A 114,122-nucleotide genomic window follows, 5' to 3' on the forward strand; every position below is an offset into this window, starting at 1 on the left:
CCGATACTGAACCATTTCTACTGTTTCTCGATAAAAACCGTCTGTTGTCCATGTTTTAACTTCCCAATATGGTATATTCTTTTGGCTTAAAGCAGATTCAATCGCATTTATACCAGCCTTTGAAATCTCTACTTCTCGGGAGGGAGGAAGATAATGGTAAGATGTTCCCTCATCTCTCAATGCAGAAACAGGTATCAAAAATCTATTTTCCGGGATGTCTTCCAATACGCCGCAGGAGCCGACGGAAATAATCTTTGTTACACCCCCTGCAATTAAATATTCTAAAACTTGGACGGCAGCAGCACTTCCCACAGGAGCCGGACATAGACATATTTTCTCCTGATTATAAAGACATTCATAAATAGGATATCGTCTTGTTGCACTTTCAAATTCATCTATCTGTATTCCATCATGGGTATGTGCATAATTTTCAACCTCGTCTCCTAAAAAAGCAAACACTGCTTTTGCAGGAAAACATTTTTTCCCATTTCCCGGCTGAAAAACAGCTTTTGATGCGGTATCGTACTCTAAAACAGGGTAGTCATGCTTTACTAATGGCATATTATTATCTCGAATAACAGGCTATTATTCTATTCCTTTCATCATCTTTTTTGCCAACTGCTTGAACAGGTCGGCAGTTTCTTCATCCATCGGTGCAAGCTGTCCGATCTGTCCGGCAACCATCGCCGTTACATCGTCAATGGAAAGCGGGTTTTGCTTCTGTTCCGCCAATGCGTCCCGCATGGCTTGGAACATCGCGGCGGTCACAGCTTCTCCCGGCTGTTCCCCGTTGTCAATGTCTTTCTTAATATCCCGCAGGATAGCAAGGAACACATTTTTGATTTTCTCAATCTCCGCCTCATGTTCCCCCATCTTCTGGGCGTTCAAAAGCTGTAAATCCTGCTTTGCTTCCGCCCGGTGTTCCGGGTGTTCTTTCATCAGGTCGGACAGGGAAGCCGTTGCCATCTCGATAAGCTGGTTTCTTGCTGTTATGCCTTTTGCCGCTGTGTCCTGAAAATAAATCCGTATCAAATCTATCAGCTTAGGAAAATTCCTATGTTCCAACAGGCGGTTGAGGATTTGCACATCAACAGCACCCGTCACAAGCCCCCTCACGGCTCCCTCGGACAAGCCTAATTCAGAAATATCGTAGCTTTTACGAACGCTCACGGTAGACAAGCCCAGTATGTAGTCTGTCGATACCTTAAATTCCTTTGCTACACCTATGAGAATATCACTGCTGACCGTTCTTGTTTCGCCGCTGACAATGCGGCTCAACTGGGAAGCGGAAACGCCTATCTTCTCCGCAAGTTCCTTTTGTGTGATGTGGTTCCCGTTGCATAAATCGGAAATCCGCTGTCCGGGTGTTCCGGGTAAAGCCATAGATACGCACCTCCTCCGCATACTTCCATTATACAGAATGATTGCAAAAATGCAATTTCCAAAGTGTAAACTTCATCAAAATGCAATTCTCGCAATATTCCGGGAATTGCATTTTTTTCGTGTAGACTTAGGGTAGTTCATCGATGGACGGCACCTTGAAAACAGAATGACCGTCCGAAAAGGAATACCCAGGCTGGGGAAGCACCGCAAGGAGTCGGACTTCGGGACAAAATGTCCCGAAGTTGCGGGGAGCGTGCCAACGCCGGAACACGCCGCAGGAATGGGGCAGGAAACCTTTTCGGGGGAGAACGGCAACGGAAAGCAAAATGGAGGGAACGCATGAGAGATAACCCCTATAAAGACTTGCCGCCGCTGGAACGCAGGCCGGACGGTTCCCTTTACCGCATGACCCCGGCGCAGAGAAAACAGGCGGCCAGCCTGATACGCCGGGAGTGCTGTTGCTGTGAGGACGGCAACTGCATTGTCCTTGACGATGGGGACACCTGCACCTGTCCGCAGACGATTTCTTTCTCGGTCTGCTGTAAGTGGTTCCGCTGGGCGGTCTTGCCGCTGGACGGGACGCTGGAAGCGGAGATTTTCCGGGATAAGGACTTGAAACGCTGTGAGGTCTGCGGCGGTGTGTTCGTCCCCAAATCCAACCGGGCAAAATACTGTCCCGGCTGTGCCGCCAGAGTTCACAGGCGGCAGAAAACAGAAAGTGAACGGAAAAGGAGGTCTGCTGTGGACAGTTAGGAGCGAAAAAAGCCTTGATTTATCAGGCTTCGCAAGCCCCAAACCGGGGCAGGTGGTATAAAGTATCGCCCGCCCCGGAAAACGGGCTTCTAACCGTCCACAAAACGCACTATGACAAATACCATCTATATCCATCAGCCGGAAAGGGCGTTCAGCTTCACCCGGCTCCCGAATTTCCTCTTTGAAGCCCCCACGTTCAAGCTCCTGTCCAACGAGGCAAAGGTTCTGTATGCCTTTATTCTGCGCCGGACAGAGTTATCCCGCAAAAATGGGTGGGCGGATGACTGCGGACGGATTTTCCTGTATTTCCCTATCTGTGAAGTGGTCACATTGCTCCATTGTGGGCGGCAAAAAGCGGTGAACACCCTGCGGGAACTGCAATACGCCGGACTGGTGGAAATCCAGAAGCAGGGCTGTGGAAAACCCAACCGCATTTTCCCAAAATCCTATGAAGCGGTTCCAAACACCGACTTCAAGAAATCCCGTTCTGGTACGCCGGAGGACTGAAAACCGTACCCTTGAAGTACGGAAATCAATCTTGAGAAGTACGAAAACCAGACGGTATATAGAAATACAAAGATTAAAATGATTTATTTATATCCATTCCATTCCTATCGTATCAGAGATAATTCTGGCGGGATTTTCCCTGTGGAAAACCCTGGATAGGAAAGGAATGGGGAAAGGAGCAGAATGGCACAACACGCAATTTTGCGGTTTGAGAAGCACAAGGGCAACCCGGCAAGGCCGCTGGAAGCCCATCACGAAAGACAGAAAGAACAATATGCCAGCAATCCCGACATTGACACAAGCCGGAGTAAATACAACTTCCATATCGTCAAGCCGGAGGGACGCTATTACCACTTCATTCAGAGCCGTATCGAGCAGGCCGGATGCCGGACGAGGAAAGACAGCACACGGTTTGTCGATACACTGGTAACTGCCAGCCCGGAGTTTTTCAAGGGGAAATCCCCAAAGGAGATACAGGCGTTTTTCCAGAGGGCGGCGGCTTTCCTCATTGGCCGGGTAGGACGGGAAAATATCGTGTCGGCGGTGGTACACATGGACGAGAAAACGCCCCACCTGCATTTGACCTTTGTTCCGCTGACAAAGGACAACCGCCTGTGTGCAAAGGAGATTATCGGCAACCGGGCAAACCTGACGAAGTGGCAGGACGATTTTCACGCCTATATGGTGGAGAAATATCCTGACTTGGAGCGTGGGGAAAGCGCCAGCAAGACAGGCCGGAAGCATATCCCCACCCGGCTTTTCAAACAGGCGGTTTCCCTCTCCAAACAGGCCAGAGCCATTGAAGCCGCCCTTGACGGCATTAACCCGCTGAACGCCGGAAAGAAAAAAGAGGAAGCCCTTTCCATGCTGAAAAAGTGGTTCCCGCAGATGGAAAACTTCTCCGGGCAGTTGAAAAAGTACAAGGTCACAATCAATGACCTGTTGGCGGAGAATGAGAAGTTGGAAGCAAGAGCAAAGGCCAGTGAAAAAGGCAAGATGAAAGATACGATGGAACGGGCAAAGCTGAAAAGCGAACTGGACAATTTACAGAGGCTGGTTGACCGTATCCCGCCGGATATACTGGCGGAACTGAAACGGCAGCAGCGGCACACGGCAAAGGAAAGGTGATAGATATAAGCAGAAATTTTCGCCGCCCCTGTGCGGCATTGTACCTTGAAAACTGAATATGGAGGACACTGGATGGCAAAAAGCGAAAGCGATATTTTTACACCCCGGACAGGGCAGGTCATACGAACAGAGAACGGGACGCAGTATTTTGTATGTGGGAACAACCGTATAAAAATCTCCGAACACTTCGCCGCAGTCGGGAAGCCCCTCGGTGATCTGATTGTAGATGTGGTGCGGCATACCGCAGAAAAAGCCGCTTCAACCTGATAGCCCATCATTGATAACACGCCCACGCTTATGATATAATTGCCATAGAGCAAAAGTATTGTAAGCGTGGGTTGTTTCTTTAGAAGGAGGATTTTTAACGGTGAAACAACCTTACAATACTACGATTTACAACACGGCGCTTTATATGAGATTGAGCCGGGACGATGAAAACTATGGTGACAGCGTAAGCATTGAAACACAGCGGACAATCCTGCAACAGTACGCAAAGGAACAGGGGCTTCATGTAGTCGGTGAGTATGTGGACGATGGCTGGTCGGGGACGAACTTTGAACGCCCGGATTTTCAGCGCATGATGGACGATATGGAAGCCGGAAAAGTAAACTGCATTGTCACGAAAGACCTTTCCCGTTTCGGGCGGGAACATGTGATGATGGACTACTATCTGGAATTTCTGTTCCCGGAAAAACGGGTGCGCTACATCGCCGTTGCGGAGAATGAGGACACAGAAAAAGGGCTTTCCGATTTTGTCCCGTTCAAAAACCTGTTCAATGAGTGGTTTGCGAAAGATACGAGCCGCAAGGTAAAGGCCGCTTTCAAAGCGAAGTTTGCCACAGGACAGCGTATCGGCGCCTATGCTCCCATCGGGTACAGGAAACACCCGGAAATCAAAAACAAGCTGATAATCGACGAGGAAACCCGCTGGATAGTGGAGAAGATTTTTGACCTTGCCATTCATGGCAGAGGGGCGGCCAGTATCACAAGAATACTGATTGCGGAAAAGGTTCCCACGCCGGGATTTATCAACTTCCAGCGTGACGGGACTTTCGCAAACATCTATGCGGGTGCACCGGAGGAAAAAAGCTACGCATGGACGATAGCGCAGGTCAAGAGCATTATGAAAGATGAAACCTATATCGGCCATACCATCCACTACCGGGAAACAAATATTTCCTTTAAGAACAAGCGGAGGGTACGCAAGCCCCAAAGTGAATGGGTGCGGGTGGAGAACACGCAGGAGCCGATTATCAGCGAGCAGGTTTTCCGGCAGGTACAGGAGCAGATAGCAAACCGCCGCAGGAAGTGCAAGGATGGTACAACGCAGATTTTTTCCGGATTGGTAAAATGTGCGGATTGCGGCTGGTCGCTGTCCTATGGGGAGAACAGGCAGAACAGCAAGCCTTACGGCCATTATCATTGTAGCAAGTACGGGCAGGGCACACGCCAATGCTCCATGCACTATATCCGTTATGATGTGCTTTATGCCTATGTCCTCTCCCGTCTGCAATACTGGTCGGGACTGGTACAACATGATGAAGAACGGCTCTTGAAGCGGCTGTTAAATGCCACTGATAAGGGACAGGCCGCCGCAAGAAAGAAGCAGGCCGCAGAACTGAAAAAGGCAGAGAAGCGAAAAGCCGAAGTCGATACTTTGTTTGCCCGGATGTATGAGGACTGGGCGGCGGGGCGTATCACGGAATACAACTTCTCTATGCTGTCCGGGAAGTACCAAAGCGAACAGGCTGAACTGGACGAAAAGATTGAGCGGCTTCAATCCGCTATCACCACTGAAAGCCAGAACGCCGCAGACGCAGAAAAATGGATTGCCTTGATGAAAGAGTGCGTCAATCCAACGGAACTGACCGCCGAACTTTTGAATACGCTGATTGAAAAAATCGTTGTCCATGAAGCGGTCAAAGGTGAGGACGGAAGCAGGGAACAGGAGGTAGAAATCTTCTACCGCTTTATCGGCAAGATTGATTGAATGACACCAATATCTTTAACTATGTGATACCGGAGAAACAATTCCGAATACAGAAACCTTAAAACTGCTCTCCAAGTTTTTCGATGTTTCAATCAATACGCTTTTAGGCTCCCCAAGACAGCTTATTTGCCAATGCTGCGGTATGCCTCTTGATGATTCTTCTATCAGTAAAGAACCTGATGGGACATTCAATGAAGAATACTGCAAGTGGTGTTACGCTGAAGGAAAATTCACATACAATAAAATGGATGATTTGATTAACTTTTGTGCCGAGCATATGGCAAATGAAAACTGGACTTCGGAACAGGTACGAGAATATATGTCGTCTATGTTGCCAAAATTGAATTATTGGAAGTGTTCAGATCAATAAACCGACAGAGCTGATTTTATATTGTAGTCGTCTGAAAAGGATTTACCCTTTTTCAGACGACTTTTTATTTTAAGTAGATTCGCAAACTACGAAAAAAACCTCTTTCCAAATATAATGTAATCACAGAGGAAGGAGGGGATTCGATATGAGTAATCTTTTATCAGAGGTACACCCTGAGCTTGTTTCGGAATGGTCGAATAAAAATCTGCCGCTTACACCGGATAAGATTACATACGGCTCAAACAAAGTAGTTTGGTGGAAGGGCGCTTGCGGTCACGAATGGCAGACCAGCGTTAAGGCTCGTTCAAAAGGCGAGAATTGTCCTATCTGTTCAGGATCAAGAGTTATAGAGGGTATCAATGATTTGGCAACGCTGAAACCGGAACTGGCTGATGAATGGTCGAGTAAGAACGATCCGCTAAAACCGACAATGGTAACAATAGGATCTCATAAGAAAGTGATTTGGCAAGATAAATATGGTCACGAATGGACGGCAACAGTTAAGAGCAGAGCAATAAGCGGCACAGGCTGCCCATATTGCTCTCATAATAAAATCTTAGTGGGATTTAATGATCTTGCCTCACAGCGCCCTGAAATCGCTTCTGAGTGGTCTGAAAGGAATTATCCGCTAAAGCCTGATATGGTTACTGCTTTTGCGAATAGAAAGGTATGGTGGAAGTGCAGTAAAGGACACGAATGGAATACACTCATTTCAACTCGTTCAGGCGGAAGCCAATGTCCTTATTGTAGCGGTCAAACTCTGCTGAAAGGATTTAATGACTTTGCTACAACCCACCCTCAGCTTGCACAGGAATGGTCAGACCGGAATTTGCCGCTTACTCCTGATATGGTAAACGAGAAATCTCGTAGGAATGTTTGGTGGAAGTGCAGAGAGTGCGGATATGAGTGGCAGTCCGTTGTATATGCACGGATAAAAGGCACAGTATGTCCCGTCTGTGCGGATCGCACAGTTATGACAGGGTATAATGATTTAGCAACGACGGACGCACATCTTCTTTCGGAATGGGATTATGAAAAAAACAAAGGCATTTCCCCAAATAAAATATCCAGAAATTCAATGCGGAGTGTATGGTGGAAATGTTCACTCGGACATTCTTGGAAAGCAAAAGTTTCAGAAAGAACGATTGAAGAAAAAGGTTGTAAGGTGTGCGAAAAAGATTATCTGACGGTTTTTCCGAAGCTGGCAGTTATGTATTATGCAGCGATGAAGCATATAAAGGTACAGACAGATACAGATAAGATTATCGGCATACCGCTTGAAATGTATTTACCTGAAGAAAAAGCAGCGATTGAGACTGTCAGCCAGACGGAGAAAATAGAAATACTGAAATCGCACTTGTGTCGGAAGCGGGAGATCAAACTGATAAAAATCCCGTATATCTTAAATGGTAACGAAGCGGACTTTGCAGTAAAAGTAAAAAAGGCATTTCGTAGTTTACACATTTTCATAGCCTCGAATGAAGATGAGGATATAGTGTTTATCCGGCAGAGATTTTTTGAATGGAGAAATAAAGGAGGCATTTGAATGAAGAAGCAGCAATTTCATCTCTATCTTAATGATGATGAGTACCGAAAAGTTTTACAAGCCTTGATCGCCCTTAAAAATAACCTTATAGAACAAGGCAGATATACGGACGCAGTAGACGATGTCCTTATTAAATTTACAAGTGGTGTATACCTCAGAAGAATATACACGGGGCTGTATGTTTAAGCGAAATCGCCATTTGGTAGATAATAGCAGTATCTGCATAGCGTATTTAACAGAAAGTAAAGGTGGAACGGCTTACACCGTAAATTATGCCAAACAGAAAAAAATACAAGTAATAAATTTAGCTGAGCGTGAGCCGTATAATCTGTTGTAATTTAGAAGCCACTTGCTTTAGGGGCAAGTGGCTCATTTATATCAATGACCTTAATCTATGGAAAGTCTACTTGACATTATTGCTTTTATTTGTATAATAGAAGTATGGAAAGTTGGCTTTCCATAGAGAGGAGGCGCACCGTGAAAAACCGTTTAGAGGAAATCCGAAAAGAACGGGGAATCAAGCAGGAAGAACTGGCTGCCGCATTGGAGGTATCCAGACAGACAATCGGCTCATTGGAAAACGGACGATACAATCCTTCGATTACATTGGCATTTAAGCTTGCACGGTATTTTAATATGAGCATTGAAGATATTTTCATTTATGAGGAGGGAAAGCAATGAAAAAGAAAACCGGAATGTATCTTGCGATCGGTATTACTGGCATTGCTTTAGCTCTGATCGCAAAGTTTCTTTTACAAGATTATTTAAGTGATTCGCAAAGCGGAGCAATGATCGGGATAGGAGCCGGATTGTTCGGATATGGTATTGCAAAATGGGGTATCGGTCTATGGGGTACAAAAAATCCCGATCTGATGAAACTAAACGAGATTGAGGAAAAGGACGAGCGTAATCAGCTTATTCGCAATAAGGCACAGGCAATATCCGGCGAGATACTGCACTGGCTACTGATGGCGGGTGCTTGGGTATGTATTTTTTTCGACATACCAATATGGATAGTTCTTATCCTTGTAGGCGCTTTCCTGCTGAAAACAATCATAGACTTTATTTTGATGGCATATTACCAACCTAAAATGTGACGGAGGATATTATGAAATTTGTAATTGAGCACTTGTCAAAAAGTTTTGAGAAAAAGGAAGTTCTCAGAGATATTGATTTTACCTTTGATGAAGGAAAAATTTATGGATTGCTCGGCAGAAACGGTGCGGGCAAAACAACGCTGTTTAATTGTCTGAACCGAGATATTAAGACAGATAGCGGCAACTTCTATATTGACACAGACGGTGTTCGCCGTGAAGTTACGGCTGATGATATTGGGTATGTGCTCTCTACCCCTACCGTGCCGGAGTTCCTTACAGGCAGAGAGTTTTTAAAGTTCTTTATGGACATCAATGAGAAGTCTATCAAAAATCCGAAAAGTATTGATGAGTATTTTGATTATATGAGCATTGAGCCGGAGGACAGAGACAAATTGCTCAAGGACTATTCCCACGGTATGAAAAACAAAATGCAAATGCTTATTAACATCATTGCTCAGCCGAATATTCTGCTGCTTGATGAGCCTTTAACCTCCCTTGATGTCGTTGTGGCTGAGGAAATGAAGCAGTTGCTCCGTTCACTGAAACAAGACCGCATTACCATTTTCTCCACTCATATTATGGATTTGGCGCTTGACCTCTGCGATGAGATTGTGCTGCTTAATCACGGCGAACTGGAGGTCGTGGAGAAAACCGATCTGGACAGCAGGGAATTTAAGGATAAAATCATTGCGGCACTCAGGGAGGAAGGAAATGAATAAGACGCTTAAAATATCTTTTTCCCTGAAAAATACATACCGTGTCAACGGTGTCCTGTTTTCCTTAAAGCAGATACCGCTCGTAAAGCGGCTGCTTCCGGCAACGCTGTATCAGGTAAAGGGGCTGAAAATCTTTGCAAACATTTTGTCCGTGCTGTGGGAAATCGTTTCTGTATTCCTCGGCAAGCTCCTTTACTTTATCACGATGGTATGCGGTATCGGTATCCTTTATAAAGGACTGCCGGAGAATGAGGTGTTCCTGCATATCCTGCTGATTCTCACGGTAATCGGCAGCTTTGTAAACACACACCTTTTCAATCCGACAAAGGATAAATATTATGCGATGATCCTGATGAAAATGGACGCACGAGAATATACGCTTGTAAACTATTTCTACTCCATCCTGAAGGTCGTTGTGGGCTTTTTGCCCTTTACGATTCTGTTCGGTATGGACAGAGGCGTACCTTTGTGGTTTTGTCTGCTCCTGCCCCTTTGCATAGCGGGTATGAAGCTGTTTGCGGCGGCTGTTACCCTGTGGGATTATGAGAAAAGGGGCTTTGGCTACAACGAAAATAAGCTGTCCAAATATGTGTGGTGCTGTATCGCCCTGCTTTTAGCCGCAGCCTATGCTCCGCCCGCCTTTGGTTTTGCTTTGCCTGCGGTCGTACCAATGGTTATATTTTTAGCGTGTATTCCCCTTGGTATGGCAAGTATCACAAGGCTCACTACCTTCCGTGATTATTACGCAATCAACAAGGAATTATTAGCCGGATTGACCAATCAGATGGACAGCACGGCACAGACAAAGCTTATCAAACAGGCAAATGAAAAGAAAATATCCGCAGATACTTCCATTAGCAGCAACCGCAAGGGCTTCGAGTATCTGAATGAGCTGTTTATCAAAAGGCATAAAAAGATACTCTGGAACTCGACAAAGAAGATTTCCTATGTGTGCGCTTTCCTTGTCGCCGCCGTGCTGGCAGGCGTCTATCTGCTGCCCGAAGAAAAAACCGTCATTAACGAAATCGTGATGACTTGGCTTCCGTACTTTGTATTTATAATGTACGCTATCAACCGTGGCACGAACTTTACACAGGCGCTTTTTATGAACTGCGATCACAGCCTGCTGACCTATTCGTTTTATAAGCAGCCGAGCTTTATCCTGCGGCTGTTTCAGATTCGCCTGCGTGAGATTATGAAAATCAACGCTGTTCCGGCGCTCGTGATCGGTATCGGACTGGCGCTGATCCTGTTTGCCACCGGAGGGACGGACAATCCGCTGAACTATGTAGTGCTGGTTGTTTCCATCCTGTGTATGAGCCTGTTTTTCTCGATTCATTACCTGACGATTTACTATCTGCTCCAGCCTTATAACGCAGGGACGGAGCTGAAAAGCGGCACATACCGGATCGTTTTGTCAGTAACCTATGTCATCTGCTTTGCCCTTATGCGGCTGCGTATGCCGATTATGATATTTGGAATAATGACTATTGTATTCTGTGTGCTTTACAGCATTGTCGCCAGCATTTTGGTATACCGCCTTGCGCCGAAAACCTTTAGACTTAGAACATAACGGGGCGGCTTTACTGCCGGAAATCCATAAAAAGAAACGGAGGATTTATTTATGAGAAAGTGTCTCAGATGTGGAACGGAAATGAAAGAAAACTGTGCCATCAAGGTAGAAGGCGCAGGATACGGGATTGTAATGTCATCGGACGAAAATAAGCTGTTCGGCGGCAGGATCGGCAAGCCGAAGGTAGCAATCTGTCCCAAGTGCGGCGAAGTCTCCATCTATGTGGAAGATGTAGAGAAGCTGTGATATGTGAAAGGTACAGCTATGAAGATCGAGATTGAAAAGGATTTTCCCCAGTATTTTAAGCCAGCCTATCCGGAAGAATTTGAGCTGTTCTCTCACTTTGAAGTAACAGCAGGAATACCGACCGTTCTCTTTGCTATCACGACTTGGAAAGAGAACGGAAAACCGAATGTGTGCTTTCATTCGTGGAGTTGCTTTCACGGAGATAAGACCGCTTTCTTCGCCGTGATGGGCAACCTGTATCAGCACACCCACACCTATGCCAATATCCAAAGAGAAAAATGCTTTTGCATTAACTTTCTCCCGGTAAGCTGTTATGACAGGTTGGTAAATACCATTCATCAGAATGAATGGGACGATGACGAATTTGCCGCAGGAGGCTTTACTGTTTCCAACGCCAAAACCATTCACGCACCTGCGATCAGCGAAGCGTTTCTCACGATGGAATGTACCTTAAAAGAAATACAGGATTTAAGCGGTGCGGGTATTACGGCTATGGTAATCGGACAGGTACAGCACATCTCTGTGGAAGAAGCGTATGCACAAGGGTATGAATTAAGATATGGCAAGGACGGATTTATGCTGCTTGTGCCTGCGCCGCAAGACCTTGTTACCGGAGAGCCAAATCAGTCGGCGATTGCCACCGTGCATATTGAGAAATACGACTAATTCAAGGAGAGAGCAAAAATGGCGGTTTCAAATATAAAAGCGTTGATCACCGGCGAACTTCAAAAGGTGTGGGAGCTGGTGTTGGATATTGAAAATTACGGAGCTTGGAGAAGCGATTTGAGTAAAACAGAAGTTATCAGCGATAAGAAATTTATTGAATACACCAAAGAAGGCTACCCGACGACCTTTACCGTGACGCTTGTTGAGCCATACAGACGATCGGCAATTTCCTGACGGGAATTTTGCGGGGCTTTTTCAATGAGGTGATAAACCGCCAACTCGCTTTTGTTCAGATAAAGCAGAGCAGGATTTAATTCGCCATTTAACTCGCCATCGTCGTCATTTAACTCGCCATTGGCGATGATTCTCACGGTAATATCGTGAGAATAGATAACGGCATAGAACGCTTTGAGGAAGCACTTGCTGATACGAAAAACAGCCTTGAAAATACGGAGAAGCAGTTTGAAACAGCGAAGCAGGAAATCGAAAAGCCGTTTGCAAAGGAGGAAGAATTGAGGGCAAAAACTGCCCGACTTGATGAGCTGAATATCCTGCTCAATATGGATAAAAAGGAAAATGAGATTGTCGGCGGAGAGCCTGATGAGGGCGAAATGATTGAAAAGAAGTCAAGAAATTTTGAAAGATGAGTTTAGAATTGCGGTATGGAAAAATTCCATACCGCAGATAGTATGTTAGGTGAGATGGTACAAAGTTATACTGTCAGAAATAATATTTTCAAAAAAATTAGAAGATGTTAATCTGTCAGTTTGTTTTCTTCACCCCAAACACAAAGCTGATCTAACACTACCATTAGTGACTTGCCACGTTCCGAAAGACAGTATTCCACCTTGGGTGGAATTTGAGGATATTCAGTACGGATAATCAGTTTGTCAGACTCTAGTTCCTTGAGATTGGTACTTAATGTTTTATCGGAAATTGTTTTCAGATAACGCTTCAGCTCATTGAACCTTACAGTTTTAAATTCCATTAAACAATAAAGAATGACCATTTTATGTTTGCCGGAAATCAGGGACAAGGTGTAAGCAAAGCCTGTATCTTCAAAATTGGCATTTTCAATGTAGTTTTGTATCATTATACTTTCTCCTTAGATAGTACCTATCATTTTTACCAGTACTTGAAATTCTGAATTGATTGGATATAATTATAAGCAGGATAAATAATTCTGTCAATCTAATTTTAAGGAGAGATTATTATGAGAACAAAGTTGAAAATTACGGAAGGAATTTTTCCTATGCCAGTGTTGATGGTGGCAACTTATAATGAGGACAACAGTGTGAATGTAATGAATGCTGCTTGGGGGACAATGCAAGCAAGGGACATAGTTGCATTGAATCTTACCGAAACACATAAAACCGTGCAAAATATTAAGGCACGAGGTGCATTTACTGTTAGTATCGCAGATGTTGAACACTTGGTAGAAGCAGATTATTTTGGCGTAGAGTCTGGTAATCGTGTAACAGATAAATTTACACGTAGTGGATTGACTGCAAGTAAGGCTGAAGTCGTAGATGCTCCTATTATCAATGAATTTCCAATTTGTTTAGAATGTAAATTTATTGAGTATCAAGATAATGAATACGGTTGTGGCGTTATTGGAAAGGTAGTGAATGTAACTGCCGATGAGAGCGTTATGGTAGACGGTAAAATTGATATTTCCAAGGTAAATGCCATTGCATTTGACCCTTATACTCATGGTTACTACAAGGTTACAGAGCGTGTGGGTGAAGCTTTCAAAGATGGGTTAAAACTGAAAAAGTAAAGCTACAGGAAAGAAAATTGATTAAGAGAAGATTCTTGCATAAAACATAGACACAAAATTTAATATTATATAGCCACTTGGTTTTCAAAAAATCAGGTGGCTATTTTTATTTTAAGGAGGTGGTCGATATGCCTTTTATCGCACCTGAGTTAATCATTCAGGCGAAGCAGATGGACTTATTAACCTACCTGAGAAATTATGAACCGTATGAGCTGGTTAAGTTTTCAGGTAAGGAAAGCTTGGAGGAAGTACACCTCTTTGAGTGTGCCATTGACTTGTTATCCTATGCCACGCTTTGCATAAAATCTTGTCTTACCTGCACCGGAGCCACCGCACACAAGCGTATTCAGATTTCGTCTGTGCTTCTTGGCATTAAGTCCAATGCACACATTCTGAGTCATCAGCTTATTTTCTGACAGCGGCTTTTGTCGGTACTTTTTATCAATGGCTCTGACATTGCCCCATTTGAAGGATTTGAAGTTGCTGCAAGATTAAGCGGTTCGGCGGCGAAGAATATCGCATTGCTTTTGGTATCGGTTCTGAAGCAGGAACAAAAGACGAAGGGCAAAGCAAGGCTTACCAATATGATTAAGTCAGGTAAGCCTAATATTATGAACGCTGCAAGAAACAGCTATGTGATATTAGACCCGAAAGGGGAAATCCTGCGAGATACGGGACATCTTCTTGAGAAGAAAGGTTACGAAGTGCGTGTGCTTGATTTGATTTCAATGGAGAAAAGCCATTGTTACAATCCTTTTGTTTATTTGCAGAATGACAATGATGTGCAGAAGCTCGTAACCAATCTTTTTAAGAGTACCACTCCGAAAGGTTCACAGAGCAATGACCCATTTTGGGATACGGCAGCGTCAATGCTTCTGCTTGCACTTGTATTTTATCTGCATTATGAAGCACCGCCGGAAGAACAGAATTTTGCGATGGTAATGGAAATGCTCAGAGCCGGGGCGATTGAGGACGAGGACGACCCAAGTCCTTCTCCGCTTGATAATCTGTTTTCAGATTTGATGATAGATCGGACATTCAGATATTTCAACTACACTGAACATCTATGCTGATGTTACAAAAGAAATGAAAGCGGAAGAGTTCAAAGGATTGGATAGCTACTTCAAAGTATAATATTGGACTTAACATACAGAAAGAGAACATACAGAGTGTTGTGTGTTCTTTTTTCTTGTTCTGAAGCAGGAAAAGATAAGGCAGCGTTACTTTGATGTGGATTGACATTGTAAATAAGAGAAGTTATAATTTCTTGTATATGAATATGCTCTTGCATATACTACTATCGCCCTACATCATTTGCCCGCAAAGTGACTCAAAGTAGAGCAAAAATATGAAGTATGGGGGATAATTGGAATATGGAGAATTTAATAGTATTAACACCAGCTTGGTCGAGTATGAAAGAACCACAAAAAGGGTCCCCACCATGAAATCTCAGGGTGCGGCAAAGAATGAGGCGAACAACGCAGCTCAGGCTACAGCCCGGGCAGCGGAGACAGCAGAAACGCCGGCAGTGAAGATCGACCTGTCTAAAGTAAAGATCGAGCCATTGTTCGAGGAATTTGTAGATTTTGACACCTTCAGCAAGTCTGATTTCCGCGTGGTGAAGGTAAAAGAGTGTGAGGCAGTTCCGAAGTCCAAGAAGCTTCTGAAGTTTATCCTGGATGACGGATCCGGTGAAGACCGCGTGATCTTAAGCGGAATCCACGACTACTATGAGCCGGAAGAGCTGGTGGGAAAGACCTGCATCGCTATTACTAATCTGCCGCCCAGGAAGATGATGGGCATCGATTCCTGCGGTATGCTGATCAGCGCCGTGTACGAGTACGACGGACACGAGGGACTGAATCTGCTGATGGTGGATGACAGTATCCCGGCAGGGGCGAAGCTGTACTAAAAATATGGATGATTTGGGCACTTTTTGAAAGAGAACTTTCAGGAAGTGCCTTTTTATTTTGACTTTTCTTCTCCTGATTGCTATAATACATATACCCCTAATGGTATGGAGGATGTAATATGAAGCAATGTATGGACGCCCCGAATCTGCACCGCAGACTTGCGAAGATCATCGGACAGGTGCAGGCGATTGACCGGATGATTGATGAAGATGTTCCCTGCGAGGATGTTCTCTCCCAGATCAACGCTGCAAAATCCGCGCTTAATAAAGCCGGCCAGGTTGTCCTGGAAGGACATATCAAGCACTGCGTGCGGGATGGGATCGAGCACGGCAACGCAGACGAGACAATCGAAAAATTTACCAAAGCAGTGGAACGCTTTGCCAACATGCAGTAAAAACAGTTTTTTGAAAGCAGCCGGAATGGCTGCTTTTTTTCGTTGACGTACCATCAATTGGGGACGGGGGATTTTTGAAAATCCCCCGTCCCCAATTGATGTCTTGACTCCGGATACCCATATGGGTATAATAAAGACAAGCATAGGCATACCCCTATGGGTATAGAAAGAGGGTCTGTATGAAAAAAGATATTATATTTCTTGTTCTTGGCGGCATATCTCTCATTATCAGTCTGTTTGATCTGGTGCCGCTGCCTTTTGACGCCGCGTGGATCGCGATTATTTTCTGCGGTATCCCTATTATCATGGAGGCTGTGGCCGGACTGGTTACTGCTTTTGATATCAAGGCGGATGTGCTGGTATCGCTGGCGCTGATCGCTTCTGTCTGTATTGGGGAAGATTTTGCGGCAGGGGAAGTTGCTTTTATCATGCAGCTGGGAGCATTGCTGGAAGATCTGACAGTTGCAAAGGCCAGAGCCGGGATTGAAAGGCTTGTACATCTTACGCCCCGGACCGCCCGGGTGATCCGGGGCAGGACCGAAGAGATCCTTCCTGCCGAGGAGGTAAAGGTGGGAGACAGGATCCGTGTCCTGCCCGGTGAGACTGTTGCTGTTGACGGAGTCATCCTTTCTGGTCAGACGTCTGTAAATCAGGCGGTCATGACGGGAGAATCGCTTCCGGTGGATAAAGCGCCCGGAGACGAGGTTTCCTCGGGAACCGTGAACCAGTTTGGCGCATTTGAGATGAGAGCGTTAAAGGTGGGAGAGGACAGTTCGATCCAGCGGATGATCCGGCTGGTGCAGTCTGCAGACGCAGGGAAGGCCAGGATCGTGGGGCTTGCAGACAGGTGGGCCACCTGGATCGTTGTGATCGCGCTTTCTGCCGCAGGAATTACCTGGATCGTTACCGGGGAAATCATCCGGGCCGTTACCATTCTTGTGGTGTTCTGTCCCTGCGCGCTGGTACTTGCTACGCCGACAGCGATCATGGCGGCTATTGGAAACGCTACAAAGCACGGATTTCTGGTGCGGGAGGGGGATGCGCTGGAACGGCTTTCGTCTGTGACAAAGATCACTTTTGACAAAACAGGCACGCTTACCTACGGAACACCGGAAGTGACTGCAGTGAAGTCCGTATCGGATTACACCGAAGAGGAGATCTACTTCTTTGCCGCTGCGGCCGAGCAGATGAGCGAGCATCCGCTCGGGAAAGCGGTGGTCCGCTGTTATGGAAAGAAGCCGGCCGCCTGTGAAGACTTTCAGATGCGCCCCGGAGAGGGCGTAACTGCGACGGTCTGCGGAAAAGTTGTAAAAGCGGGCAATTTAAAGCTTCTAAAAGAGACGCTCCTTTCCAGAACGCTTGCCGCCGGGGCAGGCAGATATCTCAATGAGGGAAGCACCGTGATCTACGTCGCAGTTGACGACAGGCCGGCAGGTTATCTTGTCCTTTCCGATACAGTAAGAGAAGAAAGCAAGGATATGATCGCACAACTGGACCATATCGGCGTCCAGCCAGTCCTTCTGACCGGCGATCATCAAAATGCCGCTGACGCCATCGCCGCGCCTCTTGGGATCCGGGAGGTACACGCAGGCTGTCTGCCGGAAGATAAGCTGAAGTACATCGGTGCTTACCAGGAAAAGGGAAATGCGGTCTGCATGATCGGAGACGGGATCAATGACGCTCCCGCGCTGAAAAAGGCCGATGTGGGGATTGCGATGGGAGGCACAGGCAGCGACATCGCGGTGGATGCCGCGGATATCGCTCTTGTGGATGATGAGATCCGGGAACTGCCGCATCTATTGTCCCTTTCCAGGAGAATGATGACCACCATCAAGGTGAACCTGACATTTTCCATGACCCTTAATTTTCTTGCCATCGCGCTTGCCATCACAGGACTTTTAGGACCGGTGGTCGGGGCGCTGGTGCATAACGCGGGATCGGTGCTGGTGATCATTAACTCGGCCCGGCTTTTGAAGTGGAAACAGAGGTAACGCAGATCTTCTTTGCAGGAATTGTCTGATTAGCGGTAGTATGTGAGGACGCCAGGACCATCCGGGCGACCGTCTGCCGGTTCTGTGCCCTGGCACAGGAGGAACGGTTCTTTGGAAAAAGAAGAACAGATAAGGATAAACAATAAAAATGCACAGGCAGGGAGAGGAAATCTCCCTGCTTTTTCGTTGGTGTGGTATACTGCGTTTAGAAACGTATTTGATGGAAAAAGGAGCAGAAACATATGCCAAAGGGAACCAACCAGAAATTCAAATTATACCGTCTTGCACAGATCATGCACGAGAAGACGGATGAAGAACATTATATCACCATGCCAGAGATTATGGCGGCGCTGGAAGCTTATGGGATTACTGCTGACCGCAAGAGCATTTATCAGGATCTTAGGGATCTGGAAGTGCTGGGAATCGAAGTAGAGGGGGAGCCGGTGGGAAACCGCTATCATTACCATGTGGTAAGCCGTCTGTTCGAGCTGCCGGAACTAAAGCTTCTGGTGGACGCCATCCAGTCTTCCAAGTTCATTACGGAAAAGAAAACCAATGCGCTGATCAGAAAACTGGAAAAGCTGGTCAGCAGGTATGACGCGCAGAAACTTCAGCGTCAGGTCTATGTGTCCGGACGGATCAAGACGATGAATGAGAGTATTTACTATACGGTGGATACGATACATAATGCCATTTCCGGGAACCGGCAGATCCGCTTCCAATATTATCAGTGGAACGTAAAAAAAGAGACGGAGCTTCGCAGGGACGGGGCTTATTATCATGTCAGCCCTTGGGGGCTTACCTGGGACGACGAGAATTATTATCTGGTGGGATATGACGAGGATGCCGGAGAGATCCGTCACTACCGGGTGGATAAGATGCTTCATATCCGGATGGATAAGGAAGGACGCAGGGGCAGGGAGCTTTTTCAGAAGCTGGACATGGCGGAGTATACCAGGAAAAGCTTCGGCATGTTCGGAGGAGAAGAAAAGGTCGTAAAACTTCTGGTGGACAACAGGCTTGCGGGAGTGATCATCGATCGCTTCGGCAAATCGGTGACGATGATCCCGGAAGATGAAGAACACTTCACCGTAAACCTTACGGTTAAGACCAGCAGACAGTTTCTGGGCTGGGTGTTTTCCCTTGGAGAACAGGTGAAGATCCTGGGACCAGAAGAAGTGGTGCAGCAGATGAAGAAAGAAGGCGAACGGCTCCTGAGACAATATTAGACTTTTCAAAGGATGCGGGCAGATATCAGGTGACTCCGAAAAGCGGCAAGACTTCGGCTACGTCTAAGGCTGATAAGGATGGAACGATTACTGCCGGGACACTGACCAATTCGCTGAAGACGGAAGTTTCCCTGACAAAAGACTGGCTGAACAGTGATGGGACTGCTGTCACAAAGGATTACCTGGGCTGCGACCTTTCCGTGACCTTTGAGCTGCAGGCGGCAAAAGTACCGGAAGGCGGAACTGCGTCTTCATCAGAGGGGTGGGAATCTGCGGAAGATTTTCTGAAAAGGAATCTAAGCGCTGATGACTATGCTGCAGTGACAGGCGGGGATTACGCATTTGAACAGACCATTTCCGGACGGATCAACGAGAGCTGGAAAGCGGCAGCATTCAAGAATCTGCCTGCATGGATCAAAGGGGGCTCTTCCGGAGGCGGTCAGGACCTGGTAATACCGGTTCAGTACCGGATCGTGGAGAAGGAGATCGCTTATACGCTGCCAGGGGAACAGGAGCGTATCGTGGAGGTGCAGAATCAAACCTTCGACAACGGCTCCTGGACCTATCAATATAATGATGTACTGTTTACACCGGCCTGTCCGGCAAACAGGGACGCCTACGACACAAACGACCAGATTGTTTACAATGGCCTGCAGACGTCGGCTCTGACGGTGGTTAAGAACTGGGCGGGCGACAGCAGCAATGTTTATCATACCCGCCCGAAGAATAAGCAAAGCGGGAAAGACTGGGAGACCAGTTTCCTGATCCAGCGGTATACACAGGCCGGCGAAGACTGGGAAAATGTGCTGGATTACAACAAGGGAAATAAGGACGGTTTCCAATCTGCCAAAAGGTCAGTACCGGGCTGTGGAACTGCAGCCGGGATACAAGCTGACGGAGCTGGATGTATCTGTGATCGAGCCGGAGAATACCAGTCTTCCATCGGCAGAAGGGGAAGGGGACGCGCTTTATAACAAAGGGTACAAAGTAAACTATAAGCTTAATTCCGAGAACCCGGATCATCCTGCGATTACCGTCACCAACACTCTGGAAACGGCAGAGTATATGGAAGTGTTGTGCTGGACGGAAACGCGGATGCGGATATAGCGGGAAAGAACTGCTATGAAGACGAGGCATGGCATGCGGTATGGAAGGCTGTGGCGAAGTATCTGCCGGCAAGTAAGACGGATGAACACGGGAATACCATTTACCGTGTGGAAGAAAAATCCGGCGATGGCTACGAGGCTGCAGGCAGCAGTGTGGCAGAGGAATTGTCCTTCGGATGAAACGGAGTCGCAAAAAGAAAAACGATTATTAAAATTTTCACAGGTGGCATTTTTATTGGACACCTGATCCGTTAAGCTATCCACAACAAGAAAAAGAAAGGTTGGATAGCGATGAAAGGATATCATACAGCAGACGGATATATGGGATATATTGATGGAGAGTACCGGCTTTTTGCCAGTGAGACAGATTACATGGAGTGGCTGGAAGACTAGATGCACAGGTACTTGCCAGTCTGCGAAAGTCAGAAAAATCCGGCGGGGATTTCCCGCCGGATTTTTCTGGTATATAGAACAGCGTTATTAGGAAAAGAGTGCGCTGTGAGGATCGCGGTGCTGCGAATGGAAAGTGGCGGAAGTGTTTTTGCAATACTCGGAGACATCGGCGTTTGCCTCGATGTCGGTTACGCCTTTTCCTGCGTTGGGGTGGAACTGCGAGTAAATGGCATCGCCGGCGAAGAGAACCATTAGGATGGAGCACACGGTGATGACCCGCCGTTCGTTGATTTTGGCAAGAAGATCATCGATGATCGGCGCCAGCACATAAGTGATGGCCAGGCCGCCGATTCCGAATACCAGCAGTCCTTCCGCGCAGATTCTTCCGTCCAGATTCAGGTAATAGCCGCTGTAGTCCCACCATTTGGTGCCGCCGGTGGCAATTTCCATGACAAGAGAGGTAGTGTACTCCAGAAATCCGCACAGAACCACGGTAGCGGCAAATAACAGGGCCGGATTCTGACGGAGACGATTCAGGATCATCAGGATCAGCACGGCGCCGGTTCCGTAGATGGGAAGCCAGGGACCGTGGAGCGCGCCCCGGTTGACAAATTCGCCGTTGGTGACCAGGTGCATGCCAACCTCCCACAGCCATCCGAAGAAAGACATGCTAAGAAAAATAGCGATCAGCGACCAGGCGGAGTAATGCCGCATGTAGTTAAGAGACTGTACCAGCTTGCGGCGTTCTTCCTCCGGAATGGGATATAGGCGGACAGGATAAGCCGCTCCCTGTACATCGTCAATCATTTCATGGATACGGACATATTCGGCCCGGTGCCGCTCGTAGGCACGCTCCTGCTCGCGCCGGAAAAGCAGAAGACCGAAGTTGTCAGCCAGAACACCGCGCCAGCCAGTCAGCTTTTCCTGTGTCTGCTGCGGATCGTCCATAACCTGGATCACATCCCCGTATTTTGCCTGGATCAGCGCGTTGTCCGCTTTTTCGTACAGATAAGTATCCCTCAGTAGTTCCGAACCGGGAATCTGCTTTTGGAGCGCTTCTTTCCGCAGGTCTGCGTAGTAATTGGTAAAAGAGGCAATCTTGTAGGGATTGGTATAGAAGATGTTGGACAATCCCAGAGTGAAGATGCCAAGGATCTGCCATCCGACAAAAGTCAGTTCAAAGACAAAGCACTCCCACTTGTGTCCGTCCATCATGTTCCGGGAAAGGGTGATGGCCTGTTTTGCAGTCATATCCGGATTCTCCGCCACTATGTAGGGTACCAGATAGTAGGAATAACGTTTGATTGCGGCACCGATAACCGTCAGGCTCCACAGAGAATAAAAAATGTACTTTACAAACATGATCCGGGCGGCTTTCAGCCATTTTTTGATCCGCAGCAAAAAGATAAACCGCTGTGAAGTGACGCGGTCATAGATCAGGCCTTCCAGAAAGATCCTGCGGACGACTACCGGAAATACATTGGTGATCAGAAACCAGAAGGCAAATGCGCCCAGTGCGCCCAGAAGGATCAAAAGGATGAGTCCCAGGCTTTCAGAACCGGTGATGGAGGCGATGGCAGCAACCAGGGTCACCAGGATGGAGCCGGAGCTTAACTGATTGACAACACCGGATAAGACGCCGCGGGTTCTGCCAAACATGGGATTTCCTTCCGCTGCGTTCTGGATTTCATCTGCCTCAATCTGTTCAGTCATTTTGCGCCCTGCTTCCGTATTGTTTTCGGCAATCGTACGCAACACGTCCTCCCAGGTGGCGCCTCCGATATCTGTTTTAACAGAAGGAGAAAAATCCCCCTGGAGATTCCTTTCAAATTGCTGTACATCTTCTTCCCGCTTCTGTGCGGAAGAAAAGTCCAGAGAGCTGGTAAATTCTGCGCCGAAAAATGCTGCGATCAGGCAGGCTGCAACAAATATGGCGTAGTGCTTTTTCAGGGAGCGCCTGCCTCGTTCTTTGAGAGCTTTTCTGTTGTTCATAGTCGTTTCATCTGGCGGGGACGCCGCCACCTCCTTTATAAGTCTATAGCCAGTATATAATAACCGGGGATGAAGTCAAGATGAAAAACAGCGCCTGCGCCGGTTTTTCCGGCACAGGCGCTGCGGGTGATAAAAGGCATGTGTTTTTTACAGTCCGTATGCAGTGTAGAATCTGCTGATGATGGTGGCGCAGACAGCTCTGGCTGTTTCGCCCTGGGGATTCAGAGCGCCGTTGTCTCCGGTGATGATTCCGTTTGCCACGCACCAGCTCATGGCGTCTTTTGCAAAATCGCTGACATTTGCAGCGTCCGGGTAGGAACTGAAGTCTGCCCTCTGGCTGGTGTCTAATTCCAGATAATTGGCATAGCGGAACATCATCACTGCCATCTGCTCCCGGTTGATGTTATCGGAAGGACCAAAGTATCCGTTGTTGGTGTATCCGGTAACAATGCCGGCATCCGCCGCCCACAGTACGGATTCGGTATAGAACTGACCGGTGGTAACATCTGGGAACTTCTGCTCAAAAGTAACGTCCGGCTCCTCTTCCATCCGGTAGAGGATGGTTGCAAACTGTGCTCTGGCCAGGAAGTCACTGGGACCAAACGTTGTCTCATCCAGTCCGGTCATCAGGCCTTTTTCGTAGACGTCTGCGACGGTGTCAATGTACCAGGCGTCTGCAGGAACATCCGTATAAGGAAGCGCTTCTCTTATGTTCAGTGTTACTTCCATGGGATCAAGATCTCCGAACTGGTATCCGTGATCATAAGTGTAGGCAACCTGGGTCGGTCCGGCGACAGTAAGGAGGCCGGTGGCGGCGTCATAGCTTACGTTTTCTGCCTCTGCAACTGTCACTTTGGAAAGATCCGGTACAAGGGTGTTCATATCAAACACCAGTGTGTCGCTTTCCGGAGAGGCATAGACCGTCCGGCTCTGGGGAGAGACGGCCTTTTCCCACCAGAGTTCACAGATTCCGCTTAAATCCAGGGAAGTCAGGTGGTTGTTTTCGCATTTTACCAGACTTAAGACGTCGTTTTCCGGAAGGATCAGGGATTCCAGACCGGCGTCTGTCAGATACACATTTTCCAGTGCGGTATAGCTGCTAAGATCCAGATTTTTCAGGTTTTCGATACGGGTTCCGGAAATGTTCAGAGTACGCAGCTGGCTGTTCTGGGAGAGATCCAGGTTGCTTACGTCTGTGTTTGCAAGCTCCAGACGGTTAAGCTTCGGATTGTGGGTTACGTCCAGAGAGGCAATGTTTGTATCCGAACAGGTCAGTCCGGTCAGGTTTGGGTTCTTCGATACATCCAGCGCTTTCAGCGGGGTGTTGTAGCACTCAATGGAGTTTAAGTCTGCAAAACCTGTCAGATCCAGGGATTCAATCTGCGTATTGTAGCAGTAGATCTCGAACATTTGCGGATTGTTGCTAAGATCCAGCTCCCGGATGTCTGTGTCAGAGCAGTAGAGGGCTGCAAGTACAGGGTTCTGGCTAAGATCCAGCTCGGTAATGCCGGTGCCGGATACCCGGATGTGTACCAGATCCGGATTGTTTGTAACATCGATCTCGGTCATCGGTGTGTTGGTGACATAGACTTCATAGAGTTCGGAATTCTGGCTTAAGTCCAGAGCTGCCACCTGTGTATTCTCGCAGTTCAGAGCAAAGAGCGCCGGATTTTTCGTAACGTCCAGCTGACTTATGTTGGTGTTGTTGCAGTCCAGACGCACCAGAGCCGGATTGGCGGATACATCCAGAGCAGCGATATCCGTTTCATAACAGTGAAGTTCGGTAAGCTTTGGATTCTTACTTACGTCCAGAGCAGTCAGGCCCGTGTAGGTACATTCCAGATAACTAAGCTCCGGGTTGTTGCTTACGTCCAGGCTGGTAATGCCGGTGTCAGAGCAGTTGAGCCGGGTAAGCTTCGGGAACTGGCTTACGTCCAGGCTGGTGATGGCAGTGTAGCAGCACTCCAGAGTTTCCAGAGAAGTAAAATACTCGATCCCGGTAAGATCTGTTACATAGTATTCTCCCCAGAGAAAATCAATGGTATCAACGCTGTCGATCTCTGTCTGGGAGAGCGTTCCGCTTGCATCCAGGTCGATCTGTGAAGAAATGTATCCCCGGAATACTTCATCGGGGAAATGAGCTGCATCCACTGCAATCTCAGATGTGGACACGCCGGGATCCGTAGCGGGCGCTTCCTCGGCGTTTGCGGTTGCCGACAGTGAGAGCGCGGCCAAAGCCGGAAGCACCAATAATTTTTTCCAGTCTTTTCTTGTGTTCATACATGTCCTCCTTTTTACTGGTATCCTGTTTTGGTTGCCGGAATTTTATCCTATTTACAGAATATCAGAAAACAGGGAGACAGAATGATTCAAAATTATAATAAAAGCGCCTGTCTATAGAGAAACTCTATAGACAGGCGCTGTGGTTTACAGAAGATTGATCAGGATCCCCAGCCGGTGAAACGTTGTGGTGAGGGGAGCGCCGTTTCTGCGGATGCTGATCTGGAGCAGAGTCAGGGCAGCCACAAATCCGGCGCCGTTGAGGATCCCTGCGCCAAGAGAGATCAGATCTCCTTTCAGGACCAAAGTCTTATCCTGCAGCATCAGAAAACTGATCAGCGCCCCGGTAATATAATTCCAGATATTCAAGGCGTAGCGGTTGCCGTTGTGGTGTTTGGAATACCGCATCAGAAACGTCATACACAGATTGACTGCGATAGCGGTCAGCAAATAGGTCATGTCAAAGTCTCCTTAGAGTGAATGGTCTGGGAAAAGCCCCGGTAGAAGATTATAACCCTTTTTGCGCGGAATGCAAAGGGAAAGAAAAGGGGTATAGGAAATTTGCCCTAAAAAGAGTTTGTTTTTCTGGTACTCCTGCCTATTGACAAATTTATAACATTGGGGTAGATTTAAGACAAACAGATTAGACTAAAGTTCAAACTGAAGTTCAAACTACGGTTTGTACAAAAATTTCACAGGAGTGTGTGATGAAAAACATAACCAATATACAGAAATTTTCAATCCACGATGGAGATGGGATACGCACCACCGTTTTTTTTAAGGGATGTCCGTTAAAGTGCACCTGGTGTCATAATCCGGAGACACAGCGTTTTGAGAGAGAGATGCAGGTGGACAGGGAAAAATGTGTGGGCTGCGGCGCCTGTGCTGCGGTCTGTCCTGCCGGGGCGGTACGGATGGAGGACGCCCGCCCGGTACTGGATACGGAAAAATGTACGCTCTGCGGCAAGTGTGAGAACTTCTGCCCGGCAGGGGTGCGGGAGATCATCGGCAGAGAATACACGGTAAAAGAACTGGTAAAAGAGCTGATGAAAGATCAGATGTTTTACGAAGAGTCCGGCGGAGGCGTCACCCTTTCCGGCGGCGAAGTGATGACTATGGATATGGATTATATTCTGGCAGTGGCAAAGGAGCTGAAACGTCAGGATGTGACGCTTACCATCGACACCTGCGGATACGTTCCATATGAGAAGTTTGAAAAGATCCTCCCTTATGTGGACACTTTTCTATATGACGTAAAGGTGATGGATCCGAAGCTTCATAAAGAATATATGGGAACAGACAACAAACTGATTCTGGAGAATCTGGTCCGTCTGGCTCATGACGGGGCAAGGATCTACATCCGCATTCCCACGATCAAAGAGGTCAACGGGAACGAGCAGAACATGAAGGAGACCATCGCTTTCCTTCAGGAACATGATATTCATCCGGCACAGGTCAATCTGCTGCCTTACCACGATACCGGAAGCGGCAAGTACCGGAAGCTGGATATGGAATATAAAGGAACCAACCTGCATGCACCGGACAGAGAAGAAATGGAAGCATTTGTTTCCCTGTTCGTGGACGCAGGATTCAAAAACACCAAAATAGGAGGGTAAACATGGGAACATTACGCGGTATGAATGAAAGAATTCAGAAGTTGAGAGAGATCAGTGTCAACACACCGGTTCACATTGATCTGGAGCGGGCGAAGATTGAGACAGATTTCTACAGGGCAAATGACGGAAAGTATTCCATTCCGGTCATGAGAGCTATGACTCTGAAAGAGTATTTCTCCAAAAAGACACTGTATCTTGGAGACGGAGAACTGATTGTGGGAGAAAAAGGTAAAGATCCCCAGGCTTCTCCTACATTCCCGGAGCTTTGCTGCCACAGCGAAGAAGATATGATTGTTATGAGCGAAAGAGAACTGGTGTCCTTTAAGACTACAGAGGAAGACCGCAAGCTCCAGAGAGAGGAGATCATTCCTTACTGGACAGGAAGAAGTATGAGAGAAAAACTGCTCTCCAGAATGACTCCGGAGTGGCAGGAGTGCTACCATGCAGGTATGTTTACTGAGTTCATGGAGCAGAGAGGACCGGGACACACCTGTGGTGGAGAACAGGTATTTACTACCGGATACATGGATTATAAAGAGAAGATTAAAAAGACCATGGATGAGCTGGATTATATCAACGATCCGGAAGCTCTGAACAAATGCGAAGAGCTGAAGGCTATGGATATTGCCTGCGATGCGGTGATCATCCTTGGCGAGCGTTATCACAAGCTGGCTCTTGAAATGGCAGAAAAAGAGGAAGACGAGACCAGAAAGGCAGAGCTTCTTCAGATCGCGGCCAACCTGGAAGTTGTGCCGGCACACAAGCCGCAGACTTACTGGCAGGCTATCCAGCTGTACTGGTTCACCCATCTGGCAGTTACCACAGAGCTGAATCCGTGGGATGCGTTCAGCCCCGGAAGACTGGATCAGCATCTGTATCCGTACTATCAGAAAGATGTGGAGGACGGCATCCTTGACGATTACAGAGCAAAAGAGCTTCTGGAGTGTCTGTGGGTAAAATTCTACAACCAGCCGGCTCCGGTAAAAGTAGGAATCACCCTGAAAGAAAGCGCTACCTATACAGACTTTGCAAATATCAATACCGGCGGCGTAACTCCCGACGGACAGAATGGTGTCAATAACGTAAGCTACCTGATCTTGGACTGCATGGACGAGATGAAGCTGGTACAGCCCAACTCCAACGTAACCATCAGCAGAAAGACACCGGCCAAGTTCTTAAAGAGAGCCTGCGAGATTTCCAGAAAAGGATGGGGACAGCCTGCATTCTACAATACAGAAGCGCAGATCATGGAGCTTGTAAATGCCGGAAAGTCTCTGGCAGACGCAAGACGCGGCGGTTCCTCGGGCTGTGTGGAGACCGGAGCATGGGGAAGTGAAGCTTACATCCTGACCGGATATATGAACATTCCGAAGATCTTCCAGCTGACCCTGTTCAACGGATTTGACCAGTACAGCGGAAAACAGCTTGGACTGAAGCTTGGCTATGCAAAAGACTTTAAGACCTTTGACGAACTGTGGGCTGCATTTAAGAAGCAGCTGGAGTACTTCGTAGACGTGAAGATCCGCGGCAACAACGTGATCGAGAAGCTCTACGCACAGGATATGCCGGCTCCCTGCCTGTCTGTTGTGACCAACGACTGCATTTCCAATGGAAAAGATTACAATGCAGGCGGCGCAAGATACAACACCAGCTACATCCAGGGCGTAGGTATCGGAACCGTTACTGATTGTATCGCAGCCATCAAGTACAATGTATATGACAAGAAGAACTTTACCATGGAAGAGCTGATCGAGGCCATGGAGCATGACTTTGAAGGTTATGACGCAATCTACCGTATGGTTCATGATAAGACTCCGAAGTATGGCAATGACGACGATTATGCAGATGAGATCATGCAGGATGTATTCGAGCTTTACAGAAGCACCATTACCGGACGTCCGAACATGAGAGGCGGAAAGTACGGCGTAGATATGCTGCCGACCACCTGCCATGTATACTTTGGCGATGTAATTCTGGCAACCGCAAACGGAAGAAAAGCTCACAAGCCGGTATCCGAAGGTATCTCTCCGGAGAAATCCGCAGATACAAACGGACCGACCGCAGTCATCAAATCCTGTGCGAAGATGGATCATCTTGCAACAGCCGGAACTCTTCTGAACCAGAAGTTCACACCGGACGTAGTAGCAGGAGAAGAGGGGCTTGACAACATGGCCAGCCTGATCCGTTCCTATTTTGCAATGGACGGACATCACATCCAGTTCAATGTGGTTGACAGACAGACCCTGATCAACGCTCAGAAGCATCCGGAGGATTACAAGGATCTGATCGTCCGCGTAGCCGGATACAGCGACTTCTTCCGCAACCTGGATAAGCCGCTTCAGGATGAGATCATTAACCGTACCGAGCAGTCCTTTAGCTAAGAATGGATGTGGAAACATATTTTCCGGTGATCCGGAAACTGACAAAAGAACAGCGCGCGCTCCTTCTGGAATCTGTGACAGAAAAGCAGATTCCAAAAGGAACCGTGATTTATGACGGAACTACTGGGTGCACCGGCCTTCTGGCGGTGCGCTCAGGTCTTCTTCGGGCTTATATTCTGTCAGAGGAGGGCCGGGAGATTACGATTTACCGGCTGTTTGAACGGGATATCTGCCTGTTTTCGGCGTCCTGCATGCTGCAAAGCATCCAGTTTGACGTGAACATTGAGGCGGAACAGGATACGCGGCTTCTGGTGGTGCCGGCGGGAGTCTGGCAGAGTCTGTGCCAGGAATCAGCAGCTCTTGCGAACTTTACCAATGAGCTGATGGCAGACCGGTTTACCAATGTCATGTGGCTGATCGAACAGATTCTTTGGAAGAGTCTGGATAAGCGGGTGGCAGAGTTCCTTCTGGAAGAAATGACGGTAGAAGATTCGGAAGTCCTAAAACTCACTCACGAGATGGTTGCGGCGCATCTGGGTACGGCAAGAGAGGTTGTGACAAGAATGCTGCGGTATTTCCAGAACGAGGGGATCGTAAAACTGTCCAGAGGGACGATCGAGATCCTGGATGTGGCGAAGCTGGAGGCAGTTCTGGAAGAAAAGTAAGAAACTGATAAAAAGAAAAAGCGCACAGATCCTGGAGGGGAGACTGTGCGCTTTCTTTTTTTCGGGGGTTTTTGCTGGAGGGATGTATGGCCATTTAGATCATCTGTAGGATCTGCTCTTTTGGTTTTGCGCCGGTAGAGCGGTTTACCATCTCTCCGTTTTTGAAAACGGCCAGGGTGGGGATACTCATCACCCGGAACTGTCTGGCCAGTTCTTTTTGTTCATCGACGTTGATCTTGCAGACCTTGATGTCGGAACGCTCATCGGCGATCTCGTCCATGATGGGAAGGACCATCTGGCAGGGGCCGCACCAGGATGCCCAGAAATCTACGAGTACCGGTTTGTCGGAATGTAATACTTCCTGCTGAAAATTTTCTTTATTGATATGAATTGCTGACATATATGTGTCCTCCTTTGTTTTGGTTTGTTTTGTTTTTTGTTGTGTTAAGAATACCAGAGATAACATTGTCTTTCCGTGACAAAGTCACTATAATAGAAAGAAATAAATAGAAAAGCTGGGAAAAGGTATGAAAAAGTTAAGTTTCAAAGAAACCATTTTTGTAGCAAGTATGTTATTCGGGATGTTTTTCGGGGCAGGGAACCTGATCTTTCCGGTGTCTATGGGGCAGATGGCAGGAGAGCATATCTGGCTGGCTGCCCTGGGATTTCTGGTAACCGGCGTGGGACTGCCGCTTCTTGGCGTGGCGGCTCTGGGGATCAGCCGGGAGACCGGCCTTCTGGGTCTGGCAAGCAGGATCGGGAAAAATTATGGGGTCTTTTTTACCTGCGCCCTGTATCTGACCATCGGACCATTTTTTGCCATCCCAAGATGCGCGTCTGTTTCTTATACGGTAGGTATAGAACGGATCCTGGAGGGGAAGGATCAGACGCTGTGGCTGGCCGTCTTTTCCTTCCTGTTTTTTGCCATTGTGCTGTTTTTCTCCTTAAGACCCGGAGAGATCCTGACCTGGATCGGCAAGGTGCTGAATCCTTCTTTTCTGGTGATCCTGGGACTTCTGGTGGTGGTTGCGCTGATCTCGCCCATGGGAGATCCCATGACCATGGCTCCGGAAGAAGGGTATGAAAGCGGCGCTTTATTTACCGGTTTTCTGGAGGGGTATAATACCATGGACGCGCTGGCGGCCCTTGCATTCGGGATCGTGGTGATCGAAGTGATCCGTAACCTTGGAGTGACGGAACCGGGACAGATCGCCAGAGATACGGTAAAGGCAGGGATCTTCAGCTCCATCCTGATGGCGCTGATCTATGTGCTGGTTACGCTGGTAGGCGGACAGAGCCGGGGAGAGTTTGGCATCAGCAGCAATGGCGGAGAGGGTCTGGCGCTGATCGCAGATCATTATTTTGGCGGAGCCGGTATGTTTATCCTGGCCCTGATGGTGACACTGGCCTGCCTGAAAACGGCGATCGGTCTGATCACAAGCTGCAGCGAGACGTTTTCCGAGATGTTTCCGAAGTTTCCGGGATATCGGTTCTGGGCGGTATTGTTCAGCGTGGTCTCTTTCCTGATCGCCAATCTGGGACTCAATGCCATCGTGGCTTATTCTGTGCCGGTATTGATGTTTTTATACCCGCTGGCTATTGTTCTTGTGCTTCTGACCTTATTTGGAAGCTGGTTTGACAATAACCGCCATGTACTGCGCTGGACCATTGCATTTACTGCGGTGGCAGCCCTGGCGGATTTCCTGCGGGCGCTGCCGGAAGGTACGCAGGATGTGCTGCACACAGCGCCTGTGACAGATATGCTGGGCAATGTGATCCCGCTGTCAGAGCTGGGATTTGGATGGATCGTTCCTGCGGCCGCAGGATTCGTGATCGGACTGATCGCCAGCAGGCGGCACGGCGTGGAGAAATAGAAATATCCAAAAACGGATAAAACGGATAAGAACCCCCGAAAACGGTTGACGCATGGAGGCGTAGGAGGTATGATAATAAAAAGGGGGATTTGGATGCTGTACGAAAAACTAAGTGAGAGAAAAAAAGAATTAGGCATGACTACAGAGCAGCTTTCCCGGCTGTCAGGGGTGCCGGTGGGAACGATCAATAAGATCTTAAGCGGAGAGACAAGATCGCCCCGTTATGCGACCTGGCAGGCGCTTGAAAGGGTTCTGTATGGAGCAGTAGGATCAGAGACAGGAGGCGCAGAGGAGAGCCGGAATGTGCCGGGGGGATCCTGGGACATGGCTTATGGAAATCCTCCGGACGCAGTCAGGGAAGTGGTGGCTCCTTATCTTACGAAAAGACAGGGCGAGTATACGGTGGAGGATTACCGGAAACTGCCGGAGGATGTGCGGGCAGAGCTGATCGATGGAGAGCTGATATTTCTGGAGGTGCCCACTTTTACGCACCAGGAACTTGTCACGGAGCTTCTGTTTGAGATAAAACTGTACATTCATAAAAATAAGGGACCCTGCCGGGTGCTCCCATCGCCTCTGGACGTACAGCTTGACTGTGACAACCGGACCATGGTGCAGCCGGATATCGCACTGATCTGCCAGAACGAAAGAATCACAAGAAAAGGGATCTATGGAGCGCCGGATTTCTGTATTGAGATCGTGTCGGACTCCAGCAGGAAAAGGGATTACGGGGTCAAGATGCAGAAATATATGAATGCCGGAGTCCGGGAATACTGGATTGTGGACCGGAAGAGGGAAAAGGTCGTCTGCTACTGGTTTGAGGGCGATGACGCGCCGGAGATCACCATGTATTCCTTCCGGGACAGAGTGCCTGTCAGAATCTATGATGGCAGTCTGGAGGTGGATTTCCCGGGGATACTGGAGCGGCTGTGGAAGGAAGCGTAAAAAGAAAAAGGAGATACGAAGGAGAAAGAGGCGGAAGACCAGGTTGGTCCTCCGCCTTGTGAGTTCGGATGCTATATTTAATTGGCCGGGGTCCCGGCGGAAGGCATCTGGTAGTAATGTGCATAGATCCCTCCAAGTTTTAACAGCTCTTCGTGGGTGCCCCTCTCGGCAATGGCGTTGTCCGCTACTACCAGGATCTCGTCCGCATTCTGGATGGTGGACAGCCGGTGGGCGATCGTAATGGTGGTACGGTTGTGGGAGAGGGTGTCCAGGCTCTTCTGGATCCAGCGTTCGCTTTCGTTATCCAGGGCGCTGGTAGCCTCGTCCAGGATCAGAATCGGCGGATTCTTTAAAAAGACTCTGGCGATCGAGATCCGCTGTTTCTGTCCGCCGGAAAGCCGGGTACCCCGCTCGCCGACATAGGTGTCGTAGCCGTCGGGCAGACTTACGATAAAGTCATGGATATTTGCCCTTTTCGCTGCATCTACAATCTCTTCCATAGAAGCGCCGGGTTTGCCGTAGGCGATGTTATCCCGGATGGTTCCGCAGAAGAGATAGACGTCCTGCTGAACGATTCCGATCTGGTTTCTGAGGGAAGAAAGGGTCAGTCCCCGCACGTCTTTTCCGTCGATCAGAACCCGTCCGCCTGTGACGTCATAGAATCTTGGCAGCAGGTTGCAGATTGTGGTTTTGCCGGATCCGGAAGGCCCTACCAGAGCAATGGAGCGGCCGGCAGGGATGTCGAAGGATATGTTGGACAAAACCGGGGCGTCGTCGTCCGGATAGTGGAACGATACATTTTCATAGGTGACATTTCCCTTAACATCCGTAAGCGGTTTTGCGTCCGGGGCGTCTTTGATCTCGATCTCGGTGTCCATAACGTCCAGGTAACGGCGGAAACCGGAGAGCCCTTTTTGCATCATTTCCATCAGCTCTACCAGGATCTGGATGGGGCTGATAAAAATACCGATATAGAGAGCGTACATAGACAGATCCACCACATTCATCTGTCCCTGGGCGATCAGATAACCGCCGTATACCAGGGTCACCAGGTACATCATGCCCTGGAAGAACAGGTTGCCGCCGGTGAAATCGCCCATACATTTGTAGTTGGCGTTTTTGGACATCAGGAATCCGTGATTGCTTTTTGCGAATTTTTTCCGTTCAATGTCTTCGTTGGCAAAGGACTGAACGACCCGGATGCCGGCCAGGGTATCCTGGAGACTGGCGTTGACGTCGCCGATCTTTCGCCGGTTGTCGATAAAGGTTTCCTGCATCCGTTTGTTCTGGCTGATGGAAAAGATCAGCATGCAGATGACCAGAACGGACAGAGGGATGGCGAGGCGCCAGTTGATCAGGAACAGGAAGATAAAGGATCCGATGATCTTGATCAGGGAAATGAACAGGTTTTCCGGGCCGTGGTGGGCGAATTCGGCGATGTCGAAGAGGTCTGTGACCAGTTTGCTCATCATCTGGCCGGAATTGTTTTGGTTATAGTAGGAGAAGGATAACTTCTCGTAGTGGTCGAAAAGCCGGGCTCTCATATCCCGTTCCATGTAAGCGCCCATCATATGGCCCTGGTAGCTGACATAGTATTTACACAGGCTCTGGAGCACATACATAATGAAAAGTCCGATGCCAATGGGGGCAAGGGCCGCAAGGATCTCTTCTCTGCTTCTGGTGAACAGGCCGTTGATGGCGCCGCGCAGAAACTGAGGATACAGAAGATCCACAATGCTGATGAAGGTGGCGCACAGAAGATCCAGGAAAAAGACTGTTTTATACGGCCCGTAATATTGGATAAATCTCTTTAAAGTACGCATGATACCATAACTTCCTCTCTGAATAATATGTTTAGCACCTTATTATAACACCGGAGCATGGGGAAAGGTCAACCATTTGCACAGGAAAATCTGTGAAAAAACAGGGGTTGTTGTTGCGGAGAAGGCGTCTGCGTAGTAAAATAAATGCAGTTTGGAACAGAAAGACTGGTGAAGGAAAAAAATGAAAGTATTGATCATAGACGGCCAGGGCGGCGGCCTGGGCCGGCAGCTGGTAGGTGCAGTAAAAGAGAAGTGTCCGGAGGCGGAAGTGCTGGCGGTGGGGACCAACAGTACAGCCACAGGCGCTATGCTCCGGGCAGGAGCAGACCAGGCGGCAACCGGGGAAAATGCGGTGCTGGTGGCATGCCGGAAAGCGGATGTGATCATCGGGCCCGTCGGAATCGTGATCGCGGATTCCATGCTGGGCGAGATCACTCCGGCTATGGCTGTGGCAGTGGGACAGAGCCGGGCCAGGAGAATCTTGCTTCCGGTGAATCAGTGTGATAATATAGTAGTTGGCGCCGCGGATCTCAGTATGGCGGATAAGGTGCGGGAGGCTGTAGAGCTTCTTGGCCGATAGACAAGTGGTTATAAAAAATAAAATTGCGAAAACATACCAGGGAAGGGGCAGGATTTTACGATCCGGCCACTTCCTTTTGGATTGGAAAAGATGGAGGAAACGATGTGGGTTGTAGATAAATATATTGACTATGTGAAAGAACAGACCATTGCAGATCCCAGGAAGAGCTGGGGGAAGATGTTGCTGGGATTTCAGGCGAACAAGATCCGGACAAAGATCCTTCCAAAGAAAAATCTGGCGAAAGGCTATCAGAAGCTGGAGACCATGATGATGTCCTTTGTGGCAGATGCGCTGTGCCAGCCGGACAGATATGTGTGGGGGAATATTTTCTCGCCCTGTGAGCTGATCCGCTGTTTTGGATTAAAAACGCTGTCCATTGAATGTCTGTCCTGTTATTTGAGCGGTTATCATCTGGAAGATTATTTTATTGATTATGCACAGAATACAGGGATTGCGCCTACGCTTTGCTCTTATCACAAGACTTTTGTGGGAGCTATTGACAGCGACGCAGTACCGGTGCCGGACTACGCGGTTACCACGTCGCTTTCCTGTGACGGCAACCTGAATACCTTCCGGTATCTGGAGAAGAAAAAGGGCGTGCCTTTTACATTTCTGGACGTACCCTATGAAGACGACGGGGCATCTGTGGAATATCTGGCAGAGCAGCTGCGTGGCTTCGCCCATGAACTGGAGGAACGGTTTGCTGTCAGATTTGACGAAGAGAAGCTGAAGGAATCGCTGCGGATTGAAAATGAGACCCGCAAAGAGCTGGTAGAGTTTTTCCGTCTTCAGAGCGAGCATTATTATCCGGGGGAACTGATCAGCCACCTCTATATGATGATGGGCATGCATTTACTTATCGGTACACAGGAATTCCTGGATCTGATCCGGTTTATGAATGAGGATATCCAGATTTATCCGAAATTTGAAGGGAAGAAGATCCTGTGGGTACATTTGCTTCCGTTTTATCAGGAAAGTCTGCAGAAATGTTTTAATACCAATCAGAATTACCAGATCATTGCCAGCGATATCATTCTGGACTCGGCGGAGAAGCTGGACCCGGAGCGCCCCTTCCACTCGCTGGCCCGGAAGATCATCCACAACATTTACAATGGATCCTATTCCCACCGGGCATCCATGATCGGCAAGTTATGCGATACCCTGCATCCGGACGCAGTGATCCAGTTCTGTCACTGGGGCTGCAAGCAGTCCTCCGGCGGCAGTATCCTGTTAAAAGAGGAAATGCAGAAAAAGGGGATCCCCATGCTGATCCTGGACGGCGACGGCATTGACAAGCGCAACAGCCACGACGGACAGATCAAGACCAGGCTGGAGGCATTTCTGGAAATGTTAGATGTGGAGGAGGAGACGCGATGATCGGATATATCTGTAAATACGCTCCCATTGAGGTGCTGGAATCCATGGGGGCAAAGATGGAGCGGATCGAGCCGGATGTGACGAATTTTAGCCAGGCGGAGATCCGGATGCACCCGAATATCTGCAGCTTTGCCAAAGGTGTGCTGGAGACGGTGATGGAGAAGGATTATGAAGGGATCATTCTTACCACCTGTTGCGACAGTATCCGGCGGTTGTATGATGTGCTGAAAGAAGAATTTCCGGATAAATTTATCTATATGCTGGATACGCCAAGGCTGGTGAAAGAGGTTGGCGTTGACCTCTATGAGCAGAGGATCCGCGCCATGATCCGGGCTTATGAAGGATTTTCCGGGAAATCGTTTGATGAAAAGGTGTTCCTGGAATATTTGAAGGGGAAAGAAGAACCACAGCAGAACGGAGTGAAGGACCGTTCGTTAAATATCGGAATCCTGGGCGCCCGGGCCAATGAGAATATCGGGAAAATCCTGGAACAGCGGGGCGCCAACGTGGCCTTTGACCTGACCTGTACCGGGGTGGGCAGAAGGCTGTTCTGGGATGAGAAAGAGCCTTTGAAGGAATACGCCAGAGGACTCCTTAGCCAGTTCCCCTGTATGCGGATGGAGCAGGCGGCCAACCGGGACGAACTGATCCGGCGGTACGCAGACAGTGTGGACGGGATCATTTACCACACTGTCCAGTTCTGCGACAATTATGCTTATGAATATGCCTGGCTGAAAGACTGGCTGAAAAAGCCCCTGCTGCTTCTGGAGACGGATTATACAAAGCAGAGTTACGGGCAGATCCTGACAAGGATCGAGGCATTTCTGGAATCCTTACAGAAAGAAAATATGCAGAAAAAAGGAAGAAAACCAGCGAAAAAAATGGAGGGAAAGAACAGGATGTACGTACTTGGAATTGACAGCGGATCTACGTCCACCAATGCGGTGATCATGGATCAGGACCGGAAAATGAAGGCATTTTCTGTAGTCCGCACCGGAGCCAAATCCGGGGAAAGCGCAGAGAAGGTATTAGAGGATGTGCTGGAGAAGGCAGGACTTTCCAGAGAGGATATTTCCTGGATCGTATCCACAGGATACGGCCGGGTCAGCATTCCTTTTGCTGATGAAAATGTGACGGAGATCAGCTGCCACGGCAAGGGCGCGCATTATTTTAATCCGCAGATCCGGACCATTCTGGACATTGGCGGCCAGGACAGCAAGGCTATTAAGTTAAGTGAAAACGGAGAAGTCAAAGACTTTGTCATGAATGATAAATGCGCCGCCGGGACAGGGCGTTTCCTGGAGATGATCGCCCGGACTCTGGAGGTAAGCCTTGACGAGCTGGGGGCCATTGCTCTGACTTCTACGGAAGAGATCGAGATTACCAGCATGTGTTCTGTGTTCGCGGAGTCAGAGGTGATCTCTCTGATCGCCAATAACAAGGAGAAAAATGATATCTCCAATGGAGTCTGCAACGCCATTGCCGGCAAGGCTTACGGCCTGCTGCGCCGCGTAGGCCTGGAGCCGGGATTTATGATGACCGGCGGCGTGGCTAAGAATCCGGGCGTGGTGCGCGCGGTAGAAAAAAAACTGGGAGAGAAACTCTACATCTGTGAGGAGCCGGAAATCGTAGGAGCCACCGGGGCGGCGCTGTACGCACTGGAGCAATACGAAGGGTAGGTAAGAAAGTGTCAAATGGGGACGGGGGATTTTTAAAAATCCCCCGTCCCCATTTGTTGCAGAACTGCAAAGACTTTCAGAAGATTTACAACAGGTACTGGGCATGTTAAAATATAGGGGCAGAAGGAGGAGCGTGTGAATATGTGTCAGGCATTGGAAGAATGGTATCAGGATGCGTTGAAAGAAGGAGAAGTAAAAGGAAGGGAATCGGCCTGGAAGAGGTGCGCGGTATTCTTGAGTAATAAAACGGTTGCCGGCAGTTTTTCTATATGGTAGTATTAGAAAAGAGCTCCGGCAGGAAGCCGGAAGATGCGTCAGAAGACGTGAGGATTATGATACAGAAGTTTTATCAGATATAAATGGTTGCCTTATGGCAACGGAGATACAGGTTGACAGGAAAGATATCAGGAAGGTATCTGTTTTCAGGAGAAAGCAGACATCTTCCTGTTTCTATTTGTAAGGAGGAAAGAAGGTATGACATTACAGGAGTTTTTTAAAGAAGCCCCCAAAGCCGCGGTGGCCTTTTCCGGCGGTGCGGACTCTGCCTTTCTCCTGTGGGCGGCCAGGGAATACGGTGCGGATGTCCGGGCCTATTATGGGAAGACGGCCTTCCAGCCGGCCTTCGAACTGGAGGACGCCAGGCGGCTGGCGCGGGAATTGCAGGTGCCGATGACTGTGATCGAAGAGGATATCCTGGCGGTGCCGGAGGCGGCGCAGAACGGCCCGAAGCGCTGTTACTACTGCAAACGGGCGCTGTTTTCCAGCCTGCGGGAAGCCGCACGCCGGGATGGATACCCGGTGCTTCTGGACGGGACCAATGCTTCCGATGACGCGAAAGACCGGCCGGGCATGCAGGCGCTGCGGGAACTTCAGGTGCGGTCGCCTCTGCGGGAATGCGGGATCACCAAGGAACAGCTGCGGCAGATGTCTAAAGAAGCCGGTCTGTTTACCTGGGAGAAGCCGGCCTATGCCTGCCTGGCTACCCGGGTGCCCACGGGGACGAAGATCACGTTAGAGACCCTTAAAAATGTGGAGCAGGCGGAAGAGATCCTGTCAGAGATGGGATTTGCGGATTTCCGGGTGCGTATTTGCCAGGAGGGAGCAAGGATCCAGGTAAGAGAAGAAGAGATGGCGGATCTTCTGGATCAGCGGGCAGTTGTTAAGGAGCGGTTAAAACCGCTGTTTCCCGCGGTATTGATGGATCTGGAAGCCAGGAAGCCATCCAGATAGAAGGAAGGAGAAGCAATGGATAATAAACATGACATTTTAGAATTGCTGCGCCAGGTGGCGGATGGAAAGGTGTCACCGGAGAACGCCATGCTGGAGTTAAAGGAGGCGCCCTTTGAAGACCTTGCCTATGCCAAGATCGATTTTCACCGTAGCGTCCGCCAGGGAGCCGCGGAGGTGATCTACGGAGAGGGAAAGACGCCGGAGCAGATCAAAGGGATTGTAGAACGGATGGGCGAGAAGGGGTGCCGTAACATTCTGGTGACCCGGATCAGCCAGGAGACCGGAGACTATCTGTCCCGGTTTCTCCCCATAGATTACCACAAAATTCCCCGGCTTGGGATCGCATTTCCGGAAGACCGGCCGGGACGGGGAAATATTGTGGTGGCCACCGGAGGGACCAGCGACATGCCGGTGGCAGAAGAGGCGGCGCTGACTGCCGAGGCCATGGGAAATCATGTGACCCGGGTTTATGATGTGGGCGTGGCGGGACTTCACCGCCTGCTGTCTAATCTGGATATTCTCATGCAGGCCCGCTGCGTGATCGCAGTGGCAGGCATGGAAGGAGCCCTGGCTTCCGTGGTGGGCGGACTGGTGGACTGCCCGGTGATCGCGGTACCCACAAGCGTAGGCTATGGCGCCAGTTTTGGAGGCTTGTCGGCGCTTCTGTCCATGCTGAATTCCTGCGCTTCCGGGTGCAGTGTGGTGAATATTGACAATGGATTCGGGGCCGGGTATCTGGCCAGCCGGATTAATCAGATGGAAGGGATCAAGGAGGAATAACAGATGCGGACATTATATATCGAATGTAACATGGGGGCAGCCGGTGATATGCTGATGGGCGCCCTGTATGAACTGCTGGAAGATAAAGAGGGATTTCTGAAGACCATGAACAGCCTGGGACTGCCCGGCGTGCATGTGGAGGCGGAGGCGGGAAAGACATGTGGGATCGCCGGAACGCATATGCGGGTGACAGTACACGGGGAAGAAGAAACTACCTGTGGACACGACCATGGCCATGAGCATGACCACGTCCACAGCCATGAGGATTCCCATACGCATGAGCACATTCATAGCCACGATCATTCCCATCCACAGGAGCATAACCACGAGCATAGCCACGAGCATCACCGCCACCATCATCATGCCACGCCGGGGCATATCAGGGAACTGATCGACACCCTGTGCCTGCCGGAGGAGGTAAAGAAAGAGGCCAGAGCGGTGTATGACCGGATCGCCCGGGCAGAAGCCAGGGCTCACGGCTGCCCTGTGGGAGACGTGCATTTCCACGAGGTGGGAGCCCTGGACGCGGTGGCAGATGTGACTGGCGTATGTTATTGCCTGTATCTTTTAAAGCCTGAGCGGATCGTGGTTTCCCCGGTCCATGTGGGAAGCGGCACGGTGCGGTGCGCTCACGGGATCATGCCGGTTCCGGCGCCTGCCACAGCCAACTTGCTGGAGGGAGCGCCAAGCTACGGCGGAGAAATCCGGGGAGAACTGTGTACGCCTACCGGAGCTGCGCTTCTTACCCAGTTCGCGGATGCTTTTGGCTCGATGCCGGTGATGACAGGCGCTGGCGTGGGGATCGGGATTGGAACGAAAGAATTTCCTCAGGCCAACTGTGTGCGGGTATTCCTGGGAGAAAGCCGGGAGTCGGAAGCCGCTGGCATGGAAGCTGGGGAGACTGGCGTAAATGGCAGGATCACAGAACTGATCTGCAACCTGGACGACATGACGCCGGAGGCTCTTTCCTATGCCTGCGGCCGGCTTCTGGAAGCAGGAGCGCTGGACGTGTATACCCTTCCCGGCACCATGAAAAAAGGCCGCCCCGGCCATGTGCTGACGGTGCTGTGCGAAGAAGGGAACGAAGAGGAAATGGTCCGGAAGATATTCCGGGAGACAGCCACCAACGGAGTGCGGGCCCGCCGGTGTGAGAAATATTTTCTGAAGCCGGGGGTGGAAAAGGTTTCTATGCCCTGGGGAGAGGTGCGGATCAAGACCGCTTCCGGATACGGTGTCACTCATAAGAAACCGGAATACGAAGATGTGGCGAAGATCGCCAGAGAGCAGAACCTGCCCTGGGGGAAGGTGCGGGATGAGGTGATCCGCCGGACGGACATTGACGGACAGGAGGAGAAATAAGTGAGGCGGTTTACGGCAATCATCCTTACAGCAGGACTTGCGACAGGCCTCTTGGCAGGCTGCGGCGGGGAGCTGCAGCGGTTCTGCCTTGCCAGAGCGCTGCGCCCGGGCGTAAGATTCCTTCTCTGCGATGAGATCACCGCCATGCTGGATCTGGTGACCCGGGCCCGGATCTGGAACTGCCTCATGGAGGAGGCAAAGAAGCGGGGACTGGGGCTTCTGGTGGTGAGCCATGATGAAAAGCTGCTGGGGAAAGTGTGTACCAGAGTGGTGGAACTGTAAGAAAGATGTTTTAGAAGGGTGTCATGTTTTTTAGAAACAGGATAAAGAACGTATATAGATAAGCAGGTAAAAGCGCCATAGCGTCTTTACCTGCTTTTTACATAGATTTCACAGGAAACAGATAGAGCGGTTTTCTAAAATAAAAGAAAATAAAAGGGAGAATATCAGGCAGGATCAAGCCGGAAAACAGGAGGGAACCGGGATGTATATGAGTAAACAGATGAAAAGGATTTTCCTTGGTATATTAGCCGGGATGCTGCTTTTAACAGGATGTGGGGCAGATTCAGGGACTGGCCGGGAAGAGGAACCCCGGGAAAGTCAGAATACGGAAGGGAAAGCAGAAGAACAGGAAAAGCAGGAGATCACCAGGGTTCCGGGAGGCCAGATCCGTATATTGTCAGGGTCTGAAAACCAGGAACTGGAAACCATTATCCAGGAATGCAGTGAGGCTACAGGCGTGGAGATTCAGATGGAATATAAAGGCTCTGTGGATATTATGAGGGAACTGGAAAATGGAGCGCCGGATTACGATGCGGTGTGGCCGGCCAGCAGTATCTGGGTCTCCATGGGAGATACCGGGCATCTGATCAAGCACAGTCAGTCCATTTCCATGACGCCGGTGGTATTTGGCATCAGGGAAAGTCTGGCGGAAAAGCTCGGGTTTGTGGGAGAAAAGGTATCGGTCAATGATATCCTGACAGCAATCCGGGATGGGGAAATGAGCTTTTGCATGACCAGCGCCACCCAGTCCAATTCCGGGGCCAGTGCCTATATTGGATTCTTATATGCTCTTCTCGGGAAGCAGGAGGGACTTACAGAAGAAGACCTGCAGAAGCCGGATCTTCAGGCGGATATCAGGGAACTGTTAAGCGGCGTGGAGCGAAGCTCCGGCAGTTCGGACTGGCTCAAAGATATGTTCCTGGAAGGAGACTATGACGCCATGGTCAACTATGAATGCCTGATCATTGACGCCAATCAGCAGCTGGAAGAGGAAGGGAAAGAACCTCTGTATGTGGTCTATCCCTATGATGGCCTTTCTATCGCGGATTCACCGCTGGGTTATGTGGATCATGGCGATGCAGAAAAAGAAGAAGCCTTTCTGGCAGTACAGGAATATCTCCTCTCAGACAAAACACAGGCAGAGATTGAGGCTACAGGACGCCGGATCAATGCTGGTGGCGTCTCCAAAGAAAATCAGGATGTATTCAACAGTGACTGGGGCATTGACACGGAACGGATCTTGTCGCCGATCCAGATGCCGGAGGCCGCGGTGCTGACAGAGGCGCTGAATATCTACCAGACCAGTTTTAAGAAGCCTTCTCTTAACATTTACTGTCTGGACTTCTCGGGCAGCATGTCGGGAACAGGAGAGGAACAACTCAAAGAAGCGATGGCCCAGATCCTGTTGCAGGAGAACGCCAGAAAGAATTTCCTTCAGGCAAATGCAGGAGAAGTAAATGAGGTGGTGTTCTTTGATGATACGATCCTGGATGTACAGGCGGCGGCCGATGATTCGGATGAAGCGCTGGCAGAGCTGAACCAGAAGGTGGCGGATTTCCAGATCGCGGGAGGTACGGATATTTACCGGGCGGCAGCAGAAGCGCTGGAAATTGCTTCCGGTTATGATCTGACAAACTATACGCCGGCCATTATCCTGATGACCGATGGGCGCTCCAACTATAATTACAGTAATTTTGAAGAGGTCTGGAAACGGTATGAAGAGGACATCCCGATTTTTTCTATTACCTTTGGAGATGCCGATCCAAGCCAGCTGGAAGAACTGGCTAAAATAAGCGGCGGCCGGGTGTTTGACGGCACCAAAGATCTGACGGCGGCCTTCCGCAGTGTGAAAGGATACAATTAGAACATGAAAAGAAACTGGAAAGAAATCATCAGTATTGCGGCTTCGGCAGGATTATCTCTGGCGGTATTCCTGGGACTTCTTGCCGGACTTGGATGGAATCTTCTGTTGTGCATGGGTCTGGCAGCCGCTTCCTATCCGGGATTTCTGCTGGTGCTGCGTCCGGTTAAAAAAATTGGAAGGATGGAAGTAGAAAAAATCGGTAATGGAGAAGTTCTTCATGAAAGGCTTCTGGAGGCTGGCACGGATTACCGGAGAATGCAAAAGGCAGCGGGCAAGATTCTGGATCCTGTATTAAAGCAGGACGTACAGACCCTTCTTACAACGGCGGGAAGCATTTTAAAATTTCTGACAGACAATCCAAAGAAAATCCCGTCGGCCAGACGCTATATTGATTACTACCAGGAGACGGCAGCCAATGTGTTGGAAAATTATGTAGAACTGCAGGACAGCAGACTTGCCACAAAAGAAGCGCAGAGAATATTACAGAATACAAAGGAAGCGGTGGCAACTTTGAAAGAGGCTTTTCAGATGCAGTTTGAAAAGCTGCTGCAAAATGAACTGATGGATATGGAGGCGGATCTGAATCTTCTGAAACAGACCCTCCGTTCAGAAGGATATATAGAAACAGGCAAACAGAGAAAGCAGGAAAACGAATGAAGAAAAAAATCATAGGTCTGATTCTTCTGGTCTGCGTGATGGGGGTCATCGGAGGAATCTATCTCCTGACCGGCGGGACCGGGGAACTGGGAGAAGAAAAACGGACAGAAGGGCAGCAGGTGACGAAAACGAAACCGGCTACGCAGGTCAGCGGGTATATTGGCGGAGAAAAAGTAGGGTTTCTGGAAGATGAGGAAGTGCTGGAGATCTTAAGAAATGAATATGGTCTGGATGTGGATTATTCAAAAGCCGGTTCTCTGGATATGATGACGGCGGATCTGTCCGGACGGAATTATCTTTTCCCTTCCAGCAGCATTGCACTGGAATATTACGAAGAACTTCACGGATCGCCAAAGCAGAGTGAGATTATTTTAAATACGCCGATTGTATTGTATACCCACAAGATCGTCCTGGATGCCTTTGAACAACAGGGACTGATCACAAAGGATGGAGAAGTTAATTATATTGATATGAATCAACTGGTTGCTATGATCCAGAATGATACCAAGTGGGCGGATATCGGCGTGCCTGAACTATACGGCAGTGTCTCTGTAGACACCACGGATCCGGCAAAGTCCAATTCCGGAAATATGTTTGCGGCGCTTCTGGCAGATGTGCTGAACGGCGGCCAGACCCTGACGCCGGAAGGCGTGGGAGAGATTCTGCCGCAGCTTCAGACTATTTTCGGCAAACTGGGATATATGGAGACTTCTTCAGCGGATCTGTTCGATCAGTTTCTTCGGATGGGGGTGGGGGCGACACCGGTTGCCGCAGGTTATGAGAGCCAGATCATCGAGTATGCCCAGATGAATCCGGAAGCATACGAAAAGATCAAGGATGATGTTGTGATCCTTTATCCGGCGCCTACTGTGTGGTCTGCTCATGTACTGATCGCCATAGACGAAAGCGGACAGACATTGCTCAAGGGGCTTCAGGATGAAACGGTACAGGAACTGGCCTGGAAAAAGCATGGTTTCCGCACTGGCAGCGCAGGAACCTCCCAGGGAGAAACCAAAGTGACCGGGATTGCGGACAGCATCACGCAGGTGGCGCAGGTTCCGTCCTACGAAGTGATGCGGCAGATCATAGAAGGACTGCAATAGCAGAGAAAGGGGGAAGAAATGGCAGAGATTACGTTAAATGCATTAAGGAAACAGAAGATAGCAGCAGAAGAAAATATAGCGCTGGTGGAGGAAAATGCCCGGAAGATCCAGGAACAGATTACTGCGCTGACACCTGCTGAGAGGGAAAAAGTGGAGGAGATCAAAGAGCAGATCGATCTGACCGATTCTCAGATGCTGATGCAGTATGGTTCCGGGGCAAAGCAGAATATCGCGGATTTTTCAGAAAATATCCTGAATAACGTAAGAAACAAGGATACGGGGTACATTGGTGAACTGATGACCGGGCTGGTGACCAGTGTGCAGGGGCTGGACTTTGAGTCGCTGGAAAAAGAATCCGGTATCATGGGCATTTTCAAAAAGGCAGAGGCAAAAGTGAAACGATTTATGATGCAGTATGAAAAACTGGAGGTCCAGGTAGATAAGATCGAAGGGAAGCTGGATGAAGCGAGAATGGAAATGCTCAAAGACATCGGCATGCTGGATTCCATGTATGAGAAAAACCTGTCCTATTTCCGCCAGTTGCAGCTTTATATCGTCGCAGGAGAGGAAAAGATGCGGGAACTCAAGGAAGAGACCATCCCGGCGCTTAGAAAAGAAGCAGAAGAGAGCGGAGATCCCATGAATGCACAGGTGGTAAAAGATTTTGAAGATACTGTGGGACAGTTTGAAAAGAAACTTCATGATCTGAAGATCAGCCGGACGATTGCGATCCAGACCGCGCCGCAGCTAAGACTGGTACAGAACAATGACAAGCTTCTTGCAGATAAGATCCAGACAGCGATCCAGGAGACCATCCCCCTTTGGAAGAGCCAGATGGTTATGGCGCTTGGCCTGTACCGGCAGCAGGAAGCCCTGAAGCTGCAAAGAGATATCACTGACGCAACCAATCAGCTGCTGCTGAAAAACTCGGAAAAACTAAAGCAGAATACACTGGATGTAGCAAGAGAATCAGAGAGAGGAATCGTGGATATTGAGACATTGAAAAAAGCAAATGAAAATCTGATCTCTACCATGAATGAGGCGGTGAAGATCCAGCAGGACGGAAGAAAGAAACGGCAGGAAGCTGAAGCAGAGCTGGAAAAGCTGGAACAGGATATCCGCCGCTCCCTTCTGGCCGGAGCATAAGGAAGAGGCGGACAATTTTAGATTCTTACCACGTAGCGGATCATGGAGAGAAGCCGCGTGGTCATATCGCCGGGATCCAGAGACGGGTCCTGGCATTTTTCTTCTAACAAAGTACGAAGACAGCAGACAACAATATCATTGATCAATTCTATATTTTCTTTTTGCAAAGTCGTGACAGTGCCGGAAAGTGTCTGTAAAAGATACATACACCTTTCCCGGATGTTCTGTCCGAAATACATCACCCGGATTTCATGAGAATATTCCACCTTTTCTTCGGGGAAAAGGCGGTAGTATTCTTCCATGACCGTTGTCAGGTTGTTGCTGTATTTTCCAAAGAAAAAATTGTAAAAAATCTGTGGCTTCCGGAAAACGGTGTGGCCGTAAAAAGACCAGATGGCCAAAAACGTATCTGCAGCGGAAAGATTCTGCGTGGATAATCTGGAAAGAGCCTGGCTGTACTGGTCGAAATGTTTCATGGTGGCCAGCATGACAAGTTCGTCCATGTCCCGGAAATATAAGTAAATGGTGGAATTATGAAATCCGGCTCTCTCGGCAATCTTGCGGATGGAAATCTTTTCCAGTCCCTCTTCGTCGATCAGCGCCTGCGCGGCCTCAATAAACCGGATTTTGTTTTGTATTTTCAATTCTTCATTTTGAATCACTGGCATATCTGAAAAACTCCTGATCTCTATATAAAATATCGCTGAATATCGTCTTATCTGTAAAGAAGCATAGCTTATATATTATATCATTTTGCGGATCCTTTCACAAGTGAGAAAACGGATATAGGCGGTATCTATAAGAAGTTCGAAAATTGTTAAAATATTAATAAAGATCATTGACAATAAGCGCGCTTATTATTATAATTACGTTAAAAATGATGGAACAAGCGCGCTTATTTTAAAAAAATATGTGAAAAATAACCATAGATAAAATCTATGGGAAACACGGCAAGGAGGGAAAATATGAAACTCGAAATTGGCAATTTTTATGTCAAAGACATTGTTTTCGGTAACGAACTGTCCTTAAAAGATGGAGTGCTTACCGTAAACAAAGAGGAAGCACTGGATTTCATCCGTCAGGACGAAAGAATTACAGAGGCAGAGCTTTATATCGCAAAGCCAGGTGACAAGATCCGTATGTGCCCGGTTAAAGAGGCGATCGAGCCCAGGATCCGCCCGGACGGAAGAGGAATCTTCCCCGGATATACGGATGATCTGGCGCCGGCAGGCGAGGGCGTGGTCTATGCCATGAAAAACTGCAGCGTGCTGGTAGTAGGAAGACACTGGGGCGGCTTCCAGGACGGTATTATCGACATGAGCGGAGAGGGCCAGAAGTTTACTTACTTTGGACAGTTAAACAATATCGTTCTGGTTGCAGACACCAATGAAGATTTTGAAAAACATGAGCAGCAGAAGAAAAACGACGCCTTAAGAAGAGCCGGACATAAGCTGGCGGAGTATATCGCAGCCTGCGTCAAAGAACTGACGCCGGAAGACACAGAAGTCTATGAACTGGAAGCTGCGATCAGAAGAGACCCGGAGGTAGAAAAGCTTCCGTCTGTTGTGTATGTAATGCAGCCCCAGTCCCAGATGGAAGAGATGGGTTACAACGACCTGCTTTACGGATGGGATACCAATCACATGGTGCCGACCTTTATGCATCCCAATGAAGTGCTGGACGGAGCGCTGGTATCCGGAAGTTTCATGCCGGTATCTTCCAAATGGTCTACCTATGACATGCAGAACTGTCCGAACATTAAAGCGCTTTACAAAGAGCACGGCAAGACCATCAATTTCCTGGGTGTGATCATGTCCAACTTAAATGTGGCGCTGGATCAGAAGGAAAGAGCGGCGCAGTTTGTAGCACAGATTGCAACCAGCCTGGGAGCAGACGGAGCGGTTGTTGCAGAAGAAGGCTACGGAAACCCGGATGCAGACTTTGTAGGATGTATCGTGGCTTTGGAAGATGCAGGCGTGAAGACGGTAGGTATTACCAATGAGTGTACCGGACGTGACGGACAATCCCAGCCTCTGGTAACTCTGGATGAAAAATGTGACGCTATCGTTTCCTGTGGAAATGTATCCGAGCTGATCGAGCTTCCGCCGATGGAGACCGTGCTTGGCGAGCTGGAAGCGCTTGGAAGAGACGGCCTTTCCGGAGGATGGGCGGATGATGAGATCTTAGGACCATCCGTAAGAAAAGACGGATCGATCATTATGGAAAATAACTCCATGTTCTGCGGAGACCAGGTATGCGGATGGTCACCGAAGACCATGAAAGAATTCTAGGCGGAGGTGAGATGATGAAAAAGGCAGTATTATATATCAATCAGTTTTTCGGCCAGATCGGCGGTGAAGAACAGGCTGGCATCGCGCCGGAACTTCACGAAGGCCAGGTAGGACCTGCCATGCAGTTTGCAAAAGATCTGGATGCAGAAATTACTTATACGATTATTTGCGGCGACAACTATATGGGAACCAATACAGAGGCGGCGGTCAGCGAGATCCTTGGCATGCTGGAAGGAAAAGAAATGGACATTTTCCTGGCAGGACCGGCATTCCAGGCCGGACGTTACGGCGTGGCCTGCGGTACCATCTGTAAAGCAGTCAAAGAAAAATTCGGCGTTCCGGTAGTAACATCCATGAACGTAGAAAATCCGGGCGTGGAAATGTTTAAAAAGCAGATGTATATCCTGGAAGGCGGCAACAGCGCTGCCAAGATGCGTAAAGATGTAAGCGCAATGGTAAAAGTTGCCAACAAGCTGTTAAACGGCGAGCCGGTAGGAAGCGCTGACGAGGAAGGATACTTTGCAAGAGGGATCCGCCGTCAGACCTGGCTGGCAGATGGAAAACCGGCATCCGAGCGTATGGTGGAAATGCTGGTAAAGAAGTTAAATGGAGAGCCGTTCCAGACGGAACTTCCGATTCCGAAGATTGACCGTGTACCCATCGCGGCAGCCATCAAAGACCTTTCCAAAGCGCGGATCGCATTGGTTACCACCGGCGGTATTGTACCGGTGGATAATCCGGACCACATTCAGTCCGCATCCGCAACCCGCTGGGGACGTTACGACATTTCCAATACAGAAGCGCTCAAAGGCGGAGAATACAAGACCATCCATGCGGGATTTGACCCGGCTGCGGCAGACGCAGATCCCAATGTCATTACTCCGATCGACGCACTGAAAGTGCTGGAAAAAGAGGGCGTATATGGAAGCCTGCATCCCTACTTCTATTCTACCGTAGGAACCGGTACTACAGAGGCAGAGGCACAGCGTATGGCAAAGGAAATCGTACCATATCTCCAGGACGACCATGTAGACGGCGTGATCCTGGTCTCCACCTGAGGTACCTGTACTCGTTGCGGTGCAACGATGGTAAAAGAAATCGAGCGGGCTGGTTTCCCGATCGTTCAGATGTGTAATCTGATCCCGGTAGCAAAGACGGTTGGATCCAACAGGATCGTTCCCACCATCTCCATCCCTTATCCTCTGGGAGATCCGGGCACACCAAAGGAAGAGCAGTGGAAGCTGCGTTATCACAGAACAAAAGTGGCTCTTGAGAGTCTTGCAACAGACATTACAGAACAGACAGTATTCCGTGTATAGGAAAGTTAGGCGGACAGACGCGGAAAAACAGCGTCTGCCCGCCTTCTTTTTCTGATAGGAAGAAAAGGAGAGAGATTGTATGGACAAGAAAAAAGCGGGGAACGCAGTATTTTATATTTCGCTGATCATTATCGCCATTATGGCAGTCTGGTCGGTAGTGTTTAATGAAAGTTTTACGGTAGTATCCAACGCGGCATTTAACTTTCTGACGACAGATTTTGGCTGGCTGTATCTTCTGGCTATGATCGTATTTCTGGTATTCATTGCCTATGTGGCATTTGGTCGGTTTGGAAAGATCCGTCTGGGCGGAGATGATTCCAGGCCGGAGTACAAGAACCTGACCTGGTTCGGTCTTCTGTTTGGCTGCGGTATGGGCGTCGGCCTGGTATTCTGGGGCGTGGCGGAACCGCTGACCCATTACCTGAACCCTACCGAAGGGATTGAAGGCGCGACACCTGCAGCTGCAGATTTTGCGATGAAATCCTTCTTTACCCACTGGGGAATCCTCCCGTGGGCCAACTACGCAGTGATCGGACTTGCGCTTGCCTACTTTATGTTCCGCAAGAATAAAAAAGGTCTGATCAGCACCATCCTGGAGCCGTTGATCGGCGAGAAACTGGCAAACGGATGGCTTGGAAAACTGGTAGATATCCTGGCGGTATTTGCCACCGTAGCCGGCGTGGTAACCTCCCTGGGACTTGGAACCCTGCAGATCAACGCAGGACTGAACTATATGTTCGGGATCCCCACCAATCTGATGGTACAGATCATTATCATTGTTATCGTATCCTTCCTGTACATCGGATCCGCAGTATCCGGTATTGAGAAGGGAATTAAGATCATTTCCGACACCAACCTGTATGTGGCGATCGGCCTGATGGTGGTGTGCTTTATCGTCGGACCGAAGATCGAAGTGCTGAACAGTTTCATCAATGGCCTGGGACAGTACATCGGCGACTTTATTCCGGACGCTATGTGGATCAATGCCTATGGCGATAACAGCTGGCTGGGAAGCTGGCGGCTGTTCTACTGGGCATGGTTCATTGCCTGGGCGCCGTTTGTAGGCGTATTTATCGCCCGTATCTCCAAGGGACGCACCATCCGGGAATTTGTTCTTGGCGTGGTTCTGGTGCCGGCCATCGCATCCTGCATCTGGGGCGCGATTTTCGGCAACCTGGGCATCAACCTGGCAGAGAAAGGCAAGATGGCGATCGAGACCTTACAGGAAGCCGTGGCAACTCCGGAAGTCGGACTTTTTGTAGTATTAAATGAATATCCACTGGGATTACTGTTGTCGATTGTGGCGATCGTTTCCCTGTGTGCGTTCTTCATTACTTCGGCAAACTCCGGCGTGTATGTATTATCTATGCTGTCCACAGACGGAGCCATCAATCCGCCGAATAGCCGGAAGATCCTCTGGGGTGTGATTCAGTCTATTATGGCAGTGGGACTTCTGATGGCAGGAGGCTTAAAGCCGCTGCAGACCATCTCCCTTGCAGCAGCGTTCCCATTCATTTTCATTATGTTTGGTGCGTGCGCGGCATTTATCAAAGCAATCCATGCAGACAAGGCGGTTAAGACGGATGAGTCAGAAGACAAGAAGATTCTGGACCAGACAGCGGCCGGAGGTGCTGCAGGAGCTGAATAGTTCCGGCATCTACCGGGTAAAAAAAGAATATATCGAAGAAAAAAATGGTTCGATCACCGATTATTATCTGGAACTCTACCGGTGGTATACCCGGACTGCAAGAAAGTATTTATCCATCCCTCCAGAATGTGAGTATCCCATCTGGCTGTCGCCAAGTGAAGAATTCATGCTGCAGCCAGTGGAGGATACGGTGATCCTGACTCTGGATATTCCGGAAGGCAGTTACCTTGCCTGCAATATGGAAGGCTGGGGGTACCGGGTTAATTACTGGTACGTGCCGCTGGATGCAGAGGACGACAGGAAACACCGGGAAGAACTGAAGCGATACGGGATTGCCTCGGAAGATGAACTGGTGACAGGCACTAAGGGGAATTTTTACCCGTCGCTGCGGCGTAAGATCACAGACAGCTGGGAGAGGATCTTTACAGAGCCTGCCAGAACGCCGGAAGATGCGGCGGCCACGGCCTGGGAAATCCGCAGGGAGTGGCTGAAGGGAGTCAGATACTATGAGTGACGAATGCAAAGTGATGTATACCGCGCAGGCGGATCTTGTGCTGGAAACACTGGCCAGAGACGGTGTTTATTATGTGAAAAAAAGTTATGTACAGCAGAAATACCAGGAAACGGCATGGATCTTTCGTGAGGCATACGATTTTTTTATCAGGAATGCATCGGAAATAGTTGCAATGCCTCCGGAAGCGGAATCCCCGGTATGGCTTTACAAAGATCCATTGTGGGCAAAGCCGGAAGCCGGTACGCACCGCCTGCAGTTATGGATACCCAGGGAAGAACTCCTGCTGTTCGACCGCAGAAAATGGAATCAGATCCTGAATCTGTCCTACATGGGGGCAGAAGAGGAAGTACGGGAGTTTGAAGAACGCTTAAGAAGGCAGGGCGTTATGGATTCCACGGATGTATTTTCCAAACCTTACTATCCCCAGATGAAGGCGGAGATCCAAAAGAGCTGGAGGCGGCTCTTTGAAGAGATCCCTGAGGAAGGAATGGAAGCAAAGAATATCCAGGGCGCCGTATGGCGCCTGAAGCAGGAGTGGATCCTGGGGATAGAATAAAGGATAACGAAAACATATTTACATTACCCCTTTCTTTGGCGGTGTCGCGATGATTCGCGGCATCGCCTTTTTCTGCATAGACAACCGTACCCTTTTTTCGTATAATGAAGCCAGAAAGGAAAAGGAGGCCGTTATGCAATCCAAAGCAAAGATCGTAATCGCTGATGATGAAAAGGAGATCCGGGATGTGGTGTCCATGCTGCTTACCGGGGAAGGCTATGAGGTGGCCGCGGCTGCGGACGGCCGGGAAGCCCTGGAGCTTGCAGACCCTTCCGTGGATCTGTATATCCTGGATGTAAATATGCCGGAGATGACAGGGTTTGCTGCAGCAGCCGAGATCCGGAAGACCTGCTATGCGCCGATCCTGTTTTTGACGGCTTATTCCGGGGAATCTGACAAGATGATGGGATTTTCCGCAGGCGGGGACGACTATCTGGTTAAGCCCTTTTCCAATGTGGAGCTTCTGCTTCGGGTGCGGGCCCATCTGCGGCGGGTGAAGGAATACGCGCCGGCGGACGGGCATACGATCCTTTACAAGGATCTCACGCTGGATCTTCGCAGCCAGTCTGTCAGAAAGGGAAATGAGCTGATCGTTCTTACCTATACAGAATATCAGATCCTGAAGCTGTTCCTGGAACACCGGGGCAAGATCTTCTCCATGGAAAATATTTACCAGAGCGTCTGGGAAGACGAGCCGGTAGGGGACGGATCCATCATGACACATATCAAAAACCTTCGCAAAAAATTGAAGGACGATTCCAGAAACCCGCAGTATATCAAGACGGCCTGGGGAAAGGGATACTATGTGGAGTAAAAAGATCAAAGGGAAAAAACTGGCAGTACAGATCCTGGAATATCTGCTGATCAGCGTGCTGGTCTCCGGTTTTGTATTTTGCTTTCTCTATTATCTGTCCGGCACACTGGCGGAAAACTATTTTGTCTACCGGGGCATGGAACTTACCCGGGTGCAGGAGCGGGTGCTGGCTGTATGGAGGAGCAGCATCTGCGCCTTTGGCGCCCTGGCGGTATTCGTGGTGCTTTTCCTCTTTATGCTGGGGCAGAGGCTCTCCTATCTGATCCGGATCATCCGGGGCGTGGAACGGTTGCGGGAGCAGGAAGAGACAGAAGGAAAAGACGGGAAGACAATCCAGACGGAGATCCCGCTGGAGGGAAACGATGAACTTGCCGAGCTTGCTGGAGCCATTAATTATCTGTCGGCGGCCAGGCGGGAACTGGATATGCGGAAGCGGCGGATGCAGGAAGAAAAAGAGGCCTGGATCCGGTCTTTGTCCCACGATATCCGTACGCCTCTTACTTCCATGCTTTCCTATTCGGAGCTGGTCCTTTCCAGAGAGGAGACAGACCGGGAGGAACTTTTCCGGGCGCTGGTGCTGACCCGTGAAAAGGCCAGACAGATCAAGGAACTGACGGATCAGCTGATGGAAGGAGAGCGGCAGAAAGAAGAGCCGGCAGAGGACCTGGGACTTCTCTTTGCCCAGCTTGCCCAGGAGTGGGAAGCGGTGCTGGAAGAGCGGTTTGCCGTCCAGACAGAGGTGTCCGGACTTGCGGGGGCGTCCGGGATGGCGGACATTGATTCTCTGCAAAGGGTCTGGGACAACCTGATCTCCAATGTGGAGAAATATGCAGATCCGGACCAACCGGTTACGCTGAAAATAGAACGAGGGCCGGATGAGGCGGAGCGCGGCGGCGTCCGTGCAGTGATCACGCAGAAAAATGCAGTCCGAAAGGATGATTTCTATAAAGAAAGTTATGGCATTGGTCTCAAAAATATCCGGCGGATCGTCAGCCGGTATCAGGGCGAGGCCGAAGTGACAGAGGACGAGGAATCTTTTCAGATCCGGATCCGGCTGTATTTTCCGCCCCTTCTTCAGAATTCTTCAGAAATACCTTCGTAATTTCTTCAGAACCTTCTGCTATCATGCAGTTGTAAACAACAAGAAAGATTGATGTGAAGAAGAAAAGGAGAAGAACTATGGGAATCGGCGGAATTATGATTTTATTTGTAATCTTGTGTGCAGTCAGCATTCTGGGAGCAGTTTTGCTCCTGCTTGCAAAAAGCGAGCGGGGAAAAAGCATCGCATTATACCTGCTTAGCATCTGGGGAATGGCCATTGCGGTCATCAGCGCTACCAGTCTCCCCAGAAATGAAGTGGGGCAGCAGATCATTGCCTGGGGCTTTGGATTCCTGGCGGTGGCGGCGGTCATCCTGCACATTCGGGCAGGATCAAAGGGGATGCGGTACGCGTCCTGCTGTCTGGCGGTGCTGTCCTGCCTTGGCGGGATCCTGAAATTATTTTTTATCTAAAGAAAGCGGGAGACTATGGCGAAAATCGTATTTATGGGAGACAGTATCACAGACTCCTTCCACAAATTTCATGTGGACGAAGCAGGGCTAGGGAACGGCTATGTGGCTCTGATCGCAGAGCGGTTAAGAGAGAGGGGAAGGGCGGATTTCATCCGCAACTCCGGGCATGACGGGTTCACCGTGTCGGGGCTGTTGCGGCTGTTCGAGTACGACTGCCTTCAGTTTCATCCGGATCTGGTGACAGTGCAGATCGGAAGCAACGACGCGGCAGTGGAGATGAATACCGGGAAAACCATAGAAGAGCAGGAGTTTGCCGAAAACTACCGGAAGCTTCTTGGCCGGATCCGGGAGGAGACCGGTGCGAAGATCCTGTGTCTGGGACCCTTTATCTTCCCCCATCCGCTGGAGTACGCCAACTGGATCCCTGTGATCCAGAAGATAGAAGCGCTGGAGCGGCAGATTGCGGCGGAAGAAGGGGCGGTGTTCCAGCCTCTTCATGACCGGCTGAACCAGGCGGCGAAGGAACAAGGCTACGAGGCCATCACCGTGGACGGAACCCATCTTACTCGGGAAGGGGCGAAGATCATGGCCGATGCCTGGCTTGAGGCGGCGGAAGGGATCTATTGACAGCCCGGGGCGTGGGTGGTAAGGTTAGGACAGAAATCATTTCATGCACAGGAGGGAAAACAGATGCCACATATCAGTGTAAAATTGTATCCGGGAAGAAGCCAGGAGATGAAAGAGAACCTGGCTCACAAACTGCAGGAGTGCCTGGCCAGCGAGTCCGGCTGCTGGAGCAACGACGATATCTCCGTCTCTTTTGAAGAGATCGGACCGGAGGGCTTCGAGGAAACCGTGAAAAACGCCATGAAGCCGGAGGAGATGATCCTGACCTCCAAGTTTGTTCACTAGAAAAGCAGAAGAAATGAAGGAAAAGGCCGGCGGGAGTGAAAGCATTCCCGCCGGTTTTTTTGGATTGGCTCATGGTGTCAGGAATGGTTAAAATTTTGTAAAAAGGATTGACTTTTCTTTTTGGCGGAGATATTATGATGATATCAAAATGATATCAGATTCGCAGAGAGAGGAGAATCGTTATGAAGAAAGAACAAGTACAAGAGAAGATTTTACATCCGGCCAACGGCTACCTGATGCTCCTTTTAGGGATATTGCTTCTGATCGCAGGGATCGGAGCAGGAGTTGCAGGATCTGTGATCGGCGGCATGGAGGAAAACGGCGCCCTGATCGGCATCAGCATCACCGTCTGTGTCATCCTGGTCATTTTAGGTGTGATCCTGTTGTGCGGGCTGAAGGTGCTGAACCCCAACGAAGCCTATGTGCTGACTCTGTTTGGTAATTATTACGGAACCATCAAAAAAGAAGGCTTCTTCTGGGTGAATCCTTTCTGTTCCGCCATTAATCCCACCGTCAAGGCAGTGCCGGTAGCGACCGGAAGTGTGGAAGGACGCATTACCACCGCAGGCGTATCCGCCGGCGGAAAGAAAGTGTCCCTGCGGATGATGACCCTGGACAACAAAAAGCAGAAGGTCAACGATCTGCTGGGCAATCCGGTGGAGATCGGAGCCGTGGTGATCTGGCGGGTGGTAGATCCTACCAAAGCTGTGATCAATGTGGAAAATTACAAGAACTATCTGTCCATCCAGTGCGACGCCATCATCCGGAATACGGCCAGACAGTATCCCTACGATACCAATGAGGGCGGCGATGAAAAATCCCTGCGGGGCAGCAGCCAGGAGATTGCGGACATCATGAGCCAGGAGCTGCAGAAGAAGACGGAAGACGCCGGCATCCAGATCGAGGAAGTGCGGATCACCCACCTTGCGTACGCACCGGAGATCGCATCCGCTATGCTGCAGCGGCAGCAGGCGGCCGCCATCATCGACGCCCGGCAGAAGATCGTGGAAGGCGCCGTGGGCATGGTGGAAATGGCGCTTCACAAATTAAATGAAAATGATATCGTAGATCTGGACGAAGAGCGCAAAGCCGCTATGGTCAGCAACCTTCTGGTAGTGCTGTGCGGCAATAAAGAAGCGCAGCCCATCGTCAACAGCGGAAGCCTGTACTAGGAAAGCGGAGTCTTGAATGAAAGGCAGGAAAACCGTAAGATAGTAAGTATAGAACGGAAACGGAAGGGGGACTGTTTGGGAAATGGAAGAAAAGAATACCGATAAATCCAAAGCAAAAAAACAAGTGCCCCTTCGTCTGTCCAAAAAACTGTACGACGAAATCGCCCAGTGGGCGGAGGATGATTTCCGCTCCATGAACGGACAGATCGAATACCTGCTGACGGAGTGCGTCAAGCGCCGGAAGGGGAAGAAAGATTCGCAGGAGGAGTAAGAAGATGACCCATTTGTTACAAAAGATCAATAAAAGAAAGCTGGCGGCTGTGCTGGTGCTGCTGGTGGTCCTGGCTTTGTCCATGACTGTGGTACAAAAAGCAGCCAGCGACCCGGAAAATCATACGGGAACCATCGAAGCCCTGGATGAGAAAAAGGCAGACGTACTGAAGCTGACGGCCTCATCTGCGGCAGCAGCCACAGCCCTTGCGGCAGTTCCCGGAGACGCCACCACGCCGGTGGCCAACAAGCTGGCAGACCTGACTTCTTATTTCCTGATCGTCCTGATGGTAGTCTTTCTGGAAAAATATCTGGTCACCCTGACCGGTTACGCCACATTTTTCATCCTGATCCCGCTGGCCTGCGTCCTGCTTGGCATCGGGATCTGTGCGGAACGCCCCTTCTTAAAGGTGCTGGCCGGAAAGGTGGCGGCCTTCGGGCTGGTGCTCTTCCTGATCATCCCCATCAGCATGCATGTGTCCGGCATGATCGAGGCCACCTATGAGCAAAGTATGGAGACAGCGGTAGAAGAAGCCGAGAACATCACAGAAGAGATCAACGAAAGCACCGACGAGGACGGAAATGTGCTGGAGCAGGCTCTGACCAAATTAAAGGACGGCGTGTCCGGACTGCTGGATAAGGGCGAGGCCCTGCTGAATCACTTCATCGAGACCATCGCAGTTATGATGGTGACCTCCTGCGTGATCCCGGTGGTGATCCTTGTATTTCTGCTGTGGCTTGTGAAAGTCCTCTTCGGAATACAGGTCAGCGTGCCAAAAGACGTGCCAAAGAAGATCTCTGCCAAAGTCGGAAAGAGAAAAGAAATAGCAGAGAAATAAACGAGAACAGAGCGTATGGAAAAGTCGGCCGGAAGGCCGGCTTTTTCCTTGAAGTCAATTGGGGACGGGGGATTTTTGAAAATCCCCCGTCCCCAATTGATATGCCGGGCAGGAGAAAGATTGTGGAAAGAAAGGTTGCGGAGAAGAGGAGGATGTAGAATAATAGAGGGTAGAAGAAGGTGAAGCAAACATGAGATTATTTATTGCAATCCCATTGTCGGAGGAAATGAAGAAGGCGCTGGTAACCTGTATGCACGACCTGAAGAAGCAGGGCGTGGAAGGGAACTATGTGCCGGCCCAGAACCTGCACCTGACCCTGGCCTTCATCGGGGAGTACGATGACCCGGAGAAGGTGAAAGAGGTGCTGCGAAGCGTGCCGATGCCGCCCTTCCGGATGAGTCTGTCGGAGAAAGGGAATTTTGGCAATCTCCTGTGGGCGGGAGTAAAAGGGAATCAAAAGCTGAAAACTTATGTGAAGGATCTGCGGGCGGCGCTGAAAGGGGCAGGGATTCCCTTCGAGGATGATAAATTTACGCCTCATATCACCCTGGTGCGGAAGGCGGCGTCGAAGAAGTCCTACCAGGTACATTTGCCAAAGGCAGAGATGACGGTGAAGCATGCGGCGCTGATGAAGTCGGAGCAAAAGAACGGGAAAGTAAGTTATCGGGAGATGTAAACCGGTCTGCTGTCCAGGAGGGGGATGAAAATGAGAGAAGAGATTTTCCAGTATGTGAAAAAGAAATATAAAGTGGAACCGGATTATCCATTTTCCACGGCGCCCACTTATCCGGTGCTGCGGCATAAGGATAACCGGAAGTGGTTTGCCCTGATCATGGATATCCCAAGGGAGAAGCTGGGGCTGGAGGGCAGCGAGCACGTGGATATCATGAATGTGAAGCTGGGGGATCCCATGCTGGTGGATATGATCGTCCGGCAGCCGGGGTATTTCTACGGGTATCACATTACCAGAAGCAACTGGATCTCCATTCTCCTGGACGGGACGGTGCCGTTTGAGGAGATCTGTCAGTGGATCGATGAGAGTTATGCAGTGACAGCTTCCAGGAAGAAGAAGGGGAAGAAGTAGGAGTCCTTTTTATGACACACCATAAGTGCTAGGCTGTAAAAAAGCAAAGAAAGGTGTGTCCGATATGAAAGAAAAGAATTGTCGGTATTTCGTGATTAATCCGCAGAATGCAGGGAGAAAGCCGGGGCAGAAACAAAGACTGGCCGGGAAGCAGCTCCTGTGGCAGGAGAAAAGGCCGGATTCGCCGGTTCTGCCGTTGCCGCCGTCACCGCCGATCAAAGTTACCCGCAATTTTGTCATAACAAAGCGTTCCGGAATCCTTCACGACCGGGAGTGTTTTTGCGTCCGCAGGATCCGCCACGGCAGACAGATCAATAAGATTGAGCCCGATACAGAGGTTCGTTTCTGCAAGTGGTGTCAGAGAAAGGCTGTCGTGCGAAATGGCGTGAAGGATGTATCAGATTGTGAGATCTGTGAAAAGTTTTTTGATGAAAAGCAGGTGAGCACCAGTCTTCTTACCAGACTTTTCGTTGAGAAAGGGGCAGAAGCTGAAATGCTTCCGGTGGGAATCCGGATCTACTGTGGCGATGACCGCTGGAGGATCCGGTGGAAAAGTGAAAAGGGAGCAAGTGTTCTGGAGCACAACAATTATGTACGGACGATAGAGGGCGAGCGATATTTTACCAAGGGGTATCATGAACAGCATATCCGGCCGAATACGGTGACCAGTGCACTTCGCTATCTGATGGCATATGATTATACGGCGCATCACAGGGAAGCGGCGAAGAAAAAGGTGAGTCATGAATATGAAAAAAGTGCTTTGTAAAAGTGAAATTGAATTTGTAAACGAAGTGGCGGATGACTGTATAAAGAATATGCGTAAAAAGGATAAAGAATATCTAATCGCAAATCCCTACACTCTTGATTATCATTTTACATACTGTCTGTATATTAGAAATCATTACATCCATAATAGGGATTTTTCAGAAGCACCTTTTTGGGCAGAACCAGATTATTTGTCATGTAGGATTATTCAGATGATATTTTCAAGGCTTCTTCCGGAATATGACTACTATGATCGATTTATTGAAGGACTATACGACAGCAAACAATTTATAGAATTACGTAGGGAATATAAGGTTATATATGGGGAATATCCGGTTCGTCTTATAGAAAAGTATAAAGCCCTAACTAAAACAGGATCAGTACACTTGGCATCGGAAATGGATTTTGATGCTGAAACAGATTTTGACACAGGTGCTATTTCTGATGCAATAGATTCACTGATACACGAATTGGCCGAGCTTGTATGGCAAACGGATTCATTAAAGCAAACAGCTGAGGATTATGGCATTAGTTATGATTTGATTTCTGAGAATATTGAGAGGATTAAAGCGATATTTTTCACGGAAGAAGAATTTATCCCTCTTCAGGTTTGTTTTTTGCCTTATCGCGATAAAATAGGTCGGGAGCGTTATATTGAATACAGAAGGCTTTTGACAGCGCGGTTGAATGAAAATCCATGGCTGGTCGAAAAATTGGATAAAAATTATTTTAAAGATAGGGTATTAGCGAGAACAGCCTTAAAATGTGGACAGGTATTAAAGTACCTCCCAATGTATCAGAATGATGAAAAGATGGTCAGGTTAAGTCTAAAACATGACGGAGAAGCAATACAATATGCGAATCAGCGTTTTCAAAAAGACCGTGAATGGATTAGATATGCTATTGAACACTCAGAAGATGGGGTCATAATGTTTCTGGAATGTATGAAACCTTATAGAAAAGATAAAGAACTAGTTTATCTTGCATGTAAGGTTTGTCGATGGAATTTTGTCTATATAGATGAATTTTTTCATGATGATTATGAGTTGGCGGAAATGTGTATGCAGCCAACAGGAGACCATAATACAATATATGATTATCTGAGCGAAAGATTGAAGAATAATAAAAACCTGGCCATGTTGGACTTGCAGGAGGACTATCCCCATACGGAGAGTTATTCTGCTGAATTAAAGGACGATGATGAGATTGCGGCCAGGCTCTATGAATTGCACGGGCTGGCTCCCTGGGCATGGCATTACATGAGTGAAAGGCTAAAGAAGAAGTATGGGATAGAAGAGGGGTAAGCACTACGTGCCCATTCAGAGATTGTGTTATGGATAATGAATGTTTAGGATAAAGGAAGTGTTGGTGTGGGTGCTTTTTACATTAATTTCTGTCTTGAAAATATAGAATATGACGGAGAGTTTTACAGTGGTAAATTTTCTTCTCCAGATGCAGGGGTGTATTGTGAGGTTTTGTACGACAGAGTGACAAAGAAATTTGTGGAAATATGGGATAACAGTAAATTGGTAGAAGATATTTTGCCAATTGCAATATATTGGCTCGACTGGAAACTTGAAAAAATGGACATTTACGTAAAACGGAAAGTAAGATTAGCTACTAAAAAATAATTATTATAAATATAGTTTGAAAGAATATGGCTTGGCAAGATTAGTTAGTACTTACCTCTTGGCGTGGTGTGGGTGGTTTTGTCCTGTGGCGTCAGAGCCCGTAAAGCCTTATTTTACAAGGTTTTTGCGGGTTCTTACTTTTTGTCTGAGAGTGTCAAAAATCGTCATTTTGAAAGAAAATGGTGTAGTAAATGGTGTAGTAAAAAGAAACCTAGAATTGAGGATATTTACTAATTGGCATTCAAGAAAAAGCATTCCTGTTCCGAAGAAGCTTTTTGATTTGGATTATTTTTTGAATAATGATTTTCTGGTTAAAGAGGTGATTCTAATCTTTTTTTGTTTTACATTTATTTGATATATGAATCTTGTCCAGATCTTTGTTCAGAAACTCTGCGCTGCATTTCTGAGTGGATGCTGTGAACATAATCTGCTAACTAGATTTAACACTAACATTTTGATTTTTTCTGTTCCCGACCTGTTATAGCGGCATAGCTGCACTCTCCTAAAAGGAACTTGTCCGCCATGGTGGTCGGGTTGCACTTATCGGGAGATATACTTTCCACTTTCTGTTTTTTCTGGGTTTTTGCCATAGTCCAGACAATTTCGGATAGCCTTGGCAATTGTTTCGACTTTGCCTGCATGGCGCTACAATAAAGTTGTAGAAGCTAGAAATCATTCCTCCCTTCCAAGAAAAAAGGAAAGGGGCGGCCCATTCAAGCCGTCCCGACTTCGGGTCAATATGACCAAAAGCGGAATAAATAAGGGAGTACCTACTGGCACTTCCTTATTTAATTATATTTTAAATTTATTATTGCATTAGTATTGAAATGAAAATAATATCTAAAAAATTCTCTGTGTTTACAACGCCATTGGTCGTCAACATACGGCCTCCTTTAGATATAGTCAGCGCATTTTGATTTGCATATATAATTTCTTTGTATCCAAATTCATCCTTTAGCGTTTTATAATATGGGTCATTCTGCTCGTTGAGAATTTCAGCGGTTCTATCGACAATGTGAACGGCTACTTGCTTTGCCTTAGCTAATCTGCATGTTTCCTATAGAATCAACTCTGAATATGACGATTCAGGGTTCTGTCTTATCTGAAATCTATTCAAGCCATATTCAAGCATATATGGAAGATAGTATTCTATCATTTCTTTATTCCAATAAGAGCCAACATTCCAGCAGAGTACAACATCAAATTCAAACGTAGAAATAATCCAATTTCTAAAAGTATCTTCCGCAATATCGCCCTCAACAAATATTATGTTATCATCTGCAATACCTCTATTCATCAGTAATTGCTTTGCTTTAGCAAGACAATCACGGTTTTTTATCAATCGCAATTACTTTATGCCCGTTTTCGACTAATGCTAGTGTGCTATATCCAGTACCACATCCAACCTCGACAACGGTTCTGAATTTATTTATTCTCTGTGCCATCCAAGAATAATAACCTTTTTCATAAAAAAATTGAGCGCTTACATCCCATTGATTTGCATACTTTAGCGTATCGTTCACTGTTATTCCCCCATCCGTCTTGAGATCTTTAATTTTAGTCTACAGCAGAACTCTATCTCCGTCAATCCTCGTGTCAACATGGCATGGAGTGGTAAAAAAGAACAGGACAGCAAGCCTTCAAATTGAAGCTTGCCGACATCTTCTTACTTTGGCATCAGCTCGGAGAACTACCGTAGCACCTTTGACACCTCGTCTCACTGCTTTTCATAGTCTTGTCGCAAGCCGTCGATTTGCTCTGGGGCCCTCCTTTTTATCCTCGATCATAATGCCGTCAGTCATATCCCCGTTGAGTAGATTTATTTTTGCTCAGCTCCCGCATGTGTCTTTCGGGTCAATCTGGCCCGAAATGCGGGAATTCTGGTGAGTGATGGCCCCAAGCTGTATTTTAGAGTTTTGCCCCGCTCGCTAGGGAGGATTGTTTCATACTGGTTCATATTGTGCTCTACCATCTGCAGGATGCCTGCATCATCTGTCAGGTTGCGGACAATACAGGGCATATCCATATATCTGGCAAGTTTGCTGGCTTTCTGGTGTCGATGGCCGACCACGATTTCATAGCCATCGTTCTCACAGGGGTGGACAAATGCAGGCTGGGTAACGTTATTGTCCTTGACACTGGACACCATAGCCCGTATTTCTTCATCGTTCTGGACCTCAAAGGAATGATTTTCGAAGAAGTGGAGTCCGTTCAGCTTGATATATACGATTTGTTCCTTGCCACAGTGGGTCATCTCCTTCGATCTCTCGACCTTATTCGGAGCCTCTGGCTACTGTTTAGATTTCTTCAGTTCGAGCAGCGTTTCTTTGCCAGGCTCGGTATCTGTTTCTGGTTGCTTTGGAATTCTTGCAGTTTTATAATCTGCCATAAGCATTTACCTTTTGGGTCGTTTGGGGTGATTTTGTCCTGTGGTGTCAGAGCCCGTAAAGCCTTATTTTACAAGGATTTTTCGGGTTCTTACTTTTGTCTGGAGGCATCAAAAATCGTCATTTTTACGAAAATGGTGTAGTAAAACAAGGTGGAACTATTGAGTATAAAAGGCGATTTGAGACATTTAATGTACATTGACGGCTCATGTGGGTACTAGTAAAATATATATAATAAAATAATTGCATTAAGAATAAATGAAGGGAATAAGTTTACATTGTTTGATGAGATTATAGAAAAAATAAACAGCAAAGAATTTGAATATGCTGTTGCCTTACTTGAGTCATTACTTAATGGCGATGAGCAAACTATTACCAAAGCGAAATATCTTTTGGGTTACATATATTCCTGTCAAGAAAATAAAAATCGAAATGAAATTCGAGCAAAAAGATATTTGATTGAAAATATTACTAGTCCATACCCTATACCGCATGCATATGTCTTATATGCTGATTTAGTTGAAGATAAAAATGTTGCAATTAATTATTTAAAAAGAGGCATAGCACAGTATCCTAAAAATGTGAATATTTATCGTTCTCTATTACGATTTACAAAAAACAAAATGGAGGTGATTGAAAAGATAGGAAATGCTGAGTTGACGGATAGTGATTTGCTTAAAGATGTGGTGGAAGAATTAGTTAAGATTGGAAATTGGCAATATGTAAATCAATTTGTTGTTAAGATTCAAATGGGTGAACAAATAAGTGATTATGAGGAGATGTATTTAAATTTATTAACGGCATATTCTTTTTTGTTTGGTATTGAGGGAAATTATACAGAAGCTATACGGATTTTTCAAAATATAATTGAAAAAGACATCGATAATAAACTGGCATATTCCCCATATTTAGGTTTAATATTTGCTTTAATCAAAAATGGAGAAATAGATAAAGCAAAATTATATTTTGATAAAATACCGCTAAACAATGTAATTTATGATTTAAATGATGGACCATGGCATTTTATATTTATTGATTTTTCGCATGAATACAAAGTGATTTTTAGTACAATAAGTAAGACTTTTTCAGCAGATAGAATAAGAAAAACTAGAGCTAAGGCGTTATATGCATTATATCTTTACTATCCATCGGAAATTTATGATATTTATAGATATAAAAAATCTGACTTGAAATCGCTAGAAAATATTATAAAAAAAGAATTTAACAGATACGTTGCGGCGGCACTATTTAATATGTATTGTCATTTCAATAATTATGTTCAGGCGAATCAAATTTTTATTAGCTTTTTGATAAATTATGAAGATCCTGAACAATACGATGTTTATTATTTTAATATAACAAATAATATATCAGCAGACGAATTAAGTTTGGTTGTTCAAAATTTAATTACGACAATAGAAACCTTAGAGGATTTTGATACAAAAAAATTTGCGAAATGTGCATTGAAAGAAATAATTGAGAGGTTATATCAAGATACAAATTATCCGTTGATAAGCCAATTGGCAGATTTTTTTACAGATGATGAAATCTTCAATTGTACATGCGCTTTTGAAAGTGCATATTCATATGCTGAAGAGGGGAAGATACGTGCGTTAAAGTTATATGAAAAGATTATAGAAAAAGAACCAAACAATAGTTCTGCATTAAATAATTTGGGGATTTTGCTTGAAAATGATGATGATTTGGAAAAAGCTAGCATATTTTTTGAAAAAGCTTGTAAGATAAACCCAACAGAAGAAAAATATAAAAAAAATTTGCAACGTGTAAAACAAAAAGTAATAGTTAAGGAAGCTGAAGTTAGGGCACAAAAACAACTTACTATTAGAAATATTACAAAAAATGTTACATTGGAATATTTAGAAGAAATCGGATATACGGATGAATTGAGAGAATATATTACTAGAATTTCCGATGGTCAGCTAAAAGCTGTTTTGTTACGTGATTTAGAGGAATGTGCTATATCAATTGCTGTTAGACAAGATAAAGCGGCTACAATTATGTGTGGGAGTATAATTGAAGCTTTGCTTTTGGCCAAAATAGTTGAAATTGGTAAAAAAAATTACGATATAAGTGATATGAGTATGAAGAAAAATGCGAAAAAATATCCAATTATTGATATGAACCTTAATGAACTTCTATATGTGGCAGATAAAGAGAAGATAATATGTAAAAATAATTTTCATCTGAGTCATTATGTGAGAGATTACCGTAATGTTGTACATCCAGCAAAAGAAATTCGAACTAATCAAAACATTACTCATGAAAATGCAATGATAATGTGGACGATCCTCAAACAAATTATATATGAATTATTAAAATAGATATTTTGTATTTTATGAAAAAAATGTAGACATTGTAATATATGAACATTCGCTATTTGAAGTTTATGACAAGAAATGTAAATATACTTGGTAACAAGGAAATTTAGTAGATACCTAATGGCACAATTTGAGGGCATAAGAATAATATTGAGTAATCGATTATAAAAGTAAAGGAATGATAAATGTTTATTTATTGCAGGTGAAGAAACATGTTTATAGATTGGAATATTTTGTTTTCTATAATAACTGGATTGGCGGCAATTATTGCACTCGTATTAACTTTTATACAAATTCGATTGAGCAATAAGCAAAGTCTTTTTGACAAACGATTAGAATGTTATCTCAAAATAGAAGGTTTAATTAAGCTGTATGAAAACAATAGAAAATTACTTGAAATTAATCGTAAAGATGAGCCGCTATTTGCGGTAGAGTCAGAGTTTTTATGGCTTACAAATAATACATACTTGGAGGAAGTAGGGGAAGCTATTATAACTCCTCTGAAAGAATCAGTGCATAAGAAATTTTTAGTTAAATGCGAAGAGTTAGAAAGGCTTTCAGTTGAGACAGAACTAGTTTTTGCGGGGAACAAAGTGGAAGATATTAGCAGTTTTATTTCTGGGTATGGGCAATTACTTGTCAAAATGTATCAATATCAAATCTGTTTGAAAAAGATGCACGAATATTCAGAACAGTTTAATGTGACTTTGGATAAAGCGCAAGAAGCTGTTAAGGAACACAGATTTAGAAAAGAATTACTTAATGCCTATGAAGATATTAAAAGAGCGTATTTTCAGATTGTTTGTAATGATGGAATGAATAAAATAAAAAAACAAATTAAATTATAATACGAAAACATAAGCGAGGAATAAACGTAATGTAGAGCGGCTTTGAGCATATTCTGAAATTATTTAATATGTAATCAGTTAAGCGTGAAGAATATCTCTATCTCTTGGGAAATTTGGACAGGCACATATAAAGCAACGAATCTGGACTATCTGAACAAACTCACCAAACTGGATTTGCTTGTCATAGATGACTTTGGTCTGATAGATTTGGATCTCGATAAATGCCGAGAGCTATTTGAAGTACTGGATAATCGGGCTGGGCAAAAATCTAAAGTTGTAATTTCCAAATTTCCTGTTAGTGCATGGTTTCAAATATTTGCAGATAACACTTACGAAGTCGCCTGTTTCACACGCATTACCTACAAACACTATACATACCGTTTGGAGATGAACGGTATCAATATGAGAGAAACTGAATAACAGGTATGAATGATATTTGTGCCGATAAAAATGGGGTTTCCGTTCCGCTTAGGCAGTCTAAGGATGTATTAATGCGGTTGGAAAAAGATGGTATGATGAAATTAAAATAATTGTAATGAGGGAAAAAGCATATGTAAAAATGTTATTTTATCAACATGACATTTTTCATTGACATAAGTAGTTATACTATATATAATGAAATTGATTAAAAAAGGGTCTTACAAATCAATTGTTATTTATGCAACATGACAAAAGAGGTGAAAAGGTGAAATTAAATAACCTTGCAAATATACGTAGCGGGCTGGTTTTATCGAGAAAGCAGTCTAAGAAGCCAGTAGGTCATCGTTATCCCTTGATAAATTTTCGATGTATTCGACATGAAGGTAAAATTGAATTAAGCGAAGCTGATATATTTGAGGCAAAGGAGTTGTTAAAGGAAGAATATCTTTCTCAAAAAGGAGATATTATTGTTCGACTCACTGCACCATATACTGCGGTTTTGATAGATGCAACCACATCGGGAATGGTGATTTCTTCAAACTTTGTAGTAATTCGAGTTGAAGATGATCGTTTGTTGCCGGAATACCTTTTCTGGCTATTGAACACACAAAAAACAAAGCGGAAAATTTATGAAAATGCAACTAGTAATATGCTTGGAGCCGTCAAAGCAAAGTTCCTTTTGGATTTTGAACTGGTGGTTCTTCCTATTGAACAGCAATATAAAATTGCCCAGTTAAATTTAATGGCAAAAAAAGAAAGGCAGTTGCTTAAAGATTTGGCATATGAAAAAGAAAAGTTTTATTCTTGTCTGTTGGATCAAGCATATGAAAGAGCAAAGAAAGGGGTATGAAAATGACAACTAGAAAAGATATTGAACAAGTTCTGTGGAAAGCTTGTGATAGTTTCCGCGGCAAAATTGATAGTTCTCGATATAAAGATTATATTCTTTCCATGTTATTTGTGAAATATTTAAGTGATGTTTCCAAAGAGAAGTGCGAAGGGTATATCAAGAAGTACGATGGTGACATGAATCGTGTAGAACGTGCTATGAGCCGGGAGCGATTCGCAATGGATGAACAATCTACATTTGACTACCTTTATGATAATCGAAATGATTCAGAAATTGGTCAGAAAATTAATGTGGCACTAAATCATATTGAGGAACGAAACAGTGGAAAATTGCGTAATGTGTTTCGTGCTATTGATTTTAATTCCCAAGTAGATTTTGGCGAGCCTAAAGAGAAAAATGCAACTTTAAGAAATTTGTTGGAAGATTTTAACGATCTTGATTTGCGGCCTAGTCAGTTAGGCTCTGCTGATATTATTGGAGATGCGTATGAATATATGATTGCTATGTTTGCTTCTGACGCAGGAAAAAAGGGAGGGGAATTTTTCACCCCCAGTCAGGTTTCTGAATTGGTAGCCTCGTTGATACAGCCCAAGGAAAATGATCGTATTTATGATCCAACGTGTGGTAGTGGTGGTTTGTTACTGAAAGCATATAAAAAGGTACCTAGTGGTAAGGTGGCGATTTATGGTCAGGAACTGAATGCACAAACTTGGGCTCTTTGCACTATGAATATGTTTTTACATGGCGTTGATGATGCTTGTATTTGGCAAGGAGATACTCTTTCTAATCCACAAAATATTGAAAATGATGGTTTGATGAAATTTCAGGTTGTAGTGGCAAATCCTCCTTTCAGTCTGGACAAGTGGGACAGCGGTTTTCTTTCGGAGGCGGAAACAGATAGCAAGGGAAAGAAGAAAATGTCGGCTGAATTGGATCAATATCATCGGTTTGACTGGGGAGTGCCTCCTGCTTCTAAAGGAGACTACGCCTTTGTTTTACATATGCTTTCCAGTTTGGAGTCAGAAAATGGGCGAATGGCGGTGATACTTCCACATGGTGTCCTATTCCGTGGTGCAAGTGAGGGGAAAATCCGTCGTCAGTTGGTGGAGATGAACTTGCTGGATGCAGTTATTGGCCTTCCGGCTAACTTGTTTTATGGTACCGGTATCCCAGCCTGTATTTTGGTGTTCAAAAAGAATCGTTCCTATCGGGATGTGTTGTTTATTGATGCTTCTGGAGAGGGAAATTTTGAGAAAGAAAAGAATCAGAATATCTTGCGAGATGTCGATATTGCTCATATTGTTATGGCCTATAAAACTAGGAAAAATAAGGATAAATACAGTTATGTAGCTTCCTATGATGAGATTAAGCAGAACAATTTCAATCTTAATATTCCCAGGTATGTCGATACTTTTGAGGAAGAAAAGCTGGTTGACATCGATGAAGTACAGCAGAATATTGTTAATATTGAAACGGAATTGGCACAGGTGCAGAAACAAATGAAAACATATTTGATGGAACTTAACCTATAAAGGAGGATAAAATATGTCTATTATCATTAAATCATTTGCAGTTAGGGATGAAAATGGTCAACCTGGTGATATGTTTTATATTAAACATGGATCTAGTAACTTTACAATAATAGATTGTTGTATAGTGTCAGATAACAGAGAGGAAATTGTTCAAGAAATTATTCGGGAAAGTAAGAATAAAGATATTACCAGATTTATTTCTACTCATCCAGATGAAGATCATATTTGTGGGTTGCCATATCTTGATGAAAAAATAAATATCTTAAATTTTTATTGCGTCGATAATAAGGCAACCAAACCTGATCCCAGTGAAAGTTTTGAGCACTATTGTAAATTAAGGGATAATAAGGAAAAACATTACTTTGTGTATAAAGACTGCACAAGAAAATGGATGAATGATAATGATAAAAATGATGGTAAAAATTATGGTTCATCCGGAATTAACTTTTTGTGGCCAGATACTTCAGACAATAATTTTATTGAGGCTCAAAAACTAGCGGAAGAAGGAAAGGCATATAATAATTTATCTCCTATTTTTACTTATGAATTAAATCGAAATATTAAAGTAATGTGGATGGGTGATATGGAAGATGATTATCTCGAAAAAATAAAAGATCAAGTAAAGTGGACGGATGTGGATATATTGTTTGCTCCGCATCATGGACGCAAATCCGGTAAAGTGTTAGCCGAGGTACTGAAAAAACTTGCCCCCCACATTGTTGTAATTGGTGAAGCACCTTCTAAGGATCTGGACTATTACCGTGGATATAACACAATTACACAAAATAGTGCTGGTAATATTGTGTTTGAATGTGGAGAAGATAAAGTTCATGTGTATGTTTCTGATGACGACTATAAATATGATACTTCGTTCCTCAATGATGAAGGGGTTCAAAATAGTAAATTAGGAAACTATCTTGGTTCATTTAAGCCAAAAGGAGCAGAGTAATGGAAACAAAAATCCCGTTTTATAATATTTTAAATATGTTTTTGACTGGTTTGGTTTTTATCGGAGGATGTGCGATAATCTTTCCAGATACTGTAGAGGCAGTATTAAATAGCGACATAATCAAAAACCTTGGGACAGGGCCTGAAGTTGTAGTTACTGTTTGTATATTTTCTGCGGCTTATGAGGTTGGGCTGATTATTAACCGTACCGGATCGGTTATACTAGAACCTTTTATGAAATTTACAAAATTGATACCGTTTAATGATGACTACACTTTGTTTAACCAAAAGAAAAAGGAATATTCTATTATGAGTACATTATCGAGAGAATATGCTTTATCTCGCACTGGAATCGTCCTTTTCCTATCTCTGATGATTTTGTCAGCGTTTTTATCTAAGTGGTCTTTGGTAATTATTTGGGCTGTTATATCCGGAATCTATTTCTTATCGTGCAGGAAATACGCCGGGAAAATAGTAGAACTTATGCAGAATGGATGATGAAAATGACACCAGAAATTAAACATCGAATTAAGCAAATATGTCGGAAGGAAGTGCCGGATGCATATATTAAAACAGTATTAGGGATTGTTCCTGCTGATTGGAACCGATACACATTTGGTGATATTTATACCGAAAGGAAAGAGCCGGGAAACGAAACTCTGCCGCTTCTAACGGTTTCCATTCACTCGGGGGTATCGGATGGCGAAATAGAAGATACAGAACAGCCTAAAAAAGTAAAACGGATCAAGGATAAATCTCAATATAAGAAAGTAATATCTGGAGATCTCGTCTTTAATATGATGCGAGCTTGGCAAGGTGCTATAGGGACTGTTAGAAGTGAAGGAATGGTAAGTCCAGCCTACATTGTTGCAAAACCAAATGAAAAGGTTTATCCATTGTTTATGGACTATTATACAAGAACTTCTCAGATAATAAATCAAATCAACCGGCAGTCTTATGGTGTGACGGACTTTCGAAAACGACTATACTGGGATTCATTTATTCCAATTAGTTGTATACTCCCTCCTATTGCAGAACAACAGAAAATAACCATCATACTTACTACTCAGGATAAGGTTATTGAACTAAAAGAAAAATATCTTGCTGAAAAACAGAAACAAAAAAAATATCTCATGCAACAACTATTGACGGGTAAAAAACGTTTGCCCGGATTTAGCAAAGCTTGGGAAACGGTAGAGTTAGAGAGGATTTTTGATTACATACAGCCAACAGCTTATTTGGTTAAAACAACTGATTATGATGCTTCATATAAAACGCCAGTATTAACTGCTGGAAAAACATTTATTCTTGGTTATACAAATGAAGCAGAAGGTATTTTTAGTGACGTTCCAGTTGTAATATTTGACGATTTTACAACGGCAACAAAATATGTAGACTTCCCATTTAAAGTAAAATCATCCGCAATGAAGATTTTGACTATTAAGGATGGATTTAACATAATTTTTGCATATGAAGCGATGCAGTTAATTAAGTTTCATGTAGGCGGTCACGAAAGACACTGGATATCCAAATATAGTTGTTTAACAATAGATATTCCTGGAATCGAAGAACAAAATGCCATCGCTAAAGTTCTTTCTACTGCTGATAGGGAAATCAAACTACTACAACAGGAGATCGAGCAAGAAAAACAAAAGAAAAAGGCCTTGATGCAGCTTTTATTGACGGGGATTGTGAGGGTGAAAACATGACAGAAAAAGAAATACAGGAACACGCTTGTAAAGAGTTACTGAAGAAAGTTGTTGATAGCGGACAGAACTATTCTGAAAAAATGAAGTCTGATTTAAAGGGAATTATTGACGTTGGTAAATCTCCAGAGGAAATTTGTGAAACGATAATTGCCTATTTTGCTATGTATACATGGGAGTAAAGAGAGGTGAAAACGTATGGCAACTAATTTCCCAAGTGGTGATGGACATAGAAATGGTGCAGTAAAAGATCGATCCCAGGCTTTTAATCCAGTTACAAAACAATGGGTAAAGAGAAATAGTGGGACTGGCCGCTTTGTGGGTGTAAAAAAGAATGGAACTCCTTTTAAGGGAGTCCGCAAAGAAAAGTAAATCCAGAGACAGTAGAGCGAGGCGGGATTTCCCGTCCCGCTATTCCTGTTTTTATTGATATTTCCGAAAGGAGGTCACCATGGATAAATCTTTGTACTTAGAAAAGAATATCAGTCAGCAGCCGGCTATTGATCTGCTACGGTCCATGGGTTATACCTATATTACACCGGAGGACTGCGAGGTGCAGAGAGGCAGTCGGTACCATGTGCTACTCAGAGATATTCTCCGGGGGCAGTTGCGTCGGCTCAACCGTTATGCTTTTGCTGGTGCGGAAAATGAGTTTTCTGCTGCTAATATTGAACGTGCTATGGAAGACCTGGATGAGCCTTTAACCGATGGTTTAGTGCGTACTAGTGAAAGAATTTATGACGCTCTTTTGCTTGGTAAAAGTTATCCAGAGACTGTGGGTGAGGGAAAAACACTTAGCTTTAATTTGAAATATATTGATTGGGAACACCCGGAAAACAACTTGTTCCATGTTACCGAGGAATTTGCGGTAGATAGTCGAGACAAGTTCCACAACGCTCGACCGGATATCGTGCTGTTCATCAATGGTATTCCTTTTGCTGTCATTGAATGCAAAGTGCCCCAGATTAGCGTTGAGCAGGCTGTGGAACAGAACATCCGCAACCAACAGAAAGAATACATTCCACAGCTGTACAAGTTTGCTCAAATCGTGATGGCAACCAACAAGAATGGTGTAAAGTATGGCACTACTGGGACACCCAAGAAATTCTGGAATGTGTGGAAAGAGCAAAACACCGCTTTTTTAGAAGAGGCACTGGCACATTATGTGACCGACCGCTCTCCCACCGAGCAGGATCGGAATCTGATTTCTCTGTTCAGCAAAGAACGAGTAATGGAGCTGATTCGGTACTTTGTGCTCTTTGATGCCAATGTAAAGAAAATCTGCCGGTATCAGCAGTATTTTGCCATAAAAGAGATTATCAAGACCATTCAGCAGACGAATGAAAAAGGTAATCGTCAAAGTGGTGTTATTTGGCACACTCAGGGTAGCGGCAAGAGCTTGACCATGGTCATGCTGGCGAAATATATCTTAATGGAATTGTCCAACTGCAATCCGAAAGTGGTTGTTGTCACAGACCGCAAGGAACTGGACCGTCAGATTGCTGCCACCTTTGCCCATACTCGCTTAAATCCGGCTCGGGCCACCAGCGGGCGAAATCTGGTAGAGCTACTGGGCAGCGGCAAGGCGGATGTGGTTACTACCATCATCAACAAGTTCAACACCGCCGAGAAAATGGAGCACAAAAACTTTATGCGGGATGTATTTCTGCTGGTGGACGAGAGTCACCGCTCCAACTATGGACTGCTTGCTACCAAAATGAGGGCGGTATTTCCAAATGCCTGCTACATCGGCTTTACCGGGACACCTTTGATGAAAAAAGAGAAAAATACTATGGCGAAGTTCGGTAAACTGATCCACAAATATACCATCAAGGATGGCGTGGAGGATGGGGCTATCGTGCCACTCATTTACGAAGGTCGTTTTGTGGAGCAGAATGTGGACAAGGACAATATTGACCTTTGGTTCAAGCAGACTACCAAACGTCTCACGGAAACTCAGCGGGATGACCTTTCCCGGAAATGGAGTAGCATCCGTCGATTGACCTCCACTGATGCCCGTATTAAGCGGATTGCACTGGATATCAACGAACACTTTATTGAAGGGTATAAAGATACCGGCTTTAAGGCTATGTTGGCCACCAATTATAAACGGGATGCGATACGGTATTTGGAGTGTTTTGAACAGTTTGGAGATCTGAATTGCGCTGTGGTGATCTCGCCACCCGATCTTCGGGAGGGTGTAGACGATGTGGACGAAGTTGCTGACGATAAGGTTATTGCCTACTGGAATAAGATGATGAACCGCTACGGCGACGCGGATGCCTATGAAGAGTCCATGAAGAATCAGTTCTGCGTAGGCGACATCGATATTCTCATTGTGTGTAGCAAGCTGCTCACTGGCTTTGATGCCCCCATCTGTCAGGTGCTCTACATCGATAAGGAATTAAAGGAGCATGGTTTGCTTCAGGCTATTGCTCGTACCAACCGTTTGTATGAAGGTAAGGACTACGGTCTAATTGTAGACTACCGTGGATTGATTGAAAAACTGGATACCGCAATGGATTTATATAGTGGTGCTGGGCTCGAAAATTTCGATGGCGGCGATTTGAAGGGTGTTGTGGTGGATGTTATGTCATCTGTGGCTGGCTTGAGAGAAGCCTATACCCAGCTAACGGAGCTGTTTGATGATCTGAAAAATCCCCATGATATCGAAGAAGTAGAAGTGCATCTTGTTGATGATAAGAAACGGGAGAACTTTTATAATCGTCTTTGTGCTTACGGCAAGGCATTGAATGTGGTATTGAATGCAGAACAGGCGTATGCAGCCTTTCCGAAAGATGAATTGAAGCAATACCAAAATACATTTATATTTTTTTCCAAGGTGCGCCGCAGTGTGAAAATCCGTTACTGCGATGCAATTGACAACCGAGAATATGAGCCGCTAATGCAAAATCTCCTGGATACGCACCTTTCGGTGGCTGGCCTAAAGCAGATCACTAGTCCCATCGATATTTTAAACAAAGATGATTTTGTGCATGAATTAGAGGAGTTGGGATCTCTTCGGGCAAAGGCGGATGCTATTACCAGTAAGTTAACCCGCAGTATCAGTGAAAAATATCAGGAAAACCCAGCCTATTATGATAGCTTCTCCAAACGGATCAAAGAAGCGTTGGATCAGTACAAGGAAAAAGTGATCTCCGAGGCAGAATATCTGGCGAAGATGCGTACCATTATGGAAGATTATCACATCGGAAAGAGCACCGTGACTTACCCGGAATCTATTAAAAATAACATCCATGCACAGGCATTTTACGGTGTTCTGTCAGCAGTATTTGATGAAACGAAAGAAGCAGAGGTATCTCCTGGTTTTGCAGCGGAGATTGCGGAAGAGATTACAAAAATTGTGGTTAACCATAGTCAGGTGGACTGGAGTAACAATAAAACAATCCATGACCGAATCTCGCAGGACATTGATGACCTTTTTTATAATTACGAAAAAGAACGAGGATTAAAACTGTCTTTTGACACCATTGATAAGATCATTGAAAATGTCAAAACAGTGGCGCTTAGGAGGTTTTGACATCAATGGTCCAAGAAAGAACTGTTTTATATGAAAATAACGAAATTCACTACATGCTGGAGCGGAAGATGGTGAAAAATCTTAATCTGCGGGTTCATAAAGATTGCACGGTTTATGTTTCAGCAAATTCAGATATCCCAGCCGAAAAGGTTGATGATTTTGTGGCGAGCAAAGGAAATTATATTTGGTCGTCACAAAGAAAGTTTCGCGAGATGGCGCAGTATGCTCCTCAGCCCAAGCAATATGTCAGTGGAGAGACGTTCTATCTGTTGGGAAGAGGAGTTCGACTGAAAGTGGAGAGAAATGTACAAGAAACAATTTCATCTAATGGGATTTATCTGTACCTCTGCGTGAAAAACCCGGATGATTATGAAAAAAAGAAAAGGATGGTGACACGTTACTTGGATGAGCAGTGTCGAGCTATTTTCGGCGAGATTATTTTAGAAATCTACCCGATATTTCAAAAATATGGAGTGTCCATGCCAACCTTGAAAATTCGGGATATGGAAACGCGGTGGGGATCTTGCTTGGCAAAAAAAGGGGTTATTACATTGAATAAACGTTTATTGGAAGCACCACGAAACTGTATCGAATATGTGGTGATGCATGAGTTCTGTCATTTTATTCATCCAAATCATTCAAAGCATTTTTATGGTTTCTTGGCTATGTTAATGCCTGATTGGAAAGAACGTAAAACTATTTTGGATCGCAGTGCAACATTTTGGCTGTGAGCTATAGGGAGGGAAAATAATGTCGATGTGGTTATGTCGTGCCGGACGATACGGCGAGTTTGAGAACAAATTTCTTGAGGACAGTAGAGTATACTGTACTTGGGACAATTTAGCTGAATCAATCATGCAGTTCCACACTAAGCAAGATTTGCAACAGTATTTCGTGGACAACAACGTAGATGTAAAGGTCAAAACAGCAATGAACTGGGCAAGTCAGGTATGGCCATTCGCTCATGAGATGAAGAAGGGAGAAATTGTGGTTTTACCAAGCAAGATCAAGCCGGTAATTCATTTTGGCAAGATCACAGGTGATTATGAATTCTTGCCCAACAATAACAATCCCTACTATCACGCACATCAAGTAGATTGGTTTGCCTGTGACATTCCTCGCACGGCTTTTGATCAGGATATCCTATATTCTTTTGGTGCCTTTATGACGATTTGTCGCATCAAACAGGAAGATCGCATTAAAGCGGTCATTAGTGCACATAAGCAGGGAAAGAAAGTACCCAAAATCACTCTTCATGAGTTACAGAATGATGAAGAAGTCCGCGACATTGAAAATGAAGCTTTAGGGGTTATTACAAATCTGATAATCCAAAAGACCAAAGGGCATGGTTTAGCAAGAATTGTAGATGCAATTCTCCGGGCAAAAGGGTTCACTACATACGTTAGTCCGGCTGGGCCGGATAAAGGTGTGGATATTCTGGCTTCTGCTGGTACACTTGGCTTTGGTAGTCCTAAAATCTGTGTCCAGGTTAAGTCTACGGATGTGCCTGTGGATCGGATAGTACTGGATCAACTGGGCGGCGTGATGAAAAACTTCAATGCCGACTATGGTTTGTTGGTGTCGTGGAGCGGGTTTAAATCTTCGGTCATCAACGAAATAGCCAAACAATTTTTTGAGATACGCCTTTGGACTCATAAAGAAATTATCGAGGAGTTTTTGAGATATTATGACCAAATGGATGATGAAATCAAAGAATTGATTCCCCTCAAAAAGATTTGGGTTGTAAACAATAGTGAAGAATAGATGTAATAGCTAAGGCGATAGAAATAATTTGTATTAAGTAAAATCATGTCCAATAAAATCTCTATGACAAATAAATTTATAGATTTAGCTTGGCGAGATGGATTAAAACATTTTTCTTTTTCGTTTTGATAAATAAAAGCTACTGGATGGCAATGTCCCAGTAGCTTTTATTCTTTCTCAAATCTGATAATATCATTAGGTTTGCAATTCAAAATTTCACAAAGTCTTTCCAGTGTAAACATAGTAATGGACTTATTATGTTTTAAATTATTGATTGTCCGGGGATTGATACCATACTTATGAATCAGTGTATAGGTGGAGATATCCCGTTTCTTCATGGTCTCCCATAATGGAGAATAGCTTATCATTTCTGCTCACTTCCCAGTTTGTAATATAATCATTATCATGGGAAAAATAATAGTTTACTATACTGAAAAATGTATCTATAATAGAGGCATATGAAAGGAGAGCAGGGATGAAAAAATATGATGAGCTATCCAACAATGAAAAACATAATTTTGAAGAATTCCTTATCTTAACATTCGAGTTTTCCGAAGATGAGCTGGCGGCAATCGATAAGCAAAAGCCGATGACAATGGAACTTTTTTCTTCATGTCTGGTTAAGTGTACGGAATTGGGAATTTATAAACTTTTCGAAAGGTTGTTGGATGAGTATCCGGAATTATCAGATAAATACGTAAAAGCTATCGAGGATGATATAAAGGATGTAGTGTTGCCAGAGAGAACTCCAGAAGAGGAGGAAGAGAGCTGGAATCGATTGTGCGAAAGGATAAAAAAAGAATATGGTGATGATTTAATAAGCGAATAGCTGCCGGAAAATCTGGTGGCTATTTTTTATAACAGAAATCTATGAATTAAAAATTGGCATCCGGTCAAAAAAGGCGGGATGTTTTTTTATGCACTTTATCAAAAACTTTGTCTCAAAACACTGTATAATCCTCGAATTTCCTTTCTATAAGTGAGGGGAAATATTTTTTGAAGCAGAAAATTAAAAGATTTTTCGAATCTCCTTGTATTTCTGCCTCTGACGATTGGGTTAAGTGAGGGGATCTTTAAAGAATAAAAAAGACAAGAGCGGATCTGGTTGATAAGAATGAAATGATTTCTTTTTGCCGTTGTATAATAGCCGCTCCCGGTTACGTTAAGTGAGGGGGTAGATATTATAGAGCAAGATCCACCCGTGTTAAGCGGTTATGCCATTCCTGGCAGTCCACTAACTTACAGGTTGAGCTCTTGATGGGGATTTTCCCAGAGCAAGATCCACCCCGTAATACACTATCGTGTTTTCCTGTGTAGGGCTCTTGCTTGGGATTTCGATTCCCCATACCCTCGATGATCTGCCGATTTGGCAGATATTGGCGTCCACTGGAAAGTGAGACGCAGCACAAAAGGTAGATTCCGGCAGGACTGTCGGTTCTCCCATTTGTGATGTTACTGAAGTAACAGAAAAGAGAAGAAAGGAGGAACCATGAGAAAAAAGAGATTAGAACGGGAACTGAACCATCCGCATTTTGTCGGAGTCCGGCTGTCGGATATTGAATTGGAACTTCTGGACAGGAAAGCAGAGATCCTGGGGGTGTCCAGATCCGAATGCCTGCGGAAACTTCTGGTGGAAAAGGAAATCGTGCATCGGGTAGAAGTGGTCGCCGATATGGAAGAACTCCGAAGGTTGGTAGGCGAGTATGGAAAGATCGGTGTGAACCTGAATCAGATCGCACGGTACTTCAATACGGGCGGGGAACGTTCGCTGGCTATGGAAGATGAAATCCGTCACTGCATTGCGGAATTGTTCGCACTCAGGGAAGAAGTGTTGAAGATGGCAGGAGATTTTGAACGGGATTACCGGGGCGGTTAAAGTAGTCCAGATGAATTGTTCCAAAATGATACCGAAACACGACCAAACAGCGTTTTCTGCCGTCAGATAGGATAAACCCCAGGCAAATATATTTAAGGTCAAAAAAGCCTGTCGTAAAGGGCAAAAAATGTAAAAAATGATACCGAAACGCGACCATATTTCGCTGTCCTGTACCAGGTACTGGCAGGATGGCAGGAAGGAGGAATGTCTGTGCCGAGAATGAGCAAGAAAAGAAAACAGGAATTGGCTTTTTTTCTCAATGAAAGAGGGCGGGTTGCCCACAATGACACCTGCCGGAAATGTGTTGGAGACTGCAAGCAGAGTTTCCGGACTGTGATTGTCTGTTGCCCCTGCTATGAATCCAAGCGAAGCCGTCGGCGGAAGATCAGACAGAAACAAAAGGATGGATGTGAAGAATAAAGATCAGATGGTATACATGACGGATCAGATCCAGATTCCGGTATATCTTCCTTACCCACGGTTTCTGCTGGGGATGGATCTGACTCAGACAGCCAAGGTCCTGTATGCTCTGTTGCTGGATCGGGCGAGTCTTTCCAGGAAGACAGGGTGGAAGGATGAGGAAGGCCACATTTTTGTGGTTTATCCCATTGCTTATCTGGCTGATGATCTTAGAAAGAGTCACATGACTGTAAAAAAGGCATTGAATGAACTGGAAGAAGCCGGACTTATGGTGAGAAAAAAACAGGGATTTTCAAAACCGAATCTGCTGTATGTCAGAATCCCGGCAGAGGGAAAGAAAAGTTTCCCTGTGAAGGATAGAAAAGTGTCCCTCAAAGGGAAAGAAAATGATACTTATGAGGGAAAGAAACCTGTCCCTGTGATGGAAAGAAAAGTATCCCCTAATTACTTAAATAATAGTTACTTGATATATAGTCAAACAAATAAAGAGAGAGAAGCACGCTCTGCCTATGGCGAATATCACAATGTGTTTCTCTCCGAAACAGAATATGGAGAATTGAAACAGGAGATCCGGGAATTAGACAGGCTGATCGAGGAACTGTCCAGTTATATGCGTTCCAGTGGAAAGCAATATGCTGATCATGCTGTTACCTTGAGAAGATGGGCAGAACGGTCAGCCCCGGTAAAAAACATTCCGGATTATACCTGCAGTGAGGAGGACAGTCTATGAACAAGATGGTAGAAGAAACAGTAAAGAACATGATTCAGCAGGGAGAAAGAAACGGAGAGGATTATATCGGAGAAGACGGGCTTCTGTATTGCGGGAAATGCCATGAACCGAAGGAGGCTTATTTCGATCAGGAGAAAGTCGTGGTTTTGGGAATAAAAAAACATCCGCGTGAATGTGAGTGTCGGAGACAAAAGAGAAAAGAGGAGGAACAGTACCGGGAACAGCAGCGCCATGAAGCTGTAGTCAGAGAATTGAAGGAACATTGTTTCTCGGATAGATCCATGCAGGAATGGACATTTGAGAATGATAAAGGGCTTTCCGAAAATACCGTGCTTGCAAAGTTGTATGTGAAAGACTGGGAAACAATGAAGGCGGAAAATACAGGCTATCTTTTCTGGGGAGCAGTGGGAACCGGGAAAAGTTTTCTGGCGGGCTGTATTGCCAATGCACTGTTGGAACAGGAGATAGAAGTGCGTATGAACAATTTTGCGGAAGTGCTGAATGATCTGTCTGCTAATTTTTTAGAGAAGAACACATACATAAAAAATCTGTGCAGAGTTCCGCTGCTGATTCTGGATGATTTTGGAATGGAGCGGGGGACAGAGTACGGACTGGAACAGATCTATGCAGTGATTGACGGAAGATATCGGAGCGGGAAGCCCCTGATCGCGACGACCAATCTGACACTGCAGGAGTTAAAGAATCCGCAGGATACAGCGCATGCCAGGATTTATGACCGGCTGCTGGAGATGTGCGTGCCGGTTCAGTTTAAAGGGGAGAGTTTCCGGAAACGTACGGCTCAGGAAAAGCTGGGGCGGATGCAGAAAAGAGTAAAGGAGGAGATGAGGTAAATGAGACAGACAAAAGAAAGAGAGAGCAGCTGCCGTCTGGCAGTGGATATTGAAGGTCTGGCCGCTATGCTTTCCTGCGGACAGATGACTGCAAGGAAGATTGCGGAAGATGCGGGAGCCCGGATCACCATCGGCCGCTGGGTGTTGTACTCCGTACAGAAGGTGGAGAAATATCTGGAAGCAATAGCGGAATAAAGGAACACGGATGTGCGTGGGGATGGTTTTGTGCTATACTTTTCATAGACAGGACAAGACCATTCCCCACAACAGGGAGGTGTGGAAATTAGAGAAAGGAATGGTTTTGTGGCAAGAAAAGACAATAGAGGAAGAAATCTGAGGACCGGGGAATCTCAGCGCAAGGATGGACTCTATATGTACCGGTACAAAGATGAACGGACCGGCAGACGCCTGGCCGTTTATTCTCCGGATCTGGCTGAACTCAGGAAAAAAGAAAAAGAGATTGAGAAAGACCAGAGCGAAGGAATTCTGACCGATACTCAATGCAAGAACATGACTCTCAATGACCTGTTTGAGATCCACATGGATACCAGAAAGCTGGCGGAGAGTACACAGGCCAATTACAGAAGGATGTGGAACAGTCTTGTGAGGAATGAACTCGGACAGATGAAAGTGGTACAGGTAAGACCATCTCATGTACGCCTGTTTTATTCCCGGCTGAGCAAACAGAAATATTCCCACAGTACCATCAAGTTTCTCCATAATATGATCTTACCGAGCTTTGAGGTGGCTGTAGATGATGATATCATCCGGAAGAATCCGGCTAAGAGAACGCTGGGAGATTATGGAGAACCGGAAAAGAAACGCACCGCCCTGTCCTTTGACCAGCAGAAAAATCTGCTGAACTATGTAAAGAACAGCGAGGTGTTCCATATCTATCTGCCGCTTTTGCAGGTGATGATCGGAACCGGGCTCCGCTGTGGAGAACTGATCGGACTCACCTGGAAGGACGTAGATCTGAAGACCAGGACCGTATACGTGAATCATCAGCTGATCTATAAGAACTATGGAGACGGGTGTGATTTTCATGTGACCATGCCCAAGACAGAAGCCGGGATCCGGGAGATACCTTTGAGCAAAATGGTGGCAAAAGCCTTTGAGACCCAGAGACGGCTGAATTTTCAGATGGGAATCCCAAGGGATGTGAAGATCGAAGGGCTTTCGAATTTCGTATTCATGAGCAGGAGCGGACGTCCAATGATGCCGACTACCGTGAACTTTATTCTCCGGGATATTGTGAAGGCGTATAATGAGGAAGAAAATGAGCGGGCAAAGCGGGAGAGGAGAAAGCCGGAAGAGCTGCCGCATATTTCCGCCCATATACTCAGACATACGGCCTGTACCCGGATGGCAGAGACAGATCTGGATATGAAGGTCGTTCAGTACGTGATGGGACATGCGAATATCAGTGTCACCATGGAAGTTTATAACCATATTACAGACCGGTCCAGGATTGAAAAAGAGATTGCAAAGATGGATTTGGTGCAGATTATGTGATGGCTCAGATTTCTTTAAGAATGATTACAGAACTGCTCGCCATGGACCTCATGAACTGCGTTCATTCGGTCGCGGCTGTCGCCTTATAGGTCCAAAACCGGAGATGCCTTTATGTGAGCAAGCTCTCAAAAGGCACCCCGATTTCGTCCCTGCATGGCTCGTAGTTTTCGCGTAAATTGGTGTAGAAATGGTGTAAAAATGGTGTAGTAAGCCATTTTTTGAAAAAATCAAAAAATTGGAAAGCCCGAAAAAGCCCGTAAAATCAAGCTTTTTGAGGTTTTCCAAAAAAATTATTTAAAAAATTAGCACTCACCTCTTGTATGTATCTGAATCTGGAGGGATGCGTCCGCTCTGCTGATAGAGGATGCGATTAATACTGACTGTTCGTATATCATTCAGTTTTAAAAGCGAGTCGTGGGAGATAAAGGAAAATTCGCTGCTTTTTAAAAGAAACAGATCGCTATGAGATTCTGGATAGTCTACAGGGTGATAGACATCAAGGTGCTTGAGAGGATTATAAGAAAATAGTGGAAGCACATAGAGCAGTTTTTGTTTGACGCCAATTACGAGTCCCCGGTGTTCATAAGACATTTCAGGGATATAATTTTTCCCGAATTCAAATTGGTATATTTCCCCTTTTTTGACAGGTTTTTGACGCAATTTTTTCTTTCTGTTTTCGGTCCAGCGGGAATCGGATATAGAAAAGCGGTGAAGTTCATCTGAACTGAACACATTTTCAATGACGGACTCATTTATTTTGTTCTGTGCTTTAAGATATTCTTTCAATAAGATTTTCTCCTTGGGAATTTGGAAATAAAAAGAGTACGGCGCTAACCGTACCCTGCTCTGGCTGACCAGAGTGACCTCGTCGGTCAAATTATTCTTTCTTAGACGGCCTCGTCGGCCAGGAAACACCTTGCAGGTGTGAAAGACGGTTGAACTTTTGTGGATGTTATTATAACGCGGTCAGTATTGGAAGTCAAGATGACATAGTATCATTGTTGGATTTATGTAGCGGAAAAGATACGATGAAGCATTTTAGCTTTTAAAAGATATTTTGGTATACTTTGACCAAAATATCTTCCAGGAGGGATGAGTGTGAATAACTGGAGAGATTTATTTCAGGATCATATCCTTGCTCGCGGGGAAATGTATTTCTATGATGGCGCAGTTCAGGAGCTTCATAAAACAGAACACGGATATCAGGCCATTGTAGAAGGGACAGAGGATTATGAGGTAGAGATTGAAATTGAAGAGGGAGAAGTCCATGAAATGTACTGTTCCTGTCCCTATGCGGAAGACGGCAGTCACTGTAAGCATATGGCGGCTGTCCTGTATGAGATTGAGGAACAGGATGAGTCGGGGCTCCTGTCAGAGGATGCCTGTCTGGAGCAACAGGAAAAGGAACTGGAGGAGTTGATTGAAAAGCTTCCGGAGAGGGAACTGCGTGCCTTTGTAAAAAAGCTTGCCGGGCAGGACAGCGGAATCCGGAGTATGCTTCTGACCAGATATGCGGTGGAAATCGATGAAAAGCAGATGAACCGGTTAAAGCAGGGAGTAGACCGGCTTGTATGGGAATACAGCAACGGGAATGGATTTATAGATTACCGGAATGCCTGGGATTTCACTTATACGATGGAATGTTATCTGGGAGACAAGGTGGATGTTCTGATCGAACGAGGCTGCTGGCGTCAGGCATTTGAACTGACCAATTATGTGTTCCAGATAATCGGGAATATAGACATGGATGATTCTGACGGCGGCATTTGTCAGGTCGCGAATGCATGTTATGAGAGGTGGGAAGTCATACTGAAGAATTGCCCCGAAGATGTCAGAAGCGAAATGTTTGCCTGGTTTACCAGTCATCTGTCCTGTGATTATGTCATGGATTATCTGGAGGAATACATAGAAGATTTTCTAATGCGCGAGTTCCGTGACCGTGAAATGTTGGAGAAAAAACTGAAATATTTGGATGAAATAATTGAAAAGCAGGGTCCCTCCACGGATGGAGGAAGGACCTGGAGCGAGCATTACGGCTATGAGGATAATCTCATACGACGGCTGGAACTTATGGAGCAGCTGGGTTACTCAGAGGAAGAAATACACGAATACCGCAGGAAACACTGGCGATTTTCGGCGGTGAGAAAACTGGAGATCCAGGAGAATCTTGACCGTGGGAACCTGGATGAGGCGATCCGGATCCTGCGGGAAAGCAAGGAACTGGACAGCGAGTATCCGGGGCTGGTTGCCGGCTATAGCGAGCAACTGATCTCCATTTATGAAGAGCAGGCAGATACGAAAGCTTACAAAGAGGAACTCTTATACTATGTTCTAAAGTGTCCACAGCATGAGTTGACATATATTCGGAAATTAAAAAAGGTCTGTACAGATAAAGAGTGGGAGCAATACCGGGCGCAGATCCTGCGGGAGCCAGGGAACTTTGCAATCCGCTATCCGCTTATGGAGGCGGAAGGAATGTATGAACACATGCTGGAGTGCCTGAAGAGAGAGAGCTTTGTCCTTAATCTGGACAGATATGAAAAAGTGTTGAAAGAGAGATTCCCAGAGCAGGTGCGAGATCTTTATATTTCTTATCTGCACAGAGAAGCAGAAAGGGTCAGTGACAGAAAACGATACAGGGAACTGATGAAATACCTTAAGAAAATCAGCGGGTATCCCGGCGGGAAAGAAAAGGCGGCCGGGATCGCGGAGAACTGGCGGGCGAAGTATTATCGCAGGAGAGCTATGATGGATGAAATGGAGAACGCGGGATTTTAGGGATTGTGAATCTAACCCTCGAATAACTCCCCTTCCCCCTGCATAGATTGTAAAAACGAACTATGCAGGGGGATTTTTTCTTGAAGGATTATATTGAGGAGCGGGCGGTTGAGATCGCATATTATATCATCGAGCACAAGGCTACGGTGCGGCAGACGGCGAAGAAGTTTGGGGTGAGTAAGAGTACGATACATAAGGACGTTACCGACCGCCTTCTGCAGATCAATCCGTCCCTGGCGGCGGAGGCCCGCAAGGTGCTGGATGTGAATAAATCCGAGCGCCACATCCGGGGCGGACTGGCCACGCGGGAGAAGTATCTGCACCGGCGTGCCTAGAGCATTTTCATGCTCCTTTTTCGGATCTGTTCACAATATCTTCAAAATATATTTCTTGCATATCTGGAAATTTATGGTAAGATAGTTCCTGAAAAGGAGAGATAGATATGAACAAGAAGACAATTATCTTTCAGGGCCCGGACGACGTGGTTGCGTTTGTCAGAAAGGTCGAGAAGTATCCGTACAACATGGATATGAAGCGTGGAAGATATATCGTTGACGCCAAATCTTTGCTCGGCCTTATGAATCTGGGATTCCGGAGTAAAATTGAATTAAATGTCTACGAGGACGATTGCGAAGATCTTTGGAACGATATCAGAGAATTTGTAGCAGCGTAAATGTGTAGCAGCAATATGGACCACGCGGAGGTGAAGCTTTCAGGCTTTGCCTCTATTTTTTTGCGGCTTTTGTATCGCCTGCCCACATTGACAAACGTCCGGGAAAAGAGGATAATGGGTTCCATTGGAAAGGAAGTGGAGGAAATTGCAGGAGAGGGTACAGAAGAGGGACAGGAGCGGATATCTTTTTGATAACCGCGCGTTGGTGGCGCTGATCATTCCGCTGATCATCGAGCAGACGCTGGCGGTGCTGGTGGGCATGGCGGACAGTATCATGGTGGCCAGTGTGGGTGAGGCAGCGGTGTCCGGCGTTTCGCTGGTGGACAATATTATGGTGCTGTTGATCAATGTGTTTTCTGCGCTGGCTACCGGAGGCGCGGTGGTCGCGGGCCAGTATCTGGGCCAGGGCCGAAAGGAAGGCGCCGGAAAGGCGGCGGATCAGCTGGTGTGGTTTATCACCATCTGCGCCGTGGGGATCACGCTTCTCATTTACGCCTGCAGACACTGGATCCTTCACGGAGTGTTCGGCCAGATCGACGCGGACGTGATGGGTCACGCCAATACCTATCTTCTGATCGTGACGGCCTCCATTCCTTTTATCGCGCTGTATAACGGCGGTGCCGCCATTTTCCGGACCATGGGCAATTCCAAAATTTCCATGCGGGTGGCTATTGTTATGAATATCATTAATGTCACAGGAAATGCAATTCTGATCTATGGGGTGAAGATGGGCACTGCCGGTGTGGCGATCCCTACGCTGGTGTCCAGGATTGTGGCGGCAGTGCTGATCATGGTGTTGCTTTGCGACAGCAGGCGGGAGATCTCGGTGACCCTGTCCCCTTCGCTACAGGCCGGATTTTTCCCTGATCCGGAAGATTTTAAGTGTAGGTGTTCCGAACGGACTGGAAAATAGTATGTTTCAGCTTGGCAAGATCATTGTGCTCAGTCTGGTGTCTACCTTTGGAACCTACGCCATTGCGGCCAATGCGGTATCCAATACTCTGGCGTCTTTCCAGGTGCTGCCGGGGATGGCCATTGCGCTTGCGGTGACTACGGTCATTGCCCGCTGTGTGGGGGCCGGGGACTATGAACAGGTGAAATATTACACCAAAAAGCTGATCCTTATTACCCACGGAGCGTTGATCATTACCAATCTTATCATCGTCGTGGCGCTGCCTCTGATCCTGAAGATCTACAATCTGTCAGACATCACGGCAGAAACGACGTCGCAGATCGTGATTTTTTACGCGGTCTGCTCGGCGCTGTTCTGGCCTTTGTCCTTTACGCTGCCGGCCACCTTCCGGGCCTCCGGAGACGCCCGGATGTGCATGATCATTTCCGTGGCATCCATGTGGATCTTCCGGGTGATCTTCAGCTATGTGCTGGGCCAATACCTGGGCATGGGAGTGTTTGGCGTCTGGGTGGCCATGATCATCGACTGGTTAGTGCGGGAATTCTGTTTTGTGCTCAGGTACCGCAGCGGAAAATGGAAACACCATGCTATTTCCTAAGAAATGATGCCCGGATGCGCGGAAATACGCGCGGAAAGCGGAAAATAGCATTGTCAATCTGGTTTTCTTACTTTATAATGGAATAGATTTGACAAAAACGAAAGGAGAAACGAGGGTGAAAAGAGAGTTAGTCATTGTCCTGGATTTTGGCGGCCAGTACAATCAGCTGGTGGCAAGACGGGTCCGGGAATGTAACGTATATTGCGAGATTTATTCCTATCGTATTGATATTGAAAAGATCAAGGCCATGAATCCGAAGGGAATTATCCTGACCGGCGGCCCCAACAGCTGTTATCTGGAGGATTCTCCCACCTATTCAAAGGAGCTGTTTGAACTGGGGATTCCGGTGCTGGGCCTGTGTTACGGCGCGCAGCTGATGATGCACGTGTTGGGCGGCAAGGTGGAGAAGGCGGATGTCAGAGAATATGGCAAGACAGAGGTCCTGATCGATAAAAAGGATTCCAGGGTATTCCAGGATGTGTCTGAGAAAACCATCTGCTGGATGAGCCATTTTGATTATATTTCCAGGATCGCGCCGGGGTTTGAGATCACAGCCCACACGGCAGACTGTCCGGTGGCTGCGGCGGAAAATGCAGACCAGAAACTGTATGCGATCCAGTTCCATCCGGAGGTGCTTCACACCGCAGAGGGAACCAAGATGCTTTATAATTTTGTGCGCGGTGTCTGCGACTGCGCCGGAGACTGGCGGATGGATTCCTTTGTGGAAAGTTCGATCCAGGCGATCCGGGAAAAGGTGGGTAACGGAAAAGTCCTCCTGGCCCTGTCCGGCGGCGTGGATTCTTCCGTGGCTGCAGGTCTTCTGTCCAAAGCCATCGGCAGGCAGCTGACCTGTGTGTTCGTAGATCACGGCCTGCTCCGCAAAAATGAAGGCGACGAAGTAGAGGCGGTCTTTGGACCGGAGGGTGATTTTGACCTGAACTTTATCCGGGTCAATGCCCAGGAAAGATATTATGGAAAGCTGGCCGGCGTGACCGAGCCGGAACAGAAGCGCAAAATCATCGGCGAGGAATTTATCCGCGTCTTTGAGGAAGAGGCAAAGAAGATCGGAGCCGTAGACTTCCTGGCTCAGGGAACCATTTACCCGGACGTGGTAGAGAGCGGCCTTGGCGGCGAGTCTGCAGTGATTAAGTCTCACCACAACGTGGGCGGTCTGCCGGATTTCGTAGATTTTAAGGAGATCATCGAGCCCCTGCGGGATCTTTTCAAAGATGAGGTCCGCAAGGCCGGACTGGAACTGGGGCTTCCCAGAGAACTGGTATTCCGTCAGCCATTCCCGGGACCGGGACTGGGCGTGCGTATCGTGGGCGAGGTAACCGCCGAGAAGGTACGGATCGTTCAGGATGCCGACGCCATTTACCGGGAGGAGATCGCAAAAGCCGGACTGGATCAGGAGATCAGCCAGTACTTTGCGGCGTTGACCAACATGCGCTCCGTGGGCGTCATGGGCGACGAGCGGACCTATGATTATGCAGTGGCGCTGCGCGCGGTGAAGACGATCGACTTTATGACCGCTGAGGCGGCGGAGATCCCGTTTGAAGTGCTGCAGAAGGTCATGAGCCGGATCATCAATGAGGTGAAGGGGGTCAATCGGGTATTCTATGATCTTACCAGTAAACCCCCGGGAACAATAGAGTTCGAGTAAGTTTCTATATATAATATGCTGCAAAGCAGACACATAAAAGCTGTAAAATTCTACGTTGAATTTTACAGCTTGCTGTGTATAATATAAGTAGCAGGAATAATATGAAATCAAGGAAGGAGCTGAAAGAATATGGCAAATATTTTACCAGTATCTGATTTGAGAAATTATAATGAAGTCCTGAAGAACTGCCGCAAAGGAGAACCAGTATATCTGACCAAGAATGGCAGAGGACGTTTTGTAGTTATGGATATTGAAGATTATGAGCGTGATCGTGCGGAGAAAAAGCTTCTGATGAAGTTGCAGGAAGCCGAAGAAGCGGTGAAAGATGGTGAAGGATGGCTGACTTTGGATGAACTGAAAGCACTTGTGGGGGAATAAGATGTTAAAACTGTGGATCAATCCAATTGTTGCAAAGGATTTGAAGAATATCCGGGATTACATTGCCGAAGATAACGAGGAATATGCCGTAAAGATCATAAAAGAAATTTATGGTAAATTTGAAAATCTTCAGATGTTTCCGGAGATGGGTTCAGATCTTTCAAAACGAGTCAGCTTTCGGACGGACTATAAATATGCGATATGGGAAGATTACGTGATTCTCTATAAAGTTGGAAATAAGTGTATAGAGATTTATCGTGTAGTCAATCGGTATCAAGATATTACAAGAATTTTTGAGTGAAAGTCCTGTTAATTTTCCTTAAAGAGGGGAACAGGCCGTATTATTACAGCTTTGGAGAACCAGTACTGGGATATACGGGATGACGGCCGGGAAAGTGCACTTATCTTCCGGATTATGATTGCGCGTTCAGGTAAGGCAACAGAATATCAACAACCTGGCCTTTGTGCAAACGAATGGGATGGAGTTCGATTTTCTGTGTATTAGCGGGCAGTTTAAAACGTTCAAAAAGCTGTTTTTAATTAGGATACCATCTGTATACACACATCTGATCCTTGTTGCGAATACCCTGGAGACCCGTTTTGTTCAGAAGCACAAATATTCTTTTATGATCCACATTTTGGTACGTCGCATCGTCTTCCACTTTTCTTCTCCAGTGTTCCAATAGTGCTGCACCCAGAGTTTGAGGATTGGAATGGATGTCTAAATGCCCAAAACCAAGCTCCTTTGCTTTCTTAAAAATATCTGCCCGTTGGATCACCAATTCAAATTCCGATTCGGCATCCTTTTTAAAAGCCTGCTTTAAGCTTTTTACAGAATAAACCCTGCACTTCTGTCACCATTGAGACCACCACCGCGTGTACGGTGCTGTATTTTTCCAGAAAAGATTTTGAAGACTGGATTGAACAGGATATTCATTTCCTTCGGCTGGTCTCCCGGAAGGTGGCGTATAAACTATACCGCTCTTCCTATAACTGCGGGAACCGGCTGTTCTATCCGCCCCAACATTTGCTGCTCCTTTATTTCCTGCGCTATATTGAGGAGTATCACAGCACCGTGATCCGTCGCACCAGAGAGGAGATCCATGAAGAGACCGGCATTTCTGTCAAAACACTGAACCGCACCATCCGAAAACTGAAAGAAAGCGGGATGGTGGACGTTGTCAAAGGAAAGGTAACGCTAAATGAGGCACAGCAGGAAAAAGCGAGAGAATACATAAAGCAGGGGATGTACTAAATCCCCTGCTTCTTAATTATAGAAACTTATTCCCACTCAATTGTTCCGGTCGGCTTTGGCGTCAGATCATAGCATACGCGGTTCACGCCCGGAACTTCTGCTGTGATCCGTTCGGTAATGTGCTGAAGCAGGGCGAAGGGGACGTCTTCTACCGTGGCGGTCATAGCGTCTTTTGTGTTCACGGCGCGGATGATCACCGGCCACTCAAAGGAGCGTTTGCCCTCTTTCACACCAACGGACTTGAAGTCCGGGATGATGGTAAAGTACTGCCATACTTTTCCTTCCAGACCGTTCTTTGCAAACTCTTCTCTTAAGATGGCGTCAGATTCGCGGACTGCTTCCAGGCGGTCCCTGGTGATCGCTCCCAGGCATCTTACGCCAAGGCCCGGTCCGGGGAAGGGCTGACGGTATACCATGCCGTCCGGCAGTCCCAGTGCTTTGCCGACAACGCGAACCTCGTCTTTGTAGAGAAGTTTTAACGGTTCTACCAGTTCAAACTGCAGATCCTCCGGCAGTCCGCCTACGTTGTGGTGGGCCTTGACCCCGTCGCTTTCCAGGATGTCCGGGTAAATGGTTCCCTGTGCCAAAAATTCAATGTCTTCCTGTTTCCTTGCCTCTTCTTCAAAGACGCGGATAAACTCTGCGCCGATGATCTTGCGCTTCTGTTCCGGCTCTTCTACGCCTTCCAGTTTGTCGAGAAACCGGTCAATGGCGTCTACATATACCAGATTGGCGTCCATTTCGTCCCGGAATACCTGAACTACCTGTTCCGGCTCGCCTTTTCGCAGCAGACCGTGGTTGACGTGGACGCATACCAGCTGTTTGCCGATGGCCTTGATAAGCAATGCCGCTACCACGGAGGAATCAACCCCTCCGGACAGCGCAAGCAGTACCTTCTTATTTCCCACCTGCTTCTGGATTGCTGTTACCTGTTCCTCGATAAACGTGTGAGCCAGTGCTTCCGTTGTGATCCGGGTCATATCGTCCGGTCGTTTGTTGCCTTCCATTTTTCTTTTCTCCTTTTCGTAAAAATAGCAGAATCTCCTTGCTGTTTTGATTATTGTAGTACAGGATTCCGGCCGATGCAATGAAAACTGCAGTTCTTTTTAATATTTCGCCAATCTTAAGAATTTCCCGGTCTTTTGCTTAAGATTTGTCTGTCATAATGATGCCTGTTACAAGACGGATGCTATGGACAAGAAAGGATCAGACGGATGAAGAATGTATTGGAATGGCTGGAACACACGGCGGTTCGCTGCCCGGATAAGATAGCAGTGGACGATGGAAATGTGGTGCTAAGCTTTGAGGAACTTCGGGACCTGGCCAGAAGAATGGGATCGGGTCTTACAAAGGAGACGCTCCCCGGCCGTCCGGTGGCAGTGTATCTTTCCAAAAGTTCTCTGGTGCTGGCGGCTATGATGGGAGTGGTATACGCGGGATGCTTTTATGTGATGATCGATCCGGAGCAGCCAAAGGAACGGGTACGCAGGATCTGCGACGTGCTGTGCCCGGAGCTGGTAATTACCGATGAATACGGGGAAGAATTGTTCCGGGAGATACCGGGGAAAATCCCCACGGTCCGGATCGTGGATCTGATGCGTGCCTCAGCGGATCTGACGAGGCTGAAAGCGATCCGGAAAGAGAGCAGAAGGGAAGATCTTCTGTACGGGATCTTCACATCCGGTTCTACCGGAATGCCCAAGGGAGTGATGGTCAGCCATGATGCGGTTCTGAAGTTTATCGGGCATTTTACGGAGTTGTTCCAGATTACAAAAGAGGACCGGATCGGGAATCAGGCGCCTTTTGATTTCGATGTGTCTGTGAAGGATATCTATTCCTCTCTGATGACAGGGGCCAGTCTCTATTTAATTCCAAGGGATGACTTCCGGACTCCGGCAAGGCTTCTGGACCGGCTGTGTGAAAAGAAAGTCACCACCCTGATCTGGGCGGTGTCGGCGCTCTGCCTGATCTCCACGCTGAAAGGCCTGGAATACCGGGCGCCGGAGTTTGTGCGGAAGGTATTGTTCAGCGGGGAAGTTATGCCGTCCGGCCAGTTGTCTGCCTGGCAGAAAGCTCTTCCTCAGGCAGAGTTTGTCAATCTCTACGGTCCGTCGGAGATTACCTGCAACTGCACCTGGTTCCGGGTGGATCACCCGGTCGGCAGAGGAGAAAAACTTCCCATTGGACAGCCCTTCCCCGGGCGGCGCGTATTTCTGGTGGACGAATCCGGAAAAGAAGTGGCCGAAAAGGGCAGAACAGGGGAAATCTGTGTGTCAGGAGAATCCCTGTCAGAGGGGTATTACGGGAATCCTAAGATGACTGCCGAAAAATTCCCCGTTGATCCGGAGAAAGGACGGTACTATAAAACCGGAGATCTGGGATATTTCGGGGAAGACGGCAATCTTTATTTTTCCGGGCGGAGAGATTTTCAGATCAAACATATGGGTCACCGGATCGAACTGGAGGAAGTGGAGCGTGCCATGGAGCAGGTGGACGGAGTGACGCGAAGCTGCTGCGTTCTGGACAGGCGGAAAGAAAGGCTGGTGGCATTTTACCTGGGAGAAGAAAAAACGGCCCGGATCCGAAAGGGGATGCAGAGCCTGGTGCCCCGCTATATGATCCCGGCAAAGTTCTGCCAGGTGGACGGGATGCCTCTAACAAAAAATGGAAAGATTGACAGGACATATTTTCTAAGAAAGGTGGAGATGCAGGATGGATAGGAACCGGTTGGAATATGCGATCGTAAAATATGGAACGCCCCTCTATGTGTTTGACCTGGACATGCTGGAAGAGGAAACGGAAAGGATCCGGCGGGGAGTAGGACCTGACCTGGAACTTTGTTATGCACTGAAAGCCAATCCTTTTCTGGCAGAGAAGATGGCGGAACTGGCAGGGAAACTGGAAATCTGTTCCATGGGAGAGTACAGGATTTGTAAAGCATTAAAGATCCCGCCGGAGAAATTTCTTATTTCTGGCGTTCTGAAAAAAGAAGAAGAGATCGAAGAAATCTTGTGTGAGGAAGGAGACCGTTGTATCTATACCATCGAATCACCGGCGCAGTTTTCCAGGATCGGTCGGTGGTGCGAGACCCATAGGAAAAAGGTAACGGTTTATCTTAGGCTGAGCAGCGGCAATCAATTTGGCATGGACCGGCGGACGCTGGAGAGCCTTTTCCGGAAGAAAGACCTGTATCCCGGGCTCTGCATCAAAGGACTGCATTATTTTTCCGGCACCCAGAAGCGTTCCCCGGGCCAGGTAAAAAAAGAACTTGTCATGCTGGATCGCTGTCTGAACGAACTGGAAAATATAGCAGGAGAACCCATTGAGACGCTGGAGTACGGGCCGGGGATCCCGGTTCCATACTTTACGGATCAAAAAGATGAAACGGATCTGTTTTTGCAGACAATACAGAGTGCGGCGGGAAATATGCGCTGGAAGGGACGGATCGTGCTGGAGATGGGGCGTGCGCTGGCTGCTGGCTGCGGTTATTATCTGACCCAGGTGCTGGACGTAAAAAAGACGGAAGGCACCAACTACTGTATTGTGGACGGAGGGATCCATCAGATTAACTATGACGGACAGATCCGGGGAATGTACAGGCCTTATCTGAAGATCAGCCCATTTTATCCGGAAGGAAGAGAAGAGGAGTGGACGGTCTGCGGGGCGCTTTGTACGGCGGCGGATGTTCTGGTAAGGAAGGCATTCCTGAAAAATCTGCGGCCCGGAAGTATTCTGATCTTTGAGCGGGCAGGCGCCTATGCCATGACAGAAGGAATGGCGTTGTTTTTAAGCCGGGAGCTTCCGGCGGTCGCTGTTTATGAAAGAAAGGAAGGCTGGCGGCTTTTCAGAGACCGCACGCCGGTATTCCCCTGGAATATGGAAGATAAAAAAATAGAAGAAAAGGAGAAAAACCAATGGAAAAGCTGATGGAGATCTTAAGAGAGATTGATGATACGATAGATTTTGAAAAGGAAACGGCGCTGATCGACGGAAGAATTCTGGATTCTTTCGGGATGATCACACTGGTGTCAGAACTGGAAGACGCATTTGATATCCAGATCGGCGCTTCGGAAATGGTGCCGGAAAACTTTAATTCTGTACAGGCGATGTGGGAAATGGTGACAAGACTAAAGGAGACAGGATAAATGGCATATCATACAGGGATGTATCTGTTTTTGTTCCTTCCGGCTGTGCTGCTGCTCTATCAGGGTGCTCCTGCAAGACACCGCTGGAAGGTGCTTTTGCTGGCAGGATATGCTTTTTTCTATCTGGTCAGCGGGAAACTTTTGCTGTATCTTCTGGGGACCACACTTTTTACGCATTACATCGGGCTTTGGCTGGAAGCATTGCAGAGCGCCGGGCGGGGAAAGAGGGAGCAGAAACGTGTGCTGGCCTTTGGGATCTGTGTGCTCCTTGCAGTTCTGGGCTATCTGAAGTATTACAATTTTTTCGCAGAAAATCTGAACAGGGCGGTGGTACATTTCGGCGGGGTTCCGCTGCTTGCGGCCAGGCACTTCTTGCTGCCCATCGGGATTTCTTTTTATACGCTGCAGGCTATCGGGTATATGGCCGACATCTACTGGAAGAAGATCCCGGCCGGGCAGCCCCTTGGGAAAGTGGCTCTCTTTCTTGGCTTTTTCCCGCAGATCATGGAAGGCCCCATCAGTATGTACGGCCAGACGGCAGATCAGCTCTGGCAGGGCAGAGGCATCCGAAGAGAAGATCTGTCCAGGGGATGGCTTCGGATTGTCTGGGGATTGTTTAAGAAAATGGTGGTCGCGGACCGGCTGTATGTGCTCGTCCAGAATGTGTTCAGCCAGCACAGCCGGTACAGCGGAGTCATCGTGGCCGTGGCTGCAGTGGCCTATACCGTGCAGCTTTACATGGAGTTTTCCGGGTGTATGGATATCGTGACCGGGAGCGCCCGGATGTTTGGCGTGACGCTGCCGGAAAATTTCCGACAGCCCTTTGTGTCAAGAAGTGCGGCAGAATTCTGGAGACGATGGCATATCACACTGGGGGTCTGGCTGAAAACCTATGTATTTTATCCGGTGTCTGCTTCCGGACTGGTGAAAAGATGGAACCGCTTTGCCAGAAAACATTGCGGAAAATATGCGGCCAGACTTGGCGTATCTGCATTGGCGCTCTTTCCGGTGTGGCTGTGCAACGGATTGTGGCATGGACCCAGATGGAGTTATATTTTTTACGGAATGTATTATTTTGTTATCCTGCTGCTGGAAATGGCGTTCGAGCCAGTCGGAGAGAAGATCCGCACGCTTCTGGGGCTGAAAGCAGATGCCTGGCAGATCAGGGCTGTTCAGATCTGCCGAACCTGGCTTGTGGTTTTCACAGGCGAACTCTTTTTCCGGGCTGACGGCCTTCGGGCAGGCATAGAGATGTTCCGGAGCATCTTCCGTGGATTTTCCCTTGCGCCTTTGTGGGATGGGAGCCTGTGCATGCTGGGCCTTGATCTGGCGGACTATCTGGTGGTTTTTGCCGGATGTCTGGCAGTGGGCGTGGCAGGATTTTTCAAAGAACGGCAGACGGATATCTCTGTCCGGCTGGAGAATACAAAGCTTCCGGTCCGGTGGGCGTGTTATTATGCGCTGATCCTTGCGGTTGTGCTATTCGGGGCCTACGGGATCGGTTATCAGAAGGTGGATTTGATTTATGCTGGATTCTAAAAAGAAAAACAGAGTGAAAACGATTACATTTTTTGGCTTACTCCTGGTGATCCTGACTGGACTTTCCGTGGCGTTATCCGGTTATGCAGGGAAACACAGTGAACTGGTCAAAGACCGGAACCGGGCGCTGACAGGTCTTGGGGAAGAACCGGATCATACCATTGATCTTCTGGTGATCGGAGACAGTGAATGTTATACCACGGTTTCGCCCATGGATCTCTGGAAAGATCACGGGATCACCGCTTACCTTGGCGGACAGTCCGGGCAGAAGATCCAGGAGAGTTATTATATGCTGAAAACGGCGCTGGAGACCCAGAAGCCGAAACTGGTTATGATGGAAACCAATGTGCTTTATCGTTCTGCGGATAAGCCGGATGCTTTGCAGGATATTTTATACGAAGCAGGACAGCATTATTTTCCGGTGTTCCGTTATCATGACATGTGGAAGACGCTGCTTCCCGGAACCAAGGCGGGGGAGACGGATTATAAGGGATATGTGCCAAGGACCAATGTACAGCCCTATACCGGCAATCGTTCCTATATGGCCCGGACAGAGGAAGCGGTTCCGGTCCGGGGAAAAACAGTGCACTATTATATGGATGAGATCCTGCGGATCTGCAGGGAAGAGGGGATTGCATTTATGCTCTACAGCGGTCCGTCGCCGGTCAACTATAATTATAAAAAGCACAATGGACTTGCAGCCTATGCAAAGGAACAGAAGATCCCTTACCTGGATCTGAATCTGAAGCAAAAAGAATTGGGGATCGACTGGCAGATGGATACCGTAGACAAAGGAGATCACCTGAATCTTACCGGGGCAAGGAAGGTGACCCGGTATCTGGGAAACTATCTGAAAGAAAATTATGAGCTGCCGGATCACCGGGAAGAACAGTCCTACCGGGAATGGAACGCGGAAGCGGACCGCTTTTTTACGGCGATCGGGCAGACAAAGGAAACGAAAGGTCTTCCGGCTACAGATCCGGACAGGTAATCTTCATGACCTGTTCGATCACATGATGCAGAAGCTGGGCCTGCTCCGTTTCTGCGGCTTTATAGTAAACTTCTTTTCCCTCCCGGCGGCTGGTAACAAGGCCGCTGGTCTTTAACTGCCTGAGGTGGTGGGAGACGGCGGGGCTTGACATGTCCACCATAGAAGAGATGTTGATGACACATTCTTCGCAGTGGCATAACAGCCAGAAGATGCGTACCCTGCTCCCGTCGCCTAATTGCTTAAAGACATCGGCGATAGTCTGGAAATCCTCGGTGCCCGGCATGCAGGTAAGGCTCTTTTCTATTTTCTGCCCATGATCATGGGGAAGCTTCTTTTCTGTCATAATGAAAACCTCCTTGCTGTTCTAATTATTGTAGTACAGCTTTTTGGCTGATGCAATGAAAAAGGAAAAAATTTCCGAAAAAAAAGAGAATAGAGTATTGACATTTCCTGTATAAGGGATATAATGAAATCAACAATTAAACAAATGCTTAATTGATAAAGTGTGAAAGGAAGGAAGTAAAATGAAAAAGACGTACAAGATTGATGTGGATTGTGCAAACTGTGCAAATAAGATGGAGCAGGCGGCAAAGGAGACGGCCGGAGTAAAGGATGCGACTGTCAACTTTATGATGCTGAAGATGATCGTGGAGTTTGAGGAAGGACAGGAACCGAAAACGGTGATGAAAGAAGTCCTGAAGAACTGCAAAAAAGTAGAAGATGACTGCGAGATCTTTTTATAGACGGGGAGAATTCTTATGAACAAGAAACAGAAAAAGATGCTGGCCCGGATCCTTGTGGCGGCGGTTTTGATGATCGGCTTACATTTTGTGCCGGTGTCCGGGGCGGCAAGATTTCTTTTATATATGATCCCTTACCTGACAGTAGGATATGATATTCTATTAAAGGCATGGAAAGGGATCCGCAACCGGCAGGTGTTTGATGAATGCTTCCTGATGGCAGTGGCTACGGTGGGAGCCATCGCTCTGGCCCTTTATGAGCAGAGCGGCGATTACACAGAGGCCATTGCGGTAATGCTCTTCTATCAGATCGGAGAGCTGTTCCAGAGTTACGCGGTGGGAAAAAGCCGCCGCAATATCAGCGAACTGATGGACATTCGCCCGGATTATGCTAATATAGAAACAGACGGGACGCTGACCCGGGTAGACCCGGATGAAGTGGAGACCGGCAGTGTGATCGTGGTGCAGCCCGGCGAGAAAGTGCCCATCGACGGGATTGTGGTGGAAGGAAACTCTACCCTGAATGCCAGCGCACTGACAGGAGAAAGTGTTCCCAGGGATGCAAAGGCGGGAGATGAGATTATCAGCGGATGCATCAATCTGACCGGCGTCCTGAAGATTCAGACTACCAAAGAATTTGGGGAATCTACGGTATCCAAAATCCTGGATCTGGTGGAGAATGCAAGCTCCAGAAAATCCAGATCTGAAGAATTTATCTCCAGATTCGCGAGGATCTATACTCCGGCGGTCTGTTACGCGGCCCTGGCCCTTGCGTTTCTGCCTCCGCTGGTGCGGTTTTTGGTGCTCGGTCTTTCACCGGACTTTGGCACCTGGGTATACCGGGCTCTGACATTTCTCGTAATCAGCTGCCCCTGTGCGCTTGTGATCAGCATTCCATTAAGCTTTTTTGCAGGGATCGGGGGAGCCAGCAACGCCGGCGTTCTGGTGAAAGGCTCAAATTATCTGGAGACCCTGTCTCAGACAAAGATCGTGGTCTTTGACAAGACCGGCACCTTGACCCGCGGGGTATTTGAGGTCATCGGGATCCATCACAATCAGATGGAAGAAGAACAGCTGCTGGAATACGCGGCCCTGGCGGAAAGCGCTTCCTCCCATCCCATCAGCAAAAGCATCCAGAAGGCTTACGGGAAAGAACTGGACCGCAGCCGGGTTACAGAGATCCGGGAGATCAGCGGAAATGGTGTGACTGCCAGAGTAGACGGCCATGAGGTGGCAGCGGGCAACGACAAGTTGATGGATCACCTTGGCATTTCCTGTATTCCCTGCCACAGTGTGGGAACCATCATCCATCTGGCGATTGACGGCCGGTACGCCGGACATATCGTGATCTCGGATGTGGTGAAACCCCATTCAGCAGAGGCCATCCGCGCGCTGAAAGCGGCCGGCATCCGCAAGACCGTCATGTTGAGCGGCGATATCCGCAGAGTGGCAGAAAAAGTGGCAGAGGAACTTGGCCTGGACGAAGTGTACAGTGAACTCCTTCCTGCTGACAAGGTAGAAAAAGTGGAAGAACTGATCGGCACAAAGAAAGAGAAAGAAAAACTGGCTTTTGTGGGCGACGGCATCAATGACGCCCCGGTACTGGGACGGGCGGATATCGGTATCGCCATGGGAGCCATGGGTTCTGACGCTGCCATTGAGGCGGCGGACGTGGTACTGATGGACGATGATCCTTTGAAGATCGCCAAAGCCATTCGGATTTCCAGGAAATGTCTGGGCATCGTCTATCAGAATATCGTGTTTGCCATCGGCATCAAACTGATCTGCCTGGCCCTTGGCGCCGTGGGTCTTGCCAACATGTGGCTTGCCATTTTCGCAGACGTTGGTGTCATGGTCATAGCCGTACTGAACGCAGTTCGGGCGTTGTTTGTGAAGAATCTGTAAGATATAATATGGAAAGAAAAATCTAAGATTGGAACGGAAACAGAATGAAAAAATATCAGGGGAAATCTGTGTCAGAAGGGATCGCCATCGGGAAACTGCGGGTGTATTCCGGAGAGCAGAGGATCATCGAAAAGAGAAGGACAGAAGATGTGGACAGAGAGCTTGGGCGTTTTGAAGACGCCCGGGCTTCTGTTGCGTTGGAACTTTCTCATCTTTATGAGGAGACGGCCCGGAAAGCGGGAGATCAGGTGGCTGCCATTTTCCAGGGCCATTCCCTGATCCTGCAGGATGAGGTGGTCATAGATTTTATTCGGGAAATGATCCGTACCCAGAAGGTGGATGCGGAATCTGCGGTGGCAGCCGCAGGAGAAAAGTTTGCCGGCACCTTTGAACAGCTGGACGATCCTTATTTTAAAGAACGGGCGGCTGACGTAAAAGACGTGAAAGAGCGGGTGTTAAGAAAGCTGCGGGGCGGATTGGAAGAGCAGGATCAGGAGGCGGAAGAACCGGTCATCCTGGCTGCCAGGGAGCTGACGCCCAGCCAGACGATCCGCATGGATCCATCGAAAATATTGGGATTTGTAACAGAGCTTGGCTCCTCCAATTCCCATGTGGCGATCCTGTCCCGCGCCATGGGGATCGCCGCCCTGACGGGAATCCGGTTTACGGAGGAGATGGATGGAAAACTGGCGGTTCTGGACGGATTTTCCGGGGAACTGATCCTGGAGCCGGACGAGGCGACTCTTGCAGGCTATCAGGAAAAACAAAAAGGCCGGGAAGAGCGTCAAAAACTTCTCGCGGAACTGCGGGGAAAAGAAGATGTGACAGCGGACGGCCGGAGAATGGATCTTTTTGCCAACGTGGGAAGTCTGGAAGAAGTAAAAAGAGCGCTGGAAAATGACGCCCGGGGAATCGGCCTGTTCCGGACGGAATTTCTGTACCTGGGGAAAACAGATTTTCCTTCTGAGGAAGAGCAGTTCCAGGCATATAAGGAAGCGCTGGAACAGATGGAAGGGAAAAAGGTGATTATCCGGACGCTGGATGTGGGAGCAGATAAACAGACCGACTATCTGCAGATGGAACCGGAAGCCAATCCGGCGCTTGGATGCAGAGGGATCCGGCTCTGTTTCAGGCGGCCGGATATCTTCAAGACCCAGCTGCGCGCGCTTGTACGCGCCAGCGCCTATGGCAATCTGGGGATTCTGTATCCCATGATCATTTCTGTGGATGAAGTCCGTCAGATCAAAGCCCTGGTAAATGAGGTGAAAGCAGAGCTGGAAGAAGAAGGCATTTCTTATGGAACCTTTGAGCAGGGCGTGATGATCGAGACCCCTGCAGCGGTTATGATCAGCTCTGCACTTGCAAAAGAAGTGGACTTTTTCAGTATCGGGACCAACGATCTTACCCAGTACACGCTGGCTGTAGACCGGCAGGATGTGAAACTGGACGATCTCTTTGATCCCCGCCACCCGGCCGTGATGGATCTGATCCGGATGACAGTGAAAAACGGCCATGCGGGCGGGTGCCGGGTGGGCATCTGCGGCGAACTGGGAGCGGATCCTGCGCTGACCGGAACATTTCTGGAAATGGACGTGGATGAATTGTCAGTGACTCCGGCCAGTGTGCTGCAGATCCGGAAGATAATCCGTGCGATCTAAAATGATTTTCTGCTTTTTAACGATAGAGGGACTATCTGGATGATAATTTATTCAGTAGTTCCTTTAATTTTTGGATTTCCTCTTCCTGTTTATGAATGGTTTCCTTTTGTGCGTCAATCTCTTCCTGCATTTCATCAATCATATATTGAACTGTGTTCTTATCCAGTTCCTGCAATTCTTTTGAAAACATATCCATCACCCGCTCTGTATTCTGGCACAGCGTATAGATTTCTTCATAGTAACAGCGAAACTGAGGATAAGAAAGAATCAGCTTTTCTATCATTTCAGGTTCATCTGTACTTAGAAATGTAAGCCATGCTTCCAACTGGTTTCTGATACCTTTATTGTGCAAAATCCGGTAGAAGATGTCAAGCGGGATGAATACATATTCCTGAAGCAGATCAATGGAGATGCCGGTATCTGACTGTTGGGAAAATCGATGAATATAATTTTCGGGAAATTGATGAAATTCAGACGTGCTTTTTTCATATAACACAATAGTGTAGACTTTTTTAATATCCTTATAACTGAAAGATTTTGATTTTTCATTCCGCATTCGTTTATACTGTCGAAGGAGAAGATCGGCAGAGTAACAGGCAGAGCGCTGTCCTGGAAATCGATAGCCGAGCTTTTGGACTTCAATATTGACGATACTTCCAGTCTCTAATTTTACAACCAGATCCATAACGATTAGAGAATGTTCGTCTCCGATACGCGGGGATTCCAGGGGAAGTATGTGGAGAATTTTAATATGTTCTCCGAGAATCAGTGAGAGTAGTTCTTCTACTCGTCCGGGGGCAAACTCTGGATTCAAAATTTCTTTAAAGACCGGGTCATGTAATATATGAAGTCCTTTTTGACCAGTGCAGTATGCAAGAAAAGCATTCTGTTGGTCTTTGTCCCATTTTTGAAAAGCAGAATACAGATCAGGAGTTGTAGTAATTTCCTGTAGGATAGCTTCCCTGGTTCGGATCATAGGGAAATACTTTTGTAAGACAGATGACATAGGCAAATCCTCCTTGCAATATAAAATAAATGATAGAATGGTGATGGCTCCGAACAGGAGCATTTGGAAATAAAGATATTTAGTAGATAAGGAAATAAGAGTGACTCTGATTCCACTAAGAATAAAATAAGGATAGCATAAAAGAGTAAAAAGCGCAATCGAAAGGAAAACCTTGTGCCTCTTTTTCGTGGATGATATGATATTTCTATCAGAAGCGAAAAGAGGCACTTTTTATGTTGACAGAAAAGAATATGCGGGTGGTGGTGCGAGGAGGCGGCGACCTTGCCAGCGGCGTGATTGCAAAATTATATCACAGCGGATTTCAGGTGGTTGTTCTGGAGTGCGGGATGCCTACTGCTATCCGGCGTACGGTTTCCTTTTCAGAAGCAGTATATCAAAAAGAGGCGACGGTGGAGGATGTGACTGCCAGGCTGACGAATCCGGCCCATGCCGGGGATGTGCTGACCGCCGGGCTGGTGCCGGTACTGATAGATCCGGAAGGGGATTGGATCCGCAGATGGAATCCGGACATTGTGGTGGATGCTATCCTGGCCAAGCGTAATCTGGGAACCCGGATAGAGATGGCGCCTGTTACCATCGGCCTTGGCCCCGGCTTTGTGGCGGGAAAGGACGTGCATGCGGTGGTGGAGACCAAAAGAGGCCACGATCTGGGACGGATCTATTACCGGGGAAGCGCCATTCCCAATACAGGAGTTCCGGGTGTGATCGGCGGCGTTGCCGCGGAGCGGGTTATCTATGCGACGGCAGAAGGGATCCTTACAGGCTGCCGGATGATCGGAGACCTGGTACACAAAGGAGAGGTCATAGCCCGGATCGGAGACTGCCCGGTACAGGCTTCCATCGACGGGATCTTAAGAGGAATACTGCCGGACGGCTTTCCGGTAAAGCAGGGGCTTAAGATGGCAGATATTGATCCCAGACTGGAGGAAAGAGACAACTGCCGGAGCATTTCCGACAAAGCCAGATGCATCGCCGGCGGGGTGCTGGAAGCGATCCTGCACCTGCAAACCCTGGAAGAAGCATTTTCCCTGAGAAACATTCTGAAGATCGATCCGGGGAAGCACCGGCTGATCGCCGTTACCGGAGCCGGCGGAAAGACGACGCTGATCTATGAGCTGGCAAAAGAACTGCGGAGCGCGGGATACCGGACGGCAGTTGCCGCCACGGCTCACATGTGGAAAGAAGGCCGTTACGGATTTACGCCCATCGGCGGCGGATATGAGGGGGACAAGATCACAGGACTTGCGCCCGGGGAGCTAAGAAAACTGCTGGATGAATATGATGTGGTGATCGTAGAGGCGGACGGAAGCAGGGGACTTCCTCTGAAATGTCCGGGAGACCAGGAGCCGGTGATCCCGGATGGAACGGATCTGGTGATCGGCGTAGCAGGTGCCACAGCCATCGGACAGACCTTCCGGGAAGCCTGTCACCGGTTTCCGGTTGCCTGCAGGTATCTTGAACGATCCCCGGAGGAAAAGATCACGGCAGAAGATCTGTCGGCCTGCCTGACCAGCGATTTTGGGCAGAAGAAACAGGTGGCCTGCGAATACCGGTATCTGGTAAATCAGGCGGAAGAGCTGGATGAAGAGACCAGAGAAGCATTATGCCATTTGCTGGAAAAGGGGAAAGATTACGGCGCGGCCGTATCATTTTTCCAGAAAAGATGGTACAATGATTCCACGATACAAAAAACAGAAGTCAATGAGGAGAAGAGATGCTGAAAATAAAGAATTATGTAAAAGCAGAAAGTCTGGAACAGGCTTATGAACTGAATCAGAAGCGTTCCAACCGGATCCTTGGCGGAATGCTCTGGATGAAGATGAGCAATGCTCAGATCCAGACAGCCATCGATCTGTCAGGGCTTGGCCTGAATGAGATTGAGGAGACAGACGAATCCTTCCGCATCGGATGCATGGTAACCTTAAGACAGCTGGAACTCCATGAGGGGCTGAATACGTGGTTTGACCATATGATGCAGAACAGTGTGAAGGATATCGTGGGCGTTCAGTTCCGCAATCTGGCAACGGTGGGAGGAAGCATATTCGGACGGTTCGGATTTTCCGATGTACTGACCGCGTTCCTTGCCCTGGATACGGAAGTGGAACTTTTCCACGCCGGGATCCTGCCTTTAAGAGAGTTTGTAACTATGCCAAGAGATAACGATATCCTGGTGCGTCTGATCGTAAAGAAGACGCCGGGCGCTTATGCGTATCTTTGCCACCGCAATGTGCGGACGGATTTTCCGGTGCTGGCGGCAGGATTTGCCTGCACCAAAGAAGGCGTGCGTATTACAGTAGGGGCAAGGCCGAAGAAGGCCATGCTTCTGACGGTTTCGGAAGATACGGCGGCAAAGATCCGGGAGGGCGTCTGTTCAGAGGAAGAGATTGCCAGGATCGCTGCTTCGCTGGCAAAGGAAGTCCCCACGGAAAGTAATCTGCGGGCTGGAAAAGAATACCGCAGCCACCTGGCGGAGGTTCTGATCTGCCGGGGACTTGGAACATTGCAGGAGAGGGGGCCGAAGGAATGAAGATCAGTCTGATGTTAAATGGAACAAAGATCGAACGGGAGATCGCTCCGGATCTTCTGCTCATTGATTTGGTAAGGGAAGAAGGCTGCTACAGCGTCAAACGGGGCTGTGAAACTTCCGGCTGCGGCCTGTGTACGGTATTTCTGGATGAGAAACCTGTCCTGTCCTGTTCCGTGCTTGCGGCAAGAGCGGACGGGCATGCAGTGACAACGCTGGAAGGACTGCAAAAAGAAGCAGAGGAATTTGGCGCATTTATCGCCGACCAGGGCGCGGAGCAGTGTGGATTCTGCAATCCCGGCATGATCATGAATGCCATCGCTCTTTTCCGGGAGAATCCGGATCCGACAGAAGAAGAGATGAAGGAATATCTGGCCGGAAATCTCTGCCGCTGCTCCGGATATGAGGGACAGCTGCGGGGAATGAAAGCATTTCTGGAATATAAAAAACAAGGAGGTGCGGTATGAAGACAGTAGGTCAGCCGATCAGAAAAAAAGACGCCATGGCGCTGGTGACAGGCCAGCCGGTATTTACCGATGATATCGCGCCGAAGAACTGTCTGATCGTAAAAGTATTGCGAAGCCCTCATGCCAATGCCATGGTCCGTTCCGTGAAAAAGGATCTGGCAGAGAAGGTAGAGGGGATTGAAGCGGTTTATACCTGGGAGGATGTGCCGGATGAGCGGTTTACGCTTGCCGGACAGACCTATCCGGAAGCCAGTCCTTATGACCGGCTGATCCTGGACCGCCATGTCCGGTATGTGGGAGATCCGGTGGCAATCGTGGCCGGCCGGGACGAGGCTTGTGTGGATCAGGCGCTGAAACGGCTCAAAGTGGAGTATGAGATCCTTCCTGCGATCCTGGATCTTCACGAGGCGAAAGACAGCGAGATCCTGGTGCATCCGGAAGAAAACTGGAAGGCCCTCTGTAAGGTAGGGGCGGATAATAAGAGAAACTTATGCGCCAGCGGCGAAAGCCATGACGGGGATGTGGAAGCTGTGCTTCAGGACTGCGAGGAAGTGGTAGAAGGCACTTATCATGTGAAAGCCAATCAGCAGGCCATGATGGAAACCTTCCGCACCGTCTGCTATCTGGATCCGTACGGGAGGTTAAATGTAATGAGTTCCACCCAGATCGTTTTTCATGTGAGAAGGATCCTTTCCAATGCCCTTGGCATTTCCAAATCCAGGATCCGGGTATTCAAGCCCAGGATCGGCGGCGGATTCGGGGCAAAACAGACGTCTGTATCCGAGATCTATCCGGCGTTTGTGACCTGGAAGACCGGCAAGCCTTCCAAGATGATCTTTACCAGGGAAGAATCCCAGATCGCTTCCTCGCCCAGACATGAGATGGAAGTTTCCGTCAGAGTGGGCGCAGACAGAGACGGCAGGATCCGGGCGATTGATGTGTATACCTTATCCAATACGGGGGCCTATGGCGAGCACGGCCCCACAACGGTGGGACTGTCCGGCCACAAGTCGATCCCTCTGTATGGTTCACTGGAAGCCCACCGGTTCCGCTATGATGTAGTTTATACCAATGTCATGTCTTCCGGCGCTTACCGGGGATACGGCGCGACCCAGGGAATCTATGCAGTAGAAACGGCGGTTAATGAACTGGCAGAAAGGCTTCATATCGACCCTGTGGAACTGCGGCTGAAAAATATGGTGCGGGAAGGCCAGATCATGCCCGCCTATTATGGAGAACAGACCAACAGCTGCGCTCTGGATCGCTGTCTGAAACGTGCGGCAGATATGATCGGCTGGAAAGAAAAATATCCCTGCAAAGATATGGGAAATGGCAAAGTAAGAAGCGTAGGCGTGGCCATGGCTATGCAGGGCTCTGGGATTTCCAATGTGGACGTAGGGTCTGCCACTATTAAGCTGGAGGAGGACGGAGTCTATGCGCTCTCCATCGGCGCTGCGGATATGGGGACCGGCTGTGATACGACCATGGCCCAGGTGGCTGCAGAATGCCTGGATTGCTCCATAGAGCAGATCATTGTCTCCGGGGCGGATACAGATACTTCCCCTTATGACTCCGGTTCCTATGCGTCCAGTACGGCCTACATCACCGGAAAAGCCGTAGAAAAGGCCTGCCGGAAGCTGCAGGAGAAGATCTGCGAAAAAGCGGCATCCATGCTGGGATGCGAAGTGGACGCCGTGGAATTTGACGGACATACCGCTGTGGACCGGACAACCGGAAAACAGGTGACCTTAAAAGAAATCGGCACAGCCGGACAGAGCGGCAATGCAAGAAGTCTTCAGGTAACAGAGACCAACAGTTCTCCAGTATCCCCGCCGCCGTTTATGGTGGGCATGGCGGAGATCGAAGTGGACAAGGCGACCGGCCATGTAGAACTGCTGGATTATGTGGCGGTAGTGGACTGCGGAACCCCGCTGAACCCCAACCTCTGCCACTGTCAGGTGGAAGGCGGCCTGGCACAGGGCATCGGCATGGCGCTCTATGAGGATGTCCGGTATTCGGCCAGAGGCCAGATGCTGAACAATTCTTTCATGCAGTATAAGATCCCCACCCGTCTGGATGTAGGAACCCTGCGTGTAGAATTTGAAAGCAGCTACGAAGAAACCGGCCCCTTTGGAGCAAAATCCATCGGGGAAGTGGTGATCAACACCCCGGCGCCGGCGCTTACGCATGCGGTGGCAAACGCGACCGGACTCTGGATCCACGAACTCCCCATTACCAGTGAAAAAATCGCCATGGGGCTTTTGAAAAAATGAAAACAGCGTTGATTTATCTGGCGGCTGGAAACAGCCGCCGTTTTGGAAGCAATAAGCTGCTGTATGAGATAGAAGGCCGGCCCATGTACCGGCATCTCCTGGACCGTCTGGTCAGGATCGCAGGCACATTTCCGGATTGTGAAGTGCTGGTAGTGACCAGATATGAGGAAATTCGGGAAAGTGTGGAAGCGCTGCGGACAAATGGAGAGCCGGTCCGCTGCGTCTGGTCGCCGGAAAGTGCGAAAGGCGCATCCTATTCCGTCCGGGCCGGACTTCTGGAAGCCATCCGGCCGGGAGCGCAGGAAGCCGCATTTTTTGTGGCGGATCAGCCCTGGCTTAGCGAAGCAAGCGTGCAAGGATTTCTGCAGCTGATGCAGTCCGCCGGAGAAACGCAGGAACCCGGGCAGGAAGACGCGGCCACAGAGCGGCTTGGCTGCGTCAGATACAAGGACCGGGAAGGCAATCCGGTCTGGTTTGGGAAAGCTTATTTTCCGGAACTACTGGAACTGAAAGAAGAGGAAGGCGGGAAAAAGGTGTTCCGGAGACACCGGGACAAGGCCTGGTATTATGAGGTGACAGAGGAAAAAGAGCTGACGGATGTGGATGAACAAAGGGAGAATAAAAGCTGAATCCTGCTCGGAATCTGGTCCGGAATTCCGCGTAAGAAATCCTGCCCGGAATCCTGTCCGGGAAAAAGGATTTGCCAAGAAGGGCCAAGTATGCTATGATGTTATGTGCAGAAAATGAAGATAAGAATTCAAATTGGAGGTTATGTATGAAATTTCTGTCAAAGCAATGGCTGCAGACGGGGATATCGGCGCTGTGTATCACGGCAATGGTTCTTCCCGGAGTTACGGTACATGCCACAGAAATCGAAAGCATGGAGCAGCAGTCATCACAGCTGGAGGATCAGTTGAGCGGTATCAATGAAGATCTGGTAGAGCTGGGAGCGCAGATCGCGAGCCTGGAAGATCAGATCAAAGAAACCGGCAATCAGATCGAAGCAACAAAAGCACAGATTGATATTGCAAGGAACAGCGAAGAGCAGCAGTTTGAGGAAATGAAGCTTCGGATCAAATATGTGTATGAGAACGACAGCGCTTCCATGTTAAGCATGATTTTTTCTGTAGATAACATGGCAGATTTCCTGAACCGTGTAGAATTTGTACAGAATGTCAGTGATTATGACAGGGAGCAGTTGGAAGAGCTTTGCACACTCAGGGAAACCATTGAGGAGCAGGAAGCCAAACTGCAGGATGAGAGAAAATCACAGGAAAAAATGGAAAAAGAGCTGGCAGATCAGAAAAAAGAGCTGAATGCCAGAGCGCAGGCAACATCTACAGATCTTGCGGCGCTCAATGATAAGATCAACGCGTTGCGGGCAGAAGAAGCCGCCCGTCAGGCAGAAGAGGCAAAGAAAGCAGCAGAGGCCGCAAACCAGCAGGCAGCTGCCAATAACAGCAACCGTCCCTCCGGCGGTTCCGGTACTTCTTCTTCTGGTTCTTCCGGCGGCGGGAATTATCAGATCCCGAACAGTGGCGGAGCTCTGACGCCGGAAAAAGGCGTGGTGTACTTTAATGGCCACCGCGAAACCTATTATTCCCAGAGAGTGCTTCCGGGACATGGCCTGAACATTCCGGGACGTCATGTGGCAAGCGATGGAACCATCCGTGACAAGGATGGATACATCTGCGTAGCCAGCAGTGATTATCCAAAGGGAACGATCGTAGAGACGTCGCTTGGTACCGGGAAGGTCTATGATACCGGATGCCCGTCAGGAACCATTGACATTTACACAGACTGGTAAAAACTGAATAGAAATGGGATAAGGGACTGGAAACGGTCCCTTATTTTTTAGGAAAAAAGAATACAAAAAAAGAACCCCTGATCAATCAGGGATTCTCATAAGCTATGCGGAGAAAGGGACTCATCTAATGACAAGATTATACAGGAACAGCACATTTATAAGGGGTTCCGGTGATTTGTAAGGGGCAAACATACTGAATAATATCAGATGTTTGCTCCATATTTGCCCCACGTTTTTAGATTAGGTGCACTTCCCGGATCGCTTCATTGGCCCGCTCCTGGGCCCGCTTGGTGACGTGGTAGTAAATCTGGCGGGTGACCTTGCTCGTGGCGTGACCCAGCCGGCGGGAAATAATCTCAAGATCAACGCCGGCCTCGGCCATCAGGGCGACATGGGTGTGACGGAGGACGTGCGGGGTGACTTTCCGGCCCAGAACCCGTAGCGAGACTTCCTTCAGGTACTTGTTGTATGCCGCATACTCTACGTGATCGCCGTTACTGTCACAGAAAAGCAAAGTGCTTCTGCAGCCGTTCCGGAGGCACTCGGAAAGGGTAAAGGCTTTGATCTTCCGGCACAGGTCAAAGAGTTCATCTTGCATATACACATCCCGGGAAGAGGAGAGGGTCTTCGCGCTGGTTTCCAGTTTATTATTTGTGTCCCAGGTCTTTGTGACGTGGATTGTGCGATCCTGGAAATCTACATCTTCCATATCCAGGGCGATTGCTTCTCCGACACGAAGTCCTGAGAGAGCCAGAAAGACGGTCATAAGGCGCCACTGTGGGACGGCCATACCAGCCAGTAGATTCTTAAGCTCATCGCCCTCAAGGAATTTGTCTTGCAGACGTTCCTTCTTCTCCGGATCTGGAGCCTTATCCAGCTTATCCAGCCACCGGATGTCTGTAATATAATCGTTTTTATATCCCCATCGAATCAAGGCTTTCAGACGCGTCAGACGCTCGTTCAGGGTACCATTTTCGTCGCCGGTTTCTCCAAACCTTTTCCGGACATACCCGGCATTGAGTTTTGAGACTAAGGTATCCGCCCCCAATATATCTATAAGGCGCTTTGTGGCAAAGACATTCCGAGAATAGGTGGAAGCTTTGACAGTGCGCTTCTGATCCTCACGGTAACGCTCTATCAGACCGAAGAGGGTTAGTTTCTTGTCTGGTGATGGAGAAGCTGCCAGGCGCTCCTGGATTTTTTCTTCCAGAATCTGGGCGGCGGCTTTCCGTGTCACCCGGGTATCTTTCTCTAGGGTACAGGAAACGGTTCGGATCTTCCCGGTCATTGGATCCTCATACCGCTCGGCAAACCTTACATTTCCACTTGGCAATTGTTCAGACCACATAAAATCATCTCCTTTATGGTATAAAAATAACAGCCAGCGAACTTTCGTTCTCTTGCGTGACTGTTCCGGAGATGATACAATATTTCTTGGTTAAGCTGTAGCATCTCCGGAGATGTTATAGTAAAATCTCCCGACCGTATTGTCTACTGAGTGGACAGGGAGTAGTTTTCCGTCCCGGTGTTGGCGCGCCGGGGCGATTTTTATTTACTGTAATCCATTAATTCGTAGGCAATTTGAGTAGGCGAGTTCCTGAAGCATCTTATAGAGTGGCTGAACATTGAACTTTTTGGGGAACTCCAACTTATGGGATATATATTGCACTTCGTGCGCCGTAAGATTGGCTGTCTTAATGTAGGTAAATGTAAGCTCACTATCGTCAAAACCAAAACCGGCGGTCTCCATCGTTACATCAACAACAGAGAATAAATTAATAGACTCTACTCGCATTTTTGTCCCAGTAGCACCCTGCTTATCAGTAAATATAATCCGCTTATCAGTAAAGATAAGAGAGTCTCGAACGAGTTTAAATCCAACCTGTATGGTTTCCCCGTCCATGAGATACATCCCATATTCCTGCTGGAGTTGTTCGACAGGAACTTCACTATAATTCCCGGCAAGGCCACCTTGAAAAAGATTTCCACCGCTTGCCCCCGCAACAGCCTTCGCACCGTTCAATACATCTTTCATTCCAAATGCCATATCGTTTACCTCTCTTTCGAATTCTTACACTGAGAAACCTATATAATCGCCTGGGCGGTTATATCAAATAAAATCTTTTAATCTTAATTCAATCAGCTTTTCGCCATAGCCTGTCATCCGGGATAGTTGCTCTGTTGTATAATCCAAATGCAGTTCTATTTCACTGTCTGGAATCAGTAAGTCTACAGCAAACCGATCAGCTTCGATCTCGTATTTAGTTGTATTAAGCTGTGTGCGCGAATCCATGAAAATGGCGTTGGTCTTTTTATGTAACAGCATGTGGCCAAGCTCATGGGCGCATACAAAGCTTTTTTCGGTATCATCCAATGTTTCGTCTATGTAGATGATATTATTGCGCTGAAAGTACTGATAAAATCCTTTTACCCCGTGCAGAGGATAAAAGACAACTATTGCGTTGAGATTACTGATAATCTCAAAGGGATTCCGTGTATTGTACTTTCTGACCAGAGAATCCGCCAGTCTTTTTACATTCATAAAATCAATCCTTCTTATACTTCTTTGGAGTATATTTTTCTTTATTCTTTTTCTTGGCCATTTCCATACCTACCTGCATAGCCGACAGAATGGAGTCAATGGCTTCCGGGGATGCTGGATTGCCGTCGAACATCAGGCCATCCTGCTTGAGAAGCTGCTCGGTGTTGGCAAGGATTTCTTTAATATCCTTTTCGTCCTTAGAATTTAGCTTAGGCTCTTCTGTTGTGGGAGTATCCCCCGTCATGAGATATTCTGACGACACTCCTAAAAAATCCGCAATCTTTTGAATCTTTTCGGCGCTTGGTGTTATAGTTTTGAATTTCAAAATATAGCTACGAGAGAAACCCAATTCTTTTTCTAGCCTATTGATAGAATAGCCCTTTTCTTTGGCTGCGCTCTTTACGTTTTCGTATAGTCCCATATAGTTCCTCCAAATTTTGCGCAATTCCCTCTTGACATTCGCAATATCTGGAGTATAATAAGATTAAAAGTTGCGCAAGATATAGCGAATATCTAAAAAGAAATAGCATCTCTGTATTTGTTGATCGCACTTCAAGTATAGAATATTTTGCGCAACATGTCAATAAAAACAGCGTTAAATTTTGCGCCAAAAGAAAGGAGTGAAACGAGTGTCAATCTATGAAAATGTAAAAACAGCTTGTAAGGAAAAGAGTATTTCCGTTATGGAGCTGGAAGAAGAGCTAGGCTTTGCGAGAAGTAGCATATATAAATGGAGCACTAATACCCCTGGTGTTGATAAGGTAAAAGCGGTCGCTGA

At 47.3% G+C, this 114,122-nt stretch carries 118 protein-coding genes and 6 pseudogenes (1 of these 124 running past the window's edge); 103 read left to right on the forward strand and 21 right to left on the reverse strand.

The genetic code is table 11. From position 1 onward, the window contains the following. Both ABGT54_RS05190 and ABGT54_RS05195 read right to left on the reverse strand, forming a co-directional pair. Positions 1-561, reverse strand: a 561-nt coding sequence (locus ABGT54_RS05190) for a nucleoside phosphorylase (RefSeq protein ID WP_346663129.1), incomplete at its 3' end; no start/stop codon positions are given. Between the two features lie 24 nt (positions 562-585). Continuing rightward, positions 586-1,383, reverse strand: a complete 798-nt coding sequence (locus tag ABGT54_RS05195; protein WP_087231435.1) for a helix-turn-helix transcriptional regulator — start codon at positions 1,381-1,383, stop codon at positions 586-588. 339 nt (positions 1,384-1,722) lie between these two features. On the opposite strand from ABGT54_RS05195, the gene ABGT54_RS05200 reads away from it, so the two are divergent. The 16 genes from ABGT54_RS05200 (at position 1,723) to ABGT54_RS05275 (ending at position 12,622) form a co-directional block, all read left to right on the forward strand. Next, positions 1,723-2,136: a cysteine-rich VLP domain-containing protein gene (locus ABGT54_RS05200; protein ID WP_002588751.1), complete on the forward strand. Its 414-nt coding sequence runs from the start codon at positions 1,723-1,725 to the stop codon at positions 2,134-2,136. A 111-nt stretch (positions 2,137-2,247) separates the two neighbouring features. Then, positions 2,248-2,643: a replication initiator protein A gene (locus ABGT54_RS05205; RefSeq protein ID WP_087231432.1), complete on the forward strand. Its 396-nt coding sequence runs from the start codon at positions 2,248-2,250 to the stop codon at positions 2,641-2,643. A 183-nt stretch (positions 2,644-2,826) separates the two neighbouring features. Further along, complete coding sequence (gene mobV, locus ABGT54_RS05210; protein WP_087258076.1) at positions 2,827-3,771, forward strand: MobV family relaxase; 945 nt, start codon at positions 2,827-2,829, stop codon at positions 3,769-3,771. 72 nt (positions 3,772-3,843) lie between these two features. Continuing rightward, a complete protein-coding gene (locus tag ABGT54_RS05215) occupies positions 3,844-4,038 on the forward strand; it encodes a hypothetical protein (RefSeq protein WP_087258079.1) in 195 nt (64 codons plus the stop codon). A gap of 145 nt (positions 4,039-4,183) precedes the next feature. Continuing rightward, positions 4,184-5,761: a recombinase family protein gene (locus tag ABGT54_RS05220; RefSeq protein WP_079861243.1), complete on the forward strand. Its 1,578-nt coding sequence runs from the start codon at positions 4,184-4,186 to the stop codon at positions 5,759-5,761. Between the two features lie 124 nt (positions 5,762-5,885). Further along, positions 5,886-6,131, forward strand: coding sequence for a zinc ribbon domain-containing protein (locus ABGT54_RS05225; protein WP_346663291.1), 246 nt, complete (start codon positions 5,886-5,888; stop codon positions 6,129-6,131). A gap of 145 nt (positions 6,132-6,276) precedes the next feature. After that, positions 6,277-7,677, forward strand: coding sequence for a zinc-ribbon domain-containing protein (locus ABGT54_RS05230; protein WP_346663130.1), 1,401 nt, complete (start codon positions 6,277-6,279; stop codon positions 7,675-7,677). Next, on the forward strand, positions 7,678-7,863 hold the full coding sequence (locus ABGT54_RS05235) for a hypothetical protein (protein ID WP_346663131.1): 186 nt from the start codon (positions 7,678-7,680) through the stop codon (positions 7,861-7,863). 291 nt (positions 7,864-8,154) lie between these two features. Continuing rightward, positions 8,155-8,358, forward strand: a complete 204-nt coding sequence (locus tag ABGT54_RS05240; protein ID WP_173729002.1) for a helix-turn-helix transcriptional regulator — start codon at positions 8,155-8,157, stop codon at positions 8,356-8,358. After that, the gene (locus ABGT54_RS05245; RefSeq protein WP_346663132.1) at positions 8,355-8,774 is read left to right on the forward strand and encodes a hypothetical protein; all 420 of its coding nucleotides are present in this window, start codon (positions 8,355-8,357) and stop codon (positions 8,772-8,774) included. Before ABGT54_RS05240 ends, ABGT54_RS05245 begins: the two co-directional genes overlap by 4 nt. A gap of 11 nt (positions 8,775-8,785) precedes the next feature. Further along, entirely contained in the window at positions 8,786-9,493 is a 708-nt protein-coding gene (locus ABGT54_RS05250; protein WP_346663133.1) for an ABC transporter ATP-binding protein, read from the forward strand. Next, positions 9,486-11,063 carry a hypothetical protein gene (locus ABGT54_RS05255; protein ID WP_346663134.1) on the forward strand — a complete coding sequence of 526 codons (1,578 nt, stop codon included), beginning with the start codon at positions 9,486-9,488 and terminating at the stop codon, positions 11,061-11,063. Before ABGT54_RS05250 ends, ABGT54_RS05255 begins: the two co-directional genes overlap by 8 nt. Before the next feature lie 51 nt (positions 11,064-11,114). Beyond that, positions 11,115-11,309, forward strand: coding sequence for a nucleic acid-binding protein (locus ABGT54_RS05260; protein ID WP_173729005.1), 195 nt, complete (start codon positions 11,115-11,117; stop codon positions 11,307-11,309). Between the two features lie 18 nt (positions 11,310-11,327). Next, complete coding sequence (locus ABGT54_RS05265; protein WP_346663292.1) at positions 11,328-11,975, forward strand: flavin reductase; 648 nt, start codon at positions 11,328-11,330, stop codon at positions 11,973-11,975. Positions 11,976-11,993: 18 nt separating this feature from the next. Then, positions 11,994-12,209: a hypothetical protein gene (locus ABGT54_RS05270; protein WP_346663135.1), complete on the forward strand. Its 216-nt coding sequence runs from the start codon at positions 11,994-11,996 to the stop codon at positions 12,207-12,209. A 146-nt stretch (positions 12,210-12,355) separates the two neighbouring features. Then, positions 12,356-12,622 carry a hypothetical protein gene (locus ABGT54_RS05275; protein WP_346663136.1) on the forward strand — a complete coding sequence of 89 codons (267 nt, stop codon included), beginning with the start codon at positions 12,356-12,358 and terminating at the stop codon, positions 12,620-12,622. Between the two features lie 107 nt (positions 12,623-12,729). Here the strand turns inward: ABGT54_RS05275 and ABGT54_RS05280 are convergent, their stop codons facing one another. Beyond that, a complete protein-coding gene (locus ABGT54_RS05280; RefSeq protein ID WP_107001143.1) occupies positions 12,730-13,068 on the reverse strand; it encodes a helix-turn-helix domain-containing protein in 339 nt (112 codons plus the stop codon). Positions 13,069-13,188: 120 nt separating this feature from the next. Between ABGT54_RS05280 and ABGT54_RS05285 the strand changes: the two genes are divergently transcribed. Both ABGT54_RS05285 and ABGT54_RS05290 read left to right on the forward strand, forming a co-directional pair. After that, positions 13,189-13,755: a flavin reductase family protein gene (locus tag ABGT54_RS05285; protein ID WP_054754268.1), complete on the forward strand. Its 567-nt coding sequence runs from the start codon at positions 13,189-13,191 to the stop codon at positions 13,753-13,755. A gap of 128 nt (positions 13,756-13,883) precedes the next feature. Then, positions 13,884-13,985 (forward strand): annotated as a pseudogene (locus ABGT54_RS05290) (topoisomerase); the annotation flags it as partial. A 63-nt stretch (positions 13,986-14,048) separates the two neighbouring features. On the opposite strand, the pseudogene ABGT54_RS05295 reads toward ABGT54_RS05290, so the two are convergent. Further along, positions 14,049-14,222, reverse strand: a pseudogene (locus ABGT54_RS05295) (type IV secretory system conjugative DNA transfer family protein); the annotation flags it as partial. A gap of 132 nt (positions 14,223-14,354) precedes the next feature. Here ABGT54_RS05295 and ABGT54_RS05300 point away from each other — a divergent pair. The 7 genes and pseudogenes from ABGT54_RS05300 to ABGT54_RS05330 all read left to right on the forward strand — a co-directional run. Then, positions 14,355-14,777 (forward strand): annotated as a pseudogene (locus ABGT54_RS05300) (type IV secretory system conjugative DNA transfer family protein); the annotation flags it as partial. Between the two features lie 413 nt (positions 14,778-15,190). Next, positions 15,191-15,667: pseudogene (locus tag ABGT54_RS05305) on the forward strand (lysine--tRNA ligase); the annotation flags it as partial. 119 nt (positions 15,668-15,786) lie between these two features. Then, positions 15,787-16,062, forward strand: a complete 276-nt coding sequence (locus ABGT54_RS05310; protein ID WP_070087664.1) for a metal-sensing transcriptional repressor — start codon at positions 15,787-15,789, stop codon at positions 16,060-16,062. A 179-nt stretch (positions 16,063-16,241) separates the two neighbouring features. Beyond that, on the forward strand, positions 16,242-18,053 hold the full coding sequence (locus ABGT54_RS05315; RefSeq protein WP_346663137.1) for a cation-translocating P-type ATPase: 1,812 nt from the start codon (positions 16,242-16,244) through the stop codon (positions 18,051-18,053). A 242-nt stretch (positions 18,054-18,295) separates the two neighbouring features. After that, positions 18,296-19,282 (forward strand): WYL domain-containing protein, encoded by a 987-nt coding sequence (locus ABGT54_RS05320; RefSeq protein ID WP_346663138.1) that lies wholly within the window; start codon positions 18,296-18,298, stop codon positions 19,280-19,282. Between the two features lie 29 nt (positions 19,283-19,311). Further along, the gene (locus tag ABGT54_RS05325; protein ID WP_346663139.1) at positions 19,312-20,256 is read left to right on the forward strand and encodes a hypothetical protein; all 945 of its coding nucleotides are present in this window, start codon (positions 19,312-19,314) and stop codon (positions 20,254-20,256) included. Positions 20,257-20,358: 102 nt separating this feature from the next. After that, positions 20,359-20,568, forward strand: a complete 210-nt coding sequence (locus tag ABGT54_RS05330) for a hypothetical protein (protein ID WP_346663140.1) — start codon at positions 20,359-20,361, stop codon at positions 20,566-20,568. A gap of 300 nt (positions 20,569-20,868) precedes the next feature. On the opposite strand, the gene ABGT54_RS05335 is transcribed toward ABGT54_RS05330, so the two are convergent. The 3 genes from ABGT54_RS05335 to ABGT54_RS05345 all read right to left on the reverse strand — a co-directional run bounded on the left by ABGT54_RS05335 (position 20,869) and on the right by ABGT54_RS05345 (position 25,512). After that, positions 20,869-22,773 carry a DUF975 family protein gene (locus ABGT54_RS05335; RefSeq protein ID WP_346663141.1) on the reverse strand — a complete coding sequence of 635 codons (1,905 nt, stop codon included), beginning with the start codon at positions 22,771-22,773 and terminating at the stop codon, positions 20,869-20,871. A 147-nt stretch (positions 22,774-22,920) separates the two neighbouring features. Further along, positions 22,921-25,053, reverse strand: a complete 2,133-nt coding sequence (locus ABGT54_RS05340; protein WP_346663142.1) for an S-layer homology domain-containing protein — start codon at positions 25,051-25,053, stop codon at positions 22,921-22,923. A gap of 147 nt (positions 25,054-25,200) precedes the next feature. Next, positions 25,201-25,512, reverse strand: coding sequence for a hypothetical protein (locus ABGT54_RS05345; protein WP_346663143.1), 312 nt, complete (start codon positions 25,510-25,512; stop codon positions 25,201-25,203). 248 nt (positions 25,513-25,760) lie between these two features. Between ABGT54_RS05345 and ABGT54_RS05350 the strand changes: the two genes are divergently transcribed. The 3 genes from ABGT54_RS05350 to ABGT54_RS05360 are packed head-to-tail and all read left to right on the forward strand — an operon-like array spanning position 25,761 to position 29,715. Continuing rightward, positions 25,761-26,669 (forward strand): trans-4-hydroxy-L-proline dehydratase activase, encoded by a 909-nt coding sequence (locus tag ABGT54_RS05350; RefSeq protein WP_346663144.1) that lies wholly within the window; start codon positions 25,761-25,763, stop codon positions 26,667-26,669. Between the two features lie 2 nt (positions 26,670-26,671). Continuing rightward, positions 26,672-29,050 carry a trans-4-hydroxy-L-proline dehydratase gene (gene hypD / locus ABGT54_RS05355; protein ID WP_346663145.1) on the forward strand — a complete coding sequence of 793 codons (2,379 nt, stop codon included), beginning with the start codon at positions 26,672-26,674 and terminating at the stop codon, positions 29,048-29,050. A 2-nt stretch (positions 29,051-29,052) separates the two neighbouring features. Then, the gene (locus ABGT54_RS05360; protein ID WP_346663146.1) at positions 29,053-29,715 is read left to right on the forward strand and encodes a Crp/Fnr family transcriptional regulator; all 663 of its coding nucleotides are present in this window, start codon (positions 29,053-29,055) and stop codon (positions 29,713-29,715) included. A gap of 94 nt (positions 29,716-29,809) precedes the next feature. Here the strand turns inward: ABGT54_RS05360 and trxA are convergent, their stop codons facing one another. After that, positions 29,810-30,181 carry a thioredoxin gene (gene trxA / locus ABGT54_RS05365; RefSeq protein ID WP_204932084.1) on the reverse strand — a complete coding sequence of 124 codons (372 nt, stop codon included), beginning with the start codon at positions 30,179-30,181 and terminating at the stop codon, positions 29,810-29,812. 61 nt (positions 30,182-30,242) lie between these two features. Here trxA and brnQ point away from each other — a divergent pair, with 61 nt between their 5' ends. Then, entirely contained in the window at positions 30,243-31,589 is a 1,347-nt protein-coding gene (brnQ, locus tag ABGT54_RS05370) for a branched-chain amino acid transport system II carrier protein (RefSeq protein ID WP_346663147.1), read from the forward strand. Between the two features lie 93 nt (positions 31,590-31,682). Further along, on the forward strand, positions 31,683-32,534 hold the full coding sequence (locus tag ABGT54_RS05375; protein WP_346663148.1) for a Uma2 family endonuclease: 852 nt from the start codon (positions 31,683-31,685) through the stop codon (positions 32,532-32,534). Positions 32,535-32,611: 77 nt separating this feature from the next. On the opposite strand, the gene ABGT54_RS05380 is transcribed toward ABGT54_RS05375, so the two are convergent. Further along, the gene (locus ABGT54_RS05380; protein WP_346663149.1) at positions 32,612-34,357 is read right to left on the reverse strand and encodes an ABC transporter ATP-binding protein; all 1,746 of its coding nucleotides are present in this window, start codon (positions 34,355-34,357) and stop codon (positions 32,612-32,614) included. A 181-nt stretch (positions 34,358-34,538) separates the two neighbouring features. Here ABGT54_RS05380 and ABGT54_RS05385 point away from each other — a divergent pair, with 181 nt between their 5' ends. From ABGT54_RS05385 to ABGT54_RS05440, 12 genes and pseudogenes are all read left to right on the forward strand, one after another. Further along, on the forward strand, positions 34,539-34,937 hold the full coding sequence (locus ABGT54_RS05385; RefSeq protein ID WP_346663150.1) for a DUF3842 family protein: 399 nt from the start codon (positions 34,539-34,541) through the stop codon (positions 34,935-34,937). 102 nt (positions 34,938-35,039) lie between these two features. Then, entirely contained in the window at positions 35,040-36,314 is a 1,275-nt protein-coding gene (locus tag ABGT54_RS05390) for a 2-hydroxyacyl-CoA dehydratase family protein (protein ID WP_346663151.1), read from the forward strand. Continuing rightward, positions 36,311-37,993 carry an acyl-CoA dehydratase activase gene (locus ABGT54_RS05395; RefSeq protein ID WP_346663152.1) on the forward strand — a complete coding sequence of 561 codons (1,683 nt, stop codon included), beginning with the start codon at positions 36,311-36,313 and terminating at the stop codon, positions 37,991-37,993. Before ABGT54_RS05390 ends, ABGT54_RS05395 begins: the two co-directional genes overlap by 4 nt. A 135-nt stretch (positions 37,994-38,128) precedes the next feature. After that, positions 38,129-38,269 (forward strand): hypothetical protein, encoded by a 141-nt coding sequence (locus ABGT54_RS05400; protein WP_346663153.1) that lies wholly within the window; start codon positions 38,129-38,131, stop codon positions 38,267-38,269. 198 nt (positions 38,270-38,467) lie between these two features. After that, entirely contained in the window at positions 38,468-39,223 is a 756-nt protein-coding gene (gene larE / locus ABGT54_RS05405) for an ATP-dependent sacrificial sulfur transferase LarE (protein WP_346663154.1), read from the forward strand. A 15-nt stretch (positions 39,224-39,238) separates the two neighbouring features. Then, positions 39,239-40,003: a nickel pincer cofactor biosynthesis protein LarB gene (gene larB / locus ABGT54_RS05410; protein ID WP_106789040.1), complete on the forward strand. Its 765-nt coding sequence runs from the start codon at positions 39,239-39,241 to the stop codon at positions 40,001-40,003. A gap of 3 nt (positions 40,004-40,006) precedes the next feature. Further along, a complete protein-coding gene (larC, locus tag ABGT54_RS05415; RefSeq protein WP_346663155.1) occupies positions 40,007-41,362 on the forward strand; it encodes a nickel pincer cofactor biosynthesis protein LarC in 1,356 nt (451 codons plus the stop codon). A gap of 45 nt (positions 41,363-41,407) precedes the next feature. Continuing rightward, positions 41,408-41,644, forward strand: a pseudogene (locus ABGT54_RS05420) (ABC transporter ATP-binding protein); the annotation flags it as partial. Between the two features lie 208 nt (positions 41,645-41,852). Then, positions 41,853-43,508, forward strand: coding sequence for a substrate-binding domain-containing protein (locus ABGT54_RS05425; RefSeq protein WP_346663156.1), 1,656 nt, complete (start codon positions 41,853-41,855; stop codon positions 43,506-43,508). A gap of 3 nt (positions 43,509-43,511) precedes the next feature. After that, positions 43,512-44,165, forward strand: a complete 654-nt coding sequence (locus ABGT54_RS05430; protein ID WP_346663157.1) for a 5-bromo-4-chloroindolyl phosphate hydrolysis family protein — start codon at positions 43,512-43,514, stop codon at positions 44,163-44,165. Further along, a complete protein-coding gene (locus ABGT54_RS05435; RefSeq protein WP_346663158.1) occupies positions 44,162-45,268 on the forward strand; it encodes a hypothetical protein in 1,107 nt (368 codons plus the stop codon). The genes ABGT54_RS05430 and ABGT54_RS05435 overlap by 4 nt, the downstream gene beginning before the upstream one ends. 18 nt (positions 45,269-45,286) lie before the next feature. Continuing rightward, positions 45,287-46,414, forward strand: a complete 1,128-nt coding sequence (locus ABGT54_RS05440; RefSeq protein WP_204931091.1) for a toxic anion resistance protein — start codon at positions 45,287-45,289, stop codon at positions 46,412-46,414. A 17-nt stretch (positions 46,415-46,431) separates the two neighbouring features. Here ABGT54_RS05440 and ABGT54_RS05445 read toward each other — a convergent pair whose 3' ends face one another. Beyond that, positions 46,432-47,082, reverse strand: a complete 651-nt coding sequence (locus ABGT54_RS05445; protein WP_346663159.1) for a TetR/AcrR family transcriptional regulator — start codon at positions 47,080-47,082, stop codon at positions 46,432-46,434. Between the two features lie 297 nt (positions 47,083-47,379). On the opposite strand from ABGT54_RS05445, the gene ABGT54_RS05450 reads away from it, so the two are divergent. From ABGT54_RS05450 to ABGT54_RS05535, 18 genes are all read left to right on the forward strand, one after another. After that, positions 47,380-48,705 (forward strand): glycine/sarcosine/betaine reductase component B subunit, encoded by a 1,326-nt coding sequence (locus ABGT54_RS05450; protein WP_346663160.1) that lies wholly within the window; start codon positions 47,380-47,382, stop codon positions 48,703-48,705. 14 nt (positions 48,706-48,719) lie between these two features. Next, positions 48,720-50,024: a betaine reductase selenoprotein B gene (gene grdH / locus ABGT54_RS05455; RefSeq protein ID WP_270644024.1), complete on the forward strand. Its 1,305-nt coding sequence runs from the start codon at positions 48,720-48,722 to the stop codon at positions 50,022-50,024. Positions 50,025-50,103: 79 nt separating this feature from the next. Then, entirely contained in the window at positions 50,104-51,672 is a 1,569-nt protein-coding gene (locus ABGT54_RS05460; protein WP_270643887.1) for a BCCT family transporter, read from the forward strand. Then, positions 51,608-52,186 carry a DUF3841 domain-containing protein gene (locus ABGT54_RS05465; protein ID WP_346663161.1) on the forward strand — a complete coding sequence of 193 codons (579 nt, stop codon included), beginning with the start codon at positions 51,608-51,610 and terminating at the stop codon, positions 52,184-52,186. Before ABGT54_RS05460 ends, ABGT54_RS05465 begins: the two co-directional genes overlap by 65 nt. Continuing rightward, positions 52,179-52,742 carry a DUF3841 domain-containing protein gene (locus ABGT54_RS05470; protein ID WP_346663162.1) on the forward strand — a complete coding sequence of 188 codons (564 nt, stop codon included), beginning with the start codon at positions 52,179-52,181 and terminating at the stop codon, positions 52,740-52,742. Before ABGT54_RS05465 ends, ABGT54_RS05470 begins: the two co-directional genes overlap by 8 nt. A 133-nt stretch (positions 52,743-52,875) precedes the next feature. Further along, entirely contained in the window at positions 52,876-53,556 is a 681-nt protein-coding gene (locus tag ABGT54_RS05475; RefSeq protein WP_346663163.1) for a response regulator transcription factor, read from the forward strand. Beyond that, positions 53,546-54,658, forward strand: a complete 1,113-nt coding sequence (locus ABGT54_RS05480; protein ID WP_346663164.1) for a HAMP domain-containing sensor histidine kinase — start codon at positions 53,546-53,548, stop codon at positions 54,656-54,658. The genes ABGT54_RS05475 and ABGT54_RS05480 overlap by 11 nt, the downstream gene beginning before the upstream one ends. A 77-nt stretch (positions 54,659-54,735) precedes the next feature. Then, the gene (locus ABGT54_RS05485) at positions 54,736-55,068 is read left to right on the forward strand and encodes a hypothetical protein (RefSeq protein ID WP_270643882.1); all 333 of its coding nucleotides are present in this window, start codon (positions 54,736-54,738) and stop codon (positions 55,066-55,068) included. A 15-nt stretch (positions 55,069-55,083) separates the two neighbouring features. After that, on the forward strand, positions 55,084-55,695 hold the full coding sequence (locus tag ABGT54_RS05490) for a GDSL-type esterase/lipase family protein (RefSeq protein WP_346663165.1): 612 nt from the start codon (positions 55,084-55,086) through the stop codon (positions 55,693-55,695). Between the two features lie 63 nt (positions 55,696-55,758). Further along, positions 55,759-55,980, forward strand: a complete 222-nt coding sequence (locus ABGT54_RS05495; protein ID WP_204909180.1) for a tautomerase family protein — start codon at positions 55,759-55,761, stop codon at positions 55,978-55,980. A gap of 182 nt (positions 55,981-56,162) precedes the next feature. After that, positions 56,163-57,152, forward strand: a complete 990-nt coding sequence (locus tag ABGT54_RS05500; protein ID WP_346663166.1) for an SPFH domain-containing protein — start codon at positions 56,163-56,165, stop codon at positions 57,150-57,152. Between the two features lie 82 nt (positions 57,153-57,234). Further along, the gene (locus ABGT54_RS05505; RefSeq protein ID WP_204931077.1) at positions 57,235-57,423 is read left to right on the forward strand and encodes a hypothetical protein; all 189 of its coding nucleotides are present in this window, start codon (positions 57,235-57,237) and stop codon (positions 57,421-57,423) included. A gap of 4 nt (positions 57,424-57,427) precedes the next feature. After that, a complete protein-coding gene (locus tag ABGT54_RS05510; protein WP_346663167.1) occupies positions 57,428-58,261 on the forward strand; it encodes a hypothetical protein in 834 nt (277 codons plus the stop codon). A gap of 190 nt (positions 58,262-58,451) precedes the next feature. Next, positions 58,452-58,937 (forward strand): RNA 2',3'-cyclic phosphodiesterase, encoded by a 486-nt coding sequence (gene thpR / locus ABGT54_RS05515; protein WP_346663168.1) that lies wholly within the window; start codon positions 58,452-58,454, stop codon positions 58,935-58,937. A 30-nt stretch (positions 58,938-58,967) separates the two neighbouring features. Continuing rightward, complete coding sequence (locus ABGT54_RS05520) at positions 58,968-59,345, forward strand: MmcQ/YjbR family DNA-binding protein (RefSeq protein WP_346663169.1); 378 nt, start codon at positions 58,968-58,970, stop codon at positions 59,343-59,345. Positions 59,346-59,409: 64 nt separating this feature from the next. Further along, positions 59,410-60,111, forward strand: a complete 702-nt coding sequence (locus ABGT54_RS05525; protein ID WP_346663170.1) for a hypothetical protein — start codon at positions 59,410-59,412, stop codon at positions 60,109-60,111. Continuing rightward, positions 60,092-61,414: a hypothetical protein gene (locus tag ABGT54_RS05530; RefSeq protein ID WP_346663171.1), complete on the forward strand. Its 1,323-nt coding sequence runs from the start codon at positions 60,092-60,094 to the stop codon at positions 61,412-61,414. Before ABGT54_RS05525 ends, ABGT54_RS05530 begins: the two co-directional genes overlap by 20 nt. Before the next feature lie 66 nt (positions 61,415-61,480). Then, positions 61,481-61,741, forward strand: coding sequence for a hypothetical protein (locus ABGT54_RS05535; RefSeq protein ID WP_204906745.1), 261 nt, complete (start codon positions 61,481-61,483; stop codon positions 61,739-61,741). Positions 61,742-63,066: 1,325 nt separating this feature from the next. Here ABGT54_RS05535 and ABGT54_RS05540 read toward each other — a convergent pair. Both ABGT54_RS05540 and ABGT54_RS05545 read right to left on the reverse strand, forming a co-directional pair. Beyond that, a complete protein-coding gene (locus tag ABGT54_RS05540; RefSeq protein ID WP_346663172.1) occupies positions 63,067-63,264 on the reverse strand; it encodes a class I SAM-dependent methyltransferase in 198 nt (65 codons plus the stop codon). A gap of 296 nt (positions 63,265-63,560) precedes the next feature. Beyond that, a complete protein-coding gene (locus ABGT54_RS05545; RefSeq protein WP_346663173.1) occupies positions 63,561-63,995 on the reverse strand; it encodes a ParB N-terminal domain-containing protein in 435 nt (144 codons plus the stop codon). 411 nt (positions 63,996-64,406) lie between these two features. Between ABGT54_RS05545 and ABGT54_RS05550 the strand changes: the two genes are divergently transcribed. The 13 genes from ABGT54_RS05550 to ABGT54_RS05610 all read left to right on the forward strand — a co-directional run bounded on the left by ABGT54_RS05550 (position 64,407) and on the right by ABGT54_RS05610 (position 78,076). Then, positions 64,407-66,470: a tetratricopeptide repeat protein gene (locus ABGT54_RS05550; protein ID WP_346663174.1), complete on the forward strand. Its 2,064-nt coding sequence runs from the start codon at positions 64,407-64,409 to the stop codon at positions 66,468-66,470. Positions 66,471-66,679: 209 nt separating this feature from the next. Continuing rightward, positions 66,680-67,315, forward strand: a complete 636-nt coding sequence (locus ABGT54_RS05555; RefSeq protein ID WP_346663175.1) for a hypothetical protein — start codon at positions 66,680-66,682, stop codon at positions 67,313-67,315. An 84-nt stretch (positions 67,316-67,399) separates the two neighbouring features. Further along, on the forward strand, positions 67,400-67,735 hold the full coding sequence (locus ABGT54_RS05560) for an ATP-binding protein (protein ID WP_346663176.1): 336 nt from the start codon (positions 67,400-67,402) through the stop codon (positions 67,733-67,735). 265 nt (positions 67,736-68,000) lie between these two features. Then, a complete protein-coding gene (locus ABGT54_RS05565; protein WP_346663177.1) occupies positions 68,001-68,585 on the forward strand; it encodes a restriction endonuclease subunit S in 585 nt (194 codons plus the stop codon). 2 nt (positions 68,586-68,587) lie between these two features. Beyond that, positions 68,588-70,117 carry a type I restriction-modification system subunit M gene (locus ABGT54_RS05570; RefSeq protein ID WP_346663178.1) on the forward strand — a complete coding sequence of 510 codons (1,530 nt, stop codon included), beginning with the start codon at positions 68,588-68,590 and terminating at the stop codon, positions 70,115-70,117. A gap of 13 nt (positions 70,118-70,130) precedes the next feature. After that, positions 70,131-71,066 carry an MBL fold metallo-hydrolase gene (locus ABGT54_RS05575; RefSeq protein ID WP_346663179.1) on the forward strand — a complete coding sequence of 312 codons (936 nt, stop codon included), beginning with the start codon at positions 70,131-70,133 and terminating at the stop codon, positions 71,064-71,066. Then, positions 71,066-71,563, forward strand: a complete 498-nt coding sequence (locus ABGT54_RS05580) for a hypothetical protein (RefSeq protein WP_346663180.1) — start codon at positions 71,066-71,068, stop codon at positions 71,561-71,563. Before ABGT54_RS05575 ends, ABGT54_RS05580 begins: the two co-directional genes overlap by 1 nt. A 5-nt stretch (positions 71,564-71,568) precedes the next feature. Then, positions 71,569-72,774, forward strand: a complete 1,206-nt coding sequence (locus tag ABGT54_RS05585; protein WP_346663181.1) for a restriction endonuclease subunit S — start codon at positions 71,569-71,571, stop codon at positions 72,772-72,774. Then, the gene (locus ABGT54_RS05590) at positions 72,771-72,953 is read left to right on the forward strand and encodes a hypothetical protein (RefSeq protein WP_346663182.1); all 183 of its coding nucleotides are present in this window, start codon (positions 72,771-72,773) and stop codon (positions 72,951-72,953) included. Before ABGT54_RS05585 ends, ABGT54_RS05590 begins: the two co-directional genes overlap by 4 nt. Before the next feature lie 16 nt (positions 72,954-72,969). Further along, positions 72,970-73,143, forward strand: coding sequence for a hypothetical protein (locus ABGT54_RS05595; RefSeq protein ID WP_346663183.1), 174 nt, complete (start codon positions 72,970-72,972; stop codon positions 73,141-73,143). A gap of 79 nt (positions 73,144-73,222) precedes the next feature. Beyond that, positions 73,223-76,312, forward strand: a complete 3,090-nt coding sequence (locus tag ABGT54_RS05600; protein ID WP_346663184.1) for a type I restriction endonuclease subunit R — start codon at positions 73,223-73,225, stop codon at positions 76,310-76,312. A gap of 5 nt (positions 76,313-76,317) precedes the next feature. Beyond that, complete coding sequence (locus ABGT54_RS05605) at positions 76,318-77,043, forward strand: SprT family zinc-dependent metalloprotease (RefSeq protein ID WP_346663185.1); 726 nt, start codon at positions 76,318-76,320, stop codon at positions 77,041-77,043. Between the two features lie 19 nt (positions 77,044-77,062). After that, positions 77,063-78,076 carry a restriction endonuclease gene (locus tag ABGT54_RS05610; protein WP_346663186.1) on the forward strand — a complete coding sequence of 338 codons (1,014 nt, stop codon included), beginning with the start codon at positions 77,063-77,065 and terminating at the stop codon, positions 78,074-78,076. Between the two features lie 167 nt (positions 78,077-78,243). Here the strand turns inward: ABGT54_RS05610 and ABGT54_RS05615 are convergent, their stop codons facing one another. Continuing rightward, the gene (locus ABGT54_RS05615; RefSeq protein ID WP_346663187.1) at positions 78,244-78,444 is read right to left on the reverse strand and encodes a helix-turn-helix transcriptional regulator; all 201 of its coding nucleotides are present in this window, start codon (positions 78,442-78,444) and stop codon (positions 78,244-78,246) included. Between the two features lie 107 nt (positions 78,445-78,551). Here ABGT54_RS05615 and ABGT54_RS05620 point away from each other — a divergent pair, with 107 nt between their 5' ends. The 7 genes from ABGT54_RS05620 (at position 78,552) to ABGT54_RS05650 (ending at position 83,468) form a co-directional block, all read left to right on the forward strand. Beyond that, the gene (locus tag ABGT54_RS05620; protein WP_346663188.1) at positions 78,552-78,905 is read left to right on the forward strand and encodes a hypothetical protein; all 354 of its coding nucleotides are present in this window, start codon (positions 78,552-78,554) and stop codon (positions 78,903-78,905) included. A gap of 660 nt (positions 78,906-79,565) precedes the next feature. Beyond that, on the forward strand, positions 79,566-79,952 hold the full coding sequence (gene mobC / locus ABGT54_RS05625) for a plasmid mobilization relaxosome protein MobC (RefSeq protein WP_346663189.1): 387 nt from the start codon (positions 79,566-79,568) through the stop codon (positions 79,950-79,952). A 210-nt stretch (positions 79,953-80,162) separates the two neighbouring features. Continuing rightward, positions 80,163-80,372, forward strand: a complete 210-nt coding sequence (locus tag ABGT54_RS05630; protein ID WP_076780937.1) for a hypothetical protein — start codon at positions 80,163-80,165, stop codon at positions 80,370-80,372. Continuing rightward, positions 80,356-81,102 (forward strand): replication initiator protein A, encoded by a 747-nt coding sequence (locus tag ABGT54_RS05635; RefSeq protein ID WP_346663190.1) that lies wholly within the window; start codon positions 80,356-80,358, stop codon positions 81,100-81,102. The genes ABGT54_RS05630 and ABGT54_RS05635 overlap by 17 nt, the downstream gene beginning before the upstream one ends. Then, positions 81,099-81,953, forward strand: a complete 855-nt coding sequence (locus ABGT54_RS05640) for an ATP-binding protein (protein WP_346663191.1) — start codon at positions 81,099-81,101, stop codon at positions 81,951-81,953. Before ABGT54_RS05635 ends, ABGT54_RS05640 begins: the two co-directional genes overlap by 4 nt. After that, positions 81,954-82,148 (forward strand): DUF6462 family protein, encoded by a 195-nt coding sequence (locus ABGT54_RS05645; RefSeq protein ID WP_346663192.1) that lies wholly within the window; start codon positions 81,954-81,956, stop codon positions 82,146-82,148. Between the two features lie 108 nt (positions 82,149-82,256). Then, positions 82,257-83,468, forward strand: a complete 1,212-nt coding sequence (locus tag ABGT54_RS05650) for a site-specific integrase (RefSeq protein ID WP_346663193.1) — start codon at positions 82,257-82,259, stop codon at positions 83,466-83,468. Positions 83,469-83,777: 309 nt separating this feature from the next. Here ABGT54_RS05650 and ABGT54_RS05655 read toward each other — a convergent pair whose 3' ends face one another. Beyond that, complete coding sequence (locus ABGT54_RS05655) at positions 83,778-84,254, reverse strand: hypothetical protein (RefSeq protein ID WP_346663194.1); 477 nt, start codon at positions 84,252-84,254, stop codon at positions 83,778-83,780. 312 nt (positions 84,255-84,566) lie between these two features. Between ABGT54_RS05655 and ABGT54_RS05660 the strand changes: the two genes are divergently transcribed. The 8 genes and pseudogenes from ABGT54_RS05660 (at position 84,567) to ABGT54_RS05695 (ending at position 91,726) form a co-directional block, all read left to right on the forward strand. Then, positions 84,567-86,246, forward strand: a complete 1,680-nt coding sequence (locus ABGT54_RS05660; RefSeq protein WP_346663195.1) for an SWIM zinc finger family protein — start codon at positions 84,567-84,569, stop codon at positions 86,244-86,246. A gap of 80 nt (positions 86,247-86,326) precedes the next feature. Next, positions 86,327-86,581 carry a sporulation transcriptional regulator SpoIIID gene (gene spoIIID / locus ABGT54_RS05665; protein ID WP_346663196.1) on the forward strand — a complete coding sequence of 85 codons (255 nt, stop codon included), beginning with the start codon at positions 86,327-86,329 and terminating at the stop codon, positions 86,579-86,581. A gap of 107 nt (positions 86,582-86,688) precedes the next feature. After that, positions 86,689-86,919, forward strand: a complete 231-nt coding sequence (locus ABGT54_RS05670) for an HPr family phosphocarrier protein (RefSeq protein ID WP_346663197.1) — start codon at positions 86,689-86,691, stop codon at positions 86,917-86,919. A gap of 145 nt (positions 86,920-87,064) precedes the next feature. Further along, positions 87,065-88,430: pseudogene (locus ABGT54_RS05675) on the forward strand (MATE family efflux transporter). Between the two features lie 115 nt (positions 88,431-88,545). Then, on the forward strand, positions 88,546-90,093 hold the full coding sequence (gene guaA / locus ABGT54_RS05680; protein WP_346663198.1) for a glutamine-hydrolyzing GMP synthase: 1,548 nt from the start codon (positions 88,546-88,548) through the stop codon (positions 90,091-90,093). Positions 90,094-90,222: 129 nt separating this feature from the next. Continuing rightward, on the forward strand, positions 90,223-90,471 hold the full coding sequence (locus ABGT54_RS05685; RefSeq protein ID WP_346663199.1) for a type II toxin-antitoxin system prevent-host-death family antitoxin: 249 nt from the start codon (positions 90,223-90,225) through the stop codon (positions 90,469-90,471). Between the two features lies 1 nt (position 90,472). Next, positions 90,473-90,772: a type II toxin-antitoxin system RelE/ParE family toxin gene (locus tag ABGT54_RS05690; RefSeq protein ID WP_346663200.1), complete on the forward strand. Its 300-nt coding sequence runs from the start codon at positions 90,473-90,475 to the stop codon at positions 90,770-90,772. Positions 90,773-91,432: 660 nt separating this feature from the next. Beyond that, positions 91,433-91,726 carry a helix-turn-helix domain-containing protein gene (locus tag ABGT54_RS05695; protein ID WP_346663201.1) on the forward strand — a complete coding sequence of 98 codons (294 nt, stop codon included), beginning with the start codon at positions 91,433-91,435 and terminating at the stop codon, positions 91,724-91,726. Between the two features lie 26 nt (positions 91,727-91,752). Here the strand turns inward: ABGT54_RS05695 and guaA (ABGT54_RS05700) are convergent, their stop codons facing one another. Next, complete coding sequence (guaA, locus tag ABGT54_RS05700) at positions 91,753-92,706, reverse strand: glutamine-hydrolyzing GMP synthase (RefSeq protein WP_346663293.1); 954 nt, start codon at positions 92,704-92,706, stop codon at positions 91,753-91,755. A gap of 234 nt (positions 92,707-92,940) precedes the next feature. Between guaA (ABGT54_RS05700) and ABGT54_RS05705 the strand changes: the two genes are divergently transcribed. The 5 genes from ABGT54_RS05705 to ABGT54_RS05725 are packed head-to-tail and all read left to right on the forward strand — an operon-like array spanning position 92,941 to position 98,401. After that, positions 92,941-94,446, forward strand: a complete 1,506-nt coding sequence (locus tag ABGT54_RS05705; protein ID WP_346663202.1) for an amino acid adenylation domain-containing protein — start codon at positions 92,941-92,943, stop codon at positions 94,444-94,446. Beyond that, positions 94,439-95,653: an alanine racemase gene (locus ABGT54_RS05710; RefSeq protein ID WP_346663203.1), complete on the forward strand. Its 1,215-nt coding sequence runs from the start codon at positions 94,439-94,441 to the stop codon at positions 95,651-95,653. Before ABGT54_RS05705 ends, ABGT54_RS05710 begins: the two co-directional genes overlap by 8 nt. Then, positions 95,641-95,871, forward strand: coding sequence for a phosphopantetheine-binding protein (locus tag ABGT54_RS05715; protein ID WP_204908468.1), 231 nt, complete (start codon positions 95,641-95,643; stop codon positions 95,869-95,871). The genes ABGT54_RS05710 and ABGT54_RS05715 overlap by 13 nt, the downstream gene beginning before the upstream one ends. Beyond that, positions 95,872-97,410, forward strand: coding sequence for an MBOAT family O-acyltransferase (locus ABGT54_RS05720; protein WP_346663204.1), 1,539 nt, complete (start codon positions 95,872-95,874; stop codon positions 97,408-97,410). Further along, positions 97,397-98,401, forward strand: a complete 1,005-nt coding sequence (locus ABGT54_RS05725) for an SGNH/GDSL hydrolase family protein (RefSeq protein WP_346663205.1) — start codon at positions 97,397-97,399, stop codon at positions 98,399-98,401. Before ABGT54_RS05720 ends, ABGT54_RS05725 begins: the two co-directional genes overlap by 14 nt. On the opposite strand, the gene ABGT54_RS05730 is transcribed toward ABGT54_RS05725, so the two are convergent. Then, positions 98,382-98,744 carry a metalloregulator ArsR/SmtB family transcription factor gene (locus ABGT54_RS05730; RefSeq protein WP_204932504.1) on the reverse strand — a complete coding sequence of 121 codons (363 nt, stop codon included), beginning with the start codon at positions 98,742-98,744 and terminating at the stop codon, positions 98,382-98,384. The two genes, ABGT54_RS05725 and ABGT54_RS05730, sit on opposite strands and share 20 nt — an antisense overlap. Positions 98,745-98,925: 181 nt before the next feature. Here ABGT54_RS05730 and ABGT54_RS05735 point away from each other — a divergent pair, with 181 nt between their 5' ends. From ABGT54_RS05735 to ptsP, 3 genes are read left to right on the forward strand one after another with little or no spacing between them, the layout of a single operon-like run. Then, positions 98,926-99,144, forward strand: a complete 219-nt coding sequence (locus ABGT54_RS05735; protein WP_204908472.1) for a cation transporter — start codon at positions 98,926-98,928, stop codon at positions 99,142-99,144. 15 nt (positions 99,145-99,159) lie between these two features. Beyond that, a complete protein-coding gene (locus ABGT54_RS05740) occupies positions 99,160-101,046 on the forward strand; it encodes a heavy metal translocating P-type ATPase (RefSeq protein WP_346663206.1) in 1,887 nt (628 codons plus the stop codon). 44 nt (positions 101,047-101,090) lie between these two features. Further along, the gene (gene ptsP / locus ABGT54_RS05745) at positions 101,091-102,704 is read left to right on the forward strand and encodes a phosphoenolpyruvate--protein phosphotransferase (RefSeq protein ID WP_346663207.1); all 1,614 of its coding nucleotides are present in this window, start codon (positions 101,091-101,093) and stop codon (positions 102,702-102,704) included. Between the two features lie 31 nt (positions 102,705-102,735). Here the strand turns inward: ptsP and ABGT54_RS05750 are convergent, their stop codons facing one another. Continuing rightward, positions 102,736-103,710 (reverse strand): PD-(D/E)XK nuclease family transposase, encoded by a 975-nt coding sequence (locus ABGT54_RS05750; RefSeq protein ID WP_346663208.1) that lies wholly within the window; start codon positions 103,708-103,710, stop codon positions 102,736-102,738. Between the two features lie 233 nt (positions 103,711-103,943). On the opposite strand from ABGT54_RS05750, the gene yqeB reads away from it, so the two are divergent. The 6 genes from yqeB (at position 103,944) to ABGT54_RS05780 (ending at position 110,802) form a co-directional block, all read left to right on the forward strand. After that, positions 103,944-105,452 (forward strand): selenium-dependent molybdenum cofactor biosynthesis protein YqeB, encoded by a 1,509-nt coding sequence (gene yqeB / locus ABGT54_RS05755; RefSeq protein ID WP_346663209.1) that lies wholly within the window; start codon positions 103,944-103,946, stop codon positions 105,450-105,452. Next, positions 105,446-106,258: an FAD binding domain-containing protein gene (locus ABGT54_RS05760; protein ID WP_346663210.1), complete on the forward strand. Its 813-nt coding sequence runs from the start codon at positions 105,446-105,448 to the stop codon at positions 106,256-106,258. The genes yqeB and ABGT54_RS05760 overlap by 7 nt, the downstream gene beginning before the upstream one ends. Further along, positions 106,255-106,722, forward strand: a complete 468-nt coding sequence (locus tag ABGT54_RS05765) for a (2Fe-2S)-binding protein (protein ID WP_346663211.1) — start codon at positions 106,255-106,257, stop codon at positions 106,720-106,722. Before ABGT54_RS05760 ends, ABGT54_RS05765 begins: the two co-directional genes overlap by 4 nt. Beyond that, on the forward strand, positions 106,719-108,995 hold the full coding sequence (locus tag ABGT54_RS05770) for a molybdopterin cofactor-binding domain-containing protein (protein ID WP_346663212.1): 2,277 nt from the start codon (positions 106,719-106,721) through the stop codon (positions 108,993-108,995). The genes ABGT54_RS05765 and ABGT54_RS05770 overlap by 4 nt, the downstream gene beginning before the upstream one ends. Next, positions 108,992-109,624 (forward strand): nucleotidyltransferase family protein, encoded by a 633-nt coding sequence (locus ABGT54_RS05775; protein WP_346663213.1) that lies wholly within the window; start codon positions 108,992-108,994, stop codon positions 109,622-109,624. The genes ABGT54_RS05770 and ABGT54_RS05775 overlap by 4 nt, the downstream gene beginning before the upstream one ends. Before the next feature lie 146 nt (positions 109,625-109,770). Further along, the gene (locus ABGT54_RS05780; RefSeq protein WP_346663214.1) at positions 109,771-110,802 is read left to right on the forward strand and encodes a hypothetical protein; all 1,032 of its coding nucleotides are present in this window, start codon (positions 109,771-109,773) and stop codon (positions 110,800-110,802) included. A gap of 235 nt (positions 110,803-111,037) precedes the next feature. Here the strand turns inward: ABGT54_RS05780 and ABGT54_RS05785 are convergent, their stop codons facing one another. From ABGT54_RS05785 to ABGT54_RS05800, 4 genes are all read right to left on the reverse strand, one after another. Further along, positions 111,038-112,150 carry a site-specific integrase gene (locus tag ABGT54_RS05785; RefSeq protein WP_346663215.1) on the reverse strand — a complete coding sequence of 371 codons (1,113 nt, stop codon included), beginning with the start codon at positions 112,148-112,150 and terminating at the stop codon, positions 111,038-111,040. Between the two features lie 204 nt (positions 112,151-112,354). Then, positions 112,355-112,849, reverse strand: coding sequence for a PH domain-containing protein (locus ABGT54_RS05790; RefSeq protein WP_346663216.1), 495 nt, complete (start codon positions 112,847-112,849; stop codon positions 112,355-112,357). A gap of 63 nt (positions 112,850-112,912) precedes the next feature. Further along, positions 112,913-113,344: an ImmA/IrrE family metallo-endopeptidase gene (locus ABGT54_RS05795; RefSeq protein ID WP_346663217.1), complete on the reverse strand. Its 432-nt coding sequence runs from the start codon at positions 113,342-113,344 to the stop codon at positions 112,913-112,915. A gap of 4 nt (positions 113,345-113,348) precedes the next feature. Next, positions 113,349-113,765, reverse strand: a complete 417-nt coding sequence (locus tag ABGT54_RS05800; RefSeq protein WP_346663218.1) for a helix-turn-helix transcriptional regulator — start codon at positions 113,763-113,765, stop codon at positions 113,349-113,351. 208 nt (positions 113,766-113,973) lie between these two features. Here ABGT54_RS05800 and ABGT54_RS05805 point away from each other — a divergent pair, with 208 nt between their 5' ends. Then, positions 113,974-114,122 carry the 5' portion of an XRE family transcriptional regulator gene (locus ABGT54_RS05805; RefSeq protein WP_346663219.1) on the forward strand. It continues 37 nt past the right edge of the window, so 149 of the gene's 186 nt are visible here — the first part of the coding sequence; its start codon is at positions 113,974-113,976; the stop codon falls past the right edge of the window.

The sequence above is a fragment of the uncultured Merdimonas sp. genome (genome assembly GCF_963929015.1).
Taxonomy (GTDB): Bacteria; Bacillota; Clostridia; order Lachnospirales; family Lachnospiraceae; genus Merdimonas.

What these genes read in the sequence shown, in the direction of transcription:
- ABGT54_RS05195 (WP_087231435.1), bottom strand. Translation starts at nt 1,383, where the DNA reads ATGGCTTTACCCGGAACACCCGGACAGCGGATTTCCGATTTATGCAAC.
- ABGT54_RS05200 (WP_002588751.1), top strand. Translation starts at nt 1,723, where the DNA reads ATGAGAGATAACCCCTATAAAGACTTGCCGCCGCTGGAACGCAGGCCG.
- ABGT54_RS05205 (WP_087231432.1), top strand. Translation starts at nt 2,248, where the DNA reads ATGACAAATACCATCTATATCCATCAGCCGGAAAGGGCGTTCAGCTTC.
- mobV (WP_087258076.1), top strand. Translation starts at nt 2,827, where the DNA reads ATGGCACAACACGCAATTTTGCGGTTTGAGAAGCACAAGGGCAACCCG.
- ABGT54_RS05215 (WP_087258079.1), top strand. Translation starts at nt 3,844, where the DNA reads ATGGCAAAAAGCGAAAGCGATATTTTTACACCCCGGACAGGGCAGGTC.
- ABGT54_RS05220 (WP_079861243.1), top strand. Translation starts at nt 4,184, where the DNA reads ATGAGATTGAGCCGGGACGATGAAAACTATGGTGACAGCGTAAGCATT.
- ABGT54_RS05230 (WP_346663130.1), top strand. Translation starts at nt 6,277, where the DNA reads ATGAGTAATCTTTTATCAGAGGTACACCCTGAGCTTGTTTCGGAATGG.
- ABGT54_RS05235 (WP_346663131.1), top strand. Translation starts at nt 7,678, where the DNA reads ATGAAGAAGCAGCAATTTCATCTCTATCTTAATGATGATGAGTACCGA.
- ABGT54_RS05245 (WP_346663132.1), top strand. Translation starts at nt 8,355, where the DNA reads ATGAAAAAGAAAACCGGAATGTATCTTGCGATCGGTATTACTGGCATT.
- ABGT54_RS05250 (WP_346663133.1), top strand. Translation starts at nt 8,786, where the DNA reads ATGAAATTTGTAATTGAGCACTTGTCAAAAAGTTTTGAGAAAAAGGAA.
- ABGT54_RS05255 (WP_346663134.1), top strand. Translation starts at nt 9,486, where the DNA reads ATGAATAAGACGCTTAAAATATCTTTTTCCCTGAAAAATACATACCGT.
- ABGT54_RS05260 (WP_173729005.1), top strand. Translation starts at nt 11,115, where the DNA reads ATGAGAAAGTGTCTCAGATGTGGAACGGAAATGAAAGAAAACTGTGCC.
- ABGT54_RS05265 (WP_346663292.1), top strand. Translation starts at nt 11,328, where the DNA reads ATGAAGATCGAGATTGAAAAGGATTTTCCCCAGTATTTTAAGCCAGCC.
- ABGT54_RS05270 (WP_346663135.1), top strand. Translation starts at nt 11,994, where the DNA reads ATGGCGGTTTCAAATATAAAAGCGTTGATCACCGGCGAACTTCAAAAG.
- ABGT54_RS05280 (WP_107001143.1), bottom strand. Translation starts at nt 13,068, where the DNA reads ATGATACAAAACTACATTGAAAATGCCAATTTTGAAGATACAGGCTTT.
- ABGT54_RS05285 (WP_054754268.1), top strand. Translation starts at nt 13,189, where the DNA reads ATGAGAACAAAGTTGAAAATTACGGAAGGAATTTTTCCTATGCCAGTG.
- ABGT54_RS05310 (WP_070087664.1), top strand. Translation starts at nt 15,787, where the DNA reads ATGAAGCAATGTATGGACGCCCCGAATCTGCACCGCAGACTTGCGAAG.
- ABGT54_RS05315 (WP_346663137.1), top strand. Translation starts at nt 16,242, where the DNA reads ATGAAAAAAGATATTATATTTCTTGTTCTTGGCGGCATATCTCTCATT.
- ABGT54_RS05320 (WP_346663138.1), top strand. Translation starts at nt 18,296, where the DNA reads ATGCCAAAGGGAACCAACCAGAAATTCAAATTATACCGTCTTGCACAG.
- ABGT54_RS05335 (WP_346663141.1), bottom strand. Translation starts at nt 22,773, where the DNA reads ATGAACAACAGAAAAGCTCTCAAAGAACGAGGCAGGCGCTCCCTGAAA.
- ABGT54_RS05340 (WP_346663142.1), bottom strand. Translation starts at nt 25,053, where the DNA reads ATGAACACAAGAAAAGACTGGAAAAAATTATTGGTGCTTCCGGCTTTG.
- ABGT54_RS05345 (WP_346663143.1), bottom strand. Translation starts at nt 25,512, where the DNA reads ATGACCTATTTGCTGACCGCTATCGCAGTCAATCTGTGTATGACGTTT.
- ABGT54_RS05350 (WP_346663144.1), top strand. Translation starts at nt 25,761, where the DNA reads ATGAAAAACATAACCAATATACAGAAATTTTCAATCCACGATGGAGAT.
- hypD (WP_346663145.1), top strand. Translation starts at nt 26,672, where the DNA reads ATGGGAACATTACGCGGTATGAATGAAAGAATTCAGAAGTTGAGAGAG.
- ABGT54_RS05360 (WP_346663146.1), top strand. Translation starts at nt 29,053, where the DNA reads ATGGATGTGGAAACATATTTTCCGGTGATCCGGAAACTGACAAAAGAA.
- trxA (WP_204932084.1), bottom strand. Translation starts at nt 30,181, where the DNA reads ATGTTATCTCTGGTATTCTTAACACAACAAAAAACAAAACAAACCAAA.
- brnQ (WP_346663147.1), top strand. Translation starts at nt 30,243, where the DNA reads ATGAAAAAGTTAAGTTTCAAAGAAACCATTTTTGTAGCAAGTATGTTA.
- ABGT54_RS05375 (WP_346663148.1), top strand. Translation starts at nt 31,683, where the DNA reads ATGCTGTACGAAAAACTAAGTGAGAGAAAAAAAGAATTAGGCATGACT.
- ABGT54_RS05380 (WP_346663149.1), bottom strand. Translation starts at nt 34,357, where the DNA reads ATGCGTACTTTAAAGAGATTTATCCAATATTACGGGCCGTATAAAACA.
- ABGT54_RS05385 (WP_346663150.1), top strand. Translation starts at nt 34,539, where the DNA reads ATGAAAGTATTGATCATAGACGGCCAGGGCGGCGGCCTGGGCCGGCAG.
- ABGT54_RS05390 (WP_346663151.1), top strand. Translation starts at nt 35,040, where the DNA reads ATGTGGGTTGTAGATAAATATATTGACTATGTGAAAGAACAGACCATT.
- ABGT54_RS05395 (WP_346663152.1), top strand. Translation starts at nt 36,311, where the DNA reads ATGATCGGATATATCTGTAAATACGCTCCCATTGAGGTGCTGGAATCC.
- larE (WP_346663154.1), top strand. Translation starts at nt 38,468, where the DNA reads ATGACATTACAGGAGTTTTTTAAAGAAGCCCCCAAAGCCGCGGTGGCC.
- larB (WP_106789040.1), top strand. Translation starts at nt 39,239, where the DNA reads ATGGATAATAAACATGACATTTTAGAATTGCTGCGCCAGGTGGCGGAT.
- larC (WP_346663155.1), top strand. Translation starts at nt 40,007, where the DNA reads ATGCGGACATTATATATCGAATGTAACATGGGGGCAGCCGGTGATATG.
- ABGT54_RS05425 (WP_346663156.1), top strand. Translation starts at nt 41,853, where the DNA reads ATGAGTAAACAGATGAAAAGGATTTTCCTTGGTATATTAGCCGGGATG.
- ABGT54_RS05430 (WP_346663157.1), top strand. Translation starts at nt 43,512, where the DNA reads ATGAAAAGAAACTGGAAAGAAATCATCAGTATTGCGGCTTCGGCAGGA.
- ABGT54_RS05435 (WP_346663158.1), top strand. Translation starts at nt 44,162, where the DNA reads ATGAAGAAAAAAATCATAGGTCTGATTCTTCTGGTCTGCGTGATGGGG.
- ABGT54_RS05440 (WP_204931091.1), top strand. Translation starts at nt 45,287, where the DNA reads ATGGCAGAGATTACGTTAAATGCATTAAGGAAACAGAAGATAGCAGCA.
- ABGT54_RS05445 (WP_346663159.1), bottom strand. Translation starts at nt 47,082, where the DNA reads ATGCCAGTGATTCAAAATGAAGAATTGAAAATACAAAACAAAATCCGG.
- ABGT54_RS05450 (WP_346663160.1), top strand. Translation starts at nt 47,380, where the DNA reads ATGAAACTCGAAATTGGCAATTTTTATGTCAAAGACATTGTTTTCGGT.
- ABGT54_RS05460 (WP_270643887.1), top strand. Translation starts at nt 50,104, where the DNA reads ATGGACAAGAAAAAAGCGGGGAACGCAGTATTTTATATTTCGCTGATC.
- ABGT54_RS05465 (WP_346663161.1), top strand. Translation starts at nt 51,608, where the DNA reads ATGAGTCAGAAGACAAGAAGATTCTGGACCAGACAGCGGCCGGAGGTG.
- ABGT54_RS05470 (WP_346663162.1), top strand. Translation starts at nt 52,179, where the DNA reads ATGAGTGACGAATGCAAAGTGATGTATACCGCGCAGGCGGATCTTGTG.
- ABGT54_RS05475 (WP_346663163.1), top strand. Translation starts at nt 52,876, where the DNA reads ATGCAATCCAAAGCAAAGATCGTAATCGCTGATGATGAAAAGGAGATC.
- ABGT54_RS05480 (WP_346663164.1), top strand. Translation starts at nt 53,546, where the DNA reads ATGTGGAGTAAAAAGATCAAAGGGAAAAAACTGGCAGTACAGATCCTG.
- ABGT54_RS05485 (WP_270643882.1), top strand. Translation starts at nt 54,736, where the DNA reads ATGGGAATCGGCGGAATTATGATTTTATTTGTAATCTTGTGTGCAGTC.
- ABGT54_RS05490 (WP_346663165.1), top strand. Translation starts at nt 55,084, where the DNA reads ATGGCGAAAATCGTATTTATGGGAGACAGTATCACAGACTCCTTCCAC.
- ABGT54_RS05495 (WP_204909180.1), top strand. Translation starts at nt 55,759, where the DNA reads ATGCCACATATCAGTGTAAAATTGTATCCGGGAAGAAGCCAGGAGATG.
- ABGT54_RS05500 (WP_346663166.1), top strand. Translation starts at nt 56,163, where the DNA reads ATGAAGAAAGAACAAGTACAAGAGAAGATTTTACATCCGGCCAACGGC.
- ABGT54_RS05505 (WP_204931077.1), top strand. Translation starts at nt 57,235, where the DNA reads ATGGAAGAAAAGAATACCGATAAATCCAAAGCAAAAAAACAAGTGCCC.
- ABGT54_RS05510 (WP_346663167.1), top strand. Translation starts at nt 57,428, where the DNA reads ATGACCCATTTGTTACAAAAGATCAATAAAAGAAAGCTGGCGGCTGTG.
- thpR (WP_346663168.1), top strand. Translation starts at nt 58,452, where the DNA reads ATGAGATTATTTATTGCAATCCCATTGTCGGAGGAAATGAAGAAGGCG.
- ABGT54_RS05520 (WP_346663169.1), top strand. Translation starts at nt 58,968, where the DNA reads ATGAGAGAAGAGATTTTCCAGTATGTGAAAAAGAAATATAAAGTGGAA.
- ABGT54_RS05525 (WP_346663170.1), top strand. Translation starts at nt 59,410, where the DNA reads ATGAAAGAAAAGAATTGTCGGTATTTCGTGATTAATCCGCAGAATGCA.
- ABGT54_RS05530 (WP_346663171.1), top strand. Translation starts at nt 60,092, where the DNA reads ATGAAAAAAGTGCTTTGTAAAAGTGAAATTGAATTTGTAAACGAAGTG.
- ABGT54_RS05545 (WP_346663173.1), bottom strand. Translation starts at nt 63,995, where the DNA reads ATGACCCACTGTGGCAAGGAACAAATCGTATATATCAAGCTGAACGGA.
- ABGT54_RS05555 (WP_346663175.1), top strand. Translation starts at nt 66,680, where the DNA reads ATGTTTATAGATTGGAATATTTTGTTTTCTATAATAACTGGATTGGCG.
- ABGT54_RS05570 (WP_346663178.1), top strand. Translation starts at nt 68,588, where the DNA reads ATGACAACTAGAAAAGATATTGAACAAGTTCTGTGGAAAGCTTGTGAT.
- ABGT54_RS05575 (WP_346663179.1), top strand. Translation starts at nt 70,131, where the DNA reads ATGTCTATTATCATTAAATCATTTGCAGTTAGGGATGAAAATGGTCAA.
- ABGT54_RS05580 (WP_346663180.1), top strand. Translation starts at nt 71,066, where the DNA reads ATGGAAACAAAAATCCCGTTTTATAATATTTTAAATATGTTTTTGACT.
- ABGT54_RS05585 (WP_346663181.1), top strand. Translation starts at nt 71,569, where the DNA reads ATGACACCAGAAATTAAACATCGAATTAAGCAAATATGTCGGAAGGAA.
- ABGT54_RS05590 (WP_346663182.1), top strand. Translation starts at nt 72,771, where the DNA reads ATGACAGAAAAAGAAATACAGGAACACGCTTGTAAAGAGTTACTGAAG.
- ABGT54_RS05595 (WP_346663183.1), top strand. Translation starts at nt 72,970, where the DNA reads ATGGCAACTAATTTCCCAAGTGGTGATGGACATAGAAATGGTGCAGTA.
- ABGT54_RS05600 (WP_346663184.1), top strand. Translation starts at nt 73,223, where the DNA reads ATGGATAAATCTTTGTACTTAGAAAAGAATATCAGTCAGCAGCCGGCT.
- ABGT54_RS05605 (WP_346663185.1), top strand. Translation starts at nt 76,318, where the DNA reads ATGGTCCAAGAAAGAACTGTTTTATATGAAAATAACGAAATTCACTAC.
- ABGT54_RS05610 (WP_346663186.1), top strand. Translation starts at nt 77,063, where the DNA reads ATGTCGATGTGGTTATGTCGTGCCGGACGATACGGCGAGTTTGAGAAC.
- ABGT54_RS05615 (WP_346663187.1), bottom strand. Translation starts at nt 78,444, where the DNA reads ATGATAAGCTATTCTCCATTATGGGAGACCATGAAGAAACGGGATATC.
- ABGT54_RS05620 (WP_346663188.1), top strand. Translation starts at nt 78,552, where the DNA reads ATGAAAAAATATGATGAGCTATCCAACAATGAAAAACATAATTTTGAA.
- mobC (WP_346663189.1), top strand. Translation starts at nt 79,566, where the DNA reads ATGAGAAAAAAGAGATTAGAACGGGAACTGAACCATCCGCATTTTGTC.
- ABGT54_RS05635 (WP_346663190.1), top strand. Translation starts at nt 80,356, where the DNA reads ATGGATGTGAAGAATAAAGATCAGATGGTATACATGACGGATCAGATC.
- ABGT54_RS05640 (WP_346663191.1), top strand. Translation starts at nt 81,099, where the DNA reads ATGAACAAGATGGTAGAAGAAACAGTAAAGAACATGATTCAGCAGGGA.
- ABGT54_RS05645 (WP_346663192.1), top strand. Translation starts at nt 81,954, where the DNA reads ATGAGACAGACAAAAGAAAGAGAGAGCAGCTGCCGTCTGGCAGTGGAT.
- ABGT54_RS05670 (WP_346663197.1), top strand. Translation starts at nt 86,689, where the DNA reads ATGAACAAGAAGACAATTATCTTTCAGGGCCCGGACGACGTGGTTGCG.
- ABGT54_RS05685 (WP_346663199.1), top strand. Translation starts at nt 90,223, where the DNA reads ATGGCAAATATTTTACCAGTATCTGATTTGAGAAATTATAATGAAGTC.
- ABGT54_RS05690 (WP_346663200.1), top strand. Translation starts at nt 90,473, where the DNA reads ATGTTAAAACTGTGGATCAATCCAATTGTTGCAAAGGATTTGAAGAAT.
- guaA (WP_346663293.1), bottom strand. Translation starts at nt 92,706, where the DNA reads ATGACCCGGATCACAACGGAAGCACTGGCTCACACGTTTATCGAGGAA.
- ABGT54_RS05705 (WP_346663202.1), top strand. Translation starts at nt 92,941, where the DNA reads ATGAAGAATGTATTGGAATGGCTGGAACACACGGCGGTTCGCTGCCCG.
- ABGT54_RS05710 (WP_346663203.1), top strand. Translation starts at nt 94,439, where the DNA reads ATGGATAGGAACCGGTTGGAATATGCGATCGTAAAATATGGAACGCCC.
- ABGT54_RS05715 (WP_204908468.1), top strand. Translation starts at nt 95,641, where the DNA reads ATGGAAAAGCTGATGGAGATCTTAAGAGAGATTGATGATACGATAGAT.
- ABGT54_RS05720 (WP_346663204.1), top strand. Translation starts at nt 95,872, where the DNA reads ATGGCATATCATACAGGGATGTATCTGTTTTTGTTCCTTCCGGCTGTG.
- ABGT54_RS05725 (WP_346663205.1), top strand. Translation starts at nt 97,397, where the DNA reads ATGCTGGATTCTAAAAAGAAAAACAGAGTGAAAACGATTACATTTTTT.
- ABGT54_RS05730 (WP_204932504.1), bottom strand. Translation starts at nt 98,744, where the DNA reads ATGACAGAAAAGAAGCTTCCCCATGATCATGGGCAGAAAATAGAAAAG.
- ABGT54_RS05735 (WP_204908472.1), top strand. Translation starts at nt 98,926, where the DNA reads ATGAAAAAGACGTACAAGATTGATGTGGATTGTGCAAACTGTGCAAAT.
- ABGT54_RS05740 (WP_346663206.1), top strand. Translation starts at nt 99,160, where the DNA reads ATGAACAAGAAACAGAAAAAGATGCTGGCCCGGATCCTTGTGGCGGCG.
- ptsP (WP_346663207.1), top strand. Translation starts at nt 101,091, where the DNA reads ATGAAAAAATATCAGGGGAAATCTGTGTCAGAAGGGATCGCCATCGGG.
- ABGT54_RS05750 (WP_346663208.1), bottom strand. Translation starts at nt 103,710, where the DNA reads ATGTCATCTGTCTTACAAAAGTATTTCCCTATGATCCGAACCAGGGAA.
- yqeB (WP_346663209.1), top strand. Translation starts at nt 103,944, where the DNA reads ATGTTGACAGAAAAGAATATGCGGGTGGTGGTGCGAGGAGGCGGCGAC.
- ABGT54_RS05760 (WP_346663210.1), top strand. Translation starts at nt 105,446, where the DNA reads ATGCTGAAAATAAAGAATTATGTAAAAGCAGAAAGTCTGGAACAGGCT.
- ABGT54_RS05765 (WP_346663211.1), top strand. Translation starts at nt 106,255, where the DNA reads ATGAAGATCAGTCTGATGTTAAATGGAACAAAGATCGAACGGGAGATC.
- ABGT54_RS05770 (WP_346663212.1), top strand. Translation starts at nt 106,719, where the DNA reads ATGAAGACAGTAGGTCAGCCGATCAGAAAAAAAGACGCCATGGCGCTG.
- ABGT54_RS05775 (WP_346663213.1), top strand. Translation starts at nt 108,992, where the DNA reads ATGAAAACAGCGTTGATTTATCTGGCGGCTGGAAACAGCCGCCGTTTT.
- ABGT54_RS05780 (WP_346663214.1), top strand. Translation starts at nt 109,771, where the DNA reads ATGAAATTTCTGTCAAAGCAATGGCTGCAGACGGGGATATCGGCGCTG.
- ABGT54_RS05785 (WP_346663215.1), bottom strand. Translation starts at nt 112,150, where the DNA reads ATGTGGTCTGAACAATTGCCAAGTGGAAATGTAAGGTTTGCCGAGCGG.
- ABGT54_RS05790 (WP_346663216.1), bottom strand. Translation starts at nt 112,849, where the DNA reads ATGGCATTTGGAATGAAAGATGTATTGAACGGTGCGAAGGCTGTTGCG.
- ABGT54_RS05795 (WP_346663217.1), bottom strand. Translation starts at nt 113,344, where the DNA reads ATGAATGTAAAAAGACTGGCGGATTCTCTGGTCAGAAAGTACAATACA.
- ABGT54_RS05800 (WP_346663218.1), bottom strand. Translation starts at nt 113,765, where the DNA reads ATGGGACTATACGAAAACGTAAAGAGCGCAGCCAAAGAAAAGGGCTAT.